Origin of the sequence: Streptomyces sp. Tu6071 (genome assembly GCF_000213055.1) — a bacterium.
Lineage (GTDB): Bacteria > Actinomycetota > Actinomycetes > Streptomycetales > Streptomycetaceae > Streptomyces > Streptomyces evansiae.
Genome location: NZ_CM001165.1, coordinates 2414728 through 2529298, shown reverse-complemented (window position 1 = coordinate 2529298; position 114571 = coordinate 2414728). Strand labels below are relative to the sequence as shown.

Sequence of the window (114571 nt, the reverse complement as noted above, 5' to 3'; positions counted from 1 at the left end):
GCCAGGCCGGTCAGGGCGGTCAGGCCGGTCCGGGCGCGGGCGCTTCGCGCGAGGACAAGCCGCCGAGCGACTGGTTCGCGCCGCGCAAGAACGGGACCCGGGGCGGCAACACGCCGAGCCCGGTGGCGCCGACGCAGGGCGGCGGCACCGAGGGCGCGGGGCTGCCGGGGGGTGCCACCGGTGCTCCCACCGAGCGCGGCGCCCCGGGCGGCGCGGGTGCTTCCGGTGGTGGCGCGCCCGCCGCCGGGGGGTACGGCACGCCGACGCCCGCCGCCGGTACGCCCCTCGGCCGGAACCCCGGTGGGCAGCAGCCCCCCCAGGGCGGCCGGAGCACGGGGGCCTACGACGTCACGCAGGCGTTCGCCGACGCGCCGCCGCAGGCGACACCGCGACCGGGCGGGCCGCAGGGCGGTGGGCCGCAGGGTGGTCCGCGCGCCGGTGGGCCGCGGGGCGGAGGTCCCCAGGCCGGTCCCGTTCCCGCTGCCGGTGCCTCCGACGCCGAGACCACCGCGCAGCACCCGGCGCCCGGTGCGCCGCGCTCGCCGTGGCCCTCCGTCGACGACACCGCGATCCTCACCCCGCAGCAGCCCCGTGCCCCGCGCGGCCCCTCGGCCGGTCCCGGCAACGGCCCCGGCAAGGGCCCCGCGAACGGCGGCGGCTCCGGCGGCCAGGTCTCCGGCGACACGCTGACAGGCGGTCTGCCCGTCGTCCCGCCGCAGTGGGAGAGCGGGCAGGGCGCCGACCGCGTGACGATGCGCCAGGACCCGCTGGGCCCCGGCGCAGGGTCGCCGTCCTTCCCCGTACCCGGAGCCGCGGCGCGCTTCCCCGAGCCGGTCACGCCGCCCACCGGGCCCGAGGAGCCGGCCCCGAAGGCCACGAAGTCCGCGAAGCCGAAGAAGAAGGGCCGCAGCAAGCTCGGCCTCCTCGTCGGCGTGGTCGTCGTCATCGCCGCCGGGGGGTACGGCGCGGGCCTCCTGATGAACCGTTCCGACGTCCCCAAGGGCACCACCGTGCTCGGTGTGGACATCGGCGGCGGGACGCGCGACGCGGCCGTCAACAAGCTCGACTCGGCGCTCGCCAAGCGGTCCCTCGCCGCGCTCCCGCTCACCGTCGACGGCAAGGCGGCGAGCCTCAAGCCGGACAAGTCGGGGCTCTCGCTCGACAGCCAGGCGACCGTGCGCGGCGCGGCGACGAGCGACTACAACCCGGTCTCCGTCTTCGGCTCGCTCATCGGCAAGGAGCGCGTCGTCGAGCCGGTCATGCCCGTCGACAAGGAGAAGCTCGCCGACTCGCTGAGCCGCGTCGCGGGCACGTCGGGCAGCCTCCAGGAGGGGACGATCAAGTTCTCCCCGGGCAAGGCGACGGCCGTGCGCGGCAAGCCGGGCCGCACGCTCGACGTCACCAGGTCGATGGCCGTGGTGACGCGGGCGTACCGCGAGCAGGTGGGGGCGGGGACGTCCAAGCCGGTCTCGCTGCCGCTCACCGAGCACAAGCCGGAGATCTCCGACGCCGAGGTCGACCGCATGATGAAGGACTTCGCCGAACCGGCCATGTCCGGACTCGTGACGATCAAGGCGGGGACCGCGTCGATCCAGTTCGGCCCGGACCGCTCCCTGCCGCAGATCCTCGGTGTCAAGGCCGTCGGCGGGAAGCTCGTCGACACGTACGACCTCAAGGCCCTGGAGAGCCTGTACGGCTCGACCTTCGACGGCGTCCTCATCACCCGGGGGACGGGCGAGAAGACGGCCGTGACGCCGCAGGACGTCGTGGGGGCGCTGCGGGAGGCGCTGCGGGGGAAGACGGCTGCGGAGCGGACGGTGGAGATCAAGACGAATCCCAACTGACGCCTCGCGGGGGCGGGCCGGAGACGGGCTCGCCCCCGCCGTGGGTTCGGCCTTGTGCCGGGTGGGCCCCTTCGGGGGCTCCGCCCCCGCGCCCCCGCTCCTCAAACGCCGGAGGGGCTGGATTTTGGGGCTCCCGTGCCCCCGCTCCTCAGACGCCGGAGGGGCTGGATTACGGGCGCCCGCCGCCTCCATGACATCTGTCATCCCGGAGTTGCGACACGCGGCACTGACCCGGGCGGGGTCTTCCGCGCCATGCTCTCTCGCATGACGGATACACGTGATGTGGCGGGGGAGCCTGCCGTTGTCGCTTTCGACGGTGTGACGAAGAGTTATGGCGAGGTGCGGGCCGTGGCCGGGCTCTCGCTCGTGCTGCGGCCGGGGGAGACGGTGGCGCTGCTCGGGCCCAACGGGGCGGGCAAGTCGTCCACGCTCGACCTCCTCCTCGGGCTGCGCCGCCCCGACGCGGGCACCGTGCGGCTCTTCGGCGGGGCGCCCGAGCGCGCGATCGCCGCCGGGCGGGTCGGGGCGATGCTCCAGAGCGGCGGGCTCATGGAGGACGTGACGGTACGGGAACTCGTCACGTTCGCGGCGCGGCTCCACCCGCGCCCGTACCCCGTCGACGACACGCTCGCCGTCGCCGGGCTCACCGGGGTCGCCGCGCAGAAGGTCAACAAGCTCTCCGGCGGCCAGGAGCAGCGCGTGCGGTTCGCGCTCGCGACGGTCGGGGACTGCGACCTCATCGTGCTCGACGAGCCGACGACCGGCATGGACGTCACCGCGCGCCGCGCCTTCTGGGCGACGATGCGCGAACAGGCCGCCTCCGGCCGTACGGTCCTCTTCGCGACGCACTACCTGGAGGAGGCCGACGCGATCGCCGACCGCGTCCTCGTCCTCAACAAGGGCCGCCTCCTCGCCGACGGCACGGCCGCCGAGGTCAAGGCCCGCGCGGGCGCCCGCCGGATCTCCTTCGATCTCGACCCCGCCGGGACGACCGGGCTCGCCGAGCGCCTGCGCCCGCTCCCCGGGCTCACCGAGGTCGACGTCTCGGGCCACTCCGTACGCCTCGCCTCGCGCGACGCCGACGCGACCGTGCACGCCCTGTACGGCCTCGGCGACCTCTACCCGCGCAACCTCGAAGTCACGGGCCTCGGGCTCGAACAGGCATTCATCGCCCTCACGACGGCCGAGGAGGCCACGACCGCATGAGCAACGAACCCGCCGCCGCGACCGTCCCCCTGACGGCCCCCGCCCGCCCCGTGCCCGCCGCCGTCCCGCGCTCCTCGCTCACCCGCACGCTGGCCCTCCTGCGCCTGGAGATCGCGAGGACGACGCGCAACGGGAAGTTCCTCTTCTTCTCGGTGATCTACCCGGCCGGGCTCTTCCTCCTCATCACGGCCGGTCAGGACGGGGACTCCAAGATCGGCGACCTGACGCTCTCCGCGTACTTCATGGTCTCGATGGCGTCCTTCGGCGCGCTCACCGCCGTGCTCGTGGGCAACAGCGAGCGCATCGCGCGGGAGCGCGAGAAGGGCTGGGTGCGGCAGTTGCGGCTCACGCCGCTGCCCGGCCACGGCTACGTGCTCAGCAAGATCGGCTCGGCGGCCGTCGTGAGCCTGCCCTCGATCGTCGTCGTCTTCGTCGTCGGCGCGACCGTCAAGGGCGTGCGGCTCGACGCCTGGCAGTGGCTCGCGCTCCTCGGCCTCATCTGGGCCGGCAGCCTCGTCTTCGCCGCCCTCGGCGTCGCGATCGGCTACCTCGCGACGGGCGACGCGGTCCGCCCGCTCACGATGCTCATCTACTTCGGCCTCTCGATGCTCGGCGGACTGTGGCTGCCCACCACGAACTTCCCGCAGTGGCTCCAGGACATCGCCTCCTGGACCCCGACGCACGCCTACGCGGCGCTCGGCCAGGCCGTCGAGGCGGGCGGCGCGCCGCACGCGAAGGACGTGCTCGTCGTCGTCGGCTACCTTCTCGTCTTCACGGCGGTCGCGGCCCGGCTGTACCGCAGGGACACTCTGAAGGCGTGACGGCACCGATGACGACCGAAGGCGCGACGGCACCGATGAAGAGCAGCGAACCCCGCTCCCGCACCCTCCGCGCGCTCGCCTCGCTCGCCCGTCCCGCGCTCATCGGCAACCCGCCGGGCAACCGGCGCGAGGTGCGCGGCAAGGTCCTGTGGATCGGGGTCTGGCTCGTCTTCCTGATCGATCCGCTCGACGACCTGCTCGGCGGCGCGCACACGGCACCCGCGCGCGCCGCCGGGTGGGCGGGGCTGCTCCTGTTCGTGGCGTGCTACCTGACGCTCGTCGTACGGGACGTCACCCGCGCGTACGCGACCGTCCGCACCCTCGTGCTGCTCGGCCTGATGATCGTCCTCGCCGTCGCGCTGCCGCTCGGGCTCGGCGAGTCCTGGTACGTCCTGCTCGTGTACTTCGCGGTCTCGTGCGCCGCCGCGCTGCCGCTGCCGTACTCGCGGTACGCGGTCGTCGCCTCGGCCGCGCTGCTCCTCGTCCTCCCGCCGCTGCGCGGCCACGACCCCGCGTGGGACACGGTGATCCCCGTCCTGCTCGGCGGGTTCGCGATGACGGGCGTACGGGAACTGGTCCGCACGACCGTCGAGCTGCGCCGCGCCCGCGCGACCGTGGCGCAGCTCGCGGCGAACGAGGAGCGGCTGCGCCTCGCCCGCGACCTGCACGACCTGCTCGGCCACTCCCTCTCGCTCATCACGCTCAAGAGCGAACTGGCGGGCCGCATGCTGCCCGCGCACCCCGCCGAGGCGGCGCGCCAGGTCACCGAGATCGAGCAGGTCGGCCGCCAGGCGCTCACCGACGTGCGCGCCGCCGTGGGCGGCTACCGGCAGCCGACGCTCGACGGCGAACTCGCGGGCGCCCGCATCGCCCTCGCCACGGCCGGCATCGAGGCGCGGCTCCCCGAGGAGGCGCCCGCGCTGCCCCCGGAGCCCGCCGCCGCGCTCGCCTGGGTCCTGCGCGAGGCCGTGACCAACGTCGTACGGCACAGCGGCGCCCGCGCCTGCGACGTGAGCCTCACGCGCCGCCAGAGCCTCCAGGGCCCGTACCTGGAGCTGCGCGTCGAGGACGACGGCGAGGGCGCGGCGGGCGCGTCGGCCGGTCACGGGCTGACGGGCCTGAGCGAACGCCTCGCGGAGGTCGGCGGCACCCTGACGACGGGCCAGGCCCGCGCGGGGCGGCGCGGCGGCTTCGTCCTGAGCGCGCGCGTACCGCTGGACGACGCGCCGGTGGGGGAGCCGCCTAAGCTGCCCGCATGACGACGCGGCCCCCCGTACGCCTCCTGCTCGCCGAGGACCAAGCGATGGTGCGCGAGGCGCTCGCGGCGCTGCTCGGCCTGGAGGGCGACATGACCGTGGTCGCGCAGGTCGCGCGCGGGGACGAGGTGCTCGCCGCCGCGCGGGCCCACGCCGTGGACGTGGCGCTGCTCGACATCGAGATGCCCGGGATGACGGGGCTCGACGCCGCCGCCGCGCTGCGCGACGCGCTGCCCGGCGTCCGCGTCGTCATCCTCACGACCTTCGGCAGGCCCGGGTACCTGCGGCGCGCGATGGAGGCGGGCGCGAGCGCCTTCCTCGTGAAGGACGCCCCGGCGGCCGAACTCGCCGCCGCCGTGCGCCAGGTGCTCGCCGGGGAACGCGTCATCGACCCGGCCCTCGCCGCCGCCGCGCTCGCCGAGGGCGCCAACCCGCTCACGACCCGCGAGGCGGAGGTCCTGCGCGCCGCCGCCGGAGGCGCGGGCAACGCCGAACTCGCCACGGCCCTCCACCTGTCCCAGGGCACCGTCCGCAACTACCTCTCGACGGCGATCCAGAAGCTGGCGGCCCGCAACCGCGCCGACGCGGTGCGCATCGCGCGGGAGAAGGGGTGGCTGTGAGGGGTCCCCGTGGCGGTCACCCTCAATTGAGCCGCGCCCGCGCGCCCCTCGCCTCCGCCCGCACGGACTCGGCGAGTTCCCCCGAGACCGCCTCGACGACCTCCGCGTACCGCTCGAACTCCGCCGCCGCCTCCAGGTAGTCGCCCCTTCGCACCAGGAGCCTCGCCCGCTCGCGGCGCAGCTCCGCCGGGTGCGAGGGCAGCAGGAGGCCCAGTTCGGCGGCCCACAGGGCGACGTCCGTGCGCTCGGGGCGGGACGTGGCCCACGCGGTGATGTTGCCGAGGACGCGCCGGACGATCTCCAGCGGGCCCGCCGGGGAGAGGCGGTCCGGGGTCAGCGGGCCGCCCGTCGTGCGCTCCACGAGGTCGGCCGCCTCCGTACGGTCCAGGAGACTGCCCGCGCCGAACGGGTCCACGAGGACGTCGCCCGGCTCGCCGAGGCCCACCACGAAGTGGCCCGGCAGCGCGACCCCGTGCACCGGCGCGCCCGCGCGCCGCGCCACCTCGATCCACACCACCGAGAGCAGGATCGGCAGCCCCCTCCTGCGCCGCAGCACCTCGTGCAGGAGCGAGGACTCCAGGCGCGCGTAGTCCCCGGGCTCCCCGTGGAAGCCCTCGCGCGCGCCCAGCACCTCGCGCAGCGCCCGCGCCCAGTCCGCGGGGCCGCCGGGGCGGAAGGGCAGCGTGCCCGCGAGCCGGTCGAGTGCGGCCTCCGCCGCGTCGATGCCCGCCGGGGTCAGCTTCTCGTCGCCCTCGGCCGCGAGCAGCAGGCACAGGCGCGAGAGCGAGGGCCGTTCCTCGCGCGCCTCGGCGGCGAACAGCGCCCTGCGCTCGGCCCGGTTCACGCCGCCTCCGGGGCCCGGTAGTGGTGGTAGTGGTGATGGACCGTGAAGCCGAGCCGCGTGTAGAGCGCGACGGCCGCCTCGTTGTCCCGCTCGACCTGGAGCCACGCCGCCGAGGCGCCCTCCGCGAGCGCCGTCCGCGCGAGCGCCCCCATGACGCGTTGCGCGAGCCCGCGCCGCCGCCGCTCGGGGGCCACCTCGACCGCCGCGAATCCGGCCCAGCGGCCGTCCACGACGCACCGCCCGATCGCATCCGGCACCCCGGCGGGCCCGGACGCCCCCTTGTCCGTATGTACGAAATCCCTACGACCGGAGGCCGTCTCCCCGTCCGCCGCGTCAACGCCCGCCGTGACGGCCCGCGCCGCGTCAACGCCCACCGCGTCAACGCCCGCCGCGCCAACCGGCGTCGCGTCGTCGCCCGCGCCGTCGATCCGCGCGAACCAGGGCGAGGGCCCGCTCGCGAGCACGGCCAGCACCCCCGGCGGCACCCCGCCCGGCTCCGCGCCCGCCGCGCGGTTGTAACGCCGCAGCCACGCCTCGTCCGGCGTCCTGCCGAGCCGCACCCCCGGATCGACCGCCTCGGGGCCCTCCGCGACCGGCGCGGCGACCGCCAGGGGCCCGGTCGGCTCGGGGCCCAGCTCGGCGAGCGGCGCGAGCGCGCCGACCATCACGAGCGCCGACACCTCGCGCCGCCACCCGTGCTCCTCCAGCGCGGCGGCCAGCACCTCCTGCGTGTCCCCCGCACCGGTCGCGAGCTGCGCGTACGCGGGCAGTCCTCGCGCCGCGTACCACTCCCGCACCCGGTCGAGGGCCCGCGCGAGCGGCATCCCCGGGTCCCCGAGCGGCAGCACGGAGTTGGCGCGCCGCGTGAACCCGGCGCCGTCCACCACCGAGGCCCGCAGCAGCCAGCCGCCGAGCGCCTCCCGCTCCACCGCCCGCCAGCCCCGCTCCTGAACCCCCGCCAGCTCCGCGTAGTCCGCGGCGGGACCGCGCCTGCGCGCCGGGGCCGCCGGGACGACCTTCGCCGCGACCACCGCGTCCTCCGCGAGCCGCACCCGCGTCCCGTCCCGCCGGGTCACGAGCAGCGCGCCCTCGTCCCAGGATGTGAGAATGCCCACCGTGTCCGTGAAAGCGGCACCGGGTGCGGCCTCTTCGGCGACACTCCGCACGGTGACCCGTTTGCCCACGTCAGACGCACTGATACGGACTTCAAGGCGTGCTCCCGCCGCGAATTCCATGGTGTGGACCGCCCCTCCTGTTCGGATCATGACCCCGAGCGGAGATACTAGGTGCCGGGCATCGACGACGCCGCTCCCGCGCGCGCCAGGCGGCGGGACCCCCAGGACGGGCCCGCCAGCGCCCTATCGAGGAGGAACGACAGCGTGACCTACGTCATCGCGCAGCCTTGTGTCGACGTCAAGGACAAGGCTTGCATCGAGGAGTGCCCGGTCGACTGCATCTACGAGGGGAAGCGTTCCCTCTACATCCACCCGGATGAGTGCGTCGACTGCGGTGCCTGCGAGCCGGTCTGCCCGGTCGAGGCGATCTTCTACGAGGACGACACCCCCGAGGAGTGGAAGGACTACTACAAGGCGAACGTCGAGTTCTTCGACGAGCTGGGCTCGCCCGGCGGGGCCAGCAAGCTGGGCCTGATCGAGCGCGACCACCCCTTCGTCGCCGCCCTTCCGCCGCAGAACGGGTGAGCCGCGGGCCCCTCGGGCCCGTCCCCGCTTCCCCGGTGCGCCCGCGCACTTCCGGTCCCGCCCGTGCACCCGCACCGGCGGGACCTGCGCGTTTCCGGTACGGGTGACGCACCGCCACCCGCACCGGACCCGCCACCGCCCCCCGTCCCCTCGCCCTCTCGCCCGAAAAGAGCCACCGTGCCCGCACACCCGCAGCCGCTCGACGCGCTGCTCCCCGGCTTCCCCTGGGACAAGCTGGAGCCGTACAAGAAGACCGCGACCGCGCACCCGGAGGGGATCGTCGACCTCTCCGTCGGCACCCCCGTCGACCCCGTGCCCGGCTTCGTCCAGGACGCCCTGAGCGCCGCCGCCGACTCGCCCGGCTACCCGACGGTGTGGGGCACGCCGGAGCTGCGCGACGCGATCGTGGAGTGGGCGGAGCGGCGCCTCGGCGCGCGCGGCCTGAGCCACCGCCACGTCCTGCCCGTCGTCGGCTCCAAGGAGTTCGTCGCCTGGGCCCCGCTCCAGCTCGGCATCGGCCCCGGCGACCGCGTCGCCTACCCGCGCCTCGCCTACCCCACCTACGAGGTCGGCGCGCGTCTCGCCCGCGCGGAGCACGTGGTCTACGACGACCCGACGACGCTCGACCCCGAGGGCCTGCGCGTCCTGTGGCTCAACTCGCCGTCCAACCCGACGGGCCGCGTCCTCGGCAAGGACGAGCTGACCCGGATCGTCGCGTGGGCGCGCGAGCACGGCGTCCTCGTCCTGAGCGACGAGTGCTACCTCGAACTCGGCTGGGAGGCCGACCCGGTCTCGGTGCTGCACCCCGACGTGTGCGGCGGCAGTCACGAGGGCATCGTCGCCGTCCACTCGCTCTCGAAGCGCTCCAACCTCGCCGGGTACCGCGCCGCGTTCGTCGTCGGCGACCCGGGCGTGCTCGGCCCGCTGCTCCAGGTCCGCAAGCACGGCGGCATGATGACGGCCGCGCCCGTCCAGGCCGCGACGGCGGCGGCGCTCGGCGACGACAAGCACGTCGAGGAGCAGCGCGAGCGCTACGCGGCCCGCCGCACGGCGCTGCGCACCGCCCTGCTCGACCACGGCTTCCGCATCGAGCACAGCGAGGCGAGCCTCTACCTGTGGGCGACGCGCGGCGAGTCCTGCTGGGAGACGGTCGCGCACCTCGCCTCGCTCGGCATCCTCGTGGCCCCCGGCGACTTCTACGGGGAGGCGGGCGAGCGGTTCGTGCGCGTCGGCCTGACGGCGAGCGACGAGCGGATCGCCTCGGCGGTGGCGCGGCTCTCTGCCTGAGACCGGACCGGACCGCCTCGGGGCGCGCGCGTCCCCGCACTGGCGTGTACGCGCACGGGACGGGCCGGGGCCCGGGGAGTTCGCGCTCCCCGGGCCCCGGCCCTCCTGCGTCGTTTCCGGCTCAGCCGAGCGGGAGACCCTTCGTGGGGAGGAGGCCGCCGAGGCCGCCGGTGAGGCCGCCGCCCTTGCCGGTGCCGCTGACGGTCTTGCCCGCGCCGCCGAGCAGGTCGCCGTTGCCCGCGCGCTCCGTGACGGGGGCGACGGTGTGCCCGGCGTGGCCGACGAGCTTCCCGGCCTCGGGCGCCGCCTTGCCGACCGCCTTGCCTCCGGTCTCGCCGAGCGTCTGCGCGGCGCCCTTGGCGGCACCGTCGACGGTCGAGCCGACGGCGTCGCCGTCGAGCGAGGAGACCCCGAGGCCCTGCGTCGAGGGAAGCTCGGCTGCGTTCGCGGCGCCGGCCGCGCCGATCACGGGCGCGGCACCGGCGGCGAGCAGCAGCGCGGCACCGGCGAGGCGGCGGGTGAGGGGCTTGGACATGGTGCTCCTTCGCGGGGGATCAGTGAATGCGTACGGGACCCACCGGGGCCCCGGACGCCGTGACTACCGCGTGAGCCGGGCGAAGGTTGCGGGACGCCTGGGCAAAGAGTTCGCAATGCGTCGTATTGTCGGCCTCCCGCCGCACCGTGCGGCGGATGACCTCCGCACCGCCCCCGACCTGCGCTTCTCCGCCCCGGGTGCCTCTTCGGGCGGGGCCCCGCGGTCCCCCGGGAGGGCGAGGTGTCGTACGGCTGAGCCCGCGAGGCGTGCGCGGCGCACGGGGCGCGCGGGGTCGCTCAGGGGGCCGTGACGATGCGTACGTCCGCCGGGCCGCCCGCGCCCTTCGCGCCGCCCGCCCCGCCGTCGCCCTTGTCCGCAGCCACCTCGCGCCACGTGTGGCCCGTGCCCGAGGCGCGCCACTCGCGGCCCGCGTAGGCGACCTCGGAGAGGTGCAGGACCGAGGCGTGCGCGACGGCCCACTGCGCGAGTTCCCAGCCGCGCCGCCCGTCCTTCGCGGCCTTCGCACCCTTCGCGCCCTTCGCGGTCCCGGCCCCGGCGACCGGGACGACGACGGTGCGGGTGCGCGCGGGCGCCCCGCCCCGGGAAAACGTGCCTTCGACGGGGGAGGGCGAGGCGGTCGTGGCGGCGGCCGTCGCCTTCTGCCTCGCCTCGGGGGCGCCGGGGAGCACGCCCGCGCCGAAGTCCCTGATGAGCGCGGCGCGTACCGCCGAGGGATCGCCCGTGCCGTCCGGCACGGTGGACTCGCACGTGAGGGAGGCCGCGGCCCGCCCGGTGAGCGCGGCGGCGAGGAGGGCCGCGTCGGGCTCGTGCTTCGCGTAGGCGTCGGGGAAGGCGGAGCGCTGCACTTTCTGCGCGGCGACCGTGAGCGGCAGGCTCGCGTACCCGTCGACCTTGTCGAGCCGCTGGTAGAACTTCCCCGCGCTGTAGACGGGGTCCATGATCTGCGCGACCGTGCCCCAGCCCTGCGAGGGGCGCTGCTGGAAGAGGCCGACCGAATCGCGGTCGCCGTGGTCGAGGTTGCGCAGTCCCGACTCCTGGAGCGCGGTCGCGAGGGCGATCGTCACGGCCCGTTCGGGCATCCCGCGCGAGGTGCCCACGGCCGCGATCGTCGCCGCGTTCACCGCCTGGTCGGCGCCGAAGGAGTACGTGGTCCTCCCGCCGTCCGCCGAGACGACCTCGCAGCCGGGCCGCGCGTGCTGCGCGTCGGGCCCGAAGCGCACCACGAGGTAACCGGCGAGCGCGCACGAGACGGTCAGCGCGGCCCCGTAACGGAGCAGCCTGCGACGGCGCAAGGGACGGGAGGGCGAAGGCTCGGGCACGCCCATAAGGTAACGGCTCCGCGGCGCCGGACCAGCCCCCTCGCGGGAGACGCCGGAACACTGTGCGCGGGCTGTGGGACGGGGTCCGTGCGGGGCGGTCCCCGGGGGACCGCAGGGACCTGTGCGCCGCCTGTGCGCGGCCCGTACGGGCAGGGGGCGCCGGGAAGCGGGGGCACGGCGGGCGGGGCGGAGCGGCCCCGTACCCGCGCGGGGGCCCGCGTTAGGCTCGCCGCATGCGTGACACCACCGCCCCCAGCCCCTCGGGGCCCGCCGCAGCGGCGCCCGTGCTCGACCTCGGGCTCGACGCGGGGGCCCTCACGGCCGCCCTCGTCGACGTGCCGTCCGTCAGCGGCGAGGAGGGGCCGCTCGCCGACGCGATCGAGGCGGCCCTGCGCCCGCTGCCGCACCTCACCGTCGACCGCCACGGCAACAACATCGTCGCCCGCACCCGGCTCGGCCGCCCCGAGCGAGTCGTGCTCGCCGGGCACATCGACACCGTCCCGATCGCCGGCAACGTGCCCTCGCGGCTCGACGCGGACGGGCTCCTGTGGGGCTGCGGCACGAGCGACATGAAGGCGGGCGTCGCCGTACAGCTGCGCCTCGCCGCGACGGTCCCGGCCCCCAACCGCGACCTCACCTTCGTCTTCTACGACAACGAGGAGGTCGCCGCCGACCGCAACGGCCTCCGCCACCTCGCGAGCGCCCACCCCGACTGGCTCACGGGCGACTTCGCCGTCCTGCTCGAACCCTCGGACGGCGAGGTCGAGGGCGGCTGCCAGGGCACCCTGCGCGTCCACCTCCACACGCGCGGCGAACGCGCCCACTCGGCGCGCTCCTGGATGGGCTCCAACGCGATCCACGCCGCCGCGCCGATCCTGGACCGCCTCGCCGCGTACGAGCCGCGCCGCCCGCTCGTGGACGGACTGGAGTACCGCGAGGGGCTCAACGCCGTACGGATCGAGGGCGGCGTCGCGGGGAACGTCATCCCGGACGCGTGCGTCGTCACCGTCAACTACCGCTACGCCCCCGACCTCTCCGGGGACGAGGCGCTCGCGCACGTCGAGGAGGTCTTCGCGGGCTGCGGCGTCACGGACTTCGTCGTGGACGACCACAGCCCCGCCGCGCGCCCCGGCCTGACCCACCCGGCCGCCGCCGCGTTCCTCGAAGCCGTGGGCGGCACGCCGCGCCCCAAGTTCGGCTGGACCGACGTGGCCCGCTTCAGCGCCCTCGGCATCCCGGCCGTCAACTACGGCCCGGGCAACCCCCTGCTCGCCCACAAGCGCGAGGAGAACGTCGAGATCCGCCACGTCCTGGCGGCCGAGAAACGCCTGCGCGCCTGGCTCACGAGCTGAACTCTCCTTTTGCGTCGGCTTCGCCCCTTTTTTTGCGTCGGCTTCGCCTCCGGGAGCGCCGATGCCGGTGTCGAGTCACCCGACGTGCTCGGTCGCTCGTTCCTCACGACCTGCGCGCGACGGGCGCCTCGACACCGTCGCGCTCCCTTCGCCTCTGCCGACGCTGCTCGGCCCTGCGGGCCTCGGGGCGGGGGGTGTGCGGGCAGCCGGATTCCGCTCCTTCGCGCCGCCACCACTCCCTGCTCATCTCCGCTTGCGCCGCAGGCCACGCCGGAGGTCCTACGCTGTCCGGACGCACGAATGAGAGGGGAGCGCGATGGCCAGTCTCGAATCGAACGGCCCGGTGGAGGAACAGCGTCTGGGACCGGTGGTACGCAGGCGCGACCAGGTGCAGCCCGGGACGACGGACCAGCGGCTGCTCGACTCGCGCGGTGACACGGACTGGGTGCACACGGACCCCTGGCGGGTCATGCGGATGCAGTCCGAGCTCGTCGACGGTTTCGGCGCGCTCGCCGAACTCCCCCCGGCCATCAGCGTCTTCGGCTCCGCCCGGACGAGCCCCGATTCACCGGAGTACGCGCTCGGGGTCCGGCTCGGCCGCGCCCTGACGGAGGCCGGTTACGCGGTGATCACCGGGGGCGGCCCCGGTGCGATGGAGGCGGCGAACCGGGGCGCCTGGGAGGCGCAGGGAACGTCGGTCGGCCTGGGCATCGAGCTTCCCTTCGAGCAAGGGGTCAACAAGTACGTCGACATCGCGGTGAACTTCCGCTACTTCTTCGTGAGGAAGGTGATGTTCGTCAAGTACGCGAGAGGCTTCGTCGTCCTCCCCGGCGGCTTCGGCACGCTGGACGAACTCTTCGAGGCGCTGACCCTCGTCCAGACCCAGAAGGTCACCCGCTTCCCGATCGTCCTCTTCGGCACGGCGTACTGGGGCGGCCTCGTCGACTGGCTCCGGGACACCCTCATCGCCGAGGGCAAGGCCAACCCGGGCGACCTCGACCTCTTCCACCTGACGGACGACGTGGACGAAGCGGTGGCGCTGGTCACGAAGGAGGCGGGGGTCTGAGGCAGACCCCCGTTTCCCCGGTGGTTCAGACGGCGGGGACGCAAGCGCCCGGGTGGTCCGCGTAGAGACCGCAGGGCTCGCGTCCCGCCTGCCGGGAACAAGGCCCCGCGACGCGCAGGCGCCACACGGGGACCCCGATCCCGAACGAGCCCCATACGTGCCCGCCCGGTCCGCGCAGCTCCCGCACGATTCCCTCGTGTTCGCACGTGAGATGGGGGGCGAGCGCGCAGCGCACGAGCGTACGGGGCGGGTCCCCGGGCGTGCGGGCCGCGTTGAGCGCCATTTCGGCCACGTACGGCGTGACGTGCCCGGCCGCCTCGCAACGGGGCGGCCCCTGCGCGCCGTCCGCGCGCGACGCGTACGCGGGAACCGGGCCCGCGCCCAGCTCGTACCAGGCACCCCCTGGATCGGGGAAGCGCAGGGCGAAGGGCTGCCGGAGGCGCAGCAACTCCCGTACGAGCGACTGCCGTTCCGCGTCCACGGCCCACGCCCGCAGGGCGGCCGGAGCGTCAGGTCCCGGCCCGGTGGCCTGGTGAACGGCCCCCGCGCGGGCCCACCGGGCCCCGGGCTCGGGATCGAGCCGATCGGCGAGCCGACACGCCTCCCCGCGCAACCACCCCGCCGCCTCGGCCACGTCCTCCAGCCTCGCCCGCGCGAGCAACCACCCCCCGGAAGCGTCCCCACCACGCGAGGTGGCGAGGAAGACGGTGCCGACTTCCAGGGTGGCGACCCTCCCCGCGACCCGCCCGCTCACGCGCCCTCGCCCTTCCCGTGCGGGTGCCGCGCGCGCAGAACGCGGCAGTCGGTCGCCTTGGAGAGGTCCCCGGCGGCCTCGGCGTCCCGCTCGACGGCACGGAGCCGTTCGCAGACGGGGCAGTCGTCGGCGGGGGGAGGGAAGGGAACGGGCATGCGGATCACTCCTCTTTGTAGCGAAGCGGCTACCGGGAGTCCCCAGGCTGAACTAGCCTGAACGAGCTATCAAGTTTCATCCTGTTGGCAGATAGGCCGGGGGATTCATGGTCAACCGCAGAACGCTCGACCCCGACGGAGGCCCGCGCGCGGCCTTCGGTGCGCGTTTGCGTAGCTTGCGGGAACAGCGAGGCTGGACACAGCCGGAGTTGGGTGCGCGGATGGGATATGCCCCCTCGCATATTTCAGGCGTCGAAATTGGTTCGCGAAATGCAACTGCCAAGTTCACTGCACGTGCTGACCGAGTGTTCGGCACGGGTGATGCCCTGACCCAGCAGGGCGACGCGCTGCGGAACCCGGCGATATTGGACGGCTTCGACGACTACCTCGTCCTGGAGGGTCAGGCGGTTGAGATCCGGGTCTTCGAGCTGGGTGCTCTGCCCGGGATCGTGCAGACCCGTCAGTACGCCGAGGCCATTCAGGCGACGGTGATGGCGCGAGGTGCCATCACCTCGCAGCAGGCGCAGGAACGGATGTCGCGTCAGCTTGCGCGGCAAGGCGCTCTTGAGCGAGAGGCGCCGCCGAAGATCTTCATGGTCATCGACGAGGGTGCACTGCGTCGTTGTGTTGGTGGTGCGGAGGGCATGGCTGAGCAGTATCAGCGGCTTCTCGACTTCGCGGCTCTTCCCAACACCGTGCTGCAAGTGGCGCCGTTCTCGATGGGGGAGCACCGGGCTCTTGACTTCCCGGCCAACCTTCTGACGTTGCGGAACGGGGCGCACGTGGCATACACGGAATCCGCCCAGCGGGGGCATTTGGAGCGCGAATTGCGCTACGTACAGCCTCTTCTCACGGCCTACCATCACCTGCAGGTCGAATCGCTGCCCCAGGCAGAGTCAGCGGCCGTGATCGAACGCGTACGAAAGGGAACATCGTGACGACCCAACCTCTCCACTGGTTCAAGTCCTCCTACAGTGGCAACAACGGGGGCTCGTGCGTGGAGGTGGCCGCCGATCTCGTCGCCTCGCGCGGTGTCGTCCCCGTGCGTGACTCGAAGTGCGTGGCCGGTCCGGTTCTCACGGTCGCTTCCTCGGCGTTCGCCGGTTTCGTGGCGGGCGTCAAGTCCGGTGAGTTCTCCGCCTGATCGAGCCCGGCACGTACGACAGCCCACCGCCCCCTTCCGGGGACCGGCGGGCTTCGTCATGTCTGAACGCGCCGCTGCGCGTGACGCCTTGCGGGCGCACCATCGAGCCACGGGTGTGCGCGTGGAAGTACGCCCGCTCAACAGCCGAGAAGGAGAACCCAGATGCCCACCCTTGCTGGCCTCAACTGGTTCAAGTCCTCCTACAGCGCCAACAACGGTGGTGCGTGCGTGGAGGTGGCCGCCGATCTCGTCGCCTCACACGGCCTGGTCCCCGTGCGGGACTCGAAGTGCGCGATCGGCCCGGTCCTCGCGGTCACGTCTTCGGCATTCGCGGGTTTCGTGGCGGGCGTCAAGTCGGGTGGACTTACGGCGTAGTTGCCGGGCTGTCGACCGCCTCGGATCGACGCGTCGGCTCCGCCTTCGCGGTGCCGAGGGGTGCGGCTCGCCGGGGAGGTGCGCGGGAAAGCGGTCCGGATTCCGTGGGTGTTCGGCCGGGTCTTCGGGGCACTGGATCGTTCGTGAAGTCTGACGTCGGCTCAGGAACAGCGCGTGGGCGCTCCTGAGGCGGCATCAGGCCGAACGGCTCTTCCACCCAGCAACGAGGAGAACCATGAAGTCGACCCGGTCTCGCGTCCTCTCCGCCTTCGTAGCCGTCGCGGCGGCAGTCACCATACCCATGACCTACGCGGGCACCGCTTCCGCCGACACCGGCCGGACCCACGGCAACTGGGTGGTGATGGGGGGCGCCAAGTACGCGAGCATGCAGGCATGTCTTGACGACGCCGCGGAGTGGGCCCAGCAGCTCGGTTACAGCCAGGTCAGGTGCATCGGCCCCGGTGGCAGCGGGAACTACACCATCGAAGGCAGGATTTGACGTAGAGCCGGTCTGCGGCCGGGCGACGGGAGCCCGGCCGGACAGCGGTCGGTGCGGGCGGCCTCCTCAGGAGGCCGCCCGCTTTCGTTCGCCATCGACCGGCAGGCTCTGTCCGGAGGGCCGCACGGAAGCCCCGCGCCGCCGGGCCGGTGTCCGGCCGGAGGCGGACCGCCTCAGGCCAGCCCCCGCCGCGCGACCGCCGGTTCGCGCCACCCCGCGATCGACGCGACCATGTCGAGGATCTGGCGGGTCTCCGCGACCTCGTGGACGCGGTAGACCCGCGCGCCGAGCCACGCCGAGACCGCTGTCGTCGCGAGCGTGCCGAGGAGCCGTTCCTTCACCGGGCGGTCCAGGGTCTCGCCCACGAAGTCCTTGTTGGAGAGCGAGACGAGGACGGGCCAGCCCGTCGCCGCCATCTCGGGGAGGCGGCGCGTCGACTCCAGGGAGTGGCGGGTGTTCTTGCCGAAGTCGTGGCCCGGGTCGATGAGGACCGACTCGCGCGGGACGCCGAGCGAGACGGCGCGCTCCGCGAGGGCCGTCGTCACCCGGAGGATGTCGGCCATGACGTCCTCGTACGCGACGCGGTGCGGCCTCGTACGGGGCCGGGCGCCGCCCGCGTGCGTGCACACGATCCCGGCCCCGTACCGCCCCGCGACCTCCGCGAGCCTCGGGTCCACGCCGCCCCACGCGTCGTTGATCAGGTCCGCGCCCGCCGCGCACACCGCCTCGCCCACCTCGTGCCGCCACGTGTCCACGCTGATCACGACCTCGGGGAAGCGCCGCCGCACCTCCGCGACGAAGCCCGCCGTGCGCCGTACCTCCTCCTCGGCGCTCACCTCCTCGCCGGGCCCCGCCTTCACCCCGCCGACGTCGATGATCGCCGCGCCCTCCGCGACCGCCCGCTCGACCCGCGTGAGGGCGGGCTCGTCGGCGAAGGTCGCCCCCTGGTCGTAGAAGGAATCCGGGGTCCGGTTCACGATCGCCATGATCACCGGCTCGTGCTCGCCGAACTCCCTGCGGCCCAGACGCAACATCCCAGCGCTTCCCTTCCGGGCCGAAGGCCCCAAGCAGTCACCCGTGATCACGGCTCCCGGGCCGCCTGCGACCCTAGCCCGCGCCCGGACGTGGCACGATCGTGGCCACGCGGCACCGGTCGTCGGGCGGGCCGTACGAGAAGAGCACCGGGCGGGGACCGCGCCCGGGGACTTGGGGAAGACGCATGCTGATGTTCTGGTTCCTGGTCATCGCGCTGGTCGTGGTGGTCGGCGCCGTCACGCTCGCCGTGCTCGGCCACGGCGAGGGCGCCGCCCTGCCCGAGGCCCCGCCCGAGCGGCTCACCGACCCGCTCCCCGCCGACCGGCCCGTGCGCCGCGCCGACATCGAGGCGCTCCGCTTCCCGCAGACCCTGCGCGGCTACCGCATGGGCGACGTCGACGAGGCCCTCGCCCGCCTCGCCGCCGAACTCGCCGAACGCGAGGCCCGCATCGCCGACCTGGAGTCGGCGCTCGCGAGCCGCCCCGCGCGGATCGCCGAGGAGGGCGAGCGGCCGTGACCGCGACCGGCGCGCTCCCGGGCCCCGACGGCAGACTCCGCTGCCCCTGGGGCCTGAGCGCCCCCGACTACCTCGGCTACCACGACGAGGAGTGGGGCAGGCCGGTCCTCGGCGACGACGCGCTCTTCGAGCGGCTGAGCCTCGAAGCCTTCCAGTCCGGGCTCTCCTGGCTCACGATCCTGCGCCGCAGGCCCGCCTTCCGCACCGCGTTCGACGACTTCAAGCTGACCGCCGTCGCCGCCTACGGGCCCGCCGAGCGCGCCCGCCTCCTCGCCGACGCCGGGATCATCCGCAACGCCCGCAAGATCGACGCCGTCCTCGCCAACGCCCGCCTCCTCGCCGGCTGGGCGCCCGGCGAACTGACCACGTACCTCTGGTCCTTCGCCCCCGCCCCCGGCAGCCGCCCCGCCCCGCGCACGACCGCCGACGTGCCCGCCGTCACCGAGGAGTCCACCGCGCTCGCGAAGGGCCTCAAGAAGGAGGGCGTCCGCTTCGTCGGCCCCACGACGGCGTACGCGCTCATGCAGGCGTGCGGACTCGTCGACGACCACCTCGTGGCCTGCGCGGCGCGCGGCAGGGGCCGCGCGGACCGGCCGGGACGGGAGCCGGGGGAGGGGCGGGAGGGCTGAACGCGCGGGCCCCGGCCCGGTACGTACGCGACCGGGGCGACCGGCCGCGCGGGGAGGCACCCCGCACGCGCACCCCTGCCCGTCCGGCGCGCTCCGACGGCCCACGCACCCCCGTCCGTCCGGAGTACCCCTGCCCGTCCGGCGTATCCCCGCCCCATCCCGCGCGCCTCGGCCGCTCCCGCACCCGCGCCCGTCTCAGCGCCCCAGGTAGCGCGGCTTCTCCTTCTTCAGGAACGCCTCCACCGCGATCACGTGGTCCTCGGACGTACCCGCGACCGTCTGGAGTTCGTCCTCCTTGTCGAGCGCCTCGTCGAGCGTGTGCGAGGCCGCGTACGCGAGCGAGCCCTTGAGCGAGGCGTACGCCACGGTCGGGCCCTGGGCGAGCTTCCGCGCGACCTCCAGCGCCGTGTCCGCCAGTTCGGCGGCCGGGACGAGACGGTTCACGAGGCCCAGCTCGTACGCCTCCCGCGCGCTGATGTTGCGCGGGAACAGCAGCCAGTCGCTCGCCCGGCTGTGCCCCACGGCGCGCTGGAGCGTGAAGGAGAGCCCCGAGTCGGCGGTGAGCGCGACCCCGGCGAAGGACGTGTTGAACGTGGCCGTGTCCGCGACGACGCGGTAGTCCGCCGCCAGCGCGAAACCGAAACCGGCCCCGGCGGCGACCCCGTTCACGCCCGCGACGACCGGCTTCGGCATCGCCGTGATCGCCCGCACGATCGGGTTGTAGTGCTCGCGCACCGTGCTCATCGTGCCGCCGTCGCCCGTCTCCCTGTCCCGCTGGAGGTTGGCCACGTGCTCCTTGAGGTCCTGCCCGACGCAGAAGGCCCGCCCCGTCGCGGTGAGCAGCACGGCCCGCACCCCGGGATCGGCCGCCGCGTTCTGGAGGGCGTCCCGCAGCGCCTCCTTCGTCGCCGTGTCGAGGGCGTTCATGGCGTCGGGGCGGTTGAGCGTGATCGTGGCGAGCGCGTCGGTCACGTCGTACAGGACGGAGTCGGCCATGAAGGAGATCCCCTCTGATCCAGCCCTCCGCCGGGCTCCGCTGCCGGGCGGACGGGCAACCGTCCCATCATCCTCGCGAGCGCCCGATACCGGCATGACCGAGATCACGACGGGCCCCACGAGGCCCCCGCATTCCTCCCGCCCCTGTGATCTGCGTCAACAAAACCAGGGCCCGGGTGTGGGGTGAAGTGGGGCAGTATTCCAGTCACATCGCCGGAATGAGTGGTTTTGAACGAGCGCGTTGCGCAGATGAGTCCGCTCGATGTTGGTCACCAAGCCCCCGCATGCGGGATAATGACAGCGGAAGCAATGTGTTCGATGCCGGTGAGGCAGCGCCTGTGACGGGGCCGCCGGCTGCGATGAGCTGGTTTCAGGAAGGGGAACGAGCATGGCGGCCATGAAGCCGCGAACGGGCGACGGCCCGCTCGAGGTGACCAAGGAGGGGCGGGGCATCGTCATGCGCGTTCCGCTCGAAGGCGGCGGTCGACTCGTCGTCGAGCTGACCCCTGACGAGGCGGACGCCCTGGGCGACGCCCTCAAGAAGGTAGTCGGCTGACGAAATCTCCCGCACGGCCTGTCACACGTCCCACCGTGACCGCCGAGCACGTCACCACTTGTTGACCGTGCCCCCCAGCTCGCCCGGCGAACTGGGGGGCACGGTCATGCGCGGGCCCCGATCACCGCGCCACCGCGCTGAGCAGGCCGTCCCCCACCGGGAGCAGGGACGGGACGAGGGTGGGGTGCTCGCGTATCGCGCGGACGAGTTCGCGCAGGCGGACCACCTCGACCGGCTGCGGACCCGCCGCGTACGTACGGCCGTCCGCGAAGATGCCCTCGAAGCACACCGCGCCTCCCGGGCGCAGCAGGCGCAACGCCTCCTCCAGGCACTCCAGGCACTCCATCCGGTCGCCGTCGCAGAAGACGAGGTCGTACCCGTTGTCCGCGAGCCGGGGCAGGACGTCCAGGGCGCGGCCCGGGATGAACCGGGCCCGGTTGCCCGCGAAGCCCGCCGCGCGGAACGCCTGCCGCGCGAACTGCTGCCGCTCCGGCTCCGGGTCCACCGTCGTGAGCACCCCGTCCGGGCGCATCCCGCGCAGCAGGTACAGCCCCGAGACGCCCGTACCCGTGCCGATCTCGGCCACCGCCTTGGCGTCCACGGAGGCGGCGAGCAGCGCGAGCGCCGCGCCGGTGGCGGGGGACACCGGACGCAGGCCCGCCTCGCGGGCCCGCTCCCGGGCCCACAACAGCGTCTCGTCCTCGGCGACGAAGGCGTCGGCGAACGCCCAGCCCGTCTCCCGGTTGCCGGTAATGAGCCTCTCCTTGCCCCGTAGTTGCCTGGCCGTGACTGTATCCGTTGGCCAAGGGAACCCGCAGATGGGACCGGACGTTAAGTGGGTGTGCGCCGGTCGCGGGCAGTGCCCCCGCCGCCCGGCCGCACGGGAAGTCAGGTCCGATGCCGGTCCGGGAGGTGGAGGATGGCCGCGACAGCGGTACGGGAAAGGGCGCGCGTCCACGGGCGCACTCCCCGGCGCGCGTACGGGATGACCAGCGGCGATGCCGAGGTCAATCCCGGCAAAATCGCTTATCCGGAGCTAACGGTCCGTATGGCTATGGTGGGTGCTCCACTGGACACCACCAGAGCTGACAGGGGAGGTGCGGCTGCGGCTGGTGAACCGGCGCCGCCCTGGCGTTACGGACCGCCCGCCAAGCCGAAATCCGTGACCGACACCGCTGACCGAGCCCTTCCGCAGGCCCGCGCGGCCCGTGAGGGCGGCCCCACCGACGATTCCGTACGCACCGCGTCCTTCGCCGCCGACGCGGAATCGAAGGCGTGGACGCCCCCCACGTGGGAGGAGATCGTCAGCACCCACAGCGCCCGCGTCTACCGCCTCGCCTACCGCCTCACGGGCAATCAGCACGACGCCGAGGACCTCACGCAGGAGGTCTTCGTCCGCGTCTTCCGCTCGCTGTCCACGTACACCCCCGGCACCTTCGAGGGCTGGCTGCACCGCATCACGACGAACCTGTTCCTCGACATGGTCCGCCGCAAGCAGCGCATCCGCTTCGACGCCCTCGGCGACGACGCGGCCGAGCGGCTCCCGAGCCGCGAGCCCTCGCCGCAGCAGGTCCTCCACGACACCCATTTCGACGCCGACGTGCAGCAGGCGCTCGACACCCTCGCGCCCGAGTTCCGCGCCGCCGTCGTCCTGTGCGACATCGAGGGGCTCTCGTACGAGGAGATCGCCGCGACCCTCGACGTCAAGCTCGGCACCGTGCGCAGCCGCATCCACCGGGGCCGCTCCCAGCTCCGCAAGGCCCTCAAGCACCGTTCCCCCGAAGCCCGCGCCGAGCGGCGCGGGCTCCTGAGGAGCCCGGTGCCCGCGCTGGGAGGGGGGAGCGCGAGCGCGTGAGCGGATCACGTCCCCCAGCCGCCCGGCGCTGTCTCTCCGAGCAGCACCTCGGTGACCGCCTCGCCGCCTTCGTGGACGGTGAGCTGGATCACGACGCCCGTGAGCGAGTCCTCTCCCACCTCGCCACCTGCCCCCGCTGCAAGGCCGACGCCGACGAACAGCGGCGACTCAAGACCGCCTTCGCCCAGGCCGCCGCCCCCGCGCTGCCGCCCGCCCTTCTGGAGCGTCTTCAAGGGCTTCCCGGAGGCCCTCACCACGGACACGACCTCGGACCCGAGCAGGGACCCGGCGGCCTCGCCCCCTTCGCGAGCGGCCGAGGAGCCGGATTCGGCATCCCCCCGCGCCCCGCGGGGAGCCCGGGAGCGGCCGGACGGCCCGGCTCCCCGGCCGGACGCGCCGCGGTCGCCGCCCTGACCCGCCCGGCGCTCGCCCCCGTGCTGAGCCCCGTCGCCCCCTTCCCCGTGCACTCCCCGCCGCAGAGCGAGAGCGCCCGTACGTCCTCCCGCGGACGCCGCTTCGCCTACGCGGCGGCGGGCGCCGTGTCGCTCGCGGCGCTCGCCCTCGGCGGCGTCTCCTCCGGCGCCCCCACCGGGGGCGTCCCCGAGGCGCGCGGCAGCAGCGTCACCCCGCAGCGCGCACCGAGCACGACGGGCCAGCCCGCCGAGGCCACGCGCCGCCGCGCCCCCGGTCTCCTCGGCAACCGCTCGGGCGGCAGCGGCACCCGTAGCGGCCACGCCCGCCCCCTGCTCCTCTCGGCGCCCCTCCTCCCCGGCACCCCGGCCCTCCCGGTCGCCGCCCCCTACTCCGCCTTCGCCCTCTCCCCGGCCGGCGGAGGCCTCCCGAGCCCCCTCCTGGCCAGGACGGCGGAGAAGAACCCGCTCCCGCGGCCGTCCCCGCAGCGCCCGGCCGCCGACGACTGACCCTCCCGCGCGGACCGGGCCTTGTCCCGGACCCCCGGCGGTACGGGCCGCCCGCCCCCGGCGGAGGGCGCCCCGCCCGCCCCGCCGTACCGCCCCCTCCCGAGCCCGGCCGCTCCTCCTCTCCGACCTGGTTCAATTTCCCTGTGCGCCGGTCCCGGTGGAGGGAACGGCCGGTGGGTGGAGATGCGGGAGAGCATGGATCTCGGTGAGCGTGGCCGCGCCGGTGCGGACGACGGCCCGGCGGAGCCCTGGGCCGGGTACGACCCCTGGGAGAGCACCCCGGCGACCCCGACCGGCGCACGGCAGCCCGCTCCCCGGCCCGCCGGGCCCGCGCACGAGCCCGCCCCCGAACCGTCCGGCGAACCCGGCGTGCGGGCCCGGCGGCGCGGCGTGATCGTCGCCGTCGCCCTCGCCGCGCTCGTCACGGGGACCCTCGGCGGCTACCTCGGAGCGCGCTACGAACGCGACGGCGGCCCCCGCACGCTGGTCCTGCCCACCCCCGCGCCGGGGCCCGAGCGCCCCGCCGGGAGCGTCGCCGACCTCGCGGCGCGCTCACTGCCCGGCGTCGTGACCCTGCGCGCCTCGGGCGCCGCCGAGGCCGGGACGGGCACCGGCTTCGTCCTCGACGGCCGGGGCCACATCCTCACCAACAACCACGTCGTCGCCCCGGCCGCCGGAGGCGGCGCGCTCAGCGTGACCTTCTCCGGCGGCCAGACCCTCCGCGCCGAGGTCATCGGCAGGGACGCGGGCTACGACCTCGCCGTGGTCCGCGTGCGCGGCGTGAAGAACCTCACCCCGCTCGCCCTCGGCGACTCCGAGGGCGTCCGGGTCGGCGACCCGGTCGTGGCCCTCGGCTCCCCCTTCGACCTCCCCAACACCGTCACGGCCGGGATCATCAGCGCCAAGGAGCGCCCCGTGACCGCCGCGGGCGAGGGCGAACAGGGCGACATCTCCTACGTCGACGCGCTCCAGACCGACGCCCCGCTCAACCCCGGCAACTCCGGCGGCCCGCTCCTCGACGCCACCGGGCACGTCATCGGGGTCAACAGCGCCATACGCTCCGCGGGCGGTAGCGACGAGGGGCAGGCGGGCAGCGTGGGCCTCGGCTTCGCGATCCCCGTCAACCAGGCCCGCTGGGTCGCGGGCGAACTCCTCGCCCACGGCCGCGTCGCCCACCCCGTCATAGGGGTCGCGCTCGACTCCCGCGAGGACAGGAACGGCGCCCTCATCGGCGGCGACAAGGACGCCGTGACCCCCGGCGGCCCCGCCGACCGCGCGGGCCTCGCCCCCGGCGACCTCGTCACCGCGGCCGACGACCGGCCCGTCACGTCCACCGAGGACCTGATCGTCCGCATCCGCGCCCACCGCCCCGGCGACCGCCTGCGCCTCACGTACGTCCGCGAGGGCAAGGAGCACCACGCCACGGTGACGCTGGAGGCGGCGGACTGAACCCCGGACCGAACCCCTGGAGGGGACAAGGGAGCGGAGGCAAAGACCCGGCCAAGCTTCGGCGAACCCCCGGAGCCCCCGGGGCCACAGCCGTAAACGGGACGGGCGGCACCGTACCGTCGGCGGGAGGTGCCGGGTACCGTGGGGCAGGCCCGGGGACGTGCGGCGGACGCGCCGCTCGCCGGGGACGGCGCGAGGAGTTCTCAGGTGTTCAATGACGTTGGGTTTTTCGAGGTACTGACCGTTGTCGTGCTCGGCGTGCTCGTCTTCGGCCCCGACAAGCTGCCGAAGATGATCCAGGACGGCATGCGGGTCCTGCGCAAGATCCGTGAGTTCACGGACAGCGCCAAGAACGACATCCGCAGCGAGCTGGGCCCCGAGTTCAAGGACTTCGAGTTCGAGGACCTGCACCCGAAGAACTTCGTGCGCAAGCAGCTCGCGAAGGGCGAGGACGAGTACGGCCTCTCCGACATCCGCTCCAGCCTCGACTTCCGCAAGGAGATGAACGAGCTGGCGGACACCGTCCACGGCAGGGACGTCGAGGACGACGAGGAGATCGCGAAGGACCAGCGCTCCCTCACGGACCTGAGCAAGAAATCCGAGCCCGACAACACGGCCGACCTCGGCACGCGCCCCGCCAAGGCCGATCTCACCAAGCGCCCCGAGCCCGCCGCCGCGACCCCGCCCCCGTACGACATCGACGCCACCTGAGCGCCGCGCCCGGCCGAGCGGTACGCCCTCTCGGGTCCCACGCCCCGCCCGGCCCCCGGACAGCCGCCGCGCTGCGCCCGTACCGCCTTTCCCGCCCCTCCCCGGCCCCGCCGCCCGCGCTCCCGCATCCGCCGCCCGCGTGGTTCCGGCTCCGCCGTGTGACGTGTGCGCGGTGGGGGGTGGCTATCCTGCCGTGTCGGGGCGTTGGCCCCGGGAACAGCGAGGAGGCGGCCACGACGATGGAGACCACGAGTCAGGTGGACGGACAGCCACAGGGCACGGAGGGCGCGCGCCCGTCGCGCCCGGCGTCCCGGCGTGACGACGCGCTCTACCGCAGGGCGGCCTTCCCCTGGTACGGCCTCGACGCCGCGTACACCGGGCCGCGCTGGCTGATGCAGGCGGCCGTCGCCGGGGACGGGGCCGTCGAGCACGGCTCCCTCGGCCACGGCGAGGAGCCCTCGGTACGGACGGAGGGCGGCGCCGACAAGGAACGCTTCGCCGCGGTCGTCACCGTCGCCGCGCACGAGGGGCGGCGCACCGCCGACGGCACCGGGATGCTGGAGGCCACGACGGTCTCCTCGGCGGCGTGGCTCGCGGGCGCGGGACTGCTCACCGTCACCTGGCCCGGCCAGATCGACCACACGCTGCGCGACGACTGGCTGGACCAGCAGACGGAGGCCGCCTGGGAGCTGGCCGACGACCTCGAAGGGGAGGTCTGGTCGAGCCTGACCCTCCCCGTCGACGGCCGCCCGACCCCCTTCCACTACCGCGAGTCCGAGTACGGCTGGGTCCTCGCGGGGACCGCCGGGGACAGCGGCGTCCACCTCGGGGCCTACGGCCGGGGGATGAGCGCGTACGGGCTCGCCTTCAGCCGCGTCGAGGACCTCGGCGCGTACCTCTGACGGACGCCGACGACGACGTACGACGACGGGGCGCCCTCCGCGCGGAGGGCGCCCCGTCGTCGTACCGCCAGCTCAGAACTTGTTGCGCGGCGTGATGCCGAGCGAGAGGCCCGACAGGCCGCGCTGGCGCCCGCCGAGCTTGCCCGCGATCGTGCGCAGCGCGCTGCCCGCGGGGGACTCCGGGTCGGAGAGGACGACGGGCGTGCCCTCGTCGCCGCCCTCGCGCAGGCGCACGTCGATCGGGATGGCGCCCAGGACCGGGACCTGCGCGCCCGTCGTCCGGGTGAGGCCGTCCGCGACGAGCTGACCGCCTCCCGTGCCGAAGATGTCGACCATCTCGTCGCAGTGCGGGCACGGCATCCCGGACATGTTCTCGACGACGCCGACGATCTTCTGGTGCGTCTGCACCGCGATCGACCCGGCCCGCTCGGCGACCTCGGCGGCGGCCTGCTGCGGGGTCGTCACGACGAGGATCTCCGCGTTGGGCACGAGCTGGGCGACGGAGATCGCGATGTCGCCCGTGCCCGGCGGGAGGTCGAGGAGGAGGACATCGAGGTCGCCCCAGTACACGTCGGCGAGAAACTGCTGGAGCGCGCGGTGCAGCATCGGGCCGCGCCACACGACGGGCGCGTTGCCCGGCGTGAACATCCCGATCGAGATGACCTTCACGCCGTGCGAGGACGGCGGCATGATCATGTTCTCGACCTGGGTGGGGCGCCCGTCGGCGCCGAGCATGCGGGGCACGCTGTGGCCGTAGATGTCCGCGTCCACGACGCCGACCTTGAGGCCGTCGGCCGCCATCGCCGCGGCGAGGTTCACCGTCACGGAGGACTTGCCGACGCCGCCCTTGCCGGAGGCGACCGTGTAGACGCGGGTGAGGGAGCCGGGCTTCGCGAAGGGCACCTCGCGCTCGGCCTGCCCGCCGCGCAGCGCGGTGGCCAGCTCCTTGCGCTGCTCGTCGCTCATGACGTCGAGGCCGACCGTCACCGAGGTGACGCCGGGAACGGCGCCGACCGCCGCCGTGACCCGCTCGTTGATGGTGTCGCGCATCGGGCAGCCGGAGACGGTCAGGTAGACCGTGACCGCGACGGCGCCGTCCTGCGCGATCTCCACGGATTTGACCATGCCCAGCTCGGTCAGGGGCCGGTGGATCTCGGGGTCGTTCACCGTCGCGAGCGCCGCCTGGATCGCGTCCTCGCTCGGCAGTGTGGGCGTGTCGGAAGCCATGTACCCGATGGTACGGCGCCGTCGCGTCCCGCCCGACCGGGCCTCGCGTCGCCTTCGTCACCCCGCGCCGCGCCGCCCGCACTCGTACGGGCCCCGCTCAGCGCCCCGTACCGGCCCCGGTCAGCGCCGCTCGCGCTCCGCCTCGTCCGCCGCCCGCTCCTCGATCGCCCCGCGCTCCTCCAAATCCCGCATCAGGTCCTTCAGTTCCGACCTGATCCAGTCGCGGGTCGCGACCTCGCCGAGCCCCATGCGCAGGCTCGCCATCTCGCGGCTGAGGTACTCGGTGTCCGCGATCGACCGCTCGTTCTGCTTGCGGTCCTGCTCCAGGTTGACCCGGTCGCGGTCGTCCTGGCGGTTCTGCGCGAGGAGGATGAGCGGCGCCGCGTAGGACGCCTGGAGCGAGAGCATGAGCGTCAGGAAGATGAAGGGGTAGTTGTCGAAGCGCAGCGCGTCGGGCGCGGCGATGTTCCACACCACCCAGACGATGATGATGACCGTCATCCAGACGATGAACCGGCCCGTCCCGAGGAAGCGGGCGATGCGCTCCGAGGCCCGCCCGAAGGACTCCGGGTCGTAGTCGGGCAGCAGCCGCCTGCGCGGCGCGCGCGGTACGTCGAGCCGCCGCCGCGCCCGCCCCGCCGACCGCTCCTTGCCCGTCCCCTCGCGCCGCTCCCGCTCCCGCTGCCCCTCCGCCTCGCCGTGCCGCCGCCGCGCCTGCCCGCGCCGCTCGCGCAGCTCGTGGAGCCGGTCCCGCACCGCCTCGACCTGCTGCTCCCTGTCCCGGTCGCCGCCACCCTGCTCAGCCATGCCGCCCCGCCTCCTCCCCGCCCTCGCGCCCGGAACCGCCCTCGCGCCCAGAACCGCCCTCGCCCCCGGAACCGCCGTCGTCCCCGGAACCGTCCTCGCCCCCGGACCCCGCCCCTTCGTCCCCGCGCGCCGCCCGTGCCGCCGGGGCCTCGCCCGTCCGCACCGCCCGGTCGGCCGGGACCTCGCCCGAGAGCTGGTACTCCGTCTCGCGCCAGTCGTCCGGGAGCATGTGGTCGAGCACGTCGTCGACCGTGACGACGCCGAGCAGCGCCCCCGAGTCGTCCACGACGGGCGCGGCGACCATGTCGTACGTCGCGAAGAACCCCGCCACCTCGGGGAGCTGGGCCTGCGGCGCGAGCGGCAGCAGGTCGTCGTCGAGCATCCCGCTGACCAGCGTGTACGGGGGATCGCGCAGCAGCCGCTGGAAGTGCACCGTGCCGAGGTACTTGCCGGTCGGCGTCTCGTCGGGCGGGCGGCACACGTACACCTGCGCGGCGAGCGCGGGGGAGAGGTCGGGATTGCGGACCCGGGCGAGCGCCTCGGCGACGGTCGCGTCCGGGCGCAGCACGATCGGCTCCGTCGTCATGAGCCCGCCCGCCGTCCGCTCCTCGTACGCCATGAGCCGCCGCACGTCGGCGGCGTCCGAGGGCTGCATGAGCGTGAGCAGGCGTTCCGTCTCGGCCTCGGGCAGCTCGCCGAGCAGGTCGGCGGCGTCGTCCGGGTCCATCGCCTCCAGGACGTCGGCGGCGCGCTCGTCCTGGAGTTTGCCGAGGATCTCGATCTGGTCGTCCTCCGGCAGCTCTTCGAGCACGTCCGCGAGGCGGTCGTCGTCGAGCGCGTCGGCGACCTCGGCCCGCCGCTTCGCCGACAGGTGGTGCAGGACGTTCGCGAGGTCGGCGGGGCGCAACTGCTCGAAGGTCGCGAGCAGGTTCTCCGCGCCCTGCCCCTCCTCCTCCAGCGAGAAACCGTCGAGCGCGGACCATTCGACGGTCAGCGTCTCGCCGCCGCGCCGCCCCGTCCCCTTCCACGGCAGGCGCCCGCGCGCGGCCGGCACCTTCCGCACGAAGACGCGGTCGATCTCCCACTCGCGGCGCGCGGGGAGCTGCGTCACCGAGACGTCGAGCACGGTGACCTCCTCGCCCGTCTCGACGAGCCGCAGCCGCCGGTCCAGGAGTTCCCCGAGCACGAGGCGCTCGGCGGCCCGCTGCTCGAAGCGCCGCACGTTGAGCACGCCCGTCGAGATGACCTGCCCCGACTCGATCCCCGAGACCCGCGTCATCTGCAGGAAGATCCGCCGCCGCGTGGGCAGCTCGACCATGAGCCCGAGGACGCGCGGCGGGCGCCGCCCGACCCGCAGCGTCGCCACGAGGTCCCGCACCCGGCCCACCTGATCGCCGTTCGGGTCGAAGACGGCCATCCCGGCGAGGTGCGAGACGAAGATCCGCGGAGCGCCACCGGCCACCGGTCACCTCCTCCGTACATCCGGACAAGCAATCACTTACGGGGCGGAATCAGGCTAACCGCTGACGGCTCCCGCCGCCGGGGCCGCTGGGCCGGACGGACGCGGGGCCTCCGGTACGGGAGCCTCCGGGGGCCCCGGTACGCTGCGGGCCCAGGCCCCGTGTCCCTCCGACCCCGGATGAGAGGCTCGTCCCCAGGTGACCCCCCGCGCCCTGCCCCGACCGACCAGGACCGTTCTCGCGGGCGCCGTGTGCGCCGCTCTCCTCGGCGGGCTCGGTGCCTGCGGCGAGGACCCGGACGAGGGCACCAACGGCGTCGGCAAGCTCTCCGCCGAGCAGATCCACCGCAGGACCACGGCGGCGGCGGGCGGTGCGCGCTCCGTACGGCTCAAGGGCAACCTCATCAGCGGCGGCCACACCTACACGCTCGACATGCGCCTCACCGCCGAGGGCGGCACGGGCACGGTCCGCACCAAGGGCGCCGCCTTCTCCCTCCTGCGCGTCGAGAAGCACCTCTACCTCCGCGCGAGCGCCGCCTTCTGGGAGCACGAGGCGGCCCAGGCGAAGGGCGGCGGGAGCGCGAAGAGCGCGGCGGGGAAGCTCGACAAGAAGTACGTGAAGGTGCCGCCCAAGGACCCCTCCTACCAGCGGCTGAGCCTCTTCACCGACAAGAAGGCCCTGCTCGACGGGCTCCTCGGGCTCGGCGGCGAGGTCGTCGACGCGGGGCGGGGCGAGAGCGGCGGCGTCCGCACGGTCCGCGTCGCGGGCGACAAGGGCTCGGGCGCGCGCATCGACGTCTCGCTCGAAGGCGAGCCGTACCCGCTCAAGCTGCGCCGGGCGGGGGACGCGGGCACGGTGGCGCTCAGCGCGTGGAACGCGGCGCTCGACCTGAAGGAGCCGGGGCTCGACGAGACGGTGGACTACGGGGACCGGCTGCTGCCGCAGACGTGAGACGGCGCGGGCCTCCCGCGGGGGGCCGGGCGCTCGCGGGCGCCGGGCTCTCCGTGGGGCGGGCTCTCGCCCGGGGGCCCGCCGGCCCCGTACCCCCTTCCCCCTACTTCCGCTTCCGCCCGCGCCCGAAGAGCAGCTTCGGCAGCGGCGCCGGGCGGGTGACCCGCGTCGACGCGGGGCTCGGGGGCGGGGGAGCGGCGAGCGAGGAATCGGGGGCGGGCAGCGTCCCGGACTCGTACGACGGCACGAGGCGCAGCACCCGGCACTCGCGCGCCCAGCGCTCCGGCATCGTCTCCGCGTCCGGCGCGTTGAGCCGCTTGCCCTTCAGCTCGGCGACCGCCGCCTCCCACTCGGGCGAGCCCGCGACGAGTTCCCCGACGGAGGCCCGGAAGGTCACGAGCCGCACGCCCTTGTCCTTGCTCCGCACCGTCACCTCGGCGCCCCCGCCCGCCGCGAGTCCGGGCAGCGGCTGCTCCCCGGGCCCGTCCCCGACGAGCAGCACCGCGCCCTCGTGCCACACGTGCCACAGCGCGCGGGCGGGGTCCGTGCCCTCGCCCCGCACCCACACGAGGGACGACTTCTTCGCGGCTTCCTCGACGAGGGCGCGGTCGAGCGGGCTTGCGGCGGCAGTCATACGAGCAGCGTAGCCACCCCGGCGCGTCCCCCGCCCCCGTCCCGAGGGCGGCCGGGCCGCTTCAGAGCCAGCCGTTGCGCTTCAGCGTGCGGTGGATGCCGAGGCAGATGACGAGGATCGCGCCGAGGACCATCGGGTAGCCGTAGGTCCAGCGCAGCTCCGGCATGTGCTTGAAGTTCATCCCGTACACGCCGCAGATCATCGTCGGCACCGCGATGATCGCCGCCCACGAGGTGATCTTGCGCATGTCCTCGTTCTGGGCGACGGTCGCCTGCGCGAGGTTGGCCTGGAGGATGGAGTTGAGGAGTTCGTCGAAGCCGACGACCTGCTCGTGGACGCGCGCGAGGTGGTCGTGCACGTCGCGGAAGTACTTCTGGATGTCGGGGTCGATGAGCCGCATGGGGCGCTCGCTCAGCAGGTGCAGGGGCCGCATGAGCGGCGCGACGGCCCGCTTGAACTCCAGGATCTCGCGCTTGAGCTGGTAGATCCGGCTCGCGTCGACACCGCGCGAGGCCCCTTTGCCGGGCGCCGTGAAGACCTCGGTCTCGACCTCGTCGATGTCGTCCTGGAGCGCGTCGGCGACGACGAGGTAGCCGTCCACGCAGTGGTCCGCGAGCGAGTGGAGGACGGCCGAGGGGCCGTGCGCGAGGAGGTCCGGGTCGTCCTGGAGGCGGTGGCGCAGGCCGCGCAGCGAGCCCTGGCCGCCGTGCCGGACGGTGATGACGAAGTTCCGGCCGGTGAAGCACATGACCTCGCCGGTCTCGACGATCTCGCTCGTCGCGGTCAGTTCCTCGTGCTCGACGTAGTGGACGGTCTTGAAGACGGTGAAGAGCGTGTCGTCGTAGCGCTCCAGCTTCGGGCGCTGGTGGGCGTGGACGGCGTCCTCGACGGCGAGCGGGTGGAGGCCGAACTCGGCGGCGATGCCCGCGAACTCGGCCTCGCTCGGCTCGTGCAGCCCGATCCAGGCGAAGCCGCCGCCGAGCCGGACGAGTTCGACGGCCGCGTGCGGGGTCAGGGCGTGCGCGGTGGGCACGCGACGGCCCTCGCGGTAGACGGCGCAGTCCACGACGGCGGAGGGCACCCGGGGGTGACGGTCCGTCTCGTGGGGGGCGGGCACCTTTCGGGCGGAGGGGCGGACCACGGCACGCAGGCTGGGGATCATCGACATGGTGCTGCTCCTTCGTGCGCGACCGGGCGAGCCGGGCGGAACCTCCCGAAACGGGGACGTGCGCCGCACCGGGCACGTCCGCACATCGGGGAGCACCGCGAGGAGCGGTGCGCGGTCTGCGCTGCTGATGGGGTCTCCCGGGCGGGCGGGAGGGGGGATCAGGCGGTGACGAAGTGCTCTTCCGTGTGCCCCGCGATCAGCGGCGAGAACGGAAGGGAAAGAGGCGTTTACCCCCGTGGGAGCCGGGTATGTACGGCCTCAAGTTCCGGTCCGGGCCCCCGAGGAGGGGCGCGGCACCGTCAAGCGGAAGAGCGGGTGGTACTGCACGGTCGACTTCGATCCATGGAGCCCCACCTCCTCCAGCCGGTCCCTCGTAAGGGACGGGTGACCCGAAATTCCGGGAGTACAGCGGCCGGGCTGAGAGCGTGCTTCTGCGCGCTGCCCTGACCAGCGGCCAAGCCTAGCAGTCGGCTGTCCTGTCAATCCCCGTTTTGCCCGCGCGATACGCCTTGCCTACGCGGCCTTTACGCGACGGGTCGCTTCGTGCTGACCGGCCGCCCGCGTTCCGCGTGCCCCCGCCGCGTACAGTCGCGGGCATGGCAGCCGACGTACTCGCCCTGGTGGAAGCCCGACTGAGCAGCGCGCTCGGCGAGAGCGACGCGCGCGCGGGCGTCACCTTCCTCGGCGCGGAGCGCATCGAGGTCCTGCGCTTCCTCGACACGCGCGAGGACGCCACGCCGCTCGTGCGCTACGCGACGCTCGGCATGTCCGCCGCGCCGATGGCCGACCCCTCCGCGTTCCTCGCCGACCCGGTCGAGGGCCCGCGCGCGGAACTCGTGCTCTCGGTACGGGCCGGGCGCGCCGATACGGACAAGGTCCTCCGGCCCCTCGCGGTGCTCGCCGCCTCGCCGCAGGTCGAGGGCGTCGTGATCGCGCCGGGCGCCTCGCTCGACGTGGGCGAGCCGCTGTGGCCCGGCGCTCCCTTCACCTCGGTGCTCGTCGCCGAGCCCGGCGGACTCGTCGAGACCCTCGACCTCGACCCGCCGCTCGACCCGGTCGCCTTCCTCCCCCTCCTCCCGATGACCCCCCACGAGGCCGCCTGGAAACGCGTCCACGGCGCACAGGCGCTCCAGGAGAAGTGGCTCGCGCACGGCACGGACCTGCGCGACCCGCTGCGGGGCTCCGTCCCGCTGGACTGAGTGGGGGGCCGTCCGGCCCGCGCGGGAGCGGCCGTACGGGAGCCGCCCGCATGAGGGCCGTCCGCATGAGGGCTGTCCGCATGAGGGCTGTGCGCACGGGAGCAGTCCGCGCGGGAGCCGTCCGCGCGGGAGCCGTCCGCGCGGGAGCCGTCCGCACGGGTGCCGTGCCTCGTATACGTACGAGGGCCGCGCCCTCCGCCGCCGCGCCCGGGGAGAGCCCTGCCCTCGGCGGCCCGTGTCCGCGTCCTGGCCGTGAGTGGCCGGGTCACGACCTCGGACCTTGACGGAGGCACGTGCGGCGGGGAACGTGGGCCGCATGAGGGGGGACGTCCGTTGTCCGCGCTGCGGTGGCCGGGTGAGCGCGCCCGGTCTCTTCGCCGATGAGTGGTGCTGCCCCGCGCACGGCGCCGTACCTCCCTTGCAGCCCGCGCTGCCGCCCGGTCCCGAGGAACTCGCTGCCGTGGTGCGGCGCGCGATGGTCCCGGTGTGGATGCCGTGGCCGCTCCCCGTCGGCTGGCTCTACACGGGCGCGGCCTCGGCGGGCGACGCCCGCACCGGGGCGCTCGCCACCGTCCTCGCCTGCGCGGGCCCCGGGCCGCAGGGCACGAGCGAACTCCTCCTCGTCGCCGAGCATCCCGGTCTCGGCCTCGGTGCCCACCTCGCCGGGGTGACCGGCACGGCGATCGACGAGGGCAAACCGTCGGCGGGCACCGCCCTCGCCGCCGGACTCCCCGTCACCCTGTGGCGCCTCGCCGAGGCCCCGCCCGACCGCACGGTCCTCATCGGCGACACGGACGGCGTCCGCCTGTGGCTCATCACCCGCCCCGAGGGCACGGCGGCGCTCAACCCGGAGGAACTCGTCCTCGCCGACCTCCGCGAAGCCGCGTCCGAACTGGAGTTCCTGCCGTACGGAGCACTGACAGGGACACTCCTGGAGGGCCCGCACCCCTGAGCGGGCCGGGGCCGGGGCCTGGAGTGGATCGGGGCCGGGGCCTGGAGCGGGTCGGGCTCGCGCTTCCGGGTGGGCCGGGATCGGGGCTTTGAGCGGGCCGGGCTCGCGCTCCCGGGCGGGTCGGGCTCGCGCTCCCGGGCGGGCCGCGTCCTGGCCTCGCGCGGGCCGCCCGGAGCCGTTGGCCTCACGCGGGCTTTATCCTGGAAGCCGCCCGGCGATCCCGGGTCCCACCCACTTCCCGGTACCGGCGCACACGCCCCCGTACCCGACCCCGCCCCGAAGGAGCCCGTGCCGTGCGTGTCGACCTGCACACCCACTCCACCGCCTCCGACGGCACGGACACCCCCGCCGGGCTCGTCGCCGCCGCCGCGGCGGCCGGGCTCGACGTCCTCGCGCTCACCGACCACGACACGACGCGCGGCCACGCCGAGGCCGCCGCCGCGCTCGCGACGCTCGACCGGCCCCTGACCCTCGTGCCCGGCGCCGAACTCTCCTGCCGCCTCGGCGGCACCGGCGTCCACCTCCTCGCGTACCTCTTCGACCCCGAGGAACCGGCGCTGCTCCAGGCCCGCGAGCTGATCCGCGACGACCGTGTGCCCCGGGCCAAGGCCATGGTCGAGAGCCTGCGCGGCCTCGGCGTGCCGATCACGTGGGAGCAGGTCGCGCGCATCGCCGACGGCGGCTCCGTCGGCCGCCCGCACCTCGCCTCGGCGCTCGTCGAACTCGGCGTCGTGGACACCGTGTCGGACGCCTTCACGCCCCAGTGGCTCGGCGACGGCGGACGCGCCTACGCGCCCAAGGCCGAACTCGACCCCGCCGAGGCGATCCGCCTCGTCAAGGCCGCGGGCGGCGTCAGCGTCCTCGCCCACCCGCTCGCCGCCTCGCGCGGGCGCACGCTGAGCGAGGACTCCCTCGCCGCGCTCGCCGCCGCCGGGCTCGACGGCATCGAGGCCGACCACCCCGACCACGACCCGGCGACGGCCGCGCGCGCCCACGCGCTCGCCGACGGCCTCGGCCTCCTCGCGACCGGCTCCAGCGACTACCACGGCACCCGCAAGACGATCGCGCTCGGCGCCCGCACGACCGACCCCGAGGTCTACGCCGAGATCATCCGCCGCTCCACCGGGGCCTTCCCGGTCCCCGGCGCCGGCGGAGCCGCCCGCACCGCCTGAACCACCCAGCTCCTCCGGCCGGTCCCGTCCCGGGCCCCGGCCGGTTTCCGCGCGCGCCGCCGCCCGGCCCCCCAGCGGGGCGGGAGCCGCGCCGCGGGGCGTGCGCTTCGTCATGGTTCAGGGTGCCGGTACGCGCCCCTCGCACGCCGTCCCCCCGTACACCCGCCCCCGCCGTGCCCGCAGCGCGCCGGGGAACCTCAGCAAGGCCCCACGTGTTCGACTTCGCCGTCTTCGGCTCGCTCTTCCTGACCCTCTTCGTGATCATGGACCCGCCCGGGATCACGCCGATCTTCCTCGCCCTCACCGCCGGGCGCCCCGCCAAGATGCAGCGCCACATGGCCTTCCAGGCGGTGTGCGTCGCCTTCGGCGTCATCGTCGTCTTCGGCATCCTCGGGCAGCAGATCCTCGACTACCTGCACGTCTCGGTGCCCGCGCTGATGATCGCGGGCGGGCTGCTCCTGCTCCTCATCGCGCTCGACCTGCTCACCGGCAAGACCGACGAGCCCCAGCAGACCAAGGACGTCAACGTCGCCCTCGTCCCGCTCGGCATGCCGCTCCTCGCCGGCCCCGGCGCGATCGTCTCCGTCATCCTCGCCGTGCAGCACGCCGACTCGGTGAGCACGCAGATCTCGGTGTGGTGCGCGATCCTCGCCATGCACCTCGTGCTGTGGGCGACGATGCGGTACTCGCTCGTCATCATCCGCGTCATCAAGGACGGCGGCGTCGTCCTCGTGACCCGCCTCGCGGGCATGATGCTCTCCGCGATCGCGGTCCAGCAGATCATCAACGGGATCACGCAGGTCATCAAGGGCGCGTGAGCCGTCCCGCGCGGCAAGGACGCCGGGAGCGGTACGCACGAGGGCCCCCGTCCGGCGTTCGCCGGGCGGGGGCCCTGAGTCATCATCAAAGATGCGGCGGCCGTGCGGAGGCCGTCGCGGAAACGGCGTTACGAAGCCGGAGCCTCTGCCGGGCGGATGTAGAGCCGCTGACCGATCTCGGCCGCCTGCTGAACGATCCGGTTGACGGAGGCCGCGTCCACGATCGTGCTGTCCATTGCGGAACCGGTCACGTCGTCGAGGCGCATGATCTCGAAGCGCATGGGGCTTCTCCCTTCGTCCGGGTGATCCTCCAAAGGAGAACTGTGATGCGAGGGTCTGCTACCCAGTGTCGCCCCCGTATCCGGCACGGGGCGTTGCCCGTCCGTTACGAGTGGATTGCGAGACTGGGGTACCCCCGCTCCGAATGGGTACAACGAGTTGCCCTGAGCAAACATTCCCTTGGCTAAGGAAAACATTCAACGCCCTAAGGACTTGACAGGCGGTGCCACCCGCTCTCCTCGCTCCCCCGCACACCTGCGCGCCGCCCCGCGCGGTTGTGCGCGCCCCGCGCCGGTCGGGACAATGAGCCCCCTATGAACCAGGAATCCGTGGACATCGGCGCCCGACTCGACCGCATCGACCGGCTCCTCGCCCAGATCGCGGGGGAACTCGCCGGAGCCGCGACCCACGCGATCTTCGTCGACGCCGGATATCTCTACGCGGCGGCGGGCCGGCTCGTCACGGGCACGGAGGACCGCAAGGGCTTCGAACTCGATGCCCAGGGCCTGATCGACGCGCTCGTCGACTGCGCGAGCCACGTCTTCCCGCACAGCAGACTCCTGCGCGTCTACTGGTACGACGGCGCCAGGCGCCGCATCCACACCGCCGAACAACAGTCCATCGCCGAGCTGCCCGACGTCAAGGTCCGCCTCGGCAACCTCAACGCCAACAACCAGCAGAAGGGCGTGGACTCCCTCATCCGCGGCGACCTCGAATCCCTCGCCCGCCACCGCGCCATCGGCGACGCCGTCCTCCTCGGCGGCGACGAGGACCTCGTCCCCGCCGTCGAGGCCGCGCAGGACTTCGGCGCGCGCGTCCACCTGTGGGGCATCGAGGCGCCCGAGGGCCTGCGCAACCAGGCCGACCCGCTCCTGTGGGAGGTCGACACGCAGCGCACGCTCGACCTCGCCTTCCTCAAGCCGTACGCGGTCCGCCGCACCGTCGTCACCTTCGACGACGCCGTCGTCCCCCGTCCCACCTGGGACGACGTCCACTTCGTCGGCAAGCGCGTCGCCGCCACCTGGTACAGCACCAAGGGCCCCGAGACCCTCGCGGCGCTCCTCCCCGGGCCCTACCTCCCCGGCCCGGTCGACCAGGACCTCCTCATCGAGGCCGAGGCGCTCCTCCAGTACTCCCTGCGCGCCCAGCCCGACCTGCGCCGCGCCCTGCGCGACGGCTTCTGGGAGCACGTGAGGACCCTCTTCCCGACCCCGGACAGCGCGCCGGAAGCGGGACCGCGGGGCTGAGGGGCGGGGCCGCGGCGCTCCGGGGCCGCGGCCTCACCCCCCCGGGGCCCGGGTCCTCACTCCGCCGGGTGCGCGTCCCAGAAGGCGAGCAGGGCCTCCGCCGTCTCCTTCGGGCGGTCCGTGTTGGGGGAGTGCCCCGCGCCCGCGACCCGGGTCCTCGGCGCCCCGAGCCGCAGCGCCATCGCGTCCAGCCACTCGACCGGCCACGTGTCGTCGCTCTCGCCCGACACGACGTGCACCGGCACCCCGCTCGCGGCCAGCTCCTCGACCCGGTCCGGCTCGGTCGCCAACTGCTTCCCGGTGGTGAGGAGTTGCACGGTACGGGTACGGAGCCACCGCTCCCGCAGCCGGCGGTCCCGCTCGGTGGCCGGGCGCGCGGCGGCCTCGGCGGCCTCGGGGGACTCCAGCGCCGCCATGGCCTCCCACACGGCGCCCTTCTCCATCGCGCCGAGCGCCTGCGAGAGCAGCGCGAGCTTCTCGATCTGCCCCTGGGAGGTCGCCGCGGGCCCGGCGGACATGATCGTGAGGCTCACGAAGAGGGCGGGCTCGGCGATGACGGCGGCGCGCGAGATGAGCCCGCCGAGCGAGTGCCCGAGCAGGTGGGCGCGCCCGCCGAGCGCCCGCGCGAGCGCGCGCACGTCGGCGGCGAGCTCCTCGGGCGCGTACGCCTCGGGCGACTCGGGACCCTCGGTCTCGTACTGCCCCCTGCCGTCGACGGAGACGACGCGGTAGCCCCCGGCGCCGAGCGCGGGCAGGAGCGGCAGGAAGTCCTCCTTGCTCCCCGTGAAGCCGGGCAGCAGCAGCGCCACGGGTGCCCGCGCGTCGCCGCTCGCGAGCGCGGCGAACTCCCCGCGCGCGGTCGGGACCGTGAGGCGGTCGGTGCCGGGCGGGGGGACGAAGGTGGGCGGCCTGCTCATGAGACGGAGGCTAGCGGGCCGCGCGGGGCTTGTCGCGGGCCCGCCCGCGAGGGGCGCGGGGGCGTGGACAGCGCGCGACCCCGGGACCTTGTCGCAGGTCCCGGGGTCGGCAACGCGGGTTCAGCCGTCGACCGGTCTCCCGGTCGGCACCGTCAGTCCTCGGCGGTCTCGGCCGCGGGGCGGCGCGTACGCGTGCGGCGGCGCGGCTTGCGCGCGGCGCCCGTGCCCTCACCGGACTCCGCCGGGGCAGCCGCGGTCGCGACCGGCTCGGCCGTCCGCTTCTGCTCCGGCACCTCGGCACCCGAGCGGGCGACGGCGGTGGCGGCGGAGCGGGTACGGCGGCGGCGCGGCTTGCGCGGCGCGTCGTCGGCGCCGTCACCGGCCGCGGGCGCCTCGGCGCCCTGCTCGCCCGTGGCAGCCGTGACCGGCTCGCCGTTGCGGGTGCGACGACGGCGGCGCGGGGCGCGGGGCTCGCGCTCCTCGGCGGCCTTCTCCTGCGGACGGGAGTTTTTGGGGTCCTCCGTACGGGTGCCGCCGCGACCACCGGCCGGGGCGGCACCGCGCTTGCCGCGACCGCCCGTCTCGCCCAGGTCCTCGACCTGCTCGGCGTCCAGGCCCGCGCGGGTGCGCTCGCTGCGCGGCAGGACACCCTTCGTGCCCGCCGGGATCCTCAGTTCCTCGAAGAGGTGCGGCGAGGTCGAGTACGTCTCGGCGGGGTCGGGGAAGCCGAGGCCGAGCGCCTTGTTGATGAGCTGCCAGCGCGGGATGTCGTCCCAGTCGACGAGCGTGACGGCCGTACCGGAGCGGCCCGCGCGACCCGTACGGCCGATGCGGTGCAGGTAGGTCTTCTCGTCCTCGGGCGTCTGGTAGTTGATGACGTGCGTGACGCCCTCGACGTCGATGCCGCGCGCGGCGACGTCGGTGCACACGAGCACGTCGACCTTGCCGTTGCGGAAGGCCCGCAGGGCCTGCTCGCGCGCGCCCTGGCCGAGGTCGCCGTGCACCGCCCCGGCGGCGAAGCCGCGGCGCTGGAGCTGCTCGGAGATGTCGGCGGCCGTGCGCTTGGTCCGGCAGAAGATCATCACGAGCCCGCGGCCCTCGGCCTGGAGGATGCGCGCGACCATCTCGGGCTTGTCCATCGAGTGCGCGCGGAAGACGTGCTGCTCGGTGTTGGCGACGGTGGCGCCCTCGTCGTCGGGCGAGGTCGCGTTGATGTGCGTGGGCTGCGACATGTAGCGGCGCGCGAGGGAGACGACGGCGCCCGGCATCGTCGCCGAGAAGAGCATCGTCTGCCGCTTCACGGGCAGCATGGCGACGATCTTCTCGACGTCGGGCAGGAAGCCGAGGTCGAGCATCTCGTCGGCCTCGTCGAGCACGAGGGCCCGCACCTTGCTGAGGTCGAGCTTGCGCTGACCGGCGAGGTCGAGGAGACGGCCCGGGGTGCCGACGACGACGTCGACGCCCTTCTTGAGCGCCTCGACCTGCGGCTCGTAGGCACGGCCCCCGTATATGGCGAGGACGCGGACGTCGCGCACCTTGCCGGCGGTCTGGAGGTCGTTGGTCACCTGCGTGCACAGCTCGCGGGTGGGCACGACGACGAGGGCCTGCGGCGCCTCGCTGAGCTTGTCCGGGGTCGCGCGGCCGGCCTCGACGTCGGCGGCGACGGTCACCCGCTCCAGGAGCGGGAGGCCGAAGCCGAGCGTCTTGCCGGTCCCGGTCTTGGCCTGGCCGATCACATCGGAGCCGGACAGGGCGACGGGCAGGGTCAGTGACTGGATGGGAAAGGGGGAGACGATGCCGACGGCTTCCAGCGCCTCGGCCGTCTCGGGGAGAATCCCCAGGTCCCGAAAAGTCTGCGTAGTCAGGATGTTGCCTCTTCGTTAAGGCGGTACGAGGGAACATGAGGGGTCTTGACCGTGCCGCGGACCGCCGGCCGCTGTAACGGGGACGGGCCGGCCGGGTCGCGTCGCGGGACCTCTGCCCACGCTCACAGCGCTCATACCGCTGAGGGCCCCTCGGAAGCCGTACGCGCGAAACGCGCGGGCGGCCGGGAGGGCTGTCGGGTCGGAGCCGATCGGGCCACCGACCGGGCATCCTCGGTACACCCGCTGAACACATGGACATATTCGGCGGGCTCCTTTACCACCATACCCCCAAAGCCCGCAGGCGTGTCGGTTCAAGGCCACACGTAGTGGTCATCACACCTGTCGGCCGCACGGGTGCGCGGTCCCCGGCGCGGGCTATTGTGCGGTCATGGAGACGTCAGACACCGCCGCCGCGACCACCGCCCGCGACTGGGCCGCGAGCTCCGCCGAGCCGCACTACAGGGACGCGGTCGTCGACCTCCTCGGCGCCCTCGCCTACGGCGAGCTGGCCGCCTTCGAGCGCCTCGCCGAGGACGCCAAGCTCGCCCCGGGCCTCAAGGACAAGGCGGAGCTGGCCAAGATGGCCTCCGCCGAGTTCCACCACTTCGAGAAGCTGCGCGACCGGCTCACCGAGATCGACGCCGAGCCCGCCGAGGCGATGCAGCCCTTCGCGACCGCGCTCGACGCCTTCCACCAGCAGACGGCGCCCTCGGACTGGCTGGAGGGGCTGGTCAAGGCGTACGTGGGCGACTCGATCGCGAGCGACTTCTACCGCGAGGTCGCGGTGCGCCTCGACACGGACACGAAGGACCTCGTCCTCACCGTCCTCGCCGACACGGGGCACGCGGACTTCGCCGTCGAGAAGGTGCGCGCCGCGATCGAGGCGGACCCGCGCGTCGGGGGCCGCCTCGCGCTGTGGGCGCGGCGCCTGATGGGCGAGGCCCTCTCGCAGGCGCAGCGGGTCGTGGCGGACCGCGACGCCCTCTCGACGATGCTCGTCGGCGGGCTGGCGGACGGCTTCGACCTCGCGGAGGTGGGCCGGATGTTCTCGCGGATCACGGAGGCGCACACGAAGCGGATGGCGGCGCTGGGCCTGGCCTCCTGAGCCCGGCCGCCCGGCCGACGGGGCGGCGTCGGGACCGGGTGCCGGAGCGACGCGCCGGGACGGCGGGACTCGGGGCGGGGCCCGACGGCTTCGCCCGCTGACGGTTTCCGGCCATTTTCCGGCGGCACGGGGGAGCCCGTACGGGGGCGGCGGCTCGTACGCGCCCCGGCGGCGGGTGCCGCTCAGGCGGTGACGCGCTCGCGCGGTCGTTCCGGGAAGCTCTCGGGCCGGGGCAGCAGCGAGAGCAGCGCCGCCGTGACGGCGGTCGCCGCGAGGAGGCTCAGCGGCCGGTGGCCGGGGCCGAGGGAGCTGTGCGCCACGAAGGCGCCGAAGAGCCCGCCCACCCCGCCCGTCGCGTACACCAGCGCCTGGTGCGGCAGCCGCCCCGGCAACCGGCGCAGGGCCACGGCGGCGAGCACGAGACCGAGCACGGCGGCCCCCAGCGCTTCCACGATCATGCGGTCCTCCCGGCATCGACGGTCAATTCGGTCGAAGCCGTCCTACCCCCGCCCCGCCGCCACAACCCCGCCGGTCGCCGGTGAACGCGGGTTCGGGAGGTCGCCCGGCGGGCGGAGACCGCCCGGCCCGCGCGCACGAAAAGAGGCGGCCCCCCGCGGGGACCGCCTCCTCGGCGCCCGGACGGCCGGGCGGCGCGGGCTCAGGCCACGCCGAAGCCGACCTTGCGGGGAGCGGACTCGCCGATCTCCACGTACGCGAGCTTCGCGGCGGGGACGAGGATCTTGCGGCCCTTGTCGTCCTCCAGGCTCAGCAGCGGGGACGTGCCCCCGAGCGCGTCGGCCACGGCCTTCTCGACCTCGTCGGCGCTCTGCCCGCTCTCGACAACGATCTCGCGCGGCGCGTGCTGCACCCCGATCTTGACCTCCACGGCTATGTCCCTCCGACGGTCACCGATGTGCGCGACACAGCGCGCCGTACGCGCCCCACATTAGCCCGGCGAGGGGACCCCGCTGAGCGGAGCCCGGCACGCCCTGAGCGAACACGCGCGAGGCGGCGCCGTACGGGGCGGGCACCGCCGTGCCCGCGCCGCCCGGTCGCCGGGTGCCCGCCTCAGTCGCCCTGCGCCTGCTCGCTCCCGTACAGCGGGAAGCCCGCGATGCCGCGCCAGGCGAGCGAGGCGAGCAACTGGACCGCCGTGTCGCGCGGCACGCTGCGGTCGCTGTGCAGCCAGGAGCGGGCCACGACCTGCGCGAGGCCGCCGAGCCCGGAGGCGAGCAGCATCGACTCGTCGCGCGAGAGGCCCGTGTCCTCCGCGATGACGTCGCAGATCGCCTCCGCGCACTGCGCCGTTACCCGGTCCACGCGCTCGCGCACCGCGGGCTCGTTGGTCAGGTCCGACTCGAAGACGAGCCGGAAGGCGCCGCCGTCGTCCTCGACGTAGCCGAAGTAGGCGTCCATCGTCGCCTGCACGCGCTGCTTGTTGTCCGTCGTCGAGGCGAGCGCCGCGCGCACCGCCTGGAGCAACGCCTCGCAGTGCTGGTCGAGCAGCGCGAGGTACAGGTCGAGCTTCCCGGGGAAGTGCTGGTAGAGGACCGGCTTGCTCACCCCGGCGCGCTCGGCGATGTCGTCCATCGCCGCCGCGTGGTAGCCCTGCGCGACGAAGACCTCCTGCGCCGCGCCGAGGAGCTGGTTCCGGCGCGCGCGGCGCGGCAGCCGGGTGCCCCTCGGGCGCGCTGCCTCTGTCTGCTCGATGGCGCTCACGCCGCCTCCCAGGTTCGTTGCCTTCACGGAACGGTGCCCGCGCCCGCCATCGTACTTTTCGGTAACCGCCCTGTGCGCGCCCTGCGGCAGCTTTTCACCAGGCGGACACGGGCTTTGTGCTGGTCACGGCCGTGTCGGGACGATAGAGACGGGTTTGGCGGAGGTACGGCGGTACGGGGCCCGCCCGGGGGCGCCGACGCGGTGCCGCCGGAGCGGGCGCGGGCGGTCGCGCCGGGCGGTCAGCGGTACTCCTCCTCGTCCTCCTCGACGACGAGTTCCTGCTCCGCGTGGTCCGCCTCGTCCACCGCCTCGTGGTCCTTGCGCTCCAGCGAGGGGTGCTCCTCCTCGCCCTCGAAGGTCTCGGGCTCCTCCGGGTCCGCCGGAGGCTCCTCGGCTCGCGGTTCCTGCGGATCGATCGTCATGGCACTCGCCTTTCGGGCCCGGGTGACACGGAGCGGACGGAGCACGGACCGCGGCCCTCGTCCTGTTTGTCAGGGTACGTCGCCTCCGTACCCCGGTGTGACCGCCCGCACAGGCTCCCCGCGCGTGACCCTCTCGTAACATGGCCGCGTGTCCCCGGAACCGTCTTCCCTGCCCGCCGCCGCCGAACCCCGGGTGAGCCCCGTCCCTGTCGCCCCGGGCGAGGAGCTGCGCACCCGCCACCTGCCGGGCCGCACGCTCGCCGTGCGCTCCGTGCCGCCCCCGCGCGAGGGACTGCCCCCGGCCCTGTACGTGCACGGGCTCGGCGGCTCCTCGCTCAACTGGTCCGCGCTGCTGCGGCTGCTGCGCGAGGACCTGGAGGGCGAGGCGCTCGACCTGCCGGGTTTCGGGGACTCCCCGCCGCCCGACGACGGCGACTACGGCATCTCGGCGCAGGCCCGCTCCGTCGTCGCGCTCCTGGAGGCGCGCGGGCGCGGCCCCGTGCACCTCGTCGGCAACTCGATGGGCGGCGCCATCGTCACCCGAGTGGCCGCCGCGCGCCCCGACCTCGTCCGCACCCTCACGCTCGTCTCGCCCGCCCTCCCGGAGATACGGGTGCAGCGCAGCGCCGTGCCCACCGGGCTGCTCGCCGTCCCCGGCGTCACCGCGCTCTTCCACCGCATCTCGCGGGACTGGACCGCCGAGGACCGGGTGCGCGGCGTGCTCGCGCTCTGCTACGGCGATCCCCGGCGCGTCGACGAGGCCGGGTTCCGGCAGGCGGTCGCCGAGATGGAACGGCGCCTGACGCTCCCGTACTTCTGGGACGCGATGACCCGCTCCGCGCGCGCGATCGTCAACGCGTACACGCTCGGCGGGCAGCACAATCTGTGGCGCCAGGCCGAACGCGTCCTCGCGCCCACGCTCCTCGTCTACGGCGCCCGTGACCAGCTCGTCTCGTACCGCATGGCCCGCAAGGCGGCCAGGTCGTTCCGTGATTCCCGGCTGCTGACCCTGCCCGAGGCGGGCCACGTCGCGATGATGGAATACCCCGAGACCGTCGCGGACGCGATCCGTACGCACGTGAGACGGAACGGGCGGGACGACTGAGAACGGCGGGTAGCGTGCTCCCTGCCCGGTAGGGGCCGCTTTCCGCGAATACGGCGACTTCGCCCCGTGCGGCGGCTACGTTGCCCCGAGCGGCGCGGACCCTGCCCCCGTGCCGCGCGCACACTGCCTCGTACGGCGCGGACGCCGCCCGGGGCGAGCGCGTAGGTTGCGGGGAGGGGCGCGCTCCGCGAAGGGGCCGCAGGCCGGGTACGGAACGCCGGGCGGCGACGCCGGGGCCGGGCGCCGATGCCGGAACCGGAACGCCACCGGCCCGGAGCACCGGGGCCCGGGACGCCCGGGTCCGGAACACAGCGACCGGAACACAGCGACCGGAACACAGCGAGACGACAGCGCGAGACAGGAAGCCGAGGGACCGCGTGGGACGACACCGCCGTCCGCCGAACCCGCAGGACCGTACGCCGGGCGCGGCCTCCGCCCCGCCGTCCCCCGATGCCGCCCGCGCGAGAGCCCGCGAGGTCCCGGCCCAGGGCGCCCCGGGCGCGGCGCCGCGCCCTCAGGACGCCCCCGCGCCGCGCGCCCAGCCACCCGCGCCGCGCGCGGCGGCCGAGGGGCCGGAGTTCCGCCAGCCGCTGCCCCCCGCCCGCACCCCCGCACCCCACGTGCGCGGCCCGCACCCCGAGGCCGCCGAGCCCGCGCGGCCCGGCGTGAGCGAGGGACTGCTCGGCGGCGGGGAGCGAGAGGACGCGCCGGACGACGGACCCCGGCGCGACTACCTCGACGCCTTCGACCGGCCCTTCGGCGCCCCCGCGACGCCCGCCGCCCCCGCCCGCGCCGAGGGCGCGCGGCCCGGCACGGACGACGAGGACGACGTCGACCTCTTCACGCCCCGTACCAGGACCCCGCCGCCCCCCGGCGCCGCCACCCCGGACGCGGAGGGCGCGAAGGCCGGGGACGGCGACGGCGGGGACGGGGAGGGCGACGGCCCCGCGCGCACCGCCGGGGCCGGTCGCGGCGGGCACAAGGGGCGGCTCCTCGCCGGGGCCTGCGCCGCCGCGCTCACGCTCGGCCTCGCGGTCGCCGTCTCCGGGCAGCACCACGACGGCGCGACGTCGCTCGACGCGAAGACGCAGGCCGCGCCGCCCTCCGTGGACGCCAAGCGGTCCGTGCCCAGCGAGCGCCCCTCGCCCTCCGCCCCGCCCACGTACGACGAGCTGATGGGCCGCACGTACCCGCTCGCCGCCGACGCCAAGGGGCCCGGGACCTTCACGACCGTCCCGGGCAGCGCGCGGGCCCCGCGCCAGGGCGCGCGACTGCTGAGCTACCGCGTCGACGTCGAGGACGGCCTCAAGCTCGACGGGCAGCTCTTCGCCGACGCCGTGCAGAAGACCCTCAACGACGACCGGAGCTGGGCCCACCAGCGCCAGCGCGCCTTCCAGCGGATCTCCGAGGGGCAGCCCGATTTCGTCGTGACCCTCGCGAGCCCGGGGACGACCGCCGACTGGTGCGCCAAGTCCGGGCTCGACACGACCGTCGACAACGTCTCGTGCGACTCCGCGGCGACCCCCCGCGTCATGATCAACGCCTACCGCTGGGCGCAGGGCTCGACGACGTACGGCGACGCGATCCACCCGTACCGGCAGATGCTCATCAACCACGAGGTCGGCCACCGGCTCGGGCACAACCACGTGAGCTGCACCCAGGACGGACAGCTCGCGCCGGTCATGCAGCAGCAGACGAAATTCCTCGACCACGACGGCATCACCTGCCTGCCCAACCCCTGGCCCTACCCCAAGAACTGACGGAACGACAGACGGGGCGCGAGGCCGGTCGGGGTCCGAATGTGACCGGTCTCGCTTTGACACCTGTCCGTGTATCGATCATATTTTTGCGCATGTCGAACGCCCGCATCACGCCGCAGTACGCCTTTGAGCTCGCGCTCATCGGTGTCACCGCGCTGTGCGTGGCCGACATCATCTGTCTCTGACCCCGCGTTCCCCCGACGCCCGCCGTTCTCCTCCTCGGCCCCGCGTCGGTGTCTCTCGCAACGCTCCGGGTCGCACCCCTGTCGCCAGCCCCTTTTCCCAGGACGCGCGCCTTCCCCGCACCCCCGGAGCGCCCCCACTCCGGCCCGTCGTGCGTGCCGCCCGTTCAAGGAATTCCGCATGTCCCGTTCCCCCCTGCCCGGCTCCGCCCGCAGATCCGTCCGTACGCGCGGGACCGCCGCGCTCGTCGTGAGCCTCGTCCTCGCCGGGGGCCTCGCCGCCTGCGGCCCGGACGACAGCGACTCCGCCTCCTCCGGCCCGGCCAAGGGCGGTGCCACGGGGGCGAGCGGCGCCCCGCACAAGGGCGGCACCCTCACCGTCCTCAACGCGCAGCCCACCACCGACTTCGACCCCGCCCGGCTCTACACCTCCGGCGGCGGCAACATCCCCTCGCTCGTCTTCCGCACCCTCACGACGCGCGCCCGCGAGAACGGCGCCGCCGGCTCCAAGGTCGTCCCCGACCTCGCGACGGACACCGGGACCCCGAGCAAGAACGCCACGGTGTGGACGTACCACCTCAAGAAGGGCCTGAAGTACGAGGACGGCTCGCCCATCACGAGCGCCGACATCAAGTACGGCATCGAGCGCTCCTTCGCGGGCGAGCTGTCCGGCGGCGCCCCGTACCTGCGCGACTGGCTCATCGGCGGAGCGGACTACCAGGGCCCGTACAAGGACAAGGGCAAGGGCCTCGACTCGATCGAGACGCCGGACGACCTCACGATCGTCTTCCATCTGAACAAGCCCGAGGGCGAGTTCCCCTTCCTCGCCACGCAGACGCAGTTCGCGCCCGTGCCGAAGAAGAAGGACACCGGCACGAAGTACGAGAGCCACCCCGTCTCCTCGGGCCCGTACAAGGTCGTCTCGAACGAGAACGACGGCGAGCGCATCACCCTCGCGCGCAACACCCAGTGGTCCGCGGGCAACGACGACCAGCGCAAGGCGTACCCCGACAAGATCGACGTCCGCTCCGGGCTCGACTCCGCCGTCATCAACCAGCGGCTTTCGGCCAGTGTCGGCAAGGACGCCGCCGCGATCACGACCGACACCAACCTCGGCCCCGCCGAACTCGCCAAGGTCACCGGCGACAAGAAGCTCGCCTCGCGCGTCGGCACCGGGCACTTCGGCTACACGAACTACCTCGCCTTCAACCCGAAGGTGAAGCCCTTCGACAACCCGAAGGTCCGCGAGGCCATCGCCTACGCCGTCAACCGCACCTCCGTCGTCAACGCCGCGGGCGGCTCCGCGCTCGCCGAGCCCGCCACGACCTTCCTGCCCGACCAGAAGTCCTTCGGCTACACGAAGTACGACCCCTTCCCGGCCGGGGACAGCGGCAACCCGCAAAAGGCCAAGGAGCTGCTGAAGGAGGCAGGTTACGGCAAGGGCCTCACGATCACGCTCTACCACAACAACGCGAAGAACTTCGCGACGAGCCCCGAGGTCGCGACCGCCCTCCAGGACGCCCTCGCCAAGGCCGGTGTCAAGGTCAGGCTCAAGGGCCTCGAATCGAGCGACTACAGCGACACCGTCTACAGCGTGAAGACCGAGCCCGGCGCCTTCCTCGCCGGGTGGGGAGCCGACTGGCCCTCCGGCGGGCCCTTCCTCGGCCCGATCTTCGACGGCCGCCAGATCGTCGAGGACGGCTACAACTTCAACTCCGGCCGCCTGAACGACCCCGCGGTGAACAAGGAGATCGACGAGATCAACAAGGTCACCGACCTCGACGAGGCCGCGAAGCGCTGGGGCGCGCTGGACAAGAAGATCGGCGAGCAGGCCCTCACCGTGCCGCTCTTCCACCCCGTCTACAAGCGGCTCGTCGGCACCGCCGTCAAGAACGTCGTGATCAGCGACTGGACCGGCGTGCTCGACATCTCGCAGGTCGCGGTCAAGTAGCGGCGCGCACGGGGGCGGTACGGGACCGGGGCGACCGGTCGCGTACCGCCCCCCGCCCCGTCCCTCCCCACCCCCGGGCACACCCGGTCCACCCCCCTCCCCACGGCGGTACCCCTCACCATGTCCGAAGCACTCCTCACCGCCGGTGGCGGCGGGGCCCCCGCCGGGCCCGCGCCCGGGGCCCGCACCTTCTGGCGACGCCTGCGCGCCCGCCGCTCGGCGCTCCTCGCCGCGGGCGTCGTCCTCCTCCTCGTCCTCGTCGCCGTCCTCGCCCCGCTGCTCACCGCGCTCGAAGGCCAGGACCCGACGACGTACCACCCCTCGCTCGTCGACTCCGCGACCGGCGGCGTCCCGATCGGCTCCTTCGGCGGCGTGAGCGGCGGCCACTGGCTCGGCGTCGAACCGCAGACGGGCCGCGACCTCTTCGCACGCCTCGTCTACGGCGCCCGCGTCTCGCTCGGCATCGCCTTCTTCGCCACGACGCTCCAGGTCATCCTCGGCGTCGTGCTCGGCCTCGCGGCGGCGCTCGGCAACAAGCTGGTCGACCAGCTCATCAGCCGCGTCACGGACATCACCGTCGCCCTGCCGATGAACATCCTCGCCCTCGCGCTGCTCGCCGTGGCCCCCGGCTTCCTGCCCCGCGCCGTGCTGCTCGCGCTCATCATGGGCCTCATCGGGTGGACCGGGACCTCGCGCATCGTCCGCGCGCAGGCCAAGTCGCTCGCCGCGCTCGACCACGTCGCGGCGGCACGCCTGAGCGGCTGGAGCACGTGGCGCATCGCGCGCCGCGAACTGCTGCCCTCGCTCGCCGCGCCCGTCATCGGCTACACCGTGCTGCTCTTCCCCGGCAACATCATCACCGAGGCCGGGCTCTCCTTCCTCGGCGTCGGCATCATCCCGCCGACCCCCTCGTGGGGCCAGATGATCACCGACGCCAACACGTGGTACCAGGCCGCGCCCACCTACCTGCTGCTGCCCGCCGGGCTGCTCTTCCTCACCGTCCTCTCGCTCACCGTGTTCGGCGAGGGCGTGCGCACGGCGCTCGACCCGCGCGCCGAGTCCCGGCTCGCGACGGGCACGCGGAAGCTGCGCGGGCGGCTGCGCGGCGAGCGCGCGAAGAGCGCGGCACAGGCCCGTACCGGCGCGGAGAGCGCGGCCGGTCCCGGCACCGGCGCGGGGAGCGCGGCTCCCACCGGCGCGGGGAGCCCGGCCGAGCCCCGTACCGGCGCGCAGGCCCCCGTGCCCGCCCCGCGCGACGACGAAGGTGACGCCCGATGACCCGCTTCCTGCTCCGGCGCCTCATCGGCGCGCTCCTCGTCCTGCTCCTCCTCTCCGCCCTCGTCTACGCGCTCTTCTACGTCATCCCGGGGAACGTCGCCCAGACCATCTGCGGCCCGCGCTGCTCGCCCGCGCAGGTCGCGCAGGTCCACGACAGGCTCGGGCTCGGCGACCCCGTGTGGGCCCAGTACTGGCACTTCCTCCAGGGCATCTTCGCCGGCCGCGACTACTCGACGGGGACGGGCAGCGAGCACTGCGGCGCGCCCTGCCTCGGCATGTCGTACCGCAGCGGGCAGCCCGTCACGACGCTCATCGCGGACAAGCTGCCCGTCTCGGGCTCGCTCGTCGTCGGCGCCTTCGTGCTGTGGCTGGTCCTCGGCGTCGGGACGGGCATCCTCTCCGCCTGGCGGCGCGGACGGCCCACCGAGCGCGTCCTCACCGGCATCACGCTCGCCGGGACCGCGACGCCCGTCTTCGTCATCGGGCTCGTGCTCATCATCGTCTTCTGCTCCACGCTCCAGTGGCTGCCCTTCCCGACGTACGTGCCCTTCGGGCAGGACCCCGAGCAGTGGGCGTGGAACCTCGTCCTGCCCTGGTTCTCGCTCGCGCTCATCGAGTCCGCGAAGTACGCGCGGCTCACGCGCGGCGCGATGCTGGAGACCCTCGCCGAGGACCACGTGCGCACCTTCCGCGCCTACGGCGTCAGCGAGCGCTCCCTCGTCGTGCGGCACGCGCTGCGCGGCGCCCTCGCGCCCGTCATCGCGATGAGCGCGCTCGACGTGGGCACGATGTTCGGCGGCGCGACCCTCACCGAATCCCTCTTCGGCATCCCCGGGCTCGGCCGCGCGCTCGTCCAGGCCGTGCAGGTCTCCGACCTGCCGGTCGTCGTCGGCGCCGTCCTGGTGATCGGCTTCTTCGTAGTCCTGGCCAACGCCGTCGCGGACGTCCTGTACGTGGTGGCCGACCGACGGGTGACCCTCGCATGACCGTTTCCGATGAGCTTCTGCTCGAAGTCCGCGACCTCACCGTCGACTTCGGATCGCTGCGCGCCGTCGACCACGTCTCCTTCAGCCTCCGCGCCGGGGGCGCGCTCGGCATCGTGGGGGAGTCCGGGTCCGGCAAGAGCGCGACCGCGTACGCCCTCCTCGACCTCCACCGGGGGACGGGCGCCCGGGTCGGCGGCAGCGTGCGCCTCGCCGGGACCGACGTGCTCACCGCCCCCGAGCGCGAACTGCGGCGGCTGCGCGGCGGGAGCGTCGCCATGGTCTTCCAGGACCCGCTCTCCTCGCTCGACCCGTACCACGCCATCGGCGACCAGATCGCCGAGGTGCACCGGCTGCACAGCGGCGCCTCGCGGCGGGCCGCGCGCGCCCGCGCCGTCGACGTCCTCGACCGCGTCGGCATCCCCGACGCCGCCCGGCGCGCCCGCTCCAGGCCGCACGAGTTCAGCGGCGGGATGCGGCAGCGCGCGCTCATCGCGATGGCCCTCGCCTGCGAGCCGCGCCTCCTCGTCGCGGACGAGCCCACGACCGCGCTCGACGTCACCGTGCAGGCCCAGATCCTGGACCTCCTCCACGAACTGCGCACCGACGAAGGGCTCGGGCTCGTCCTCGTCACGCACGACGTGGGGGTCGCGGCGGGCAGCGTCGACGACGTCCTCGTCATGAAGCAGGGGCGCGTCGAGGAGCGCGGGCCGGTGCGCGAGGTGCTGGGCGCGCCGCGCGCGCCGTACACGCGCGCCCTGCTCGGCGCCGTCCCGCGACTCGACGGGCCCCCGGCCCGCAGCCTCGCCTTCGAGGGCGAACCCCTCGTCACAGCACGGGAGTTGACCAAGGTCTACGGGCGCGGGCCGCGCGCCGTCACCGCGCTCGACGGCGTCTCGCTCACCGTGCGGCCCGGCGAGAGCGTCGGCATCGTCGGAGAGAGCGGCAGCGGCAAGACGACCCTCGGGCGCATGCTCGTCGGGCTCCTCGAACCGAGCGCGGGCACCGTCGCCTACGGGGGCGCGGCGGCGGCCCGCGACGGGCGCCGCCCCGCCGTGCAGATGGTCTTCCAGGACCCCGCCTCCTCGCTCAACCCGCGCCGCAGCATCGGCGAGTCGATCGCCGACCCGCTGCGCGCCCGGGGCGACCGCGACGAAAGCGCCCTCCGCGCCCGCGTCGACGCCCTCCTCACCCGCGTCGGGCTCGACCCCGCCCACTACGACCGCTACCCGCACGAGTTCAGCGGCGGCCAGCGCCAGCGCGTCGGCATCGCCCGCGCCCTCGCCCCCGAACCCGCCGTCCTCCTCGCCGACGAGGCCGTCTCGGCGCTCGACGTCACGACCCAGGCGCAGGTCGTGGCGCTGCTCGACGAACTGCGCCAGGAACTCGGCCTCGCCCTCGTCTTCGTCGCCCACGACCTCGCCGTCGTCCGCCAGGTCAGCGAACGCGTCCTCGTCCTGCGCGCGGGCAAGCTCGTCGAGGAGGGCCCGGTGGAACGCGTCTACACGCACCCCGCCGACCCGTACACGCGCCGCCTCGTCGACGCCGTCCCCGTCCTGGACCCGGCGGACGCGGCGGAGCGGCGGGCCCGGCGGCGCGCGGCGCGCGCGGAGTCGGGGCGGGCGGCGCCCGCCGGAGTGTGACGGCGCACGGCGGCGGAGGCTCTTCGCGCTTCGGCTCCGGAGGCCCGCGGGAGTCCGGCTCCGGAGGCCCGCGGGAGTCCGGCTCCGGACGCCTGCGGGAGTACGGCTCCGGACGCCCGCGGCGCACGCCGTCGGTACGCCGCCGAACGGAGCAACCCCGCGCGCCCCGACGGGGGCGCCCGGGGGGCCTCGCGCGCACGTAAGCCCGCTTTCGCGCCCTAAAACGCCCCCGCCCGGGATTGGTTACGACTCTTCACCCCTTCCGGTGGTCCGACGGACAACCGTCCGCCGGACCACCCATACCTGCGCATACCTTCGTCCCGCTGTGGGTCGCCGACCGAAGGGCGGCCCCGTGACCGGGAGATCGGGGGTGCGCGCCCGTGCGCATAGGACTGCTGACCGACGGCGGCTATCCGTACGTCAACGGCGAGGCGAGACTCTGGTGCGACCGCCTCGTGCGCGGTCTCGACACCTACGCGTTCGACATCTACGCCTTCAGCCGCGGCAGCCGTCAGGAGGACCTCGGCTGGGTCCGCCTGCCCGAGCACGTCCACCGGGTCCGCACCGCCGCGCTGTGGGACGCGCCCGAGGAGTGGCCGCGTCCCGGCCGCCGCGTGCGCCGCGAGACGCTGGAGCACTTCGCGGCGCTCGCGACGACCGCGTGCGCGGCGACGGCCCCGCCCGCGCCCGCGCTCCCCGCGCCCTCCGCGCAGAGCCGGGCGAAGGCCCCGGGCGGCCTCCTCGGCCTCACCGCGCTCGCCGGGATCGCCGCCGCCTCGCCGTCGCCCGGCGCGTCCCCCGCGCCCGCCCCGCCCCCGACGAGTCCCTTCACCGAGGCCCTGCTCGGCCTCACCGCGCTCGCCCAGGACCACGGCCCGCTCTCCGGACTGCTGCGCTCCGAGGCCGCCGTGCGCGTCCTTGAGGCGGCCTGCCGCGCGACGGGCGCCGTCCCCGCCGCGCGCCGTGCCCGCGTCCCCGACCTCCTCCTCATCGCCGACCTCCTCGAACGCGCGCTGCGCCCGCTCGCCCTCGACTGGTACGACGAGGACGGACTCGGCGGCGTCGGCCTGTGCCACGCCACGACGGGCGGCATCGCCGCGCTCCCGGGGCTCCTCGCCCACCACCTCCACGGCGTCCCGCTCCTCGTCACCGAGTACGGCGTCCGGCTGCGCACCCTCTACCTCGACGGCGCCCGCCACCTCGACGAGGACGAGGCGACCACCGCCCGCACCCTCGGCGCCCCCGTCCGCGCCGTGCTCGGCGGCTTCCACCGCGCCCTCGCCGCCGACGTCTACCGCGCCGCGTCCCTCATCACCCCGGGCAACGCCCACGCCCGCCGCTGGCAGGAACGCTGCGGCGCCGACCCCGCGAAGCTCCGCACGGTCTACCCGGGCATGGACGCGGAGCGTTTCGCGGGCGTCGCGGGAGCCTCGCCGAGCGGCACGCACGGCGGCGAGTCCGCGCGGGCGCGGGGCGCGGCGCCGGTACGTACCGGCGGCCCCGCCCCCGTACGGGCGCCGGGCGCCGGGCCCCTGGGCGACGAGACCGCCGCCGACGCGGGCTCCGCCGACGCCGTCGAGGTGCGGATCGCCTACGTGCCGGGCGAGGTCGAACCGCTCGGCGGGCGCCCCCGGCCGTACGAGGGCGCGGGGGAGCGGCGCGCGCCCGTGCTCGGGCGGGCCTTCGCGCGCGCTGACGCCGCGCCCCGGCCCGCCCCGCCCACCGACGAGAACGCGCCGCGCAGCGGCTGGGACCTCGTGTGGGTCGGACGGATCGAGCCCGCCAAGGACCTGCACACGCTCCTGCGCGCCTTCACGACGGTGCACGAGGCCGAGCCGCGCGCCACACTGCGGCTCGTCGGCACCGCCGAGGACGACGCGGCCCGCGCCTACCTCGACTCCTGCCGCGCCCTCACCGCCGAACTCTTCCCGGCCGACCCCGCGGGACGCCCCTGCCCGGTCCGCTTCGACCTCGACCTCGACCCGCAGAGCGGCGGCGCGGAGCCCGGGGCCGACTCCGGGCCCGTGTCCGATTCCGGGGCCGAGCCAGATTTCGGGGCCGAGTCCGATTCCGGGTCCGAGTGCGAGCGCGAGCGCGAGTCCGGGTCCGGCTCCCCGTCCGGGTCCGCGCCCGGCGCCGCTCTCGACCTCGCCGAGGTGTACGCGGGCGCCGACGCCGTCGTCCTCTCCAGCACCGTCGAAGGCTTCCCCATCAGCCTCGTCGAGGCCATGTTCTGCGCCCGCGCCACCGTCTCCACCGATGTCGGCGCCGTGCTCGAAGTCGTCGGCGGCACCGGCGTCGTCGTCCCGCCCCGCGAGCCCGCCGCGCTCGCCGCCGCCTGCCTCGGGCTGCTCCGCGACCCCGAGCACCGCGCCCTGCTCGGCGCGGCGGCCCGCGCCCGCGCCCTCGAACTCTTCACCGTCGAGCAGAACACCGCCGCCTTCCGCGCGATCTACGACGGCCTCACCGCGGCACCCTCCGCGCTCCCCGGACCGCGCGCCGAGACCCTCGTCCCCGGCGCCCGCACCCCGTCCCGGGCCGCCCGCGACCTGACCACGACCGGGCGCGCCCTGGAGGCCACCCGATGACGCGCCCTGGAGGCCACCCGATGAGCAGCCCGACCCGCCCGCACACGGGTACGGCCGAGGGCGGGCGGCAGGGGTCGCCCGGCCCGGACCCCGCGGCCCCGGCCCCCGAGCCGTCCGCCGACCCGGGCCCGCCGCCCGCCGCCCAGGCCCCCGCCGTGGACCCCGTCAAGAGCCTCATGCTCATCCACCACGACCTGTGCGCCGACGCCGTCGACCCGCTGGAGATCGCCGCCGGGCTCGAAGCGCGCGGCGTCACCGAGCGGACCGCGCGCGCCTACCGCCACCGCGACGTCTTCGCCCTTGCCGAGGAGATGTACGCCCGCGTCCCGCACACCGAGGACCACGCCGCCGCCGAACTCCACGCGCCCCCCGCCACGCCCCGCGCCCGCGGCCCCCGCGCCCTCGCCCGCCTGTTCCTCCTCCCGCTCCCCGCCGTTCTCGCGGCGGCCGGGCTCGCCGCCTGGCCGCACACGGCGGGCAGGCCCCGCCTCGCGCTCGCCGCCGCGACGGGCATCGCCGTCCTCCTCGCCCTCCGCGCCTGCCTGCGCCGGGGCCCGCTCGGCAGCCGCTTCCCCGCCGCGCCCGGCACCGTCGCGTACGTCCTGCTCCTCCTCGCCGCCGCGCTCTACGGCGAAGGGCTCATCTCCCAGGCGATCAGCGGCGGCCCCGACGGCTCCTGGGCCCCGCGCACCGCGCCGCTGCTCGCGCTGCTCGCCTCGCTCGTGCCTGCCGCCGCGTGCGTGCGCGCCTTCCGGCGCGGCGCCGGACGGCGCCTCGGCAGCAGCCGCAGTCTCGACGACTTCGCCGCCGCCGTGTGGCCGCTCCTGCTCGCGCTCTTCGCGCTCTACCTGTGCACCCTGTGGGGCCTCCTCGGCGTGAGCGCCGCGACCCTGCACCAGGCCACCGGGCTCCTCTCGGCCGGGAGTCTCGGCGCGCTCCTGCTGCTCGCCCGCCTCATGGTCCAGCACGGCAGGGCCGAGGCCGCGCGGGCGGCGCTCCTCATCGCCTGCGCCGGGCAGTTCCTCGCCCTCGCCTCGCTCTTCGCCTCGCGGCTCCCGGGCGCCGCCGCGCTCGCCACCCCCGTGGAACGCCTCACCGCCCTCGGCGGCACGGGAGCCGTCCCCGCGCTGGCCTGCTCGCTCGCGGTCCTCACGCTCCTCGTCCGCACCGTCCCCGCCCTCTCCCGCGCCTCCGCGCACGCGAAGGCCGCCGCGGAGACGCCGGGCGCACCCCGGTGACCCCTCAGCCTTTCCCCCCTCCCGCGGAGCCGACACCGCGGGCCGAACCGACCCACGGCACCACGCCCGAAGGAGAACGCGCCATGACCCCCACCCTCACCACCACCGGAGGTGCCCGATGAGGGTTCTGCTGATCGGAGCCGGCGGCTACCTCGGCCGCTTCGTCGCCGACCGCCTCCTCGCCGACCCGGCCGTCCAGCTCACCGTCCTCGGCCGCGGCGACGACGCGGACGTCCGCTTCGACCTCGCCACCGGCAGCCCCGGAGCGCTCACCCGCTTCTTCGACGCCGTCCACCCCGGCGTCGTCGTCAACTGCGCGGGGACGGTACGGGGCGGCGCGCGCGACCTGACCCGGCACAACACCGTCGCCGTCGCCACGATCTGCGAGGCGCTGCGGCGCAGCGGCTGCGGCGCGCGCCTCGTCCAGCTCGGCTGCGGGGCCGAGTACGGGCCGAGCCAGCCCGGCTCCTCGACCGCCGAGGACGCGGTGCCCCGCCCCGGCGGCCCGTACGGCGTCAGCAAGCTCGCCGCGACCGAACTCGTCCTCGGCTCCGGGCTCGACGCCGTCGTCCTGCGCGTCTTCTCGCCCGTCGGCCCCGGCACGCCCGCCGGGTCCCCGCTCGGGCGGCTCGCCGAGGCGATGCGGCGCGCCATGCAGTCCGGGGACACCGAGCTGAAGCTCGGCGGGCTCGGGGTGCAGCGCGACTTCGTCGACGTGCGGGACGTCGCGCGCGCCGTCCACGCGGCCTCGCTCTCGGCCGCGCAGGGCGTCGTCAACATCGGCTCGGGCCGTGCGGTACGGCTGCGCGAGGCGGCGAGCATCCTCGCCCGCGTCGCCGGGTTCAACGGCACCCTCCACGAACTCGACTCGCCCCCCGGCTTCGGCCCGGGGCTCCCGATCCGCGAGCACCACGGCGGCCACGGCCCGCTCCGCCCCGCGATCGGGCACCCGCGCGGCGACTCCGACCACACCCTCTCGGCGCCCGCCGCCCCCCACCCCTACCCCGACGGCTGCGGCCCCTGGCAGCAGGCCGACGTGCGCACCGCCCGCGACCGGCTCGGCTGGCGCCCCCGCATCAACCTGGAGGAATCCCTCGCGGACATCTGGATGGAGGCGGCATGCCGGATGTGACCGGCCCGGCTGACCGCACGGGCCGGACCGCTGCCCCGGGGCGGGACCACGACGGCGCGCGCGCCGGTGGCTCCGCCCCGGGGGAGGGGGCGGTCGCGTGAAGAAAGAACCACGGGCGTCGCTCGGCCACGGCAGGCGCCGAATCGTATCTGCGGAGCCCGGGGACGGGGGCGGGGGCGAGCGGGTGCCCGGGGGCGGGCCGGTGCGGAAGGGACCGGGGAACGGGGGACAGGCCGCCGGGGCGGTACCTCTCCCGGGCGCCGCCGCCTCCCGCGCCGAGGGACCGCCACCCGCCGGGGCGCCCGGCCGCGTCCTTCCCGGCGGGGCTCCCCGGCGCGCCCTCCCCGGCGTCCCGCCGGACCCCGCCGCCGCTGCCGCCCGCGTGCGCCTCGCCCTGCCCGCGCTGCCGCACCCGCTGCTCGCGCCGGGGGAGTGGGCGGAACCGCTGCGCGCGGACGCGGGTGTCCACTGGGCGGTCCTCGACGTGGACAACGGCCCCGGACAGCGGCCCGACCCCGACTGCCTGCTCGCCGCCGGGCGGATCAGCAACGCGCGCAGGCGGCGCGGGCCCGGGGCCGCGCTCGTCCTCGGGCGGCTCGACCTCGCCCACGGGGCGGCCAACCCGCACCTCGTCCTCGCGCAGGCCCGCGCCTGGCGCGACTGGTACCGCGTCGACGGCTACTACGTGCGCCGCTGCCCGTCCGACGCGGGCCGGCTCCCCGCCGTCACGAGCCTGCTCGCCCGGGTACGGGCCCTCGGCCCGGCCCACGTCGTCCTCGGCCACGGCGTCCACCCGCACCCCGGCTACGCGGACCTCGCCGCGCAACTCGTCACCTTCGCCGGGCCCTGGAGCCGCTACCGCTGGTCGCGGCCCCCCGAGTGGACCGCGGACCTTCCCGCCGACCGCTTCTGCCACCTCGTCCACTCGCTCCCCGCGACCCGCGTCGACGAGGCGCTGCGGCTCGCCCGCTGGCAGGGCGCGGGCACCGTACTGCTCACCGACCGACGCCCCCGCGAGCCCCAAGAGGAGGGCGAAATGGGGGTATTCGCGGCACTGCCCGGCTACTGGGACGAAATCGTCTCGCGGAACGGACGTGGTGTCTCGGAATGAAAAGCGGCATGGCACTGTTACGGGCAGAAACAGTCTTCCGAAAAACCGACCAACGGAGTTGCCGTGTCGCTGCCACCCCTGGTCGAGCCAGCCGCTGAGCTCACCGTCGATGAGGTCCGCAGGTACTCGCGCCATCTGATCATCCCGGATGTCGGGATGGACGGACAGAAACGGCTCAAGAACGCCAAGGTCCTCGCCGTGGGCGCGGGCGGCCTCGGCTCGCCGACCCTGATGTACCTCGCGGCTGCCGGGGTGGGCACCCTCGGCATCGTCGAGTTCGACGAGGTCGACGAGTCCAACCTCCAGCGCCAGATCATCCACAGCCAGGCCGACATCGGCCGCCCGAAGGCCGAGTCGGCGCGCGACACGGTCAAGGGCATCAACCCGTACGTGAACGTGGTCCTGCACGAGGAACGGCTCGAAGCCGACAACGTGATGGACATCTTCAGCCAGTACGACCTGATCGTCGACGGCACCGACAACTTCGCGACCCGGTACCTCGTCAACGACGCCTGCGTGCTGCTGAACAAGCCGTACATCTGGGGCTCGATCTACCGCTTCGACGGCCAGGCGTCCGTCTTCTGGTCCGAGCACGGTCCCTGCTACCGCTGCCTCTACCCGGAGCCCCCGCCCCCCGGCATGGTGCCCTCCTGCGCCGAGGGCGGCGTCCTCGGCGTGCTGTGCGCCTCGATCGGCTCGATCCAGGTCACCGAGGCCATCAAGCTCCTCGCGGGCATCGGCGACCCGCTCGTAGGGCGCCTGATGATCTACGACGCCCTGGAGATGAAGTACCGCGAGGTCAAGGTCCGCAAGGACCCCGACTGCGCGGTCTGCGGCCCGAACGCCACGGTCACCGAGCTCATCGACTACGAGGCGTTCTGCGGCGTCGTCTCCGACGAGGCGCAGGAGGCGGCGGCGGGCTCGACGATCACGCCGAAGCAGCTCAAGGAGTGGATCGACGACGGCGAGAACATCGACATCATCGACGTCCGCGAGCCGAACGAGTACGAGATCGTCTCGATCCCGGGCGCGCGCCTGATCCCGAAGAACGAGTTCCTGATGGGCAACGCCCTCCAGGACCTCCCCCAGGACAAGAAGATCGTCCTGCACTGCAAGACCGGCGTCCGCAGCGCCGAGGTCCTCGCCGTCCTCAAGTCCGCCGGCTTCGCCGACGCGGTCCACGTGGGCGGCGGAGTGATCGGCTGGGTCAACGCGATCGAGCCGGAAAAGCCGGTGTACTGACCTGGCACGGGTCACCCCGGACGCGGCCGAGCGCCCTCCTCCCGCTCTTGAAGCGGGTGGGGGGCGCTCCGCTTTCCGGGGTTCACGGGAGTCGGGGCACTGGTCGCCGGGAGGCGGTCCGTGCTGCACTAGCTCGGTGGACGGAGCCCTGGCGAGCCTCGTGGGTGTCGTGGGCACTCTGCTCGGCGCGTGCGCGACGTTTCTGTTCCAGCGGAATGCCGCAGACCGTGCGGAGGCCCGCGCCCGGGACCGGATCGCCCGCGAGGAGCGCCTGACCGCGTACGGGGGCTTCGCCGAGGCGGTTGTCGCCTACCGCCGCGCACAGTACGACCCGCACCACCGGCCGGGCGACGAGGGGGGCGCTCACGGAGGCGTATCACTGCCGACTGCTTGCCCAGCAAGCCCTCCTCCGCGTCCAGTTCGTCACCGACGACCCCCATCTCGTCCGTCTCGCGGAGCGCGCGCTCGACGTCACCGCCCGCGTGGCCGGCGCGGCGGACAGGACCGGGCTCGTGGAGCGCGCCGAGCAGGCGAAAAGGGCGCTCGGGCTCTTTGTGAGCCGTGCCCGCGAGCACCTCGGTGGCTGAGACCACCCGCAGTGAGCGCAGCACCGAACCCAACCCCTCCGGCGGAGCCCTGAGGCGCCGGGCACAAGGATCAGCCCCTCCGGCGATTGAGGAGCGGGGTTCGGGGCGGAGCCCCGTGACGGCGCCGTCGTCAGCGGCACTTCGTGCCGGGGCGGGGGATTTTGCCGCGTACCAGGTACGCGTCCACCGTGTCGTCCACGCACCGGCTCCCGCTCCCGTACGCCCCGTGTCCCTCCCCGTGCCACACCAGCTCGACGCCCACGTCCTCGCCGAGTTCCCCCGCCATGCGGGCCGCTCCCTCGAAGGGGGTGGCCGGGTCGCCCGTGTTGCCGACGACCAGGATCGGCGGGGCGTCCGGGGCGGAGACCTCGGGGGTCGTGCGGTCGCCCTTCGCGGGCCAGTCGTGGCACCAGCCCGCCGTGTCCCAGCCGAGGAAGGGCCCGAAGACCGGGGAGATCGCGCGGAACTCGCCGAGGCGGTCCCGGGCCTGGGCCGCGGTGGGGCGGGTGCGGTCGTCGGCGCAGGAGATGGCGCGCTGGGCCTGGGCCTGTTTGCCGTAGTGGCCCTCCGGATCACGGTCGTTGTAGGAGTCGGCCAGGGCGAGGAGTGGTCCGCCGTCCCCCGCGCGGGCGGCGTCGAGCGCTCGCGTCAGCTGGGGCCAGGATCCCTCGCTGTACAGCGGCGAGACGAGACCCGTCACGGCCAGCGACTCCGTCAGCTCGCGCCCCTTCCCGGCGGGGAGCGGGTGCGCGTCGAGGTCCTTGAGGAGTGCGGCGACCTTCGCCGTGCCGGCCTTGGGGTCCTCGTGGAGCGAACGGAAGTAGTCGTTCAGGGCCCGCTGGAAGCCCCGCGCCTGCCCCTTCGCGTGCTCCACCGTGTCCGCCGCCGGGTCCACGACCGCGTCGAGCACCATGCGGCCCACGTGCCGCGGGAAGAGGTGCGCGTACGTGCCGCCCAGCTCCGTCCCGTACGAGACGCCGAAGTAGTCGAGCTTCGCCTCGCCGAGGACCGTACGGAGCAGATCGAGGTCCCGCGCGGTGTTCGCCGTCGTCAGCTCCGGCAGCAGCGCGCCCGTCGTCCTGGCGCAGCTCTTCCCGAAGGCGCTCGCGTCCGCGAGGAAGGCGCGCTCCTCGGCCGGTGTGTCCGGGGTGAGGTCGACGGTGCGCTCGGCGCGCGCCACGGCCGCGTCGTCGCGGCAGTCCACCCGCGCGCTGCCGCCGACGCCCCGCGGGTCGAAGCTCACGAGGTCGTACGCGCGGTGCAGCGTCCCGTAGCCCGGCGCGAAGAGCGGCAGCAGGCTCACGCCCGAGCCGCCCGGCCCGCCGAAGTTGAAGACGAGCGCGCCGCGCCGCTCACCCGTGGCCGCGCCGCGGATGACCGCCATGCGCAGCGTCTTCCCCGTCGGCTCCGCCCAGTCCACCGGCACGGTCAGCTTCGCGCACCGCCACTCCCGCCCTGGCGCCGCGTACCCCTCGGTGGCCCCGCACTTCTTCCACGCGAGCTTCTGCCCGGTGAGCGCGCGGGGCAGCCCGGGGGAGGCGGAGGCGGAGGGCGTGGGCGACGCGGACGGGGAGCCCGGCCCCGCGTTCCCCGGCGGTTCCCCCCGCGAGCCGTCCCCCGTGCACCCGCCCAGCACCGCGAGCACCGCGAGCACGAGGAGCGTCACGGCCCCCCGCCGTCCCCGCGCTCCGCCCCGGCGCGCCGTCCCGTGCCGCCGCACAGCCCCCGTACCCCGCACGTCCCGCTCCCGTCCCCGTTCCCGCGAGGGAAACCCGCGGGCACCGCGCCGCCCTGACGCGGTGTCCGTCATCGTACGAGTCACCACTGACAGTCAGCGGTCCGTCACGCTGCGGAGGTCACCCGCACACGGTCCCCGCCTTCGGCACCGTCCCGTTCAGCAGGTAGCCGTCCACCGCCTTGCGCACGCACGCGTCCCCGCTGTCGTACGAGCCGTGTCCCTGGCCCTTGTACGTGATCTCGACGCCGACGCCCTTGCCGAGCTGCTTCGCCATGCGCGCCGCGCCCTCGTAGGGGGTGGCCGGGTCGCCCGTGTTGCCGACGACGAGGATGGGCGGGGCGCCCGGCGCCGAGACGTCGGGGTGCGAGGCGGCGCCGCGCACGGCCCAGTCGGTGCAGCTGACGAGGGACCAGGCGAGGAAGTCGCCGAAGAGCGGCGACGCCTCGCGGAACTCGGGCAGCTTCTTCTCGACGTCCGCCATCGAGTACCGCTCCTTGTCGTCGGCGCAGTTGATCGCGACGTTCGCGGCGGTGATGTTGGAGTAGCTGCCGTCCTCGTTGCGGCCGTTCATCGCGTCGGAGAGCGCCATCAGGACGCGCCCGTCGCCGTCGTACGCCTGCTGGAGCCCTTCGCGCAGGTAGGGCCAGTAGTCCTTGGAGTAGAGGGCCTGCGCGATGCCGCCCGTGCCCGCCGACTGGGTCAGCCGGCGCTCCCCGAGGCCGGGCAGCGGCTTGGTGTCGAGGTCCTTCAGGAGCTTCGCGACGCGCTTCTCGATCGCGTCGCGGCTGTTCCCGATCGTGCAGTCCTCGCCCTGCTTGACGCAGTCGTCGGCGAAGTTGTCGAGCGCGAGCTGGAAGCCCTTGGCCTGGCCGAGGGAGCCCTGCTCGCTGTTCTCGGTCGGGTCCACGACGGCGTCGAAGACGGCGCGGCCGACCTTCTTCGGGAAGAGGTGCGCGTAGACGCCGCCCAGCTCGGTGCCGTACGAGATGCCGAAGTAGTTCAGCTTCTTGTCGCCGAGCACCTGCCGCAGGAGGTCCATGTCGCGCGCCGCGTCGATCGTCGAGACGTGCGGCAGGACCGCGCGGGAGTTCTTCTCGCACGCGGCGTTGAAGTTCTTGGTGCCGGTGACGAACTCGTTGCGCTCGGCCTCGTCGTCGGGGGTGTTGTCCTGCGCGAAGTACTGGTCGAGCTGCTTGGGGTTCTCGCACTCCACCGGCGCGCTGCGGCCGACGCCGCGCGGATCGAAGCTCACGAGGTCGTAGCGGTCGCGCAGGGTCTCGTACGTGTCGCCGAAGGCCGGGAGCGTCGCGACGCCCGAGCCGCCGGGGCCGCCGAAGTTGAAGACGAGCGAGCCGATGCGCTTGCCCTGGTCCTTCGCCTTCGCGCGGATGAGCGCGAGGTCGATCGACGCGCCCTTGGGTTCCTTCCAGTCGAGCGGCGCCCGCATCGTCGCGCACTCCCACCGCGTGCCGCCCGGCAGGGGGGACGGCTTGTCGCCCGTGCCCTGGGCCTGGTCGGGGGCCGGGCAGCTCTTCCAGCTCAGCGACTGACCGCGCGGATCGCTGCCGCTCGCGCCGTTCGTCGGCCCGTCGCCGCCCCCGCCGCTGTCGTCGGAGCAGGCGGTCAGGGACACGGCCAGGCTCAGCCCTACGAGGGCGACGGCCCCGGCGCGCGGCCTGGCGCGGCGGGAGGAGCGGCGGGGCGGGAGCGAGTGAGGCATGGGACCCATCCTGGGGCTGGTACGGGGGAGGCGCTCGGGGCGGGGGCCGGGCGGGTGAGTTCGCCCGTGGCCGTGTACCCGCTTACAGGGCGCCTCTCCGGGTGAGCTGGTTGAAGCAGAGCCAGCCCGGCAGGACCGGCAGCCAGAAGGTGAGGAGGCGGAAGAGGATGACGGAGGGGAGGCCGATCGAGAGCGGCACGCCGAAGGCGAGGAGCCCCACCGAGAGCGCCCCCTCCACCGCGCCGACACCGCCCGGGGTCGGGGCCGCCGAGCCCACCGCGTTCCCCGCGAGGAAGACGACGGCGACGCTCGCGAGGCTCACGTGCGTCGACGCGCCGCCGAGCGCGCGCACCGAGGCGTCCAGGCACATCACGAAGCAGGCGGTGAGCGCGAGCATCCCGCCGATCCCGGTGAGCAGCTTCGAGGGGCGCTGGAGCACGTCGAGCATGCGCGGCACGACACCGGCGAAGAGCGAGCGCACCCGCGTCACCACGAAGCGCCGCAGGAACGGTACGGCGGTGACGACCAGGACGAGCACGGCGGCGGTCAGCAGGCCCGCGATGACCGTGCGGGACGGCGAGAGCGAGGGCGTCTTCTCCGTCCCCGTCAGGTAGCCGAAGGCGAGGAGCAGCACGATGTGCGAGGCGAGCCCGAAGAGCTGCGAAGCGCCCACGCTCGCGACCGCGAGCCCGGGGCGCACGCCCGCGCGCTGGAGGAAGCGCGTGTTGAGCGCGAGGCCGCCGACGGCGGGCGGCGCGACGAGCTTCACGAAGGAGCCCGCGACCTGCGCCGAGATCGCGCGCGGCCACGGCACCCGCTCGGGCACGAAGCCGAGCAGGCTCATCGCGGCGGCGACGTAGCTGAGCGCGGAGAAGGCGGCGGCGGCGGCGACCCAGCCCCACCGCGCCTCGTGGAGGATCTTGTCGAAGTCGATCGTGCTGAGCTGGGCGAGCAGGAAGTACGCGGCGATCGCGCCCGCGATGAACGTGACGAGGGTGCGCGGGCGGATGCGCTCCAGGCGGGCGGGCTCCACGGGGGCCTGCGGGCGGATGCGCAGCACCTCGTGGCGGATCTGCGCGAGCAGGTCCTCCTCGCGGGCCTCCTCCATGGCCTCGTCGATGGCGCGCTTCTGCGCCTGCCGCTCGCCGCGGGCCGCCTTGCGCCCGCTCTCCTCGACCTCCCCGGCGTCGCTGCGGGCCTTCTTGCGGGCCTCGGCGGCGGCGAGCACCGCCTGCCGCTCCCGTTCGCCGCGCTCGCGGCTCAGGCGGCGCAGGGTCGCGCGCGTGGAGCGGGAGAGAGCGATGGGCTGGAGCAGCGGCAGCGCGTCGGCGATCTTGTCGGGGCCGAGCACGTCGACGGCGGCGGCGACCGCGCGCTCGGCGCCGACGCGCAGGCCGAGCGTGGTGAGGAGCTGGCTGACGTCCATCCGGAGCACGAGGTCGCCGGCCGCGATCTCCCCGCCGCGCAGGTCGGTGAGGATCACGGTCCCCTCGCGGTCCACGAGGATCGCGTCGCCCGTGAGCCTGCGGTGCGCGATGCGCCGCGACTGGAGCGCCCGCACCTGCCGCCACGTGTCGCGCATGAGCGCGTCGGTGATCGCGTCGTCCGGCAGCGCGTCGAGACTGCGGCCCCCGGTGTGCTCGTAGACGAGCATGACGGCGTCGGGGCCCAGCTCGGAGGTCGCGATGAGGCGTGGCGCGTTGGCCCCGGCCGCGATCGCCGCGTACGCGAGCAGCGCCTCCTGTTCGAGGGCCTGGCGCAGTGTCTGGAGGCTGCGGCCCGTCGTGACGGTACGGAGGGTCAGGCGGCGCCAGGCGCGGTAGTAGAAGCCGTGCGCCTGCTGCTCGCGGTCGACGACGGTCACGTCGAGCGGCGGGCCGTCCTCCAGCCGGACGAAGTACTGCCGCCCGCGCTCGGCCTCCTCGGCGTCCTCGGCGGCGCGCGCGGCCGAGACGGGGCGGAAGCCGACGTGGCGGAGCCCGGCGAGCAGGGTGCGCCCGGTGGGGCGCACGTTGGGCGAGCCGACCGCGTAGAGCGTCCCGTACGCGACGGACCAGCCGATGAGCACGGTCAGGACGATCGAGAACGGCGTCGTGTAGCCGACGACGAGCATCGCGAAGGCGTCGAGCAGCAGCACGACCCACAGCACGACGCGCCAGCGCGGTCTGCGCGACATCCCCACGGCGGTCATGTACGCGATGACGGGGGCGAGGTAGCCGTGCACGGGGTCGGTGAGGACGTGGACGTCGGCGGGGGACGGCTGGGTGAGCGCGTCCTTGATCGACTGCGGCGCCGAGTCGGCGACCCACAGGTCCGTCGCGAGCGTCACGCCGTGCGCGAGGACGGCGGCGAGCACGCCGTCCGCGATGCGCAGCCCGTCCCGCTTGACGAGCCGTTCGATCGCGAAGGCGACGGGCACGAGCAGCACGGCGATGCTGGAGGCGAGCCCGGCGAACTTGATCAGCAGATCGGGTGCCTCGCCCGTCCCCCGGTTGATGTCCTGTTCGAGCCCGGACGTCGTCCCGTGCGCGAAGGCGGCGACCCCGAGCACGACCGCGAGAGCGAGCACGCCGACGCACAGCCGCAGCAGGTCGTACGGGCGGTGCACGCGCGCGGGCAGCAGCGGCTCGTCCCCCTCGACCTGGTCGGCGTGCACGACCTCGGGTGCGGGGGCGGGGGAGGGGTGGGCGCCGGAGGCGGGGGGCGCGTGCTCCGGGGCGGAGGGCTTGCGGAGGTGCACGGGGCCGGTCCCGTCCGCGCCGTCGTGGGGCGTACGGGCCTCGTCGACCCCGTGCGGCGCGGGGGCCCCGTCCGCGCCGTCGTGCGGCGACGGGTCCTGCGGGGCCGGTTCCGGCGGTGGCGTTTCCCGCGGCGCCGGGTCCCGCGGGGCCCGTTCCTCGCGGGGAGACACGCCGGCAGAGCTGTCCGGCTCTTCGGATCGCACGCTCTGCCGCCTCGGGGTCTCGGAAGTCTCTTGCACTTGTCGGTTTCGTGGGGGCCGGTTCGGGATCACCTGTCACCGCCCGCACGATGGTGGCACGGCCTGACAGCACCCTGGGGCATCAGGGTGCAATTCGGGAGCGTACGCAGCCGGGTCCGCGCCCCGTCCCACCCTCCCGCAGCCCGCCGCCGGAGGGACCCCCCTCGCCGTCGTGTCGGGCCCGGCCGTCGCCGTCGTGCCGGGCCCGGACGCGGAACGGGACCCGGCTGTCGGACGCGTGCGGCAGGATGGGCGGGATGAGCGAGCAGCACGACCCCGGACCCCCGGCCCCTCCTTACGTCGACCGGGTGCTCGACGTCGCCGCGCGCATCCCGGCCGGACGGATCATGACATACGGGGACATCGCCGCCTGGCTGGAGGAGGAACGCCGGGAACACGAGGACCTCGGCCTCCCCGGCGAGCCCCCGCGCCGCGTCGGCCCGCGCCAGGTCGGCCGCGTCATGGCCCTCCACGGCGACGAGGCGCCCTGGTGGCGCGTCGTCCGCGCCGACGGCACCCTCCTCCCCGGCCACGAACTCCGCGCCCTCGCCCACTACCACGAGGAGGGCACCCCGCTCCGCCCCACCGCGAGCGAGGACCACGTCCCCCGCATCGACGTGCGCGAAGCCCGGTGGCACGGGGTGGAGGACTGAGAGCCGTGCGCAAGCGCACACCCGCTGACCCGCCCCACGACTTCGCCCCGCCCCCGCGGGAGACGTAGCGTCGAACCCCCGACGACCCCACCAGGACCGGCCAACCACAGTGAGCACCTCCTCCCGCACCTCCTCCCACGCCGCACGCCCCTGGGCCGGGCGGCGGAGCGCGGGCGGCTACCGGCTGGTGCGCACCCCGCGGACCCCGCCGGGCCCCGTCCCACTGGACGCGCACCAGCGGGCCGTGGTTGAGCACCGCACCGGACCTCTCCTCGTCCTCGCCGGACCCGGCACGGGCAAGACCGAGACGCTCGTCGAGTCCGTCGCCGCCCGCGTCGCGGCGGGCGCGGACCCCGAGCGCCTCCTCGTCCTCACCTTCAGCCGCAAGGCCGCCGTCTCGCTGCGCGACCGCATGGCCCTGCGCATCGGCCCCGCGTCCGCCCCGCGCGCCACGACCTTCCACTCCTACGGCTACGCGCTCGTCCGCGCCCACCAGGAGGCCGGGCCCGACGGCACCCCGGTCCGGCTGCTCTCCGGGCCCGAGCAGGACCTCGCCGTGCGCGAACTCCTGGAGGGCGAGACCGCCCTCGCCGCCCAGGGCCGGGGCCGGGTCCGCTGGCCCGGTCAGCTCCGCGCCTGCCTCACGACGCGCGGATTCGCCGACGAGGTACGCGCCGTGCTCGCCCGCAGCCGCGAACTCGGCCTCGACCCGGCCGCCCTGCACCGCTTCGCGAGCCGCACCGGCCGCCCCGACTGGCAGGCCGCCGCCGCGTTCCTCGCCGAGTACCTCGACGTGCTCGACCTCCAGGGCGTCATCGACTACGCCGAACTCGTCCACCGCGCCGACCTCCTCGCCCGCCGCCCCGACGTCGCGAAGGACCTCGCACAGGCGTACGACGCGGTCTACGTCGACGAGTACCAGGACACCGACCCCGCCCAGGTCCGCCTCCTCGAAGCCCTCGCCGGACAGGGCCGCACGCTCCTCGCCTTCGGCGACCCCGACCAGTCGATCTACGCCTTCCGGGGCGCCGACGTGAACGGCATCCTCGACTTCCCCGACGCCTTCCGCACGACCGGCGGTGCCCCCGCCCCCGTCGCCGTGCTCCCCACCGCGCGCCGCGCGGCCCGCCGCGTGCTCGACGCGACCCGCGCCCTGACCCTGCGCATCCCCCTCACCCGCCTCCCCGCCGCCGCCGTCCGCGCCCACCGCGACCAACTCCCCACCCGCGAGGGCGGCGGCGCCGAGGTCTACACGTGCCCGAGCCCCGGCGCCGAGACCGACCACGTCGCCGACCTCCTGCGCCGCGCCCACCTGGAGGACGACGTGCCGTGGGGCGACATGGCCGTCCTGCTCCGCGCGGGCAGCCGCCTCCCCGCCCTGCGCCGCTCCCTCACCGCCGCCGGGGTCCCCGTCGACACGGCGGGCGACGAACTCCCGCTGCGCCTCGAACCGGCGGTCCAGCCCCTCCTGACGGCCCTGCGGGTGACGGCGGAGGCGGAGGCACGGGGCGAGACGCCGCAGGCGGGGGAGACACCGCCGGTGGGGCAGACGCCCGCAGGGAAGGGGGAGAGCGAGCCCGTACGGGAGGGGGAGAGCGGGCCTGTACCGGGGGCGGATTCCGGCCCGGAGGCGGAGGGCGAGCCCGTACCGGTAGGGGAGATCCAGCCCGTTCCCGTACCGCAGCCGTCTCCGGAGCCCTCCTGGATCGCCACCGAGACAGCCGTCGACCTCCTCGCCTCCCCCCTGTGCGGCATGGACGCGGCCGATCTGCGGCGGCTCGGGCGGGCGCTGCGCGCCGAGGAGCGCGCGGGGGGCAACCCCGTACCTCCTCCCTCGGACGTCCTGCTCGCGCGCGCGCTCGCCGAGCCGGAGCGGCTCATCGCGCACGACGCCGCGTACGCGAAGGCGGCGCGCGAGCTGGGCCTCCTCCTCGCGCGCACGCGCTCCCTGCTCGCGAAGGGCGGGACGGCGGAGGAGGCACTGTGGGAGCTGTGGAACGGGACGCGCTGGCCCGCGCGCCTGGAGCGGGCCTCGCGGCGCGGCGGCGCGGCCGGACGCAACGCGGACCGCGACCTCGACGCGGTGTGCGCGCTCTTCGCGACGGCCGCGCGCGCCGAGGAACGCACGGGCGGGCGCGGCGCGCTCAACTTCCTCGCCGAGACCGAGGCGCAGGAAATAGCGGCCGACACCCTCTCGGGCCGTACGGTCCGCCCCGACGCCGTCCGCCTCATGACCGCGCACCGCGCGAAGGGCCTCCAGTGGCGGCTCGTCGTCGTCGCCGGGGTGCAGGAGGGCGTGTGGCCCGACCTGCGGCAGCGCGGTTCGCTCCTGGAGGCCGACCGCATCGGCAGCGACGGCCTCGCCGAGCCCCTCACGCCCGGCGCGCTGCTCGCGGAGGAGCGCAGGCTCTTCTACGTCGCGGCGACGCGCGCGGCGGACCGCCTCGTCGTCACCGCAGTGAAGGCCCCGGCCGAGGACGGCGACCAGCCCTCCCGCTTCCTCACCGAACTCGGCGTCGAACCGCGCCACCTCACCGTCCGCCCGCGCCGCCCGCTCGCCGTGCCCGCGCTCGTCGCCGAACTGCGCGCCACGACCGTCGACCCGCACGCCTCGCCCGCGCTGCGCGAGGCCGCCGCGCGCCGCCTCGCACGCCTCGCCGCGCTCACCGACGGCGACGGCAGGCCGCTCGTGCCGACCGCGCACCCGGGCACGTGGTGGGGCCTGGCCGACGAGACGGTGAACGAGGTCCCCGTGCGCGACCCGGCACAGCCGCTCGCGCTCTCGGCGAGCGCGCTCGGCCAGCTCGTGGACGTGTGCGCGCTCCAGTGGTTCCTGGGCCGGGAGGTACGGGCCGAGGCGCCCGCGAGCACGGCGCAGGGCTTCGGCAACGTCGTCCACGTCCTCGCCGACGAGGTCGCGACGGGGCGCAGCCCCGCCGACCTGGACGTCCTGATGGAACGCCTCGACACGGTGTGGGACGGGCTCGCCTTCGACGCGCCGTGGAAGTCGGCGCAGGAGAGGGAGAACGCCCGCGCGGCCCTGGAGCGCTTCCTGCGCTGGCACGTCCTGGACCGCACCGGCCGCACCCCGGTCGCGAGCGAGCACCCCTTCGACGTGACGCTCCCGGCGGGGGACCACGAGATCCGCATCAGGGGCACGATGGACCGCGTCGACGCCGACGCGGCGGGCCGCGCGTACGTCGTCGACTTCAAGACCGGCAAGAACGCCCCCACGGCGGACGAGGTCGACCACCACCCCCAGCTGGCGGTCTACCAGCGCGCGGTGGCCGAGGGCGCGGTGGGCCCCCTCACCCCGGGCGGGGCGGAACTGGTCCACCTGCGCCTCGAAGCCTCCAAGAAGGACCCCCTCTCCCCGAAGGTCCAGCCCCAGGAACCCCCCGAGGGCGACTGGCTCCCCGACCTCCTCACCGAAGCGGCGGCCCGCGTCCTCAACGAACGCTTCCGCCCCACCCCCGGCTCCCACTGCGACCACTGCGCGTTCCGCTCCTCGTGCAGCGCGAAGGCGGAGGGGGGCCAGGTGGTGGAGTGACCCACGCCCGCCCGAATTCAAGCCTCTCCGGCGCTTGAGGAGCGGGGCCCGGGGCGGAGCCCCGGAAACCCGGCGCAACGGCCGCATTCCCCCACTGTCACCCCCTCCCCGTACGCTTCGATCCGTGCTCACCCACCCCGCCCAGCTCAGCGATCTGCTCGGCATCCCCTTCACCCCCGAGCAACTCGCGTGCGTCACCGCGCCCCCCGCCCCGCACGTCATCGTGGCCGGTGCGGGCTCGGGCAAGACGACGGTGATGGCCGCCCGCGTCGTCTGGCTGGTCGGTACGGGCACGGTCGCCCCCGAGCAGGTCCTCGGTCTCACCTTCACCAACAAGGCCGCCGCCGAGCTGGCCGAACGCGTCCGCCGCTCCCTCGTACGGGCCGGGATCAGCGACCCCGGCGCCCCGCCCGCGCCCGGTGCCGAACCCCCCGGCGAGCCGCTCATCTCCACGTACCACTCCTTCGCGGGCCGCCTCCTCGACGACCACGGACTCCGCCTCGGCCTGGAGCCCGGCTCGCGGCTCCTCGCGGACGCGAGCCGCTTCCAGCTCGCCGCCCGCGTCCTGCGCGAGGCCCCCGGCCCGTACCCGGCGCTCACGCGCGGCTTCTCCGACCTCGTCAGCGACCTGCTCTCGCTCGACGGCGAACTCTCCGAGCACCTCGTGGACCCCGCCGCCCTGAGCCGCTACGACGAGGACCTCCTGCGCACCCTCGCCGAGGCCAGGCTCAGCAACGACCAGCTCCGCAAGGTCCCCGAGGCCGCCGCCGCCCGCCTCGCCCTCACCGAGCTGACCGGCCGCTACCGCGCCGCGAAACGCTCCCGCGACCTCATCGACTTCGGCGACCAGCTCGCCCTCTCCGCCCGCCTCGCCCGCGAGCACCCCGAGGTCGGCGAGGCGCTGCGCGCCCAGTACCGCGTCGTCCTCCTCGACGAGTACCAGGACACCTCCGTCGCCCAGCGCGTCCTGCTCTCCGCGCTCTTCGGCGGCGGCACGGGCCACCCCGTGACCGCCGTAGGCGACCCCTGCCAGGCGATCTACGGCTGGCGCGGCGCCTCCGTCGCCAACCTGGACGACTTCCCGCGCCACTTCCCGCACCCCGACGGCACCCCCGCCCGCCGCCAGTCCCTCAGCGAGAACCGCCGCTCCGGCGGCCGGCTCCTCGCCCTCGCCAACGACCTCGCCGCACCGCTCCGCGCCCTCCACGACGGCGTCGAGGCCCTGCACGCGCCCGCCGGGAAGGCGGCCGACGGCTTCGTGCGCTGCGCCCTGCTCCCCACGCACGCCGAGGAGATCGACTGGCTCGCGGACAGCATCGCCCACTACGTCCGCACCGGGACGAGCCCCGGCGAGATCGCCGTCCTGTGCCGCACGGCCGGGGACTTCGCCCGCATCCAGGCCGCGCTGGTCGCCCGCGAGATACCCGTCGAGGTCGTCGGCCTCTCCGGGCTCCTCCACCTCCCCGAGATCGCCGACCTGCGCGCGGTGTGCGAAGTCCTCCAGGACCCGGGCGCGAACTCCTCGCTCGTCCGGCTCCTCACCGGCCCCCGCTGGCGGATCGGCGCCCGCGACCTCGCCCTCCTCGGCCGCCGCGCCCGCCTCCTCGCCGGGGGCCGCTCCGGCGAGGACGACCCGGACCGCAGGCTCGCCGCCGCCGTCGAGGGCGTCGACCCCGCCGAGATCGTCTCGCTCGCCGACGCCGTCGACACCTTCGTCGAGGGCGGACCCGACGCCGCGGACGGACTGCCCTTCTCCGCCGGGGCCCGCGCCCGCCTCGCCCGCCTCGGGCGCGAGCTGCGCGAACTGCGCCGCGCCCTCGCCGACCCGCTCATGGACGTCCTGCACCGCGTCCTCGCCGTCACCGGGCTCGACGTCGAACTCTCCGCCTCGCCGAACGCCCTCGCCGCGCGCCGCCGCGAGACCCTCGGCCAGTTCCTCGACATCGCCGCCTCCTTCGCCGCGACCGAGCCCGCCGCCTCGCTCCTCGCCTTCCTCGGCTACCTGCGCACCGCCGAGCAGTACGAGAAGGGCCTCGACAACGCCCTCCCCGGCGGCGAGAACACCGTCAAGGTCCTCACCGCGCACAAGGCCAAGGGCCTGGAGTGGGACGTCGTCGCCGTGCCGGGACTCGTGGCGAAGCAGTTCCCGAGCGACCGGGGCCGCGAGAAGTTCACCGCGCGCGCGAGCGTCCTGCCGCACCCGCTGCGCGGTGACGCGGCGACCCTCCCCGACGTCCCCGAGTGGACCGCGAAGGGCCTGAAGGCGTTCCAGGACGGTATGCGCGTTCACCAGGCGACGGAGGAACTGCGCCTCGGCTACGTGACGTTCACGCGCCCCCGCTCGCTCCTCCTCGGCTCGGGCCACTGGTGGGGCCCCGAGCAGAAGCGCCCGCGCGGCCCCTCCGCCTTCCTCACCGCCCTCCACGACCACTGCGTACGCGGCCACGGCGAGATCGAGCGGTGGGCCGAGCCGCCCGGCCCCGAGGACGAGAACCCCGCCCTGCGACAGAGCGACCCCCTCCCGTGGCCCCTCCCGCTCGACCCCGGCGCCCACGCCCGCCGCCGCGAGGCCGCCGCCCGCGTCGAGCACCACCTCGGGCTGCTCCAGTCCCGGCGGGCGACGGCCACGACCGAGGAGCCGCCGGAGGACCCGTACGACCCGGAGTGGCCCCCGGAACCCGAGGACGAACCGGAACCGCGGCCGGAGCCGGGCGACGAGGCCCCCGACCCGTACGAGGAGGAGCCGGACCCGTACGAGGGCGGCCCGGACGCGTACGAGGGCGGCCCGGACCCGTACGGGAGCGACGCCCCGCCCCGTGTCCCCGCCCCCGCCGCCCACGGCGACGACCTCACCCCCGAGGAGTCGCGGCTCCTCGACTCCTGGGACCGGGACCTCGACGCGCTCGAAGGCGAGCTGCGCCGGGCCGCCGCCTCCGTGCGCGAGGTGCCGCTGCCCCCCTCGCTCACCGCGACGCAGGTCCTCCGCCTCGCCGAGGACCCCGACGGCCTCGCCCGCGACCTCGCGCGCCCGCTGCCCCAGGCCCCGAAACCGGCCGCGCGCCGGGGCGCCCGCTTCCACGCCTGGCTGGAACGCCGCCTCACCGCCGGGCACGAACAGCCGCACCTCCCGCTCGCCGACGAGGGCGACACCGAGGCCCGCGAGGACGCCGAGATAAGCGACGACCTCGACCTCGAAGAGCTGAAGGAGGCGTTCGAGCGCACCGCCTACGCGCACCGCCCCGCCCACCGCGTCGAGGTCCCCTTCCAGCTCAGCCTCGCGGGGCGCGTCGTGCGCGGCCGGATCGACGCCGTCTACGCGAGCGACGAGGACGGGCGGCGCCGCTACGAGATCGTCGACTGGAAGACCGGCCGCGACCGGACCCGCGCCGACCCCCTCCAGCTCGCCGTCTACCGCCTCGCCTGGGCCGAACGCCACGGCATCGACCCCGAGGAGATCGCGGCGACCTTCGTCTTCGTGCGCGCCGGCGAGGCCGTACGGCCGGGCAGGCTCCCCGGACGGGCGGAGCTGGAACGCCTCTTCGCCGCGGAGGACGCGACGAGTCCCGGGCCCGCTCCCGCGCCCCCGGGGCCCCGTGCCGCTCACCCGTCAGGCGGATAAGGTCGGGACCATGAGCACCACCCCCAGCGGGGCCGACGACGCGGTCGGCGCCGTCCGCGCCCACGTCACCGCGCACCGCGCCGCCTTCCTCGACGACCTCGCCGCCTGGCTGCGCATCCCCTCCGTGTCCGCCCAGCCCGAACACGCCGCCGACGTCCGCCGCAGCGCCGAGTGGCTCGCCGCCCAACTGCGCGCCACCGGCTTCCCGACCGTCGAGATCTGGGAGACCCCCGGCGCCCCCGCCGTCTTCGCCGACTGGCCCGCCGAGGAGCCGGACGCCCCCACCGTCCTCGTCTACGGGCACCACGACGTGCAGCCCGCCGCGCGCGCCGACGGCTGGCACTCCGAGCCCTTCGCCCCCGAGACCCGCGAAGGCCGCCTCTACGCGCGCGGCGCGGCCGACGACAAGGGCCAGGTCTTCTTCCACACCCTCGGCCTGCGCGCCCACCTCGCCGCGACCGGCCGCACGAGCCCCGCCGTGCACCTCAAGTTCCTCGTCGAGGGCGAGGAGGAATCCGGCTCCCCGCACTTCCGCGCCCTCATCGAGGAGCGCGCCGCCCGCCTCACCGCCGACACCGTCCTCGTCTCGGACACCGGCATGTGGAACGAGGACACCCCCACCGTCTGCACCGGGATGCGCGGCCTCGTCGACGGGGAACTCGTCCTGCACGGCCCCGGCCAGGACATCCACTCCGGCTCCTTCGGCGGCGCCGTCCCCAACCCGGCGACCGTCCTCGCCCGCATCGTCGCCGCGCTCCACGACGAGGACGGGCACGTCGCCGTCCCCGGCTTCTACGAGGGCGTGGCACCCCTCTCCGCGCGCGAACGCGCCCTCTTCGCCGAGCTGCCCTTCGACGAGGACGCCTGGCTGCGCACCGCCTTCTCGCACGCCACCGCCGGTGAATCCGGTCACACCACCCTCGAGCGGATCTGGGCCCGCCCGACCGCCGAGGTCAACGGCATCGGCGGCGGCTACCAGGGCGAGGGCAGCAAGACGATCATCCCGTCGTCGGCCTTCGCGAAGCTCACCTTCCGCCTCGTCGACCGGCAGGACCCCGCCGCCGTCGAGCAGGCGGTACGCGCCTTCGTCGAGGCCCGCGTCCCGGCCGGCATCCGCGCCGAACTCACCTTCGGCGGCGCCACCAGGCCCTGCCTCACGCCGCTCGGCCACCCCGCGCTCGCGGCCGTCGTCGCGGCCATGGAGACGGCCTTCGAACAGCCCGTGCGGCTCACCCGCGAGGGCGGCTCGGGACCCGCCGCCGACCTCGCCGACGTCACCGGGGCGCCCGTACTCTTCCTCGGCATCTCCGTCCCCTCGGACGGCTGGCACGCCCCCAACGAGAAGGTCGAACTCGGCCTCCTCCTCAAGGGCGCCGAGGCGACCGCGCACCTGTGGGCAGGACTCGCGTCCCGATCGCGCGAGGCACACTGAGAAGAACAGCAGCAGCGGCACCACCACCGACGACGCACCCTAGGGGGAGTGGGAAGCACCCGTGACCACCCGGAACGACCAGACCACTGAGCACGGCACCGAGCACGGCACCCCGAACGGCACCGGGCACGACCTCGCCGGGCGGCCCATCCCGCTCACCGCACCCCATGGCATCGACCGCGCCGCGCACCACCGTCTCGACGAGGCGTGGCTCGCCGCCGCCTGGAGCCACCCCCGTACCCGGGTCTTCGTCGTCTCCGGCGGGCAGGTCCTCATCGACGAGAATGAGGCGGGGGTGACCGAACTGGTGACGACCCCGAGCTTCGAGGCCCCGCTCACCGAGTCGCACCGCTACTTCCTCGGCACCGACGAGGACGGCGTGAGCTACTTCGCGCTCCAGAAGGACAGCCTCCCCGGCCCCATCGACCAGTCCGCGCGCGCCGCCGGACTGCGCGAGGCCGGGATGCTCCTGTCACCGCGCGAGGCCGGGCTCATGGTGCACGCCGTGGCGCTGGAGAACTGGCAGCGCATGCACCGCTTCTGCTCCCGCTGCGGCGAACGCACCTCGATCGCGGCGGCCGGGCATATCCGCCGCTGCCCGGCGTGCGGCGCCGAGCACTACCCGCGCACCGACCCGGCCGTCATCATGCTCGTCACCGACGAGGAGGACCGCGCGCTCCTCGGCCGCCAGGTCCACTGGCCCGAGGGCCGCTTCTCGACCCTCGCGGGCTTCGTGGAACCGGGCGAGACGATAGAGGCCGCCGTGCGCCGCGAGGTGCACGAGGAGGCGGGCATCCCGATCGGGCACGTCGAGTACGTGGCCAGCCAGCCCTGGCCCTTCCCCTCCAGCCTCATGCTCGGCTTCCTCGCACAGGCCACGTCGGCGGAGATCACCGTCGACGGCGAGGAGATCGAGGAGGCACGCTGGTTCTCGCGCGAGGAACTGCGCGAGGCCATGGAGGCGGGCAAGGTCCTGCCGCCCTACGGCGTCTCGATCGCGGCCCGGCTCATCGAGCTGTGGTACGGGAAGCCACTGCCGAAGCCGGTGTGAGAGGCGGTTTTCGGCCACGGGCGGGGGTGCGGGGGCGGGGTGCGCGGGAGCGGGGTGCCGGTACGGGCCCCCCGTGCGGGCCGCCGGTACGGACCCTCCAAGGCCGGTACGGACCCCTCCAAGCACGGGCCCCGGACAGGACGAAGGGCCCCGTCCGGATCTCTCCGGGCGGGGCCCTCCGTACGCGCTGGTGGCCTCGCTCAGCCCTGCAGGGCCAGCTTGACCTGGGCGAGCGAGGGGTTGGTCATGACCGCCTCGGTGCCCGTCTCGGCCTTCACCAGGACGGTCGGGACCACCTGGTTGCCGTCGTTGACCTTCTCGACGAACTCGGCCGAGGCCGGGTCCTGCTCGATGTTGATCTCCTCGTAAGCGATGCCCTCGCGGTCCAGCTGGCCCTTCAGCCGGCGGCAGTAACCGCACCAGGTCGTGCTGTACATCGTCACAGTGCCCGGCATGTTCCTCGTACTCCTTCGCCCCTCTGCGGACCCCGGGGGCCCGCCGCGACGCGTTCTCCGTACGTCGCGCACTTGCAGAACGTAAGGCACGCGCCGACCATTCCCGCACCCCGGCCGCCGATCATGTGGTCGTACGACCACGAGCGCCCCCTGTGGACAACCCCCGCCGCGCCCCACCGCCGACCTGAGAGCATGGCGGAGTGACAGCAGCACCGCAGGACTCCCTCTTCCCACCGGTACCGGAATCCGCCGACGCCGTGCTCCACGGACTCGACCCGGAGCAGCGCGAGGTGGCCCTCGCCCTCACCGGGCCCGTCTGCGTCCTCGCGGGCGCCGGTACGGGGAAGACGCGCGCCCTGACCCACCGCATCGCCTACGGCGTCCGCACCGGGCGCTACAAGCCGGGCACCGTGCTCGCCGTCACCTTCACCCAGCGCGCCGCCGGCGAGATGCGGGGCCGCCTGCGCGAACTCGGCGCGCACGGCGTCCAGGCCCGCACCTTCCACTCCGCCGCCCTGCGCCAGCTCCAGTTCTTCTGGCCGAAAGTCGTCCAGGCCGAGCCGCCCCGCCTCGTCGAGCGGAAGATCCAGCTCGTCGTCCAGGCCGCCGAGGCGTGCGGACTGCGCCTGGACCGCGCCGAGCTGCGCGAGGTCACCGGCGACATCGAGTGGGCCAAGGCCACCCAGACCGTCCCCGACGACTTCGCCGAGGCCGCCGCCGCCGCGGGCCGCACCACGAGCCGCGAGGCCCTGGAGACCGCCCGCGTCTACGCCCAGTACGAAGCGCTGAAACGCGCGAGCGGCCGCATCGACTTCGAGGACGTCCTGCTCCTCACCATCGCGATCCTCCAGGACCGCGAGGACATCGCCCAGCAGGTCCGCTCCCAGTACCGGCACTTCACCGTCGACGAGTACCAGGACGTCAGCCCGCTCCAGCAGCGCCTGCTCGACCTGTGGCTCGGCGAGCGCGACGACGTGTGCGTCGTCGGCGACGCGAGCCAGACCATCTACTCCTTCACCGGCGCGACCCCCGAGCACCTCCTCGGCTTCCCCGCCCGCCACCCCGGGGCCACCGTCGTCCGCCTCGTCCGCGACTACCGCTCCACGCCGCAGATCGTCCACCTCGCCAACAACCTCCTCTCGCACGCCACCGGCCCCGCCGCCCGCCAGCGCCTCGAACTCGTCGCCCAGCGCCCCCCGGGCCCCGTGCCCGAGTCCACCGAGTACGCCGACGAGGTCGCCGAGGCCGAGGACGTCGCCCACCGCATCCGCGCCCTCGTCGCCGAGGGCGTCCCCGCCGCGCACATCGCCGTCCTGTTCCGTACGAACGGCCAGAGCAACCTCTACGAGCAGGCGCTCGGCGACGCGGGCGTCCCCTACCGGCTGCGCGGCGCCGAGGCGTTCTTCGACCGGCCCGAGATCCGCTCCGCCCTCAGCGCGGTCCGCGCAGCGGCACACAGCGGCGCCAACGACACCGCACTCGACCTCGACGCCCCCCTGCCCGCACAACTGCGCCGCGTCCTCGTCTCGCACCGCCTGTGGACCGCACAGCCCCCCGCAGGGTCCGGCGCCGTCCGCGAGCGCTGGGAGTCCCTCGCCGCGCTCGTCCGCCTCGCCGAGGAACTCGCCCGCGCCCGCCCCGGCGCAGCCCTCACCGACCTCGCCGCCGAACTCGCCGACCGCCAGGCCAACCAGCACGCCCCGACCGTCGACGGCGTCACCCTCGCCTCCCTCCACGCCGCCAAGGGCCTCGAATGGGACGCCGTCTTCCTCGTCGGCCTCGCCGAGGGCATGCTCCCCATCACCTACGCGCAGACCGAGGAACAGGTCGAGGAGGAACGCCGGCTCTTCTACGTGGGCATCACCCGCGCCCGCAGCCGCCTCCACCTCTCCTGGTCCCTCTCCCGCACCCCGGGCGGCTGGGGAGGCCGCAAACCCAGCCGCTTCCTCGACGCCCTCCGCACCCCGGGCAGCGCCCGCCCGGCCTCCGACGCCCCCCGGCTCCGCACCGGCCGCGCCCCGGCCACGCACGGCGAACGGCACACGCCCGACCGGGGGGCGGGCGAACGCCCCGTGCCGCGCAGACGCGCCCCGGCCCGCTGCCGGGTCTGCGGCCGGACCCTCACCGAGGCCGGCGAGATGAAGCTCATGCGCTGCGAGACATGCCCCTCCGACATGGACGAGGGCGTCTACCAGCGGCTCCGCGACTGGCGCGGCGAGCGCGCCCAGGACCTCGGCCAGCCCGATTTCTGCCTCTTCACCGACAAGACCCTCGTCGCCATCGCCGAGGCCGTCCCGGAGACCGAGGCCGAGCTCTCCCGCATCCCCGGCGTCGGCGCGCGGAAGTTCCGCCGCTTCGGCTCCGAAGTCCTCGCGATCTGCGCAGGTCAGGAGTGCGCCCCCAGCGCAAAGGCGGACTGAGGCGAACTCGTCGAAAAAATAGTTTGCGCCCGGCCCGACAATCCCCATAGGTTCTTAGGCACGGGAACGGACAGGCTCTCCGAAGCCCCCGCCCCGTGCTGTGCCAAGCCCTTCGCGGGCAGGGCCTTCGCAGTACCTGAATATTTCCATCGGACCACCGAGCACCACCGGTCCCCCGAGACGCCGAGAGGAGGCGATTGCAGTGAGCAGCTTCAACACGATCACGAAACTGACCGCGTCGACGGTCGTCGCCTCCCGTTCCCTCAGCATCTCGGACCTGGGCACCGGACTGTCCGGTATTTCCGGTCTCTCGGCCTTCCCCTTCCCCGGCCTGTCCTTCGGGCGTCCCGAGGAGAAGAAGCACGACGAGCGACCGACCCAGGCACCGGCAGCAGTAGTGACGGAACAGGCGCACGCCTATCCGATCGCGGCAGCCGGTGCCGGAAACCCGATGACGCAGCACCACACGATGTGGGCCTTCCGTGGGCTCGAACCCTGGAGTGATCCCGTCTGACCACGTCAGACAGGCGCCTTCAGGGCCGCGGACCCCACTCGGGACCGCGGCCCTTTTGTTTTGCCCTCTTTCTCAAGAGAGGGCGGCACGGAAGGCGCCCGGGCAGCAGGAATCGGTACCCGACACCACCGGCCCACCAGGCCGGACCGACAGACGAGGAAGCAGAACCCGTGCAGACGACCGAGACGCACGTCCCGTCAGTACCGCCGTCACCCACCAGCCAGCCGCCCGGCCCTCCGGAGGACCACACCGTGACCCCCCTCACCCCGCTCACCGCCCTCGACGCCGCCATCGAGGGTCTCGACACCCCCGTTCCCTGCCGCGCCTACGACCCCGAGGTCTTCTTCGCCGAGTCCCCGGCCGACGTGGAGTACGCCAAGTCGCTCTGCCGCACCTGCCCGCTCGTCGAGGCGTGCCTCGCCGGTGCCAAGGAGCGTCGCGAGCCGTGGGGCGTCTGGGGTGGCGAGCTGTTCGTCCAGGGCGTCGTCGTCGCCCGCAAGCGGCCTCGTGGCCGCCCGCGCAAGAACCCGGTCGTCGCATGAACATCACCGGAACCATCGATCGCCCCACCACGCACAACCCGCAGAAGCAGGACCCGATGAACCCGACCCCCGCGCAGCCCGCAGGGCTCGCCCTCAGCGAAGCAGCCCGTACCGGCCACCTGGCCGGCACCGAGAACAGGACCCGAGAGATGCAACTCATCCCAGAAGCGCTGGCGCGCGCGCATATGGACGAGCGCTTGCGAGAGGCGGAGCACCAACGCCCCTCCGCCCGCCTGCGCAACGCCCGCCGCCTCCAGCGCCACGCCGAACGCGCGACCCTGCGCGCCCGCCGCGCCCTGGCGCTGGCGGTCATGCAGTAATCCGCGCAGTAATCCGCGCAGCGGTACCTCGCGAAACGGTGCTTCCCCGGGCGGTGGCTCGCGGGTCGGCGATTCGTGAGGCGGTAGTTCGCGGGACGGCCGTTCGCGAGGCGGTAGTTCGCGGGGCGGCGGAGGCCCGGACCGCCGCCCCGCCGCCAGCAGCGAACATCCCGCGGTGACGTACCGGCCCGGTCGCCCCTCCTGGAGGGAGCGGCCGGGCCGGCCGTGTCGGCGCCGCTTACGCGGGGCCCTCGTCCTCCGCCCAGAAGCCGGGCAGTTCGCCCTCCGGGCAGTCGGCGGCGAAGCCGGGCAGCCAGTTCTCCAGCTCCTCGCGCAGCCGCACCCGCGCCCCCAACTGGCACAGCACACCGATCGTGCTGAGCGTCACACGGTGGATCAGCAGGTAGGCGGGCGGCAGATTGAGCTTGCGGCCCAAGTGGTGCGCGGGGGAGCGGGGATCGGCGATCCGCGCGGCCTGCCCGCGCAACCACTCCCGCGTGAAGCCGAACTCGTCCACAGACGCCGGCTCGATCATCGGCCGCAGGAACTCCAGCACCGCCCGCTCGTCCAGCTCCACCTTCTCCCGAATGAAACCCTCGGCCCGCAGCGAGGCGTGCACTTCCTCCGCGTCGTCGCCGAGACCGAGCCGCAAGGACCGCCCGATGATCGGGGGAAGCCCGCCCGGCAGCCGATCGACCGTCCCGAAGTCGAGCACCGCCAGCCGCCAGCCCTCCTCACCCCCGCCCTCGTCACCGGGCAGCAGCCGGAAGTTCCCCGGGTGCGGGTCCGCGTGCAGCAGCCCGGTCCTGGCCGGTCCGCAGAAGAGAAAGTGCGCGAGCAACTGCCCCGCCCGGTCCCGCTGCTCCGGCGTCCCCGAGGCGATCACCTCGGCGAGCGGCACCCCCTCCACCCACTCCGACACCAGCACCTCGGGCCCCTGGTGCACGACCCCGGGCACGAACACGTCGGGATCGCCGGCGAACTCCTCCGCGTGCGCCTGCTGCGCCGCCGCCTCCAGCCCGTAGTCCAGCTCCTCCGCCACCCGCTCGCGCAACTCGGCGACGAGCGGCTTGATGTCGATGCCCGGCACGACGGGCCCGAGCACCCGCGCCACCCTCCCGAGCTGCGCGAGATCCCCGAGCAGCGCCCGCCCGGCCCCCGGGTACTGCACCTTCACCGCCACGGCACGCCCGTCGTGCCACACCGCCCGGTGCACCTGCCCGATCGACGCGGCGGCGGCCGGCTCCTCGTCGAAGGACCGGAAGAGCTTCCGCCAGTCCTCCCCGAGGCGCTCCGCGAGCAGCCCTCGCACCGTCGCCACCGGCATCGGGGGCGCCGCCTCCTGCAACCGGGTCAACGCCGCCCGGTAGGGCCCCGCCAACTCCTCGGGCAGCGCCGACTCGAAGACCGAGAGGGCCTGCCCGAACTTCATGGCCCCGCCCTTGAGTTCTCCCAGCACCTTGAACAACTGCTCAGCCGTCCGCTGCTGCACCTCCCGCCCCACCAGCTCGGCCGAGGCACCCCCGATCCTCCGCCCGAGCCCCCACGTCGCCCGTCCCGCGAACCCGAGCGGCAGCGTCGCCAGCTTCGCCGTCCGCGTCACCGCCTTCCGAGGAAGCTCCGACATACGCCCTCCCACTCCACCCCGCCCACGCCGCACCGCACGACGCCCACCCCCATTGTCCCCCGCCCACCCCGAACCGCCCCCGCGCACAACCCGGTTGCGGAAGGCACGCGGGACCGCCTTCGGCGGAGCCGCGCGGGTTATGGGGTGGGCACCCGGGGTGAGCGGGGTGCGGGTGGGGGAGGGTTGGACGGGGGGTGTGGGGCGGGGCGAAAGGGCTGGTTGGTGGGTCGGGTCGGGTTGGGGCGAGGGGGTGGGGGGGGGCTCAGCTTGGTGGGTCGGAGGCGAGGGGGCCGGTTGGCGGTCGGAGCGGGTGGGGTTGGGGCAAGGGGGATGGGGTCGGCTTGGGGCGAGGGGGTGGGGTGGTGGCTCGGATTAGCGGGGCGAGGGGTGGGGCGGCTCGGGGCGAGGGGGGTGGGGTTGGCTCGTGTTGGTGGGGCGGGTCGGGGCGAGGCGGCGGGGCTGGCTCGGGATGTCGGGTCGGGGCGAGGGAGTGGGGCTAAGCCGGGTTGGTGGGACGGGTCGGGGCGCGGTCGGGCGCCCGGGTTTGGGCCTGGGGTGTGTCAGCTCTCCTTCGGGTCTGCGGCTCTCGGGCCGAGGTTCGGGTCTCCGCCCGGGCCTGTTGTTCGCGATCCGGGCCGTCAGTTCCAGGTCCGGGATTCCGGCTCCGCGTTCTGTACGACCAGCCATCCATCCGGGTCCACAGCCTGCCCCGGATGGCTCTCCGCCGACGCGTCCGGCTCTCGCCCCGGCTGTCCGGCCCGGCCCCGGCCGCCCCGGCCTGCGCTCCCGGCTTCGGTCCGGGATTCCGGGTCTCCGGCACCCCAGCTCCCGGCTCCCGGCCTCAGGCTTCTGCCCAGGGGCGCCGGCTTCCGGCCTCGGGCTTCGGGAGTCGTCGCACCGAATCTCCGCTTCCCGTCCCCCCGGGCTCGTCGCACCGGGCCTCCGCTTCCCGCCCCCCGGGCCTCCTTTGGCCGTCCCAGCACCGGGCCGTCCCCCCGGGCTCGTCTCCCGGCTCGCGGTTACCTCTGCTGCGTGATCGCCCCCTTTGTGATTGTCCCCGGGACCCTGACGCTCGGCGCCGGGCCCTGCCGGGGTTCCCGGACCGCGGGCCTCGTCACCGAGGTGCGGGGCGTTGAGGGGGCGGTGGCGAGGGGCGTCGGGTGCCAGTTGTCCGCCGTGCCGGCTCCGCAGGGGCAGTGGGGGTGGGTGGGCAGGTGGTGGCGGGTCCAGGCCAGCGTGGGCAGGCTGGCTTCCCAGCGTTCGCCGACGGTGGTCGGGAGGTGGCCGTCGAGGAGGCTCAGCGCGTGGCTCGCGGTGAGGGCCGCGACGGTGGTCGCGAGGGCCAGGTCAAGGGGTTCGACGCGGTGCGTGCGGCCGGAGCGCCATTGCGCGAGGAGGCGCGCGTGTCCCGCCTCACGCTCGACGCGATGGCGTTCCAGGCAGCCCGCGCAGGCCGTGCGGCCGGGGAGGACGAGGGGGCCGACGACGCCGGTCGTCTCGACGACGCCCGCGTACAGGTGCGGGATGCCTGCCGCGATCAGGGGTTCGGCGAGCTGCGGGTCGGGGGCGTGCACGGACACGGCGTCGCGCGGAGCGAGGACGACGAGGTCGGGCGGCGGTGCCTCGCCCAGCCGCCCGGCCACGGGCTCGGGCCGCGAGCGGCGCCGCCCTCCCGGGGCCGATTCGCTCACGAGCCGCCGAGCGGCCTCCGCCCGCCGGGTGCCGACCGCGTTCGGCGGCAACCCGGCCGGTGACACGTCCGCCGGCTCCACCCGGCCCCCGTCCATCACCTCCACGGCGCCGACACCGGCCGCCGCGAGCAAGGCGGCGACCGCGGCCCCGACCCGCCCCGCACCCCGCACCAGGACCCGCGCGCCCGTCCGCGCCGCCAGGGCCTCCACCGCGCCCGCCGGGCACCGGTCGAGCAGCGAGAGCGAGGCGAGATCGGGGCGCAAGCGGTCCATCAGCTCCGCGTCCTGCCGCACCTCCCGCGCCGCCTCGCCCCCGCCCGTCGCGTCCTCCAGGAGCCCGCTGCCCGCCAGCGTGTCCAGGAGCCGGTTCACGTCCGCCGGGGAGAGCCCGTTCCGCGCGCCCTCCGCGTACAGCAGCGACAACCCCCGCGTCCCGTCGAGCAGCCTCAGCAGGCTCGCCGAGCCCGGGTCGAGCGGCCCGAGGACCGAGGCATGGGCCCGCGTGATCCCGAACTGCACCGTCCCCAGGTCCCGCCACGCCCGCCGCAACGCGGGCTTGACCGTGGGATGCGTGAACGGGGGAGCGGGTGGCGCCTGCGGGCGCGCGTACGAAGGCGCGGGCAGCCGTCCCACCACGGGCGGCGGCACCGTCGGCCCGGATCGCGGCGCCCCCGCAGGGCCCGGCCCACCCCGTACAGCCGCCCCACCCGGTACGGCTGCCCCACCCCGTACGCCCGTCCCACCCCGTACCTCCGCCTCGGCCCCTACCGACCCCGCCGCCCGAGCCCCCCGGACCGCGACGCCTGCCCCGACCGCCTCCCGTCCCGCCGCGGCGGGAGACGCGACCGCCCGATGGCGCCCCGAGCCCTGCCACCCCAGGCCGAGCCCCCGCCGCCGTGCCGCCTCCCGACCGCCGACACCGCCCGCCCCGACCACGGGCCGCGCCCGCCCCGTACTCGTACCTGCCGCCGCACCCGTACCCGCCTCGGCCACCGCACCCGTACCAGCCGCCGCACCTGTCACCGCTCGTACCATCGCGCCTCACACCTCTCTCGTCTGCCGCTCTCGTCCCAAGTTGTCGCCGGTCGTGCCGGGACAGAGCTGTCCCGTACCGGACGCCTGTCACGAATCGCTCGCGCTCCGTGACCGCTGAGAACATCCTGCGGGAAAGCGCAAATCCGAGGGCGGGAGTTATCCACAGATGGTGGCGTTCGTCCTATGAACGCCGGGGTCGGTCGGGGTGGCGAGGGACGCAGCGTGTGAGGACGCGGTGCGGGGAGCGCCCGGGGGCAGGACGCCCGGTGTGGTGAGCGGGTAACGTCGAGGAATGTCCGCCGATCCCCTGAACCGGGCGAGCGACGGCGTCCGGCACGCCGCCGGACAGCCGCAGCCCGAGCGCGCCGCAGTGGAGGTGCGCCGCAGCGCCCGCAGGCGCCGCACGGTCTCCGCGTACCGCGAAGGCGACCGCACCATCGTCCTCATCCCGGCACGTATGTCCGCCGCCGAGGAACAACGCTGGGTGACGAAGATGCTCGACCGCCTCGCCGCGCAGGAGGGCAAGCGGCGCCTCGGCGACGCCGAGCTGACGGAGCGCGCCGCGCACCTGTCGCGTCAGTACCTCGACGGTCGCGCACGCCCCGACACGGTCCGCTGGGTCACCAACCAGAACACGCGCTGGGGCTCCTGCACGCCGGCCGAGGGCAGCATCCGCCTGTCGCACCGCCTCCAGGGCATGCCCGAGTACGTCATCGACTACGTCCTCCTGCACGAACTCGCCCACCTCCTCGTCCCCGGCCACGGCGCGCGCTTCTGGGCGCTGCTCGACGCCTATCCGCGCACGGAACGCGCGCGAGGCTTCCTGGAGGGCGTCGTCGCGGCCCGCAACCTCCCCCACACCCTCCCGGAGACCCCGGCGGCCCCGGACACGACGGACTGACCCGCTCGGTACGGCTGGGGGAAGGGGCGCGCGACGGACCTGCGGTGAGGCGTATACCGGAGGGCGACTCCCTACGGTGGCCGGGCGCCCGCACCGTTTCGTACGCCGCCTGCGCCGCCCCGTACCACCTGCTCGCGCCGTTTCGCGCGCCCACCGTCGCGCCTACCGTGTCGTCATGCGCATCCTCGTCGTCGGTGGCAGCGGTTTCGTCGGCTCCGTCCTCGTGCGCCACGCCGTCGCCGAGGGGTACGAGACGCACGCGACGTACCGCAGCGGTCGGCCGCCCGCCGCACCCGGCGTCGTCGCGCACGCGCTCGACCTGCGCGACGGCGCGGCGATCGGTCGGCTCATCGACGCGACCGCGCCGCACGTCGTCGTCAACACGAGCAGTGGCGGCGCCGACTGGTCCGTCACCGCCGAGGGCGCGGGGCGGCTGGCGCAGGCGGTGGCGCGCCACGGCGCCCGCCTCGTCCACGTCTCCAGCGACGCGGTCTTCTCCGGTGCGCTTCCGGCGTACGAGGAGTGCCATGCGCCCGATCCGGTGACGCCGTACGGCGCGGCGAAGGCCGCTGCGGAAACGGCGGTGCGACTCGTCGCGCCGCGCGCCGTCGTGGCCCGTACGTCACTCGTCATCGGCGACGCGGGCCACCCTTCGGAGCACGAGCGTCTGGTGCGCGCGCTCGTCGCGGGACGGCCGGGCGCGCTGTGGACGGACGACGTGCGGTGCCCGGTGCACGTCGCCGACCTGGCGGCGGCGCTGTGCGAACTCGCCGTCGGCGAGGCGGCGGGGGTCGTCCACGTGGGCGGTGCGCAGGCGCTGAGCCGGTACGAGCTGGGGACTCGTCTCGCGGTACGGGACGGGCTCGACGTCGGCGCCCTGCGGTCCGGGACGCGCCCCTCCGGGCCCTCGGTGATCCGTCTCGTCGCGGGTCCGCAGACGCGGCGGGCGGTACGGACGCGGCTGCGTGGGGCGGATGAGTTCCTGTCAAGCGGCCACGCCCACGCGGCGGGAAGCGGGAATTCGCGTCACCGCCAGGAGTGAGGCGATGTGCGGGTGTCCCCGGGTTATCCACAGATTCGGGGGATTGGTGGGGTGGGGGGTGAGGGGCGCGAGAGGATGGTATTGGGGTCGCCCCCCGGGAGGGAGGGGGCTGTCCGCAGGTGGGCGAGCGGGCACACGAGCGTGCAGGGAGCGGGCAGATGAGCGCCCGCACCAGCAGCCGCCTGAGCGGTCACCTCTCACCCCAGCCCCCACCCCACAGCCCCGACCCCTCCCTCAGCTCCCCACCTCAACCTTGAACTCCCACCCCAGCCCCCCACCCCACAACCCCCACCCCAGCTCTCCACCCCCCAACCCCGAACTCCCACCCCCACCCCCCGCCCCCGAACCCCCGCCCCCATCCCCCCACCGGTTAGCCTGGCCGCCGCACTCTCTCCTCCCGGCCGGGTGTTCGTGCTCCGTTCGCGCCCTTTCGGCCGGGTGGCCGCTCGCATGGTTCCGCGCACGATTCCTCGTGAGGCGGTGGTGGGAGGGCGGCGCGGCCTCGTACCGTACGGAACCAGCCAAGTCCGTACGCGCGGACGGGCCGTGCCGGTGCGGCACGGTGAACGGCAGGGCGAGATCTACGGGATGGGGGGCGGTCAGCGGGTATGTCCAGGGAATTCCAGCGTGGCCACAAGGCGCGTATCAGTGACCTCACGGCGGGGACGGATCTGTACATCGGGGTGCGGATCGGCGGTCCCGGGCTCACCTTCGACATCAGCTGCTTCGGGCTGGACGCCGAGGAGACGCTCTCCGACGACCGGTACTTCATCTTCTTCAACCAGCCGAAATCGCCCGAGGAGTCCCTTCAGCTCCTCGGGCCGCAGGCGGGCGACACCGAGTCGTTCCGCGTGACGCTCGACCGGGTGCCGGAGCGGATCAGGAAGCTCTCCTTCACCGCGACCATCGACGGCGCCGGGCAGATGTCGCAGGCCGGGCCCGGCTACCTGCGGATCGTCGCCGGGGGCGAGGAGGTCGCGAGGTACTCCTTCACCGGCTCCGAGTTCAGCACCGAGCGCGCCGTGATGGTCGGCGACCTGTACTACAAGGACGGCTGGCGCTTCGCCGCCGTGGGCCAAGGCTTCGACGGCGGCCTGGAGGCGCTGCTGCGCAACTTCGGCGGCGAGGTCCTGGAGGAGGAAGAGGCACCGGCGGAGGTCCCGGCCCAGCAGCAGGCACCCGGCTTCGCCCCGCCCCCCTTCGCACCCCCCACGTCCGCCGAGCCGGAGCCCCAGGCGCAGCCCCCGCACCAGGCCCCACCCCAGGCGCGGCCCCAGCCCACGGCCCCCCAGTCCTACGCCGCTCCCGTCGCCCCACCCGCGCCGGCCCCGGCACCCGCCCCCTTCGCGCCCCCCGCTCCCCAGCCCCCCGACGTCCACGCCGCCCCCACCGTCGTCGGCCCCGTTCTCCCCGCCCCCGGCACGCCCCCGCGCCGGCCGCCCCCTACGCCCAGCCCCCCACCCAGCCCGGCCCCCCGCCCGGCTACCCCGCGCCCCCGGCCCGGTCCACCGCACCCCCGCCCCCCACCGCCGACGGCTACCACGCGCCCCCCTTCGGCGCCGCCCCGCCCGCTCCCGGGGCCCCCGGTTTCCCGCCCGGCCCCGGTGCCCCGCGGCCCATCCCCGACGGCAACTCCCCCAAGGGCGTCGCCGTCAACCTGGAGAAGTACCGCGAGGTGCCCACCGGGCGGCGCTGGACGCAGCAGAACGACAAGCTCGTCCGCGTCGACCTCGGCGAGGACGGCAGCCCGGTCCTCGCGCGCCAGGGCAGCATGGTGCTCTACCAGGGCAAGGTCGATTTCAGCTACAAGGGCGCCGGGTTCAAGGGCCGCATCGTCGGCAACGCGACGGGCCAGGAACTCCAGCTCATGCGCTGCACGGGCAAGGGCCAGGTGTTCCTCGCCGAGGACGAGGCGCACCTGCACCCGATCGAACTCCAGGGCGACGCGATCTGCGTCTCCGCCGAGTCCGTCCTCGCCTTCGACGAGTCCCTCCAGCGCGAGGTGCGCCGCATCGACGGCCACGGGCTCCCCGGCGGCTCGCTCTTCACGATGCAGTTCCAGGGCACCGGCACCGTGATCGTCAAGACGCACGGCACCCCCGTCGTCCTTCCGGTCACCCCGACCACGTTCGCCGACGCCAACGCCGTCGTCGCCTGGTCGGCCGCCTCGCAGGTCGTCCTCTCCAGCCAGGTGCGCCTGCGCCGCAACGCCTACCCGGGCCACAGCGGCGAGTCGGTGAACCTCCAGTTCCGGGGCGCGCCGGGCAACTTCATCGTCGTCCAGCCGTACGAGATCTGAAGCCCGCGAGAGACCACGAGAGACAAGGCAAGCGCATGATGCAGCAGCACCTCGCGGGCTTCGCCGCGACGCCCGTGCAGGCCCGGATGGACACGCACGGCCACCACATCGCCAAGATCGCCATGAGCGCCGGTCGCGATCTCTTCGCCCGCTCCGGCTCGATGATCGCCTACGAGGGCTTCATCCAGTACGAGTCCAACCCGCCCACCGTCCGCCAGCTCGCCGGGGGCTGGCTCACCGGCGAGGGCGCCCCGCTCATGAAGTGCGGCGGGGACGGACTGCTCTACCTCGCCGACTACGGCGCCGACGTCGTCGTCCTCGACCTCGGCGGCGAGAGCATCTCCGTCAACGGCACCAACATCCTCGCCTTCGACGCGCACCTCCAGTGGGGCGTCGAACGCGTCAAGGGCCTCGCCAAGTTCGCCGGTCAGGGCATGTTCAACGTCACCGTCGGCGGCGACGGCTGGATCGCGCTCACCTCGCGCGGCACGCCGATCGTCGTCGACTGCGGGCGCGGCGACGACGAGACCTACGTCGACCCCGACGCGCTCGTCGCCTGGTCCCCGAACCTCAAGGTCAAGGGCAAGCGCAGCTTCAAGGCGGGCTCGATGATCGGCCGCGGCAGCGGCGAGGCGTACCAGATGGCCTTCTCGGGGCAGGGGATCGTCGTCGTCCAGCCCAGCGAGGACAGCACCGACCGGCTCCGTATCCGGGGCTGAGGGGGGACACCGACATGCAGAGCCCGCTCTTCGCACACACCGAGCAGCAGACCCAGGAGCGCTGGACGCTCCAGAACCCGCAACTGCTGCGCATCGCCCTCACCGGGCACGAGGACGTCCTCGCCCGCAAGGGCGCGATGGTCGCCTACCAGGGACTCATGGAGTTCGACGGCGAGTACCAGAGCGCGGGGCAGCGCCGCTCCCGCCGCATGACGGGCGAGGGCCTCGACCTCATGCGCTGCACGGGCCAGGGCACCGCGTTCCTCGCGAACCTCGGCCAGTACCTGCACATCCTCGACGTCGACCACGAGGGCCTCACCGTCGACAGCGCCTACGTCCTCGCCCTCGACTCCTCGCTGCACACCGAGGTCATCGCCGTCGACAGCCAGTACGGCATCTCCGGCTCGGGGAAGTACCAGCTCAACCTCACCGGCAACGGCAAGGTCGCCCTCATGACCTCCGGCACCCCGCTGCTCCTCGAAGTCACCGGGCAGAACTACGTCAACGTCGACTCCGACGCCGTCGTCGCCTGGAGTACGTCCCTGCGGGTCCAGATGCAGTCCCAGACCCAGTCCAGCGGCGTCTTCCGCCGCCGCGGCAGCACGGGCGAGGGCTGGGAGCTGAGCTTCCTCGGCCAGGGCCACGTCCTCGTCCAGCCGAGCGAGATGCTGCCCCCGCAGAACACCGACGTCGCGGGATTGCGCGGCCACTACGGCGTCGGCCAGAACCAGGGCAACGCCTGGGAGTGACAGGCCGGACGGCCGGTCAGCCGGGGCAGCGGCGCCGGATGGCCGGTCACCCGAGGCAGCGGCGGTACGGGTACGGGGCGCCGCCCACGCGGACCCCGCCCCGTACCGCCCGAGGCCACGGGTCAGACGCCCAGCGCCTCCCGCGCCGCCCCCACGAGCAGCGCCACCGAGGCGTCGCCGATCTCCGCCGCCTCCGCGTAGCCGAACCAGCGCAGGTCGAGGGACTCGTCGCTGATCCGGGCCGCGGCGGCGGCCGGGGCGAGCGCCACGTACTGCACGTCGAAGTGCCGCGTGCACGGGCCCGGGATGGGGTGCAGGTCCAGGCGCACCGGGCCGCCGGGGTGGAGCTCCAGCGCCCCGATGCCCGACTCCTCGCGGGCCTCGCGCAGCGCCGCGTCCGCCAGCGTGACGTCGCCCGGCTCGCAGTGGCCGCCCATCTGGAGCCACAGCCGCAGCTTGCGGTGGAGCGTCAGCAGCACCTCGCCGCGCTCCGGGCACACCACGAGCGCGCTCGCCGTCACATGCCCCGCCCCGCACGCCTTCCACATGCCGTCGTCCGGGTGCGCGTCGAGGTGCGCCAGGTACGCGTCCCGCAGCTCCGGCTGCCCCTCGTACCGCTTCAGGACGCCGTACGCGTCCCCGTGCAGACTCACGCCCCGGAACCCCGATCCTCGTCGTCCCCCGAGCCGCCGGAACCGTCCGAGTCCTCCGTGCCGTCCTTCTTCCCCGGGTCCGCGTCCGTGTCCTCGGGGCGGTCCCTCTTCTCCAGGTCCGGGCCCTTGCCCGAGGCGGCCTCGCCGAGCATCTTGTCCAGCTCGGAGAAGTCAAGCTGCTCGCGGTGGACGAAACCGTCCGGGTCGTCCAGGTCCCGCGCCGTCGGCAGCATGTCCGGGTGCGCCCACAGGCCGTCCCTGCCGTCCACGCCGCGCGCGTCGGCGAGCGAGGCCCACAGCCGCGCCGCGTCCCGGAGCCTGCGCGGACGCAGCTCCAGACCGATCAGCGTCGCGAAGGTCTGCTCCGCCGGACCACCCGAGGCGCGCCGCCTGCGCAGCGTCTCGCGCAGCGCGTCCGCCGAGCCCAGACGCGGCTTCGCCGCCGCGTGCACGACCGCGTCGACCCAGCCCTCGACGAGCGCGAGCGCCGTCTCCAGACGCGCCAGCGCCGCCTTCTGCTCGGGCGTGTCCTGCGGCTCGAACATGCCGGACTGAAGCGCCTCCTGAAGCTGCTCCGGGTTCGACGGGTCGAGATTGCCGACCGCGTCCTCCAGCTTCGACGTGTCCACCTTGATGCCGCGCGCATAGCCCTCGACCGCGCCGAACAGGTGCGAGCGCAGCCACGGCACGTGCGCGAAGAGCCGCTGGTGGGCGGCCTCGCGCAGCGCCAGGTAGAGCCGCACCTCGTCCTTCGGCACGCCGAGGTCCTTGCCGAAGACCTCGATGTTGAGCGGGAGCAGCGCCGCCTTGCCCGCCGGGCCGAGCGGCAGCCCGATGTCCGTCGAACCGACGACCTCGCCCGCGAGCTGCCCCACGGCCTGCCCGATCTGCGTGCCGAACATGGCCCCGCCCATCGAGCGCATCACCCCGAGCAGCGGGCCCGCCATGGCCTGCATCTCCTCGGGCAGCACCTGGCCCATCGCCGTCCCGACGCGCTCGGCGACCGGGTCCACGAGGTCCTTCCACACCGGCAGCGTCGCCTCGACCCACTCGGCGCGGCTCCACGCCACCGCCGAGCCCGCGCCGCTCGGCAGCGAGGTCGCGTCGTCGAGCCAGAGATCGGCAAGCCGCACCGCCTCCTCGACCGCCGCGCGCTCCGCCGGGCCCACGCTCTGGTCCTTCGTGCCGTCGGACGTGCCCTGCGAGACCGTCTGGCGGGCGATCTGCTTGGCCATGTCCCAGTTCACCGGGCCGCCGTCGAAGCTCAGCATCTGCCCGAGCTGCTGGAAGGCGGCGCCCAGGTCGTTCGACCCCATGGAGCCGAAGAGCGCGGCGAACGGGTTGTCCCCGCCCCCGCCGCCGGGCAGGCCGAAGCCGAACGGGTTGCCCGGGGTCTGCCCGGAGCCGGAACCCGAGCCCTGGGACCCGCCGGTGCTGTCCTTCTTCTTGCCTTCGTCGCCGTCGTCCGGCTCCTCCGGCGGAAGGCCGAATCCGAATGGGTTGTCACTCACGGGTTTCCTCGGCTGTTAGGGCCACCGGCACGAGTCCGGCGGCGGCTGCCCTGGGCGGTGCGCGCATGACGCCCACGTACCACCCAGCGTAGACACCGAGACCGGCTCGGGGCTCGGTGCTCCGCCGACGCGCTGCCTGCGGCAGGATGGACGCCACCTGGTACGTACGCGTCATGCCCGTACGTACGACAGACAACCGCTGGAGACGCCTGGTGAGTTCCCCAGATCCGCAGGTTCGCGCAGCGCGAAACCCGACCGGGTCCGCCGCGCGCGGTCCCGTCGTCGCCGTGACCGGTGCCGCGACCGGCATCGGAGCCCTCCTCGTCGAGCGCCTGACCGCCTCCGACGCCATCGGCCGGGTCCTCGCGATCGACGAGAAGCGCGGCGACAACGCCGAGGCCACCTGGCACACCCTCGACGTCCGCGACCCCGCCCTCGCCGAGAAACTGCGCGGCGCCGACGTCGTCGTGCACCTCGCCGTCGATCTCGACCTGGAGACCGAGCCCGCCGCGCGCACCGCCTACAACGTGCGCGGCACCCAGACCGTCCTCACCTCGGCAGCCGCCGCCGGGGTGCACCGCGCCGTGCTGTGCACCTCCGCGATGGTCTACGGGGCGCTCCCCGACAACCCGCTGCCGCTCGCCGAGGACGCCGAACTCAAGGCGACCGCCGAGGCCACGGGCGTCGGCGACCTCCTGGAGATCGAGCGCCTCGCCCGCCGCGCCCCGCGCGCCCACCCCGGGCTCAACGTCACCGTGCTGCGCCCCGCCGTCCTCGTCGGCGGCACCGACACCGCCCTGACCCGCTACTTCGAGTCCCCGCGCCTCCTCGTCGTCGCCGGTTCCCGCCCGGCCTGGCAGTTCTGCCACGTCGAGGACCTGGTCAGCGCCCTGGAGTACGCGGTCCTGGAGAAGGCCGAGGGAGAACTCGCGGTCGGCTGCGACGGCTGGCTCGAACAGGAGGAGGTCGAGGAGCTGAGCGGCATCCGCCGCATGGAACTCCCCTCGGCCGTCGCCCTCGGCGCCGCCGCCCGCCTGCACCGCATCGGCCTCACCCCGTCCCCGGCCGGGGACCTCGCCTACACGATGAACCCGTGGGTCGTCAGCGGCAGCCGCCTCCACGACGCGGGCTGGCGTCCCGCGTGGAGCAACGAGGAGGTCCTCGCGGAGCTGCTGGAGGAGGTCGCGGGGCGCCGTACGGTCGCCGGGCGCCGCCTGGGCCGCAAGGACGCGACGGCCGCGGGCGCGGCGGGAGCGACGGTCGCGCTGCTCGGTACGGCGGCGCTCGTCCGCCGGGCGCGCAAGGCCCGCCGACGGCTGTGAACACGCGGGGCCCGGCTCCGGCCCTCCGGAGCCGCCCCGCGTCGGCCCGCCAGGACCGCCCCCGCCCCGGCCCCCGGACCCCGCCCCGGCCGCCGGAGCCGCCCCGCGCGGGACTTCGCCGCCTCCGTCCCGCCCACCGCCGGCCCCTCAAGCGCCAGGGCCCATTTTTCGTGCTCCCCGGCCCCGTGCGACACCATGAGGACATGACCGACACCGATCCGATCAAACTCCTCGCCATCCGCGACACGCCCCTGTCCGTCGACGAGGTCTTCGCCGCGGTCGGCGACGACGCCGCCGGCGGCACCGCGCTCTTCGTCGGTACGGTGCGCGACCACGACGGGGGCGAGGACGTCGCCTCGCTCAGCTACTCCAGCCACCCGAGCGCGGAGGCCGAGCTGCGCCGCGTCGCGGAGAAGGTCGCCGCCGACTTCCCCGTACGCGCCCTCGCCGCGACGCACCGCGTCGGCGATCTCGCCATCGGGGACCTCGCGGTCGTCGTCGCCGTCTCCTGCCCGCACCGCGGTGAAGCCTTCGCCGCCTGCCGCCGCCTCATCGACGACCTCAAGCACGAGGTGCCCATCTGGAAGCACCAGCGCTTCACGGACGGCCGCGAGGAGTGGGTCGGCGCCTGCTGAGCCACCCCGGCCCTCCGGTTGCGTAACCGCACCCCGCCAGCGAGCGTTGCACTGGCGGCTGGTTAATCTGCTGATCAGCCAGTAGGTGACGCAATCGGGGAGTCGGAGGTCGGCATGGCTGCACTCGCGTGGTTGCTGATTCCGCTTGTGGCCGCCGTGGGAGCGGGGCTGTGGGCCATGTGGGCCAACCGGACCCGCAGGACGGGGGACGGCCCCGAACTCGCCGGGTACGAGAAGTTCCGCGCCGCGATGGAGAAGCAGGGCGCGGGCCTCCCTGCCCCGGAAGAGCCCGCCGAGAGCGCCTGAGCCCCGCCGCTCTCACCCGTTCGCCGGGCCCGTAGGGCCCGGACGTGCGGACACAGGGGCGTCCCGTACTGTCGTGCCATGCCGCGCCGTACCGTGACCCTCCTCACCTCGACACTCGTCCTCGTCGCGCTCCTGTGCGCGGGCGTGCTGATCCCGGTCCCGTACGCGGAGATGTCGCCGGGCCCCACCGTCAACACCCTCGCCGACCACGACGGCGAGCCGGTGCTCCAGGTCTCCGGGCGCAAGACGTACGAGGCGAGCGGCCACCTGAACATGACCACGGTGCGCGTCACGAGCCCCGACTACCGGATGAACCTCCCCGAGGCGATCTGGGGCTGGCTCTCGGGCGACTCGCTCATCGTCCCGCACGACAACCTCTACCCGCAGGGCACGACCGAGCAGCAGTCGACGCAGGAGAACGCCGAGGAGTTCTCGCAGTCGCAGGAGAACGCCAAGGTCGCGGCGCTCAGGGAACTCGACATCCCCGTCTCCTCGCGCATCGTCGTCGCCGCCGTCACCAAGGACAGCCCCGCCGAGGGACGGCTGCACGCCGGGGACGTCATCGAGAGCGTCGACGGGACGAAGGTCGAGGAGGCCGACGACGTCGCCGGGGCCGTCACGAAGCACAAGGTCGGCGAGAAGGTCCGCTTCTCCGTGATCCCCGCCGCGAAGGCCGCCGCCGCCGAGAAGCGCCACGAGAAGCCCACCGGCGCCCACGACGTCACGGTCACGACCGTCCGCTCGGGCAAGGACCAGGGCCCGAGCCGCCCCATCGTCGGCATCCAGGCCGGGGTCGACCACACCTTCCCGTTCTCCATCGACATCAAGCTCGCCGACGTCGGCGGCCCCAGCGCCGGGCTCATGTTCGCCCTCGGCCTCGTCGACAAACTCACCCCGGGCGACCTCACGGGCGGCAAGTTCGTCGCCGGTACGGGCACGATCGACGACGACGGGAAGGTCGGCGCGATCGGCGGCATCGGCATGAAGACCGTCGGCGCGCGCCGCGCGGGAGCCCAGTACTTCCTCACCCCCGCCGACAACTGCGCCGCGGCGCGCGAGGACACCCCCGACGGGCTCACCCTCGTCAAGGTCCGCACGATCGGCGACGCCGTGAAGGCCCTCGACAAGATTCACGACGGCAGGACGAAGGGCCTCCCCTCCTGCGCCAAGAGCTGACCCGGGCACGGGAGAGGGGCGGACCCGCCACGGGCCCGCCCCTTCGCCGTACACGGCTCGGGCGCCGTCCGGACGGGCCGCGAGCCGCGCCCCGTCCCGCCCCCCTCGGCTAGGCCGCGAACGTCGCCTCCAGCGCCTGCGCGAGACCCGGCACCAGGTCCGAGCCCGTCAGGACGTCCAGCTCCGAGTCCTTCTCGCGCAGCCGCAGCGCCGACTCGCGGTCCCCGTCGCGCAGCACGGCGACGGTCATCCGGACCTCCTGCCGCTCCGGGTGCTTCGCGACCCACGCCGCGAGCGCCGCCTCGTCGAGGTCCTCGGGGACACTCGCCTCGGCGGACGGCGGCAGCATGAGGCGCTCGATGGTGAGCGCGCAGCCGGCGACCGCGTCCGGCCAGCCGATCGTGGCGAGGAACTCGTCGAGCGGGACGTCCGCGGGGACCTCCTCCTGCTCGACCGGGGTCAGCGTGCCGGCCGCCGCCCCCTCGTCGAGACCGAGCCGCTCGGCGAGTTCGGGCTCCTCGGCGCGCAGTCGGCCGGTGTCGACGAGGGCGAAGAGCCGGGCCGGCTGGTCCCAGCCGAGACCGGCCGCATAGGTATCGATCTCCAGTACGGCACGGGTGAGGGGGGTCGCTGCGGGCGGGGGGCTGGCGGGGGAATCTTTGGACATGGGCAATATCCTGCCCTCTTCAGGGGCCGGGACGGGAACTGAGTAAAGCTTCGTTAAGTTGCATGGGTGTGGGGCGCGCCGCGCGAGCCCCACAAGCGGGGCGAATCGGGCCCAACCGGGCAACCGGCCGGGGCGGTGACGTCCCGGCGACTGCGCGCGGCAGCACCACGCATACCGACCGACCACCACCACAGCGAACTTCGAGGTGCGCACCTTGGCTTTCCAGATGCCGGACCGCGGCGGAGGCCCGACGGGGCCACGGATCAGAGTGGGCCGCCCCTCCCGGCGGGTCCGCACCCTGCTCATGACGCTCGGCGTCCTGGCCGTCCTGGCCATGGCCTTCGTCATGTTCGCGGGCTTCTGGACGGACTGGCTCTGGTACCGGTCGCTCCACTTCTCCTCGGTCTTCACCACGACCCTCAAGACGAAGGTCGGCCTCTTCGTCGTCTTCGGGCTGCTCATGGCCGCCGCCGTCGGCGTCAACATCTGGCTGGCGCACCGGCTGCGGCCCCCGCTCAGCGCGATGTCGATGGAACAGCAGAACCTCGACCGCTACCGCATGGGCATCGCCCCGTACAAGAAGTGGCTGCTCCTCGGCATCACCGCCCTCGTCGGCCTCGTCTCCGGGGCCTCCGCGGCAGGCCAGTGGCGCACCTGGCTCATGTGGGTCAACGGGCAGTCGTTCCACCAGAAGGACCCCCAGTTCCACCTGGACGTCTCCTTCTACGCCTTCGACCTGCCCTGGTACCGCTTCCTGCTCGGCTTCGGCTTCGCCGCCGTCGTCCTCTCGGTCATCGCGGCGCTCCTGACCCACTACCTCTACGGCGGGGTACGCGTCACGAGCCCCGGCCAGCGCGTCACCAAGGCGTTCACCGGGCACCTCTCCGTCCTGCTCGGCATCTTCGTCTCGCTCAAGGCGATCGCGTACTGGCTCGACCGCTACGGGCTCGCCGTGAAGTCCAGCGACTTCAAGGCCACCGACAACTGGACGGGCCTGCGGTACGTCGACGCCAACGCCTACCTCCCGGCGAAGACGATCCTGTTCTGCATCGCGATCATCTGCGCGCTGCTGTTCTTCGCGACGCTGTGGCGCCGCACCTGGCAGCTCCCCGTGATCGGCTTCGGCCTCATGGTGCTCTCCGCGATCCTCATCGGCGGCCTCTACCCGGCGGTCGTGCAGAAGTTCACGGTCCAGCCGAACGAACAGGCCAAGGAAGCCCCGTACGTCCAGAAGAACCTGACCGCCACGAAGAAGGCGTACGGGATCGACGACGCCAAGGTCAGCGAGTACCCGGGCAAGAGCGAGACCGACGACAAGTCCAAGCTGCGCGCCGACGCCGACCAGGCGGCGAGCTACCGCCTCATGGACCCCAACATCGTCTCGCCCACCTTCCAGCAGCGCCAGCAGATGAGGAACTACTACGCGTTCCCCTCGAACCTGGACGTGGACCGGTACAAGGACAAGGAAGGCAAGGACCAGGACACCGTCATCGGGCTCCGTGAGCTGAACCTCAACGGCGTCCCGAAGCGGAACTGGATCAACGACCACTTCCGCTACACCCACGGCTTCGGCGTCGTCGCAGCCGAGGGCGACAACGCCGACTCCGGCGGCGGCCCCGTCTTCACCGAGTCCGACCTTCCCTCGAAGGGCGACCTCGGCGACTACCAGCAGCGCGTCTACTACGGCGAGAAGACCACGCAGTACTCGATCGTCGGCGGTCCCCAGAAGGAGATCGACTACTCCGACGACAACGGCGAGAAGACCACCCGCTACCAGGGCAAGAGCGGCGTCAGCCTCTCCAACCCCCTCAACCGGGCCGCCTACGCGGTGGCCTTCGGCGAGCCGCAGATCCTCTACTCGGGCGCCATCGGGGACGGCTCGCGCATCCTCTACAACCGCACCCCGAAGGACCGCGTCGAGGCCGTCGCGCCCTGGCTCACGATCGACGGCGACGCCTACCCGGCCGTCGTCAAGGGCAAGATCCAGTGGATCGTCGATGCCTACACGACGACGAACGGCTACCCGTACGCCTCGCGCACCACTCTCGGCGACACGACGGCCGACTCGCTCACCGCCGCGAACAACCAGCGCGCCGTGGTCGCCCAGCAGAACCAGGTCAACTACATCCGCAACTCGGTGAAGGCGACCGTCGACGCGTACACCGGCGAGGTCAAGCTCTACCAGTGGGACACCGAGGACCCCGTCCTCAAGACCTGGATGAAGGCGTTCCCGCACACCGTCGAGCCCCGCTCGGCGATCTCCCCGCAGCTCATGGAGCACCTGCGCTACCCGCAGGACCTCTTCAAGGTCCAGCGCGAACTGCTCACCCGCTACCACGTGGACAGCGCGCAGACCTTCCTGAGCGGCTCCGAGGTCTGGCAGGTCCCGGACGACCCGACGAACAAGACGGGCAACTCCATCCCCGCCTACTACCTCAGCATGAAGATGCCGGGCGAGAGCAACCAGGCGTTCTCGCTCACCACGACCTTCACCCCCAACGGGCGCGACAACCTCAGCGCCTTCATGGCGGTGAACGCCGAGGCCGGCACGCAGGACTACGGCAGACTCACGCTCCTGAAAATGCCCACGGCCGATACGACCGACGGGCCCAAACAGGTGCAGAGCAAGTTCAACTCGAACGAGGCCATCGCCGAGAAGATCAGACTCCTGCGTGGTGGTGACTCGGAAGTCGAGTACGGCAACCTGCTCACCGTGCCGCTCGACGGCGAGTTCCTCTACGTCGAACCGGTCTACGTGCGCGGCAGCGGCCTGAAGTACCCGCTGCTCAAGCGCGTCCTCGTCACCTACGCCGGGAAGACGGCCTTCGAGGAGACCCTCGACAAGGCGCTCAACGTCGTCTTCGGCGCCGAGAGCGAGACGCCGCCCGGCGACCAGGACGAGGAGCAGAAGCAGGAACCGCCGTCCACGGGCGACAAGACCCTGCAAGGCGCCCTCGACGACGCCGAGAAGTCCTTCGAGGACGGCCAGAAGGCCCTCAAGGACGGCGACTGGAAGGCGTACGGCGAGGCACAGGACCGCCTCCAGGACGCCCTGGAGCGCGCGGCGAAGGCGCAGGACGCGGCTTCGAAGTCGCCCTCCGACTCCAAGTCGCCCCCGAAGAAGGAAGGTTCGGGCTCCAGCACCTGAAGCGGCGCCCGCCCCCGGCCCTCGGGGGCGGGCCCGCCCCGTTCCGCGTGATAGCGTGGTGATCACAACGACGCGGGGTGGAGCAGCTCGGTAGCTCGCTGGGCTCATAACCCAGAGGTCGCAGGTTCAAATCCTGTCCCCGCTACGAAGGAGGAGGCCCGGGTCCCGAAAGGGGTCCGGGCCTTCTTTGCTGTGCGGGCACACCGCCGCGACCGCCCTCCGGGGCACGTACCGGAGCCTGTCAGTCCCCTCTGCTTGAGTACGACTACTCATCCGCGCGGCGGCCTTTCGCGCGAGGCTGGGACCGCCTGGACCCCGCCCCGTGTGTCGGCTGTACGGACGGGTCGAGATCGGGGAGCCTCCGCATGTGAAGAGTGAAGCTTACGGGGGTAGTTGGGTGTTCCGAGTTTGACGTGCCCTCATGCGGGCATGTCGATAAAACGTTGTAGAGACCTCAATTAGCTGTAGAGACCTCAAGGGGACCCGGATATACCAGGTGTACGGGCTCGCGGGTGGTGCGACGATGGACGTTGTGGGGGACAGGGCGACGTGGTGGGAATCAGGACGGTTCACGCCCTCCGGTACGCCATGGGCCGAAGAGGCCGAGAGCGGTACGGCGCTGATCCCGCCCCCCGGCATCGCCCAGCCGGGACCGGGCACCGCCCCGGCCGTGCCCCGGCCGGTGGCGACGGGCACCGACACGCTCTTCGCCGCGACCGCCCCCGCTGAACCCGCCGCCGGCTTCACCGGCGCCGCCGACCTCGCGGGCGACCCCGCCCCCGGCCCCTTCGCCGGCCCCGCCCCGGCGCCCGAGACCCTCGCGCCCGACCTCACGGACGCCGAGACCGAGGCACGCCGCCGGGCCGCCGCCGCGGCCGGGGACACCGCCGCGATGAGCGAACTGGGCGCCCAGCTCCTGCGCGCCGGCGCCCTCGACGAGGCCGAGCCCTACCTGCGCTCCGCCACCTCCGCGGGCGACCGCGCCGCCGCCAACAACCTCGGCGTCCTGCTCCACCAGCGCGGCTACAAGGAAGAGGCCGCCGGCTGGTGGCGCGTCGCCGCCGTCGCCGGTTCCGCCGCCGCGGCGCACTCCCTCGGCCGCCACCACCGCGAGCGCGGCGACGAACCCGCCGCCGAGTACTGGCTGCGCCAGTCCGCCGAACAGGGCCACGTCCACGGCGCCTTCGCCCTCGCCGACCTCCTGGAGCACCGCGGCGAGGCGGGCGCCGAGCGCTGGCTGCGCCGCGCCGCCGAGCACGGGCACCGCGAAGCCTCGTACCGCCTCGCCAGGACCCTGGAGCGCCGCGCCCGCGAGACCGCGCGCCGCGCCAGAGGCCCCGTCCTGCCCGGACCGCGCCGCCCCCAGCCCACCCGCCCCAAGGGCGCGGCCCCGGTCCCCGGCCCCCGCACCCCGGCCGCCGGCGAGAACCAGGGCAAGGAGCAGGGCAAGGCGCGCGCCGAGGAGCTGACCCGCGAGGCCGAGCAGTGGTACCGCCAGGCCGCCGCGCGCGGCCACCGCGGCGCGGCACTCCAGCTCGGCGCACTCCTGGAGCGGCGCGGCAAGCTCAAGGAGGCGGGCCGCTGGTACCTCAGCTCCGCCCGCGAGGGCGAGACGCGCGCCGCCTGCGCCCTCGGCTTCCTGCTGCGCGACGCGGGCGACGAGGAGAACGCCGCCGTGTGGTGGCTCAAGGCCGCCCAGAACGGCGACGGCAACGCCGCGAACGCCCTCGGCGCCCTCCACGCCGAGCGCGGCGAGCACCAGACCGCCGAGCGCTGGTACCGCTCCGCGATGGACGCGGGCGACCACAACGGCGCCTACAACCTCGCCCTGCTCTGCGCCGCGCAGGGCCGCACCGCCCAGGCCGAGCAGTGGTACCGCCGCGCCGCCTACGCGGGCCACCGCGAGGCGTCCAACGCCCTCGCCGTCATGCTCCTCCAGGCCGGGGACGCCGCGGGCGCCGAGCCCTGGTTCTCCAAGGCCGCCGAGACCGGCAGCGTCGACGCCGCCTTCAACCTCGGCATCCTCCACGCCGGGCGCGGCGACGAGGACGGCGCGCTGCGCTGGTACGAGCGTGCCGCCTCCGCCGGGCACGCCGAGGCCGCGCTCCAGGTCGGCATGGCCCTCCTGCGCGAGGGCGACGAGCGCTCCGCCGAGCGCCACCTGCGCTGCGCGGCGGGCGGGGGCAGCGCCGAGGGCGCCTACCGCCTCGCGGCCCTCCTCGACGCCCGCCGCCCGCCCCAGGGCCCGCCCCGGCTCGGCGAGAGCAGCGTCGCCGCGCGCGACGAGTCCGCGGCCTGGTACGAGCGCGCCGCCGAGCAGGGCCACCGGCGCGCCCAGGTGCGGGCCGGGATGCTCGCCGCCGAGCGGGGCGAGGTCGAGACCGCGGCGCGCTGGTACCGCGCGGCGGCCGAGGCGGGCAGCCGCAACGGGGCCTTCAACCTCGGCCTGCTGCTCGCCCGCGAGGGCGGGGAGCCGGAGGCGGCGCTGTGGTGGCGCCGCGCCGCCGAGGCCGGGCACGGGCGCGCCGCACTGCGGCTCGGGCTGTTCTTCGCGCGGCGGGGCGAGCTGGAGGAGAGCCAGCACTGGTGCGATGCCGCTGTGGCCGCGGGGCCGGGGGAAGTGGCCGAGCGGGCGGGGCGGTTGCGGGAGGCACTGCGCGAGGAGCTGAGCGCGTGATGCCTCCGGCGGGGGGCGTGGGTGTGGGTGTCGGCGTGGGCTGAGTGGCCCTGCGGGCCGTGTGTCCTCAATCGCCGGACGGGCTTGATTGGGGGGCGGGTGCCTTGGGGGGCGGGCTTCGGTTGGGTGTGGGTGCCCGGAGGCTTGATTGTGGTGCGGGTGGCTTGGGGTGTGCGGGCTTGAGGTGGGTGTAGGTGCCCGGGGGCCTGATTGGGGGGCGGGTGCCTTGGGGGGTGCGGGCTCGAGCCGGGTGTGGGCGCCTGGGGGTTTGATTGGGGTGTGGGCCGGGTTTGTTGGATGGGGCCGGGGGCGGATTTGCCTCTTGGGGGGCCGGGTGCGTAAAGTCGGGTTCACCGACGCGGGGTGGAGCAGCTCGGTAGCTCGCTGGGCTCATAACCCAGAGGTCGCAGGTTCAAATCCTGTCCCCGCTACCACAGCCGAATGGGCCGGAGATCATCGATCTCCGGCCCATTCGGCGTTCTCAGGCGCTCGCGCCCTTGCGGCGTTCTCAGGCGCTCGCGCCCTTGCGGCGTTCTCAGGCGCTCGCGCAGTCCGGGCACAGGCCGCGGTAGGTGATCTCCACGTCGGAGACCGTGTAGCCGAAGCGCTCGTCGGCGGGGAGGTCCTTGAGCGGGTCGCCCGCCGGGCGGACGTCGCGGACGGCGCCGCAGTTCGCGCAGACCAGGTGCTGGTGCGGGTGGTGCGCGTTGGGGTCGTAGCGCTTGGCACGGTGGTCGGTCGCGACCTCGATGACCTCACCGAGCGAGACCATCTCGCCGAGCGTGTTGTAGACGGTGGCGCGCGAGATCTCGGGGAGGCGCTGCGCCGCCCGCGCGTGCACCTCGTCAGCGGTCAGATGAACGTGGTCGCCGTCGAGCACCTCGGCGACCACGCGGCGCTGCGCCGTCATGCGCCAACCGCGCCCACGAAGCCGTTCCAGAAGGTCACTCATAGGGCAAAGGGTAACAGGCGACCGGCCTGATTCCGAACGAGTGTGGCTTTGGAGGTCAGCTTGAATTAGATGAAGTCCAATGTAGGATCGTTTTGCGGTTCGACCGAGCCGGAACGATGCGGGAGGCACAGTGACGCAGGGGCAGGGACCACTCACGACCGAGGCCGGGGCTCCGGTCGCCGACAACCAGAACAGCGAGAGCGCGGGTGTCGGCGGGCCTGTCCTCGTCCAGGACCAGTCGCTCTTGGAGAAGCTCGCCCACTTCAACCGTGAGCGCATCCCCGAGCGCGTCGTGCACGCCCGGGGCGCCGGCGCCTACGGGACCTTCACGGTCACCGCCGACGTGAGCCGCTGGACGCGGGCCCGTTTCCTCTCAGAGGTCGGCAAGCGCACCGAGACCTTCCTGCGCTTCTCGACCGTGGCGGGCAACCTCGGCGCCCCCGACGCCGTGCGCGACCCGCGCGGCTTCGCGCTGAAGTTCTACACCGAGGACGGCAATTACGACCTCGTCGGCAACAACACCCCGGTCTTCTTCGTCAGGGACGCCATCAAGTTCCCGGACTTCATCCACACGCAGAAGCGCGACCCGTACACGGGCTCGCAGGAGCCCGACAACGTGTGGGACTTCTGGGGCCTGTCAACCGAGTCGACGCACCAGGTGACGTGGCTCTTCGGCGATCGCGGCATCCCGGCCTCGTACCGCCACATGAACGGCTACGGCTCGCACACGTACCAATGGAACAACGCGGCCGGGGAGATCTTCTGGGTCAAGTACCACTTCAAGACGGACCAGGGCATCAGGACGCTGACCGCCGAGGAGGCGGCGAGGCTCGCGGGCGCGGACCCCGACTCGCACCAGCGCGACCTGCGCGAGGCGATCGAGCGGGGCGAGTACCCGAGCTGGACGGTGCAGGCGCAGATCATGCCCGCCGCCGACGCCGAGAACTACCGCTTCAACCCCTTTGATCTCACCAAGGTGTGGCCGCACGAGGACTACCCCCCGATCGAGATCGGGAAGCTGGAGCTCAACCGGAACCCGCAGAACATCTTCGCCGAGGTCGAGCAGTCGATTTTCAGCCCGGCGCACTTCGTGCCCGGCATCGGCCCCTCGCCCGACAAGATGCTCCAGGGCCGGCTCTTCGCCTACGGGGACGCGCACCGCTACCGCGTCGGCATCAACGCCGACCACCTCCCGGTCAACCGCCCGCACGCGGCCGAGGCGCGCACGTACAGCCGCGACGGTCTCCTTTACGACGGTCGCCACGGCGGTACGAAGAACTACGAGCCGAACAGCTTCGGCGGCCCCGCGCAGACCGGGCAGCCGCTGTGGCAGCCGACCGGGGTCTCCGGTGCGACGGGCCACCACGAGGCGCCCGCGCACGCCGAGGACGACGACTTCGTCCAGGCGGGGAACCTGTACCGGCTCATGCCCGAGGACGCCAAGGAGCGCCTGATCGCCAACCTCGCCGACTCGATCGCGGGCGTCTCGCGCGACGACATCGCGCAGCGGGCGATCGACAACTTCCGGAAGGCGGACGAGGACTTCGGGAAGCGGCTCGACGAGGCGGTGAGGGCGAGGCGTTGAGGGGGAGGCGGGGGTGAGGTAGGAGTGAGGTGGGGAGCGACGCGAGGTGAGGTCGCGGGGGAGGAGTCGGGGGGCTGGGGGGCGAAGCGGGGGTAGTCGCGGACGGTCCTGTCCCTGCGGCGGCGTTCAGCTGACGGCGTTCAGCCGCCTCCCGTCGGGGGTGATCGCGGGGGGAGGGCGCCTTCACCGCCTGGCGCAAGTCAGCCCCCTCCCGCCCGGGGGGCGACCCCTATACAAGTTTCCCAAATCCCCACCCCCCGCCCCCGCCCTCCCGCCTCATCTGTGGATAACTCGCCGATACCCGCGCAACGCCTCACCCGCACGAGTGAGCCGTTGTGCGGGTTCGCAGCACTTGTCCACAGGTGCAACGCGGGTGAGTGAGCACCCACTCACCTCGCGGAGGACTACCGGCCCCTCGCCCAGCGAAAGCCGGCCACCCTCGCGAAGGGCTACCGGCCCCCTCACCAGCGAAAGCCGACCACCCTCGCGGAGAGCTACCGGTCCCCTCACCTAGCGAAAGCCGGCCACCCTCGCGAAAGGCGCCCATCCCCTCACCTCGCGAAGAGCCACCGCCCCTCGCCGAGGCAGGCCGCCACCCCCTCAGTACCGCTGATTCAAGTAGCTCAGCAGCTCGTCGTGCAGCATCCCGTTCGACGCCGCCGCGTTGCCGCTGTGCGGGCCCGGTCGGCCGTCGAGGCCCGTGAAGGTGCCGCCCGCCTCCGTGACCACGATCGCGTTCGCCGCCATGTCCCACAGCGACAGCTCCGGTTCGGCGCAGATGTCGACCGAGCCCTCGGCGACCATCATGTACGGCCAGAAGTCCCCGTAGCCGCGCGTGCGCCACACCGCCCGGCTCAGGTCGAGCAGACCGTTCAGGCGGCCCTGCTCCTCCCAGCCCGTGAGCGAGGAGTACGCGAACGAGGCGTCCGCCATGCGGCGCACGCCCGAGACCCGTAGCCGGCTCGCCGAGGTGAGGCTGCGTCCGGTGAAGGCGCCGTGCCCGTACGCCGCCCACCAGCGGCGGTTCAGGGCCGGTGCCGAGACGACGCCGACCACCGGGTGCCACGTGCCCTGTTCGCCCTCGCGCCCGGGGAACAGCTCCATGAGCGAGATGAGGGTCGCCCAGACCGGCACCCCGCGCACGTAGTTCTTCGTGCCGTCGATCGGGTCGACCACCCAGCGGCGCGGGCCCGTGCCCCGCAGCCCGTACTCCTCGCCGAGGATCGCGTCGCGCGGCCTGGCCCGCTGGAGCTGGGAGCGGATCAGCTCCTCGGCCGCCTTGTCCGCCTCGGTCACGGGCGTCAGGTCGGGTTTCGTCTCGACCTTGAGATCCAGCGCCTTGAAGCGCTCCATCGTGGTGGCGTCGGCCGCGTCGGCCAGGACGTGAGCGAGGCGCAGATCATCGTGGTAGTCGGCCATGGCCGAACAGTATCCACGGGCCCGCCGCGTGATCCAGTCGCCTCCGCGTCGCCCTCAGTGCGCCGAGCCCGAGAGCTGGAGGCCGATGACACCCGCGATGACGAGGCCGATCGAGACGATCTTGAGCACCGAGACGAGGTCGTCCATGAAGACCATGCCGTAGATCGCGGTGCCCGCCGCCCCGATGCCCGTCCACACCGCGTACGCCGGGCCCACATCGAGCTTCTTCAGCGAGAGCGTCAGCAGGCCGAAGCTGCCCAGCGCGAAGCTGGCGAAGGCGATGGTCGGCCACAGCCGGGTGAAGCCGTGGGAGAGCTTCAGGCAGATCGCGAAGCCCGTCTCCAGCAGCCCGGCCACGACGACCAGCAGCCACGCCATGTGGTGTCTCCTTCACGCTCGTACGGGCCCGCCCGCGCGCCCCGGCGCCGACAGCGGCACGGTGCGGCCGGACCGGCCCCGGTCCGCCCCGTGCGGACCCGCCCGAGCTTATGCCTTTGCCTTCCCTTGGGATACGCAAACCCCTTCCCCCGGGCAGGCCGCACCACACCTGGCGCCCGCTCAGTCCCCCTCGTGGCGCTCCCGCGTGGAGAGCAGCCGCCGCAGCGAGGCGAGGCGCTCGGGGTCCGCGTGGCCTTCGGCGACCCAGGCGTCGAGCGCGCACTCCGGCTCGTCGTGCGTGCAGCCGCGCGGGCACTCCTCCGTCCCCGGCACGAGGTCGGGAAAGGCGAGCACGACGCGCGAGGGATCGACGTGCGCGAGCCCGAAGGACCGCACGCCCGGCGTGTCGACGACCCAGCCGCCCGCCCCGTCCAGCGGCAGCGCGAGCGCCGACGTCGTCGTGTGCCTGCCGCGCCCCGTGACCGCGTTGACGTGCCCGGTGGTACGCCGCTGGTCCTCCGGGACCAGCGCGTTGACCAGCGTCGTCTTGCCGACGCCCGAGTGCCCGACGAAGGCCGTGACCTTCCCGTCGAGCAGTTCCCGCACCCGCCCCGCCGCCCCGCCGTCGTACAGCTCCTCACGGCTCGTCACGACATACGGGACGCCGAGCGGCGTGTACCTCTCCAACAGCCTGTCCGGGGAGGCGAGATCGGACTTGGTGAGGACGAGCAGCGGGCTCAGGCCGCCGTCGTACGCCGCGACGAGGCAGCGGTCGATCATGCGCGGGCGCGGCTCGGGATCGGCGAGCGCGGTGACGATCGCGAGCTGGTCGGCGTTGGCGACGACGACGCGCTCGTACGGGTCGTCGTCATCGGCCGTGCGGCGCAGCACCGAGCGGCGCTCCTCGATGCGGACGATGCGGGCGAGGGTGTCCTTCTCGCCGGACAGGTCGCCGACGAGCGCGACGCGGTCGCCGACCACGGCGGCCTTGCGGCCCAGCTCGCGGGCCTTCATCGCGACGACCCTGCGCCCGTCGACGAGGCACGTGAGCCGCCCCCGGTCGACGGTGAGGACCATGCCGGACGCGGCGTCCTCGTGCTTGGGCCTGGTGTGGGTGCGGGGGCGGCTGCCCCGGCGTCCCGGGCGGACGCGGACATCGTCCTCGTCGGGGTTCTTTCCGTAGCGGCGCATCGCTCAGGTCCCGTCAGTTCCCGAGCATTCCGGTCCACAACTCCGGGAAGTCGGGCAGCGTCTTCGCCGTCGTCGCGACGTTCTCGATCCCCACGCCGGGCACGGCGAGCCCCAGGATCGCCCCCGCCGTGGCCATGCGGTGGTCCTCGTACGTGTGGAAGACGCCGCCGTGCAGCGGGCGCGGGCGGATGTGGAGGCCGTCGGCGGTCTCGGTGACGTCGCCGCCGAGTTCGTTGATCTCCTTGGTGAGCGCGGCGAGACGGTCCGTCTCGTGGAGGCGCAGGTGCGCGACGCCGCGCAGCGTCGAGGGGGAGTCTGCGAGCGCCGCGACGGCCGCGATGCCCGGGGTCAGCTCGCCGACCTCGCCGAGGTCGACGTCGATGCCGTGGACGCGGCCCGTACCGGTGAGAGTCAGGCCCGCCTCGGTCAGCTCGCAGGCGCCGCCCATCTCCGTGAAGATCTCGCGGAGCCGGTCGCCCGGCTGCGTCGTGCGCGCCGGCCAGTCCGGGATCGTCACGGTGCCGCCCGTGACGAGCGCGGCGGCGAGGAAGGGCTGCGCGTTGGAGAGGTCGGGCTCGATCGTGAGGTCGCGGCCGAGCAGCGCGCCGGGCGTCACGCGCCACACGTTCGGCTCGCCGCCGGTCTCCGGCTCGTCGACCTGCGCGCCGACCGCGCGCAGCATGTCCACGCTCATCCGGATGTGGGGGAGCGAGGGCAGCGTCGCACCCGTGTGCCGCAGCTCGACGCCCTGGTTGAAGCGCGGCGCCGAGAGCAACAGCGCGCTGATGAACTGCGAGGAACTGGACGCGTCCACCTCGACCTTGCCGCCGTCGAGGGCGCCGCTGCCGAAGACCGTGAGGGGCAGCGCGCCCCGGTCGCCGTCGTCGATACGGGCGCCGAGCGCGCGCAGCGCGTCGATCACGCCGTGCAGGGGGCGCTCGTACGACCGCGGGTCGCCGTCGAAGCGGATCGCGCCCTCGGCGAGCGTCGCGACGGGCGGCAGGAAGCGCATGACCGTGCCCGCGTTGCCGACGTCGACGGTCGCGGGGCCGCGCAGCCCGGCGGGGATGACGCGCCACGCCTCGCCCGCGCCGACGACGCCGCAGGACTCCGAGGAGACGGTCTCCTCGATGCCGACGCCCATCGTGCGCAGCGCGCTCGCCATCAGGAGCGTGTCGCGCGAACGCAGCGGGCGGCGCAGCCAGCCCGGCTCGGCGGCGAGCGCGGCGAGCACGAGCGCGCGATTGGTGATGGATTTGGAGCCGGGCACCCGCACGGTCGCGCGAACGGGCCCCTCCGCGTGCGGCGCGGGCCAGAGGTCGGTCAGTGCAGGCGTCTCGGTCATGACCCTCACTCTAGTCGCTCAGGGTGATCCACGATCCTGTCCAAATGCGCCGAAACCAGTCCGAAACAGGGGTGTGGTACGCGGGACGGCCGGGGCCGGCGAGGCGGGTTTCACCCGCACGAGGGGCCCGCGCACGCCGGTGGACACGCACCGGCGCGCACCACCCCGGGACGCCTCGCGCCGGGCCTCACAGCCCGAGCAGCCAGCGCCCGCCCGCGACGAGCGAGCCGAGCGAGACGGCGAAGAAGAGGAGCAGCCACAGCCCGGCGGGCACGTGGGTCAGCCGGGCGAGCTGGTCGGGGTCGGAGTCGTACGCGCCCTCGCGGCGCCGCTTGCCCTGGAGCTCGAAGACCGGGCGCACCCCGCCGAGCAGCAGGAACCACACGGCGGTGTACGCGAAGAAGGACTGCGCCCGCGGTCCGGTGAGCCAGGAGACGAGGACGAAGGCGGCGCCCGTGACGAGCACGGTGAATATCCCGTACGCGTTGCGGACCATGATCAGCAGGAGCAGGAGGAGCGCCGTCGCCGCCCACAGCAGGAGCGTGATGTGGTGCGCGGCGAGCAGCCAGGCGCCGCCGAGGCCGAGGAGCGAGGGGGCGACGTACCCGGCCGCCGCCGTGAGGATCATGCCGGGCCCGGTCGGCCTGCCGCGGCTCACGGTGAGCCCGGAGGTGTCCGAATGCAGCCGGATGCCGTCCAGGCGCCGCCCGGTCAGGAGCGCGACGAGCCCGTGCCCGCCCTCGTGCGCGATCGTCACGGCGTTCCGGGTCAGGTGCCACAGCGGGCGCGGGCCGACGCCGAGGAGCGCGAGCAGCAGCGCGACGAGGACGACCCAGCGCTCGGGGGAGGGCTGTCCGCCGAGGACGCGGTGCCAGAGTCCGGGGAGATCGGTGGGGTGCATGGGACGAAGGCTCCTCGGGTGGGGGGTGGACGTGGCAGGCTGAAGGTCATGTGTGGACGGTATGCGGCCTCTCGTGCCCCCGAGGATCTCGTCTCGCTCTTCGGTGTGGAGAAGTGGGAGCCGAGCGAGACCCTGGCCCCCGACTGGAACGTGGCCCCGACGAAGCTCGTCCCCGTGGTCCTCGAACGGCCGCTCAAGGGACAGGACGCGGGGGACGGGCGGCCGGTTCGCCAGCTCCGCCCCCTCAAGTGGGGCCTCGTGCCCTCGTGGGCCACGTCGCCCGACGGCGCCGCGCGGATGATCAACGCGCGCGCCGAGACGGTCCACGAGAAGCCCTCCTACCGCCGCGCCTTCACGGCCCGCCGCTGCCTGCTGCCCGCCGACGGCTACTACGAGTGGGTCACGGGCAAGGACGAGCGGCGCCTGGAGGAGGAGGGCCGTCGCAAACGCCCCCGCAAGCAGCCCTACTTCGTCACCCCGGCCGACGGCTCCGTCTTCGCGATGGCCGGGCTGTACGAGTTCTGGCGCGACCGCACGCTCCCCGAGGACCACCCGCAGGCGTGGTGGGCCACGTACACGGTCCTCACGACGGAGGCCGAGACGGCCCCGCTCGCGGTGGGCCCGGCGGAGGGCCCCCGCTCCCTCGCCGACATCCACCCCCGTATGCCGCTGATGCTCACCCCCGACCGCTGGGACGCCTGGCTCGACCCCGCGAACACGGCCCCCGAGTCCCTCCTCGCCCCGCCCCCGGAGGGCCTGATGCGCGCCTACCCGGTCAGCACCGACGTCAGCAACGTCCGCAACAACGGCCCCGAACTGGAGAAGGAACTGGCAGCACCGGAGGAGGGGACGTTGTTCTGAGGGGCGTTGATCAAGCCTCTCCGGCGATCGAGGAGCGGGGTGGGGCGGAGCCCACGACACAATGCGGCACGTGACTCCTGACCTGGTGGCCACCCCGCAGGGTGACGCCCGTATCCACTGGCACCCCGCGGCGGAGCCGCACACGGTGCTCGCCCTCGGCCACGGCGCCGGGGGCGGCGTCGAGGCCCGCGACCTCGCGGCCCTGGCGGCCTCGCTCCCGTCCCGCGGGGTGACCGTCGCCCTGGTCGAACAGCCCTGGCGCGTGGCCGGCAAGAGGCTCGCGCCCGCCCCCCGGACCCTCGACGCCGCCTTCACCGCCCTGTGGCCGAGGCTCGCCGCGCGCGGGCTCCCCGTGGTCGCGGGCGGTCGCTCCGCCGGGGCGCGCGTCGCGTGCCGTACGGCGCGGGACCTCGGCGCCGCCGCCGTGCTCGCCCTCTCCTTCCCGCTGCACCCGCCGGGGAAGCCGGAGAAGAGCCGCGCCGCCGAACTCCTCGGCACCGGGCTGCCCACGCTCGTCGTGCAGGGCGGCAACGACCCCTTCGGCAGGCCCGCCGAGTTCCCGCCCGGCCCGTACGACCTCAGCGAGGTCCCGTACGGGGATCACTCCTTCCAGGTGCCGAAGAGGGCGCCGCTCGGGCAGGACGAGGCGGTGAGTCTGCTCACAGCGGCGGTGGGGGACTGGCTGCGCGCGCGGGGCTGAACGGGGCGCGGGAATGCGCCGGGCGGGCCTGGTGTTGTGTCAGCCGTACCGGAACCTCCGGCGTACGAAAGGAAGAGGCCCCGCATGGGAGCGACGATCTGCCCCAGCCGCAGCGGCAACGGACTGGACTGGTCCGTTCTGCACGCGGCGCGCACCACCCGGAACGGCGGCGTGGCCGGAGTCGACCGGAAGGCCCCCGAGGCCCCCGGTCGTCTATTCTCCGAGGCGGGCGCCCGCACCTTCGCGGACGCCGGCACGGTGTCGGAGGAGGTGGGTCGGGTCACTGGGACCGACGCGGGAGAGGACGAGGCGGGGACGCGTTCCGAGGAGAGCGCGGCCGAACGCAGCGCCCGCTTCGAGCGGGACGCCCTCACGTACCTCGACCAGATGTACTCGGCCGCGCTGCGCATGACGCGCAACCCGGCCGACGCCGAGGACCTGGTGCAGGAGACCTACGCGAAGGCGTACGGCTCCTTCCACCAGTTCCGTGAAGGCACCAATCTCAAGGCGTGGCTGTACCGCATCCTCACGAACACGTTCATCAACTCGTACCGCAAGAAGCAGCGCGAACCCCAGCGCAGCGCGGCCGAGGAGATCGAGGACTGGCAGCTCGCGCGCGCCGAGTCGCACATGTCCACCGGTCTGCGCTCCGCGGAGTCGCAGGCCCTGGACCACCTGCCGGACTCGGACGTCAAGTCCGCGCTCCAGGCGATCCCCGAGGAGTTCCGCATCGCGGTCTATCTCGCGGACGTCGAGGGCTTTGCCTACAAGGAGATCGCGGACATCATGGGGACACCCATCGGTACGGTGATGTCCCGGCTGCACCGCGGTCGCCGCCAGCTGCGCGGCATGCTGGAGGACTACGCCCGCGAGCGCGGGCTCGTCCCGGCGGGCGCGGGTGGGTCGGACGAGGCGAAAGGCTCGGGCTCATGAGCTGCGGAGAGCCGCACGAGACGGATTGCAGCGAGGTCCTCGAC

The 114571-nt window shown here is 74.2% G+C and carries 100 protein-coding genes, 2 tRNA genes and 2 pseudogenes (2 of these 104 running past the window's edge); 68 read left to right on the top strand and 36 right to left on the bottom strand.

Features of this window, described 5'->3' with window-relative positions; genetic code table 11:
* From STTU_RS34125 to STTU_RS10230, 5 genes are all read left to right on the top strand, one after another.
* Positions 1-1844 carry the 3' portion of a hypothetical protein gene (locus STTU_RS34125; RefSeq protein ID WP_007822436.1) on the top strand. It extends 466 nt beyond the left edge of the window, so the window shows 1844 of its 2310 coding nt (coding positions 467-2310); its start codon lies off the left edge, out of view; the stop codon is at positions 1842-1844.
* Between the two features lie 264 nt (positions 1845-2108).
* Positions 2109-3050: an ABC transporter ATP-binding protein gene (locus STTU_RS10245; protein ID WP_007822426.1), complete on the top strand. Its 942-nt coding sequence runs from the start codon at positions 2109-2111 to the stop codon at positions 3048-3050.
* Complete coding sequence (locus STTU_RS10240; RefSeq protein WP_086021136.1) at positions 3047-3871, top strand: ABC transporter permease; 825 nt, start codon at positions 3047-3049, stop codon at positions 3869-3871. Before STTU_RS10245 ends, STTU_RS10240 begins: the two co-directional genes overlap by 4 nt.
* 8 nt (positions 3872-3879) lie before the next feature.
* Positions 3880-5130 (top strand): sensor histidine kinase, encoded by a 1251-nt coding sequence (locus tag STTU_RS10235; RefSeq protein WP_007822423.1) that lies wholly within the window; start codon positions 3880-3882, stop codon positions 5128-5130.
* Positions 5127-5747: a response regulator transcription factor gene (locus tag STTU_RS10230; RefSeq protein ID WP_043254741.1), complete on the top strand. Its 621-nt coding sequence runs from the start codon at positions 5127-5129 to the stop codon at positions 5745-5747. The genes STTU_RS10235 and STTU_RS10230 overlap by 4 nt, the downstream gene beginning before the upstream one ends.
* Before the next feature lie 22 nt (positions 5748-5769).
* On the opposite strand, the gene STTU_RS10225 is transcribed toward STTU_RS10230, so the two are convergent.
* Complete coding sequence (locus tag STTU_RS10225; protein ID WP_043254739.1) at positions 5770-6591, bottom strand: transglutaminase-like domain-containing protein; 822 nt, start codon at positions 6589-6591, stop codon at positions 5770-5772.
* Complete coding sequence (locus STTU_RS10220; RefSeq protein ID WP_007822420.1) at positions 6588-7826, bottom strand: GNAT family N-acetyltransferase; 1239 nt, start codon at positions 7824-7826, stop codon at positions 6588-6590. Before STTU_RS10220 ends, STTU_RS10225 begins: the two co-directional genes overlap by 4 nt.
* Positions 7827-7970: 144 nt before the next feature.
* Here STTU_RS10220 and fdxA point away from each other — a divergent pair, with 144 nt between their 5' ends.
* A complete protein-coding gene (fdxA, locus tag STTU_RS10215; RefSeq protein WP_010267089.1) occupies positions 7971-8291 on the top strand; it encodes a ferredoxin in 321 nt (106 codons plus the stop codon).
* Between the two features lie 177 nt (positions 8292-8468).
* Positions 8469-9578 carry a succinyldiaminopimelate transaminase gene (dapC, locus tag STTU_RS10210; RefSeq protein WP_007822418.1) on the top strand — a complete coding sequence of 370 codons (1110 nt, stop codon included), beginning with the start codon at positions 8469-8471 and terminating at the stop codon, positions 9576-9578.
* 121 nt (positions 9579-9699) lie between these two features.
* On the opposite strand, the gene STTU_RS10205 is transcribed toward dapC, so the two are convergent.
* Positions 9700-10113, bottom strand: a complete 414-nt coding sequence (locus STTU_RS10205) for a hypothetical protein (protein ID WP_007822412.1) — start codon at positions 10111-10113, stop codon at positions 9700-9702.
* Positions 10114-10409: 296 nt separating this feature from the next.
* A complete protein-coding gene (locus tag STTU_RS10200) occupies positions 10410-11459 on the bottom strand; it encodes a hypothetical protein (RefSeq protein ID WP_007822411.1) in 1050 nt (349 codons plus the stop codon).
* A gap of 227 nt (positions 11460-11686) precedes the next feature.
* Here STTU_RS10200 and dapE point away from each other — a divergent pair, with 227 nt between their 5' ends.
* Positions 11687-12805 carry a succinyl-diaminopimelate desuccinylase gene (gene dapE, locus STTU_RS10195; protein ID WP_052862347.1) on the top strand — a complete coding sequence of 373 codons (1119 nt, stop codon included), beginning with the start codon at positions 11687-11689 and terminating at the stop codon, positions 12803-12805.
* Between the two features lie 316 nt (positions 12806-13121).
* On the top strand, positions 13122-13871 hold the full coding sequence (locus STTU_RS10185; protein ID WP_007822408.1) for a TIGR00730 family Rossman fold protein: 750 nt from the start codon (positions 13122-13124) through the stop codon (positions 13869-13871).
* Positions 13872-13896: 25 nt separating this feature from the next.
* Here the strand turns inward: STTU_RS10185 and STTU_RS10180 are convergent, their stop codons facing one another.
* Entirely contained in the window at positions 13897-14625 is a 729-nt protein-coding gene (locus STTU_RS10180; protein ID WP_007822406.1) for a hypothetical protein, read from the bottom strand.
* On the bottom strand, positions 14622-14780 hold the full coding sequence (locus STTU_RS34900) for a hypothetical protein (protein ID WP_175417828.1): 159 nt from the start codon (positions 14778-14780) through the stop codon (positions 14622-14624). The genes STTU_RS10180 and STTU_RS34900 overlap by 4 nt, the downstream gene beginning before the upstream one ends.
* A gap of 107 nt (positions 14781-14887) precedes the next feature.
* Here STTU_RS34900 and STTU_RS10175 point away from each other — a divergent pair, with 107 nt between their 5' ends.
* The 4 genes from STTU_RS10175 to STTU_RS10160 all read left to right on the top strand — a co-directional run bounded on the left by STTU_RS10175 (position 14888) and on the right by STTU_RS10160 (position 16798).
* Positions 14888-15718 carry a helix-turn-helix domain-containing protein gene (locus STTU_RS10175; protein WP_043254735.1) on the top strand — a complete coding sequence of 277 codons (831 nt, stop codon included), beginning with the start codon at positions 14888-14890 and terminating at the stop codon, positions 15716-15718.
* Positions 15715-15924, top strand: a complete 210-nt coding sequence (locus STTU_RS10170; protein WP_420713547.1) for a DUF397 domain-containing protein — start codon at positions 15715-15717, stop codon at positions 15922-15924. The genes STTU_RS10175 and STTU_RS10170 overlap by 4 nt, the downstream gene beginning before the upstream one ends.
* Before the next feature lie 162 nt (positions 15925-16086).
* Positions 16087-16299, top strand: coding sequence for a DUF397 domain-containing protein (locus tag STTU_RS10165; RefSeq protein WP_007822402.1), 213 nt, complete (start codon positions 16087-16089; stop codon positions 16297-16299).
* A gap of 235 nt (positions 16300-16534) precedes the next feature.
* Complete coding sequence (locus STTU_RS10160) at positions 16535-16798, top strand: hypothetical protein (protein WP_007822400.1); 264 nt, start codon at positions 16535-16537, stop codon at positions 16796-16798.
* A gap of 173 nt (positions 16799-16971) precedes the next feature.
* Here the strand turns inward: STTU_RS10160 and folP are convergent, their stop codons facing one another.
* Positions 16972-17832, bottom strand: a complete 861-nt coding sequence (gene folP, locus STTU_RS10155; protein ID WP_007822399.1) for a dihydropteroate synthase — start codon at positions 17830-17832, stop codon at positions 16972-16974.
* 185 nt (positions 17833-18017) lie between these two features.
* On the opposite strand from folP, the gene STTU_RS10150 reads away from it, so the two are divergent.
* Together STTU_RS10150 and STTU_RS10145 are read left to right on the top strand one after the other, a co-directional pair.
* Positions 18018-18350, top strand: coding sequence for a DivIVA domain-containing protein (locus STTU_RS10150; RefSeq protein ID WP_009068542.1), 333 nt, complete (start codon positions 18018-18020; stop codon positions 18348-18350).
* The gene (locus STTU_RS10145; RefSeq protein ID WP_043254731.1) at positions 18347-18979 is read left to right on the top strand and encodes a DNA-3-methyladenine glycosylase I; all 633 of its coding nucleotides are present in this window, start codon (positions 18347-18349) and stop codon (positions 18977-18979) included. The genes STTU_RS10150 and STTU_RS10145 overlap by 4 nt, the downstream gene beginning before the upstream one ends.
* 195 nt (positions 18980-19174) lie before the next feature.
* On the opposite strand, the gene STTU_RS10140 is transcribed toward STTU_RS10145, so the two are convergent.
* Positions 19175-19975: an enoyl-CoA hydratase/isomerase family protein gene (locus STTU_RS10140; protein WP_043254729.1), complete on the bottom strand. Its 801-nt coding sequence runs from the start codon at positions 19973-19975 to the stop codon at positions 19175-19177.
* 388 nt (positions 19976-20363) lie between these two features.
* On the opposite strand from STTU_RS10140, the gene STTU_RS32915 reads away from it, so the two are divergent.
* Positions 20364-20531 (top strand): DUF3117 domain-containing protein, encoded by a 168-nt coding sequence (locus STTU_RS32915; protein ID WP_003966491.1) that lies wholly within the window; start codon positions 20364-20366, stop codon positions 20529-20531.
* Between the two features lie 121 nt (positions 20532-20652).
* Here the strand turns inward: STTU_RS32915 and STTU_RS10135 are convergent, their stop codons facing one another.
* Entirely contained in the window at positions 20653-21351 is a 699-nt protein-coding gene (locus tag STTU_RS10135; RefSeq protein ID WP_078490169.1) for an O-methyltransferase, read from the bottom strand.
* 234 nt (positions 21352-21585) lie between these two features.
* Between STTU_RS10135 and sigE the strand changes: the two genes are divergently transcribed.
* The 5 genes from sigE to STTU_RS10105 all read left to right on the top strand — a co-directional run bounded on the left by sigE (position 21586) and on the right by STTU_RS10105 (position 26368).
* Positions 21586-22386: an RNA polymerase sigma factor SigE gene (gene sigE / locus STTU_RS10130; protein ID WP_007822393.1), complete on the top strand. Its 801-nt coding sequence runs from the start codon at positions 21586-21588 to the stop codon at positions 22384-22386.
* On the top strand, positions 22383-23306 hold the full coding sequence (locus STTU_RS34120) for a zf-HC2 domain-containing protein (protein WP_234019201.1): 924 nt from the start codon (positions 22383-22385) through the stop codon (positions 23304-23306). Before sigE ends, STTU_RS34120 begins: the two co-directional genes overlap by 4 nt.
* Positions 23307-23501: 195 nt before the next feature.
* Entirely contained in the window at positions 23502-24755 is a 1254-nt protein-coding gene (locus STTU_RS10115) for a trypsin-like peptidase domain-containing protein (protein WP_052862483.1), read from the top strand.
* 207 nt (positions 24756-24962) lie between these two features.
* Entirely contained in the window at positions 24963-25466 is a 504-nt protein-coding gene (locus tag STTU_RS10110; RefSeq protein ID WP_007822390.1) for a sec-independent translocase, read from the top strand.
* Between the two features lie 239 nt (positions 25467-25705).
* Positions 25706-26368 (top strand): hypothetical protein, encoded by a 663-nt coding sequence (locus STTU_RS10105; RefSeq protein ID WP_007822389.1) that lies wholly within the window; start codon positions 25706-25708, stop codon positions 26366-26368.
* A 72-nt stretch (positions 26369-26440) separates the two neighbouring features.
* Here STTU_RS10105 and STTU_RS10100 read toward each other — a convergent pair whose 3' ends face one another.
* The 3 genes from STTU_RS10100 to STTU_RS10090 all read right to left on the bottom strand — a co-directional run bounded on the left by STTU_RS10100 (position 26441) and on the right by STTU_RS10090 (position 29864).
* Positions 26441-27574 carry an Mrp/NBP35 family ATP-binding protein gene (locus STTU_RS10100; RefSeq protein ID WP_043257267.1) on the bottom strand — a complete coding sequence of 378 codons (1134 nt, stop codon included), beginning with the start codon at positions 27572-27574 and terminating at the stop codon, positions 26441-26443.
* Between the two features lie 141 nt (positions 27575-27715).
* Positions 27716-28330 carry a DUF1003 domain-containing protein gene (locus tag STTU_RS10095; protein ID WP_009068555.1) on the bottom strand — a complete coding sequence of 205 codons (615 nt, stop codon included), beginning with the start codon at positions 28328-28330 and terminating at the stop codon, positions 27716-27718.
* Between the two features lie 64 nt (positions 28331-28394).
* On the bottom strand, positions 28395-29864 hold the full coding sequence (locus STTU_RS10090; protein ID WP_007822386.1) for a magnesium transporter MgtE N-terminal domain-containing protein: 1470 nt from the start codon (positions 29862-29864) through the stop codon (positions 28395-28397).
* 211 nt (positions 29865-30075) lie between these two features.
* On the opposite strand from STTU_RS10090, the gene STTU_RS10085 reads away from it, so the two are divergent.
* Positions 30076-30813 carry a hypothetical protein gene (locus tag STTU_RS10085; protein WP_009068557.1) on the top strand — a complete coding sequence of 246 codons (738 nt, stop codon included), beginning with the start codon at positions 30076-30078 and terminating at the stop codon, positions 30811-30813.
* 103 nt (positions 30814-30916) lie between these two features.
* Here the strand turns inward: STTU_RS10085 and STTU_RS10080 are convergent, their stop codons facing one another.
* Together STTU_RS10080 and STTU_RS10075 are read right to left on the bottom strand one after the other, a co-directional pair.
* On the bottom strand, positions 30917-31447 hold the full coding sequence (locus STTU_RS10080) for a hypothetical protein (RefSeq protein WP_007822384.1): 531 nt from the start codon (positions 31445-31447) through the stop codon (positions 30917-30919).
* A gap of 61 nt (positions 31448-31508) precedes the next feature.
* Positions 31509-32615, bottom strand: coding sequence for a magnesium and cobalt transport protein CorA (locus tag STTU_RS10075; RefSeq protein ID WP_043254722.1), 1107 nt, complete (start codon positions 32613-32615; stop codon positions 31509-31511).
* A gap of 596 nt (positions 32616-33211) precedes the next feature.
* Between STTU_RS10075 and STTU_RS10070 the strand changes: the two genes are divergently transcribed.
* From STTU_RS10070 to STTU_RS10055, 4 genes are all read left to right on the top strand, one after another.
* On the top strand, positions 33212-33814 hold the full coding sequence (locus STTU_RS10070) for a suppressor of fused domain protein (RefSeq protein ID WP_007822380.1): 603 nt from the start codon (positions 33212-33214) through the stop codon (positions 33812-33814).
* A gap of 316 nt (positions 33815-34130) precedes the next feature.
* Complete coding sequence (locus tag STTU_RS10065; RefSeq protein WP_199785009.1) at positions 34131-34766, top strand: DUF6758 family protein; 636 nt, start codon at positions 34131-34133, stop codon at positions 34764-34766.
* A gap of 293 nt (positions 34767-35059) precedes the next feature.
* A complete protein-coding gene (locus STTU_RS10060) occupies positions 35060-35938 on the top strand; it encodes a PHP domain-containing protein (protein WP_007822376.1) in 879 nt (292 codons plus the stop codon).
* Positions 35939-36150: 212 nt separating this feature from the next.
* Positions 36151-36756 carry a MarC family protein gene (locus STTU_RS10055; protein WP_007822374.1) on the top strand — a complete coding sequence of 202 codons (606 nt, stop codon included), beginning with the start codon at positions 36151-36153 and terminating at the stop codon, positions 36754-36756.
* Positions 36757-36884: 128 nt separating this feature from the next.
* On the opposite strand, the gene STTU_RS34895 is transcribed toward STTU_RS10055, so the two are convergent.
* On the bottom strand, positions 36885-37037 hold the full coding sequence (locus STTU_RS34895) for a hypothetical protein (protein ID WP_008745760.1): 153 nt from the start codon (positions 37035-37037) through the stop codon (positions 36885-36887).
* A 312-nt stretch (positions 37038-37349) separates the two neighbouring features.
* On the opposite strand from STTU_RS34895, the gene STTU_RS10050 reads away from it, so the two are divergent.
* Positions 37350-38282 (top strand): NYN domain-containing protein, encoded by a 933-nt coding sequence (locus STTU_RS10050; RefSeq protein ID WP_007822369.1) that lies wholly within the window; start codon positions 37350-37352, stop codon positions 38280-38282.
* A 56-nt stretch (positions 38283-38338) separates the two neighbouring features.
* Here STTU_RS10050 and STTU_RS10045 read toward each other — a convergent pair whose 3' ends face one another.
* Together STTU_RS10045 and STTU_RS10040 are read right to left on the bottom strand one after the other, a co-directional pair.
* Positions 38339-39199: an alpha/beta fold hydrolase gene (locus tag STTU_RS10045; protein ID WP_007822367.1), complete on the bottom strand. Its 861-nt coding sequence runs from the start codon at positions 39197-39199 to the stop codon at positions 38339-38341.
* Between the two features lie 155 nt (positions 39200-39354).
* Positions 39355-41101 (bottom strand): annotated as a pseudogene (locus tag STTU_RS10040) (DEAD/DEAH box helicase); the annotation flags it as partial.
* A gap of 351 nt (positions 41102-41452) precedes the next feature.
* On the opposite strand from STTU_RS10040, the gene STTU_RS10035 reads away from it, so the two are divergent.
* Positions 41453-42169, top strand: a complete 717-nt coding sequence (locus STTU_RS10035; RefSeq protein WP_007822363.1) for a ferritin-like fold-containing protein — start codon at positions 41453-41455, stop codon at positions 42167-42169.
* A 182-nt stretch (positions 42170-42351) separates the two neighbouring features.
* Here STTU_RS10035 and STTU_RS10030 read toward each other — a convergent pair whose 3' ends face one another.
* From STTU_RS10030 to STTU_RS10015, 4 genes are all read right to left on the bottom strand, one after another.
* Complete coding sequence (locus STTU_RS10030) at positions 42352-42627, bottom strand: hypothetical protein (protein ID WP_007822361.1); 276 nt, start codon at positions 42625-42627, stop codon at positions 42352-42354.
* A 200-nt stretch (positions 42628-42827) separates the two neighbouring features.
* Positions 42828-43055, bottom strand: a complete 228-nt coding sequence (locus STTU_RS10025) for a DUF3107 domain-containing protein (RefSeq protein WP_007822359.1) — start codon at positions 43053-43055, stop codon at positions 42828-42830.
* A gap of 182 nt (positions 43056-43237) precedes the next feature.
* Positions 43238-43888: a TetR/AcrR family transcriptional regulator gene (locus tag STTU_RS10020; protein ID WP_009068569.1), complete on the bottom strand. Its 651-nt coding sequence runs from the start codon at positions 43886-43888 to the stop codon at positions 43238-43240.
* 239 nt (positions 43889-44127) lie between these two features.
* Positions 44128-44310 (bottom strand): hypothetical protein, encoded by a 183-nt coding sequence (locus STTU_RS10015; protein WP_007822348.1) that lies wholly within the window; start codon positions 44308-44310, stop codon positions 44128-44130.
* A gap of 148 nt (positions 44311-44458) precedes the next feature.
* Here STTU_RS10015 and STTU_RS10010 point away from each other — a divergent pair, with 148 nt between their 5' ends.
* The 13 genes from STTU_RS10010 (at position 44459) to STTU_RS34605 (ending at position 61110) form a co-directional block, all read left to right on the top strand.
* On the top strand, positions 44459-45415 hold the full coding sequence (locus tag STTU_RS10010; RefSeq protein WP_007822346.1) for an alpha/beta fold hydrolase: 957 nt from the start codon (positions 44459-44461) through the stop codon (positions 45413-45415).
* Positions 45416-45792: 377 nt separating this feature from the next.
* The gene (locus STTU_RS10005) at positions 45793-47175 is read left to right on the top strand and encodes a DUF3152 domain-containing protein (RefSeq protein ID WP_007822344.1); all 1383 of its coding nucleotides are present in this window, start codon (positions 45793-45795) and stop codon (positions 47173-47175) included.
* Between the two features lie 92 nt (positions 47176-47267).
* Positions 47268-47360 (top strand): Ms4533A family Cys-rich leader peptide, encoded by a 93-nt coding sequence (locus STTU_RS36040; RefSeq protein ID WP_010272445.1) that lies wholly within the window; start codon positions 47268-47270, stop codon positions 47358-47360.
* A gap of 178 nt (positions 47361-47538) precedes the next feature.
* Positions 47539-49308, top strand: coding sequence for an ABC transporter substrate-binding protein (locus tag STTU_RS10000; RefSeq protein ID WP_007822340.1), 1770 nt, complete (start codon positions 47539-47541; stop codon positions 49306-49308).
* Between the two features lie 120 nt (positions 49309-49428).
* Positions 49429-50586, top strand: coding sequence for an ABC transporter permease (locus STTU_RS09995; protein WP_007822338.1), 1158 nt, complete (start codon positions 49429-49431; stop codon positions 50584-50586).
* Complete coding sequence (locus STTU_RS09990; protein ID WP_043254718.1) at positions 50583-51572, top strand: ABC transporter permease; 990 nt, start codon at positions 50583-50585, stop codon at positions 51570-51572. The genes STTU_RS09995 and STTU_RS09990 overlap by 4 nt, the downstream gene beginning before the upstream one ends.
* Positions 51569-53212 carry a dipeptide ABC transporter ATP-binding protein gene (locus tag STTU_RS09985; protein ID WP_043254717.1) on the top strand — a complete coding sequence of 548 codons (1644 nt, stop codon included), beginning with the start codon at positions 51569-51571 and terminating at the stop codon, positions 53210-53212. The genes STTU_RS09990 and STTU_RS09985 overlap by 4 nt, the downstream gene beginning before the upstream one ends.
* Positions 53213-53592: 380 nt before the next feature.
* Positions 53593-55800 carry a DUF3492 domain-containing protein gene (locus STTU_RS09980; protein ID WP_007822332.1) on the top strand — a complete coding sequence of 736 codons (2208 nt, stop codon included), beginning with the start codon at positions 53593-53595 and terminating at the stop codon, positions 55798-55800.
* 20 nt (positions 55801-55820) lie between these two features.
* Entirely contained in the window at positions 55821-57038 is a 1218-nt protein-coding gene (locus STTU_RS09975; RefSeq protein ID WP_007822326.1) for a hypothetical protein, read from the top strand.
* 118 nt (positions 57039-57156) lie between these two features.
* Positions 57157-58170, top strand: coding sequence for an NAD-dependent epimerase/dehydratase family protein (locus tag STTU_RS09970; RefSeq protein WP_007822324.1), 1014 nt, complete (start codon positions 57157-57159; stop codon positions 58168-58170).
* Positions 58171-58372: 202 nt separating this feature from the next.
* Positions 58373-59281 (top strand): spherulation-specific family 4 protein, encoded by a 909-nt coding sequence (locus STTU_RS09965; RefSeq protein WP_234019200.1) that lies wholly within the window; start codon positions 58373-58375, stop codon positions 59279-59281.
* Positions 59282-59344: 63 nt separating this feature from the next.
* Positions 59345-60523 (top strand): adenylyltransferase/sulfurtransferase MoeZ, encoded by a 1179-nt coding sequence (moeZ, locus tag STTU_RS09960; protein WP_007822320.1) that lies wholly within the window; start codon positions 59345-59347, stop codon positions 60521-60523.
* A gap of 302 nt (positions 60524-60825) precedes the next feature.
* The gene (locus STTU_RS34605; RefSeq protein ID WP_007822317.1) at positions 60826-61110 is read left to right on the top strand and encodes a hypothetical protein; all 285 of its coding nucleotides are present in this window, start codon (positions 60826-60828) and stop codon (positions 61108-61110) included.
* A 130-nt stretch (positions 61111-61240) separates the two neighbouring features.
* Here the strand turns inward: STTU_RS34605 and STTU_RS09950 are convergent, their stop codons facing one another.
* The 3 genes from STTU_RS09950 to STTU_RS09940 form a co-directional block, all read right to left on the bottom strand.
* Positions 61241-62776 carry an alpha/beta hydrolase gene (locus STTU_RS09950; RefSeq protein WP_043254715.1) on the bottom strand — a complete coding sequence of 512 codons (1536 nt, stop codon included), beginning with the start codon at positions 62774-62776 and terminating at the stop codon, positions 61241-61243.
* Between the two features lie 190 nt (positions 62777-62966).
* Positions 62967-64568: an alpha/beta hydrolase gene (locus STTU_RS09945; RefSeq protein ID WP_007822314.1), complete on the bottom strand. Its 1602-nt coding sequence runs from the start codon at positions 64566-64568 to the stop codon at positions 62967-62969.
* Positions 64569-64650: 82 nt separating this feature from the next.
* Positions 64651-67479, bottom strand: a complete 2829-nt coding sequence (locus tag STTU_RS09940; protein ID WP_007822312.1) for a lysylphosphatidylglycerol synthase transmembrane domain-containing protein — start codon at positions 67477-67479, stop codon at positions 64651-64653.
* Between the two features lie 326 nt (positions 67480-67805).
* On the opposite strand from STTU_RS09940, the gene STTU_RS09935 reads away from it, so the two are divergent.
* From STTU_RS09935 to nudC, 5 genes are all read left to right on the top strand, one after another.
* Positions 67806-68201 carry an MGMT family protein gene (locus tag STTU_RS09935; RefSeq protein WP_037933342.1) on the top strand — a complete coding sequence of 132 codons (396 nt, stop codon included), beginning with the start codon at positions 67806-67808 and terminating at the stop codon, positions 68199-68201.
* A 109-nt stretch (positions 68202-68310) separates the two neighbouring features.
* A complete protein-coding gene (locus tag STTU_RS09930) occupies positions 68311-71751 on the top strand; it encodes an ATP-dependent helicase (protein ID WP_007822308.1) in 3441 nt (1146 codons plus the stop codon).
* A 124-nt stretch (positions 71752-71875) separates the two neighbouring features.
* A complete protein-coding gene (locus STTU_RS09925) occupies positions 71876-75370 on the top strand; it encodes an ATP-dependent DNA helicase (RefSeq protein WP_007822307.1) in 3495 nt (1164 codons plus the stop codon).
* A 10-nt stretch (positions 75371-75380) separates the two neighbouring features.
* Positions 75381-76802 carry a dipeptidase gene (locus STTU_RS09920; RefSeq protein WP_007822305.1) on the top strand — a complete coding sequence of 474 codons (1422 nt, stop codon included), beginning with the start codon at positions 75381-75383 and terminating at the stop codon, positions 76800-76802.
* A 148-nt stretch (positions 76803-76950) separates the two neighbouring features.
* Positions 76951-77853: an NAD(+) diphosphatase gene (gene nudC, locus STTU_RS09915; RefSeq protein ID WP_052862481.1), complete on the top strand. Its 903-nt coding sequence runs from the start codon at positions 76951-76953 to the stop codon at positions 77851-77853.
* A gap of 200 nt (positions 77854-78053) precedes the next feature.
* Here nudC and STTU_RS09910 read toward each other — a convergent pair whose 3' ends face one another.
* Positions 78054-78308 carry a mycoredoxin gene (locus STTU_RS09910; RefSeq protein WP_008745734.1) on the bottom strand — a complete coding sequence of 85 codons (255 nt, stop codon included), beginning with the start codon at positions 78306-78308 and terminating at the stop codon, positions 78054-78056.
* Positions 78309-78508: 200 nt separating this feature from the next.
* Here STTU_RS09910 and STTU_RS09905 point away from each other — a divergent pair, with 200 nt between their 5' ends.
* The 4 genes from STTU_RS09905 (at position 78509) to STTU_RS09890 (ending at position 82104) form a co-directional block, all read left to right on the top strand.
* Positions 78509-80728 (top strand): ATP-dependent DNA helicase UvrD2, encoded by a 2220-nt coding sequence (locus tag STTU_RS09905; RefSeq protein ID WP_007822301.1) that lies wholly within the window; start codon positions 78509-78511, stop codon positions 80726-80728.
* 202 nt (positions 80729-80930) lie between these two features.
* A complete protein-coding gene (locus STTU_RS09900; RefSeq protein ID WP_007822300.1) occupies positions 80931-81242 on the top strand; it encodes a hypothetical protein in 312 nt (103 codons plus the stop codon).
* Between the two features lie 170 nt (positions 81243-81412).
* On the top strand, positions 81413-81784 hold the full coding sequence (locus tag STTU_RS09895; protein ID WP_007822298.1) for a WhiB family transcriptional regulator: 372 nt from the start codon (positions 81413-81415) through the stop codon (positions 81782-81784).
* A complete protein-coding gene (locus STTU_RS09890; RefSeq protein ID WP_010272395.1) occupies positions 81781-82104 on the top strand; it encodes a hypothetical protein in 324 nt (107 codons plus the stop codon). Before STTU_RS09895 ends, STTU_RS09890 begins: the two co-directional genes overlap by 4 nt.
* Before the next feature lie 238 nt (positions 82105-82342).
* Here STTU_RS09890 and STTU_RS09885 read toward each other — a convergent pair whose 3' ends face one another.
* Together STTU_RS09885 and STTU_RS09880 are read right to left on the bottom strand one after the other, a co-directional pair.
* Positions 82343-83731, bottom strand: coding sequence for an ABC1 kinase family protein (locus tag STTU_RS09885; protein WP_007822294.1), 1389 nt, complete (start codon positions 83729-83731; stop codon positions 82343-82345).
* A gap of 1019 nt (positions 83732-84750) precedes the next feature.
* Positions 84751-85971 carry a TOMM precursor leader peptide-binding protein gene (locus STTU_RS09880; RefSeq protein ID WP_007822291.1) on the bottom strand — a complete coding sequence of 407 codons (1221 nt, stop codon included), beginning with the start codon at positions 85969-85971 and terminating at the stop codon, positions 84751-84753.
* A 778-nt stretch (positions 85972-86749) separates the two neighbouring features.
* Here STTU_RS09880 and STTU_RS09875 point away from each other — a divergent pair.
* From STTU_RS09875 to STTU_RS09855, 5 genes and pseudogenes are all read left to right on the top strand, one after another.
* Positions 86750-87358, top strand: a complete 609-nt coding sequence (locus tag STTU_RS09875; RefSeq protein WP_007822288.1) for a M48 family metallopeptidase — start codon at positions 86750-86752, stop codon at positions 87356-87358.
* Between the two features lie 175 nt (positions 87359-87533).
* Positions 87534-88400: an SDR family oxidoreductase gene (locus tag STTU_RS09870; protein ID WP_052862346.1), complete on the top strand. Its 867-nt coding sequence runs from the start codon at positions 87534-87536 to the stop codon at positions 88398-88400.
* Positions 88401-89008: 608 nt separating this feature from the next.
* Positions 89009-90699: pseudogene (locus tag STTU_RS09865) on the top strand (TerD family protein).
* A gap of 38 nt (positions 90700-90737) precedes the next feature.
* Entirely contained in the window at positions 90738-91418 is a 681-nt protein-coding gene (locus STTU_RS09860; protein ID WP_007822282.1) for an AIM24 family protein, read from the top strand.
* A gap of 14 nt (positions 91419-91432) precedes the next feature.
* Positions 91433-92167 (top strand): AIM24 family protein, encoded by a 735-nt coding sequence (locus tag STTU_RS09855; protein WP_007822281.1) that lies wholly within the window; start codon positions 91433-91435, stop codon positions 92165-92167.
* Positions 92168-92289: 122 nt separating this feature from the next.
* Here STTU_RS09855 and STTU_RS09850 read toward each other — a convergent pair whose 3' ends face one another.
* Entirely contained in the window at positions 92290-92820 is a 531-nt protein-coding gene (locus STTU_RS09850) for an NUDIX hydrolase (protein WP_009068601.1), read from the bottom strand.
* The gene (locus STTU_RS09845; protein ID WP_007822279.1) at positions 92817-94331 is read right to left on the bottom strand and encodes a zinc-dependent metalloprotease; all 1515 of its coding nucleotides are present in this window, start codon (positions 94329-94331) and stop codon (positions 92817-92819) included. The genes STTU_RS09850 and STTU_RS09845 overlap by 4 nt, the downstream gene beginning before the upstream one ends.
* 212 nt (positions 94332-94543) lie before the next feature.
* Between STTU_RS09845 and STTU_RS09840 the strand changes: the two genes are divergently transcribed.
* The 4 genes from STTU_RS09840 (at position 94544) to STTU_RS09825 (ending at position 97770) form a co-directional block, all read left to right on the top strand.
* On the top strand, positions 94544-95653 hold the full coding sequence (locus STTU_RS09840; RefSeq protein WP_043257261.1) for an SDR family oxidoreductase: 1110 nt from the start codon (positions 94544-94546) through the stop codon (positions 95651-95653).
* A 203-nt stretch (positions 95654-95856) separates the two neighbouring features.
* Positions 95857-96288 (top strand): molybdenum cofactor biosynthesis protein MoaE, encoded by a 432-nt coding sequence (locus STTU_RS09835; RefSeq protein ID WP_043254709.1) that lies wholly within the window; start codon positions 95857-95859, stop codon positions 96286-96288.
* A gap of 114 nt (positions 96289-96402) precedes the next feature.
* Entirely contained in the window at positions 96403-96594 is a 192-nt protein-coding gene (locus tag STTU_RS09830) for a hypothetical protein (protein ID WP_009068606.1), read from the top strand.
* 78 nt (positions 96595-96672) lie between these two features.
* Complete coding sequence (locus STTU_RS09825) at positions 96673-97770, top strand: YlbL family protein (protein WP_007822273.1); 1098 nt, start codon at positions 96673-96675, stop codon at positions 97768-97770.
* Between the two features lie 109 nt (positions 97771-97879).
* Here the strand turns inward: STTU_RS09825 and STTU_RS09820 are convergent, their stop codons facing one another.
* Positions 97880-98437, bottom strand: coding sequence for a PPA1309 family protein (locus tag STTU_RS09820; RefSeq protein WP_007822272.1), 558 nt, complete (start codon positions 98435-98437; stop codon positions 97880-97882).
* A gap of 226 nt (positions 98438-98663) precedes the next feature.
* On the opposite strand from STTU_RS09820, the gene STTU_RS09815 reads away from it, so the two are divergent.
* The 4 genes from STTU_RS09815 to STTU_RS09800 all read left to right on the top strand — a co-directional run bounded on the left by STTU_RS09815 (position 98664) and on the right by STTU_RS09800 (position 104696).
* The gene (locus STTU_RS09815; protein ID WP_199785068.1) at positions 98664-101585 is read left to right on the top strand and encodes a UPF0182 family protein; all 2922 of its coding nucleotides are present in this window, start codon (positions 98664-98666) and stop codon (positions 101583-101585) included.
* Positions 101586-101656: 71 nt separating this feature from the next.
* Positions 101657-101730 (top strand) — tRNA-Met (locus STTU_RS09810).
* A 378-nt stretch (positions 101731-102108) separates the two neighbouring features.
* A complete protein-coding gene (locus tag STTU_RS09805) occupies positions 102109-104262 on the top strand; it encodes a tetratricopeptide repeat protein (RefSeq protein WP_007822269.1) in 2154 nt (717 codons plus the stop codon).
* Between the two features lie 357 nt (positions 104263-104619).
* Positions 104620-104696, top strand: a tRNA-Met gene (locus STTU_RS09800).
* Positions 104697-104797: 101 nt separating this feature from the next.
* Here the strand turns inward: STTU_RS09800 and STTU_RS09795 are convergent.
* Positions 104798-105214 carry a Fur family transcriptional regulator gene (locus STTU_RS09795; RefSeq protein ID WP_009068611.1) on the bottom strand — a complete coding sequence of 139 codons (417 nt, stop codon included), beginning with the start codon at positions 105212-105214 and terminating at the stop codon, positions 104798-104800.
* A 130-nt stretch (positions 105215-105344) separates the two neighbouring features.
* Between STTU_RS09795 and STTU_RS09790 the strand changes: the two genes are divergently transcribed.
* Entirely contained in the window at positions 105345-106799 is a 1455-nt protein-coding gene (locus tag STTU_RS09790; RefSeq protein WP_007822265.1) for a catalase, read from the top strand.
* A 600-nt stretch (positions 106800-107399) separates the two neighbouring features.
* Here STTU_RS09790 and hisN read toward each other — a convergent pair.
* The 5 genes from hisN to STTU_RS09765 form a co-directional block, all read right to left on the bottom strand.
* Entirely contained in the window at positions 107400-108218 is an 819-nt protein-coding gene (gene hisN, locus STTU_RS09785) for a histidinol-phosphatase (protein ID WP_007822263.1), read from the bottom strand.
* Positions 108219-108272: 54 nt separating this feature from the next.
* A complete protein-coding gene (locus tag STTU_RS09780) occupies positions 108273-108596 on the bottom strand; it encodes a DMT family transporter (protein WP_007822261.1) in 324 nt (107 codons plus the stop codon).
* Between the two features lie 180 nt (positions 108597-108776).
* Positions 108777-109787 carry a ribosome small subunit-dependent GTPase A gene (gene rsgA, locus STTU_RS09775; protein ID WP_007822258.1) on the bottom strand — a complete coding sequence of 337 codons (1011 nt, stop codon included), beginning with the start codon at positions 109785-109787 and terminating at the stop codon, positions 108777-108779.
* A gap of 13 nt (positions 109788-109800) precedes the next feature.
* Positions 109801-111132, bottom strand: coding sequence for a 3-phosphoshikimate 1-carboxyvinyltransferase (aroA, locus tag STTU_RS09770; protein WP_043254707.1), 1332 nt, complete (start codon positions 111130-111132; stop codon positions 109801-109803).
* A 187-nt stretch (positions 111133-111319) separates the two neighbouring features.
* Positions 111320-112033 carry a M50 family metallopeptidase gene (locus STTU_RS09765; protein WP_007822253.1) on the bottom strand — a complete coding sequence of 238 codons (714 nt, stop codon included), beginning with the start codon at positions 112031-112033 and terminating at the stop codon, positions 111320-111322.
* A gap of 48 nt (positions 112034-112081) precedes the next feature.
* Between STTU_RS09765 and STTU_RS09760 the strand changes: the two genes are divergently transcribed.
* From STTU_RS09760 to rsrA, 4 genes are all read left to right on the top strand, one after another.
* A complete protein-coding gene (locus STTU_RS09760) occupies positions 112082-112894 on the top strand; it encodes an SOS response-associated peptidase (protein WP_007822251.1) in 813 nt (270 codons plus the stop codon).
* A gap of 61 nt (positions 112895-112955) precedes the next feature.
* Positions 112956-113594 carry an alpha/beta family hydrolase gene (locus STTU_RS09755; protein ID WP_007822249.1) on the top strand — a complete coding sequence of 213 codons (639 nt, stop codon included), beginning with the start codon at positions 112956-112958 and terminating at the stop codon, positions 113592-113594.
* Between the two features lie 270 nt (positions 113595-113864).
* Entirely contained in the window at positions 113865-114527 is a 663-nt protein-coding gene (locus tag STTU_RS09750) for a sigma-70 family RNA polymerase sigma factor (protein WP_029397040.1), read from the top strand.
* On the top strand, positions 114524-114571 hold the 5' end (the start) of the coding sequence (gene rsrA / locus STTU_RS09745; RefSeq protein ID WP_043254705.1) for a mycothiol system anti-sigma-R factor. The gene runs 273 nt beyond the window's last position; only the first 48 of its 321 coding nucleotides appear in the window; its start codon is at positions 114524-114526; its stop codon lies off the right edge, out of view. Before STTU_RS09750 ends, rsrA begins: the two co-directional genes overlap by 4 nt.

Bases quoted from the DNA above. Each gene is read 5' to 3' on its own strand.
- STTU_RS10245 (WP_007822426.1), top strand. From the start codon at position 2,109: ATGACGGATACACGTGATGTGGCGGGGGAGCCTGCCGTTGTCGCTTTC.
- STTU_RS10240 (WP_086021136.1), top strand. From the start codon at position 3,047: ATGAGCAACGAACCCGCCGCCGCGACCGTCCCCCTGACGGCCCCCGCC.
- STTU_RS10235 (WP_007822423.1), top strand. From the start codon at position 3,880: ATGACGACCGAAGGCGCGACGGCACCGATGAAGAGCAGCGAACCCCGC.
- STTU_RS10230 (WP_043254741.1), top strand. From the start codon at position 5,127: ATGACGACGCGGCCCCCCGTACGCCTCCTGCTCGCCGAGGACCAAGCG.
- STTU_RS10220 (WP_007822420.1), bottom strand. From the start codon at position 7,826: ATGGAATTCGCGGCGGGAGCACGCCTTGAAGTCCGTATCAGTGCGTCT.
- STTU_RS10205 (WP_007822412.1), bottom strand. From the start codon at position 10,113: ATGTCCAAGCCCCTCACCCGCCGCCTCGCCGGTGCCGCGCTGCTGCTC.
- STTU_RS10200 (WP_007822411.1), bottom strand. From the start codon at position 11,459: ATGGGCGTGCCCGAGCCTTCGCCCTCCCGTCCCTTGCGCCGTCGCAGG.
- dapE (WP_052862347.1), top strand. From the start codon at position 11,687: ATGCGTGACACCACCGCCCCCAGCCCCTCGGGGCCCGCCGCAGCGGCG.
- STTU_RS10185 (WP_007822408.1), top strand. From the start codon at position 13,122: ATGGCCAGTCTCGAATCGAACGGCCCGGTGGAGGAACAGCGTCTGGGA.
- STTU_RS34900 (WP_175417828.1), bottom strand. From the start codon at position 14,780: ATGCCCGTTCCCTTCCCTCCCCCCGCCGACGACTGCCCCGTCTGCGAA.
- STTU_RS10175 (WP_043254735.1), top strand. From the start codon at position 14,888: ATGGTCAACCGCAGAACGCTCGACCCCGACGGAGGCCCGCGCGCGGCC.
- STTU_RS10165 (WP_007822402.1), top strand. From the start codon at position 16,087: ATGCCCACCCTTGCTGGCCTCAACTGGTTCAAGTCCTCCTACAGCGCC.
- STTU_RS10160 (WP_007822400.1), top strand. From the start codon at position 16,535: ATGAAGTCGACCCGGTCTCGCGTCCTCTCCGCCTTCGTAGCCGTCGCG.
- folP (WP_007822399.1), bottom strand. From the start codon at position 17,832: ATGTTGCGTCTGGGCCGCAGGGAGTTCGGCGAGCACGAGCCGGTGATC.
- STTU_RS10150 (WP_009068542.1), top strand. From the start codon at position 18,018: ATGCTGATGTTCTGGTTCCTGGTCATCGCGCTGGTCGTGGTGGTCGGC.
- STTU_RS10140 (WP_043254729.1), bottom strand. From the start codon at position 19,975: ATGGCCGACTCCGTCCTGTACGACGTGACCGACGCGCTCGCCACGATC.
- STTU_RS32915 (WP_003966491.1), top strand. From the start codon at position 20,364: ATGGCGGCCATGAAGCCGCGAACGGGCGACGGCCCGCTCGAGGTGACC.
- sigE (WP_007822393.1), top strand. From the start codon at position 21,586: ATGGTGGGTGCTCCACTGGACACCACCAGAGCTGACAGGGGAGGTGCG.
- STTU_RS10115 (WP_052862483.1), top strand. From the start codon at position 23,502: ATGGATCTCGGTGAGCGTGGCCGCGCCGGTGCGGACGACGGCCCGGCG.
- STTU_RS10105 (WP_007822389.1), top strand. From the start codon at position 25,706: ATGGAGACCACGAGTCAGGTGGACGGACAGCCACAGGGCACGGAGGGC.
- STTU_RS10080 (WP_007822384.1), bottom strand. From the start codon at position 31,447: ATGACTGCCGCCGCAAGCCCGCTCGACCGCGCCCTCGTCGAGGAAGCC.
- STTU_RS10075 (WP_043254722.1), bottom strand. From the start codon at position 32,615: ATGTCGATGATCCCCAGCCTGCGTGCCGTGGTCCGCCCCTCCGCCCGA.
- STTU_RS10070 (WP_007822380.1), top strand. From the start codon at position 33,212: ATGGCAGCCGACGTACTCGCCCTGGTGGAAGCCCGACTGAGCAGCGCG.
- STTU_RS10065 (WP_199785009.1), top strand. From the start codon at position 34,131: ATGAGGGGGGACGTCCGTTGTCCGCGCTGCGGTGGCCGGGTGAGCGCG.
- STTU_RS34895 (WP_008745760.1), bottom strand. From the start codon at position 37,037: ATGCGCTTCGAGATCATGCGCCTCGACGACGTGACCGGTTCCGCAATG.
- STTU_RS10050 (WP_007822369.1), top strand. From the start codon at position 37,350: ATGAACCAGGAATCCGTGGACATCGGCGCCCGACTCGACCGCATCGAC.
- STTU_RS10045 (WP_007822367.1), bottom strand. From the start codon at position 39,199: ATGAGCAGGCCGCCCACCTTCGTCCCCCCGCCCGGCACCGACCGCCTC.
- STTU_RS10035 (WP_007822363.1), top strand. From the start codon at position 41,453: ATGGAGACGTCAGACACCGCCGCCGCGACCACCGCCCGCGACTGGGCC.
- STTU_RS10030 (WP_007822361.1), bottom strand. From the start codon at position 42,627: ATGATCGTGGAAGCGCTGGGGGCCGCCGTGCTCGGTCTCGTGCTCGCC.
- STTU_RS10015 (WP_007822348.1), bottom strand. From the start codon at position 44,310: ATGACGATCGATCCGCAGGAACCGCGAGCCGAGGAGCCTCCGGCGGAC.
- STTU_RS36040 (WP_010272445.1), top strand. From the start codon at position 47,268: ATGTCGAACGCCCGCATCACGCCGCAGTACGCCTTTGAGCTCGCGCTC.
- STTU_RS10000 (WP_007822340.1), top strand. From the start codon at position 47,539: ATGTCCCGTTCCCCCCTGCCCGGCTCCGCCCGCAGATCCGTCCGTACG.
- STTU_RS09995 (WP_007822338.1), top strand. From the start codon at position 49,429: ATGTCCGAAGCACTCCTCACCGCCGGTGGCGGCGGGGCCCCCGCCGGG.
- STTU_RS09990 (WP_043254718.1), top strand. From the start codon at position 50,583: ATGACCCGCTTCCTGCTCCGGCGCCTCATCGGCGCGCTCCTCGTCCTG.
- STTU_RS09985 (WP_043254717.1), top strand. From the start codon at position 51,569: ATGACCGTTTCCGATGAGCTTCTGCTCGAAGTCCGCGACCTCACCGTC.
- STTU_RS09975 (WP_007822326.1), top strand. From the start codon at position 55,821: ATGAGCAGCCCGACCCGCCCGCACACGGGTACGGCCGAGGGCGGGCGG.
- STTU_RS09970 (WP_007822324.1), top strand. From the start codon at position 57,157: ATGAGGGTTCTGCTGATCGGAGCCGGCGGCTACCTCGGCCGCTTCGTC.
- STTU_RS09945 (WP_007822314.1), bottom strand. From the start codon at position 64,568: ATGCCTCACTCGCTCCCGCCCCGCCGCTCCTCCCGCCGCGCCAGGCCG.
- STTU_RS09935 (WP_037933342.1), top strand. From the start codon at position 67,806: ATGAGCGAGCAGCACGACCCCGGACCCCCGGCCCCTCCTTACGTCGAC.
- STTU_RS09920 (WP_007822305.1), top strand. From the start codon at position 75,381: ATGAGCACCACCCCCAGCGGGGCCGACGACGCGGTCGGCGCCGTCCGC.
- STTU_RS09910 (WP_008745734.1), bottom strand. From the start codon at position 78,308: ATGCCGGGCACTGTGACGATGTACAGCACGACCTGGTGCGGTTACTGC.
- STTU_RS09890 (WP_010272395.1), top strand. From the start codon at position 81,781: ATGAACATCACCGGAACCATCGATCGCCCCACCACGCACAACCCGCAG.
- STTU_RS09885 (WP_007822294.1), bottom strand. From the start codon at position 83,731: ATGTCGGAGCTTCCTCGGAAGGCGGTGACGCGGACGGCGAAGCTGGCG.
- STTU_RS09875 (WP_007822288.1), top strand. From the start codon at position 86,750: ATGTCCGCCGATCCCCTGAACCGGGCGAGCGACGGCGTCCGGCACGCC.
- STTU_RS09870 (WP_052862346.1), top strand. From the start codon at position 87,534: ATGCGCATCCTCGTCGTCGGTGGCAGCGGTTTCGTCGGCTCCGTCCTC.
- STTU_RS09860 (WP_007822282.1), top strand. From the start codon at position 90,738: ATGCAGCAGCACCTCGCGGGCTTCGCCGCGACGCCCGTGCAGGCCCGG.
- STTU_RS09855 (WP_007822281.1), top strand. From the start codon at position 91,433: ATGCAGAGCCCGCTCTTCGCACACACCGAGCAGCAGACCCAGGAGCGC.
- STTU_RS09835 (WP_043254709.1), top strand. From the start codon at position 95,857: ATGACCGACACCGATCCGATCAAACTCCTCGCCATCCGCGACACGCCC.
- STTU_RS09830 (WP_009068606.1), top strand. From the start codon at position 96,403: ATGGCTGCACTCGCGTGGTTGCTGATTCCGCTTGTGGCCGCCGTGGGA.
- STTU_RS09825 (WP_007822273.1), top strand. From the start codon at position 96,673: ATGCCGCGCCGTACCGTGACCCTCCTCACCTCGACACTCGTCCTCGTC.
- STTU_RS09820 (WP_007822272.1), bottom strand. From the start codon at position 98,437: ATGTCCAAAGATTCCCCCGCCAGCCCCCCGCCCGCAGCGACCCCCCTC.
- STTU_RS09815 (WP_199785068.1), top strand. From the start codon at position 98,664: ATGCCGGACCGCGGCGGAGGCCCGACGGGGCCACGGATCAGAGTGGGC.
- STTU_RS09805 (WP_007822269.1), top strand. From the start codon at position 102,109: ATGGACGTTGTGGGGGACAGGGCGACGTGGTGGGAATCAGGACGGTTC.
- STTU_RS09795 (WP_009068611.1), bottom strand. From the start codon at position 105,214: ATGAGTGACCTTCTGGAACGGCTTCGTGGGCGCGGTTGGCGCATGACG.
- hisN (WP_007822263.1), bottom strand. From the start codon at position 108,218: ATGGCCGACTACCACGATGATCTGCGCCTCGCTCACGTCCTGGCCGAC.
- STTU_RS09780 (WP_007822261.1), bottom strand. From the start codon at position 108,596: ATGGCGTGGCTGCTGGTCGTCGTGGCCGGGCTGCTGGAGACGGGCTTC.
- rsgA (WP_007822258.1), bottom strand. From the start codon at position 109,787: ATGCGCCGCTACGGAAAGAACCCCGACGAGGACGATGTCCGCGTCCGC.
- aroA (WP_043254707.1), bottom strand. From the start codon at position 111,132: ATGACCGAGACGCCTGCACTGACCGACCTCTGGCCCGCGCCGCACGCG.
- STTU_RS09765 (WP_007822253.1), bottom strand. From the start codon at position 112,033: ATGCACCCCACCGATCTCCCCGGACTCTGGCACCGCGTCCTCGGCGGA.
- STTU_RS09760 (WP_007822251.1), top strand. From the start codon at position 112,082: ATGTGTGGACGGTATGCGGCCTCTCGTGCCCCCGAGGATCTCGTCTCG.
- STTU_RS09755 (WP_007822249.1), top strand. From the start codon at position 112,956: ATGCGGCACGTGACTCCTGACCTGGTGGCCACCCCGCAGGGTGACGCC.